The sequence below is a fragment of the Cupriavidus sp. SZY C1 genome (assembly GCF_032190535.1).
GTDB lineage: Bacteria > Pseudomonadota > Gammaproteobacteria > Burkholderiales > Burkholderiaceae > Cupriavidus > Cupriavidus pauculus_C.
The window spans coordinates 229,436-338,743 of record NZ_JAUANU010000002.1; the positions used below are offsets into that span (position 1 = coordinate 229,436).

Annotated in this window: 112 protein-coding genes and 4 tRNA genes (2 of these 116 only partly in view); 64 read left to right on the top strand and 52 right to left on the bottom strand. The window is 67.6% G+C overall.

Annotated features, from left to right (window positions below; genetic code table 11):
• The 7 genes from lapB to cysM all read left to right on the top strand — a co-directional run.
• Window positions 1-779, top strand: partial view of a lipopolysaccharide assembly protein LapB gene (gene lapB, locus QTN24_RS05145; RefSeq protein ID WP_313835599.1) — the 3' portion only. Its footprint begins 442 nt before the window's first position; the window shows 779 of its 1,221 coding nt (coding positions 443-1,221); its start codon lies off the left edge, out of view; the stop codon is at window positions 777-779.
• Window positions 780-818: 39 nt separating this feature from the next.
• Window positions 819-2,192, top strand: a complete 1,374-nt coding sequence (locus QTN24_RS05150) for a UDP-glucose dehydrogenase family protein (protein WP_124682186.1) — start codon at window positions 819-821, stop codon at window positions 2,190-2,192.
• A gap of 74 nt (window positions 2,193-2,266) precedes the next feature.
• Window positions 2,267-3,211: a D-glycero-beta-D-manno-heptose-7-phosphate kinase gene (gene rfaE1 / locus QTN24_RS05155; RefSeq protein WP_124682185.1), complete on the top strand. Its 945-nt coding sequence runs from the start codon at window positions 2,267-2,269 to the stop codon at window positions 3,209-3,211.
• Window positions 3,212-3,237: 26 nt separating this feature from the next.
• Window positions 3,238-4,236 (top strand): ADP-glyceromanno-heptose 6-epimerase, encoded by a 999-nt coding sequence (gene rfaD, locus QTN24_RS05160; RefSeq protein ID WP_313835601.1) that lies wholly within the window; start codon window positions 3,238-3,240, stop codon window positions 4,234-4,236.
• Between the two features lie 316 nt (window positions 4,237-4,552).
• Window positions 4,553-4,864, top strand: coding sequence for a ComEA family DNA-binding protein (locus QTN24_RS05165; RefSeq protein ID WP_409558986.1), 312 nt, complete (start codon window positions 4,553-4,555; stop codon window positions 4,862-4,864).
• A 202-nt stretch (window positions 4,865-5,066) separates the two neighbouring features.
• Window positions 5,067-6,392, top strand: coding sequence for a solute carrier family 23 protein (locus QTN24_RS05170; RefSeq protein ID WP_124682183.1), 1,326 nt, complete (start codon window positions 5,067-5,069; stop codon window positions 6,390-6,392).
• 113 nt (window positions 6,393-6,505) lie between these two features.
• A complete protein-coding gene (gene cysM, locus QTN24_RS05175; protein WP_313835606.1) occupies window positions 6,506-7,408 on the top strand; it encodes a cysteine synthase CysM in 903 nt (300 codons plus the stop codon).
• Window positions 7,409-7,508: 100 nt separating this feature from the next.
• Here the strand turns inward: cysM and mltB are convergent, their stop codons facing one another.
• Complete coding sequence (gene mltB / locus QTN24_RS05180; RefSeq protein ID WP_313835608.1) at window positions 7,509-8,615, bottom strand: lytic murein transglycosylase B; 1,107 nt, start codon at window positions 8,613-8,615, stop codon at window positions 7,509-7,511.
• 149 nt (window positions 8,616-8,764) lie between these two features.
• On the opposite strand from mltB, the gene QTN24_RS05185 reads away from it, so the two are divergent.
• The 7 genes from QTN24_RS05185 (at window position 8,765) to QTN24_RS05215 (ending at window position 16,192) form a co-directional block, all read left to right on the top strand.
• Window positions 8,765-9,688, top strand: a complete 924-nt coding sequence (locus QTN24_RS05185) for a histone deacetylase family protein (protein ID WP_124682180.1) — start codon at window positions 8,765-8,767, stop codon at window positions 9,686-9,688.
• A gap of 182 nt (window positions 9,689-9,870) precedes the next feature.
• Window positions 9,871-10,905, top strand: a complete 1,035-nt coding sequence (locus tag QTN24_RS05190; RefSeq protein WP_313835610.1) for a methionine ABC transporter ATP-binding protein — start codon at window positions 9,871-9,873, stop codon at window positions 10,903-10,905.
• Complete coding sequence (locus QTN24_RS05195) at window positions 10,895-11,548, top strand: methionine ABC transporter permease (protein ID WP_313835612.1); 654 nt, start codon at window positions 10,895-10,897, stop codon at window positions 11,546-11,548. Before QTN24_RS05190 ends, QTN24_RS05195 begins: the two co-directional genes overlap by 11 nt.
• 39 nt (window positions 11,549-11,587) lie before the next feature.
• The gene (locus QTN24_RS05200; RefSeq protein ID WP_124682177.1) at window positions 11,588-12,382 is read left to right on the top strand and encodes a MetQ/NlpA family ABC transporter substrate-binding protein; all 795 of its coding nucleotides are present in this window, start codon (window positions 11,588-11,590) and stop codon (window positions 12,380-12,382) included.
• Between the two features lie 207 nt (window positions 12,383-12,589).
• Window positions 12,590-13,339, top strand: a complete 750-nt coding sequence (locus QTN24_RS05205) for an electron transfer flavoprotein subunit beta/FixA family protein (RefSeq protein ID WP_313835615.1) — start codon at window positions 12,590-12,592, stop codon at window positions 13,337-13,339.
• A 17-nt stretch (window positions 13,340-13,356) separates the two neighbouring features.
• Window positions 13,357-14,292, top strand: a complete 936-nt coding sequence (locus tag QTN24_RS05210; protein ID WP_124682175.1) for an electron transfer flavoprotein subunit alpha/FixB family protein — start codon at window positions 13,357-13,359, stop codon at window positions 14,290-14,292.
• A gap of 115 nt (window positions 14,293-14,407) precedes the next feature.
• Entirely contained in the window at window positions 14,408-16,192 is a 1,785-nt protein-coding gene (locus QTN24_RS05215) for an acyl-CoA dehydrogenase (RefSeq protein ID WP_313835617.1), read from the top strand.
• 57 nt (window positions 16,193-16,249) lie between these two features.
• Here QTN24_RS05215 and QTN24_RS05220 read toward each other — a convergent pair whose 3' ends face one another.
• Complete coding sequence (locus QTN24_RS05220) at window positions 16,250-17,554, bottom strand: D-amino acid dehydrogenase (RefSeq protein WP_313835618.1); 1,305 nt, start codon at window positions 17,552-17,554, stop codon at window positions 16,250-16,252.
• Between the two features lie 109 nt (window positions 17,555-17,663).
• Between QTN24_RS05220 and QTN24_RS05225 the strand changes: the two genes are divergently transcribed.
• Together QTN24_RS05225 and QTN24_RS05230 are read left to right on the top strand one after the other, a co-directional pair.
• Complete coding sequence (locus QTN24_RS05225) at window positions 17,664-18,179, top strand: Lrp/AsnC ligand binding domain-containing protein (RefSeq protein WP_124682172.1); 516 nt, start codon at window positions 17,664-17,666, stop codon at window positions 18,177-18,179.
• A gap of 72 nt (window positions 18,180-18,251) precedes the next feature.
• On the top strand, window positions 18,252-19,394 hold the full coding sequence (locus QTN24_RS05230) for a PA0069 family radical SAM protein (protein ID WP_313835619.1): 1,143 nt from the start codon (window positions 18,252-18,254) through the stop codon (window positions 19,392-19,394).
• Between the two features lie 284 nt (window positions 19,395-19,678).
• Here QTN24_RS05230 and QTN24_RS05235 read toward each other — a convergent pair whose 3' ends face one another.
• The 3 genes from QTN24_RS05235 to QTN24_RS05245 form a co-directional block, all read right to left on the bottom strand.
• Window positions 19,679-20,182 (bottom strand): TM2 domain-containing protein, encoded by a 504-nt coding sequence (locus tag QTN24_RS05235; protein WP_313835620.1) that lies wholly within the window; start codon window positions 20,180-20,182, stop codon window positions 19,679-19,681.
• Between the two features lie 86 nt (window positions 20,183-20,268).
• Window positions 20,269-20,418 carry a hypothetical protein gene (locus QTN24_RS05240; protein WP_172965993.1) on the bottom strand — a complete coding sequence of 50 codons (150 nt, stop codon included), beginning with the start codon at window positions 20,416-20,418 and terminating at the stop codon, window positions 20,269-20,271.
• A gap of 240 nt (window positions 20,419-20,658) precedes the next feature.
• Window positions 20,659-21,072 (bottom strand): hypothetical protein, encoded by a 414-nt coding sequence (locus QTN24_RS05245; RefSeq protein ID WP_313835621.1) that lies wholly within the window; start codon window positions 21,070-21,072, stop codon window positions 20,659-20,661.
• A gap of 449 nt (window positions 21,073-21,521) precedes the next feature.
• Here QTN24_RS05245 and rpsP point away from each other — a divergent pair, with 449 nt between their 5' ends.
• From rpsP to QTN24_RS05270, 5 genes are all read left to right on the top strand, one after another.
• Window positions 21,522-21,776, top strand: coding sequence for a 30S ribosomal protein S16 (rpsP, locus tag QTN24_RS05250; protein WP_124682168.1), 255 nt, complete (start codon window positions 21,522-21,524; stop codon window positions 21,774-21,776).
• A 58-nt stretch (window positions 21,777-21,834) separates the two neighbouring features.
• Window positions 21,835-22,503 carry a ribosome maturation factor RimM gene (rimM, locus tag QTN24_RS05255; RefSeq protein ID WP_313835623.1) on the top strand — a complete coding sequence of 223 codons (669 nt, stop codon included), beginning with the start codon at window positions 21,835-21,837 and terminating at the stop codon, window positions 22,501-22,503.
• Window positions 22,504-22,534: 31 nt separating this feature from the next.
• Entirely contained in the window at window positions 22,535-23,317 is a 783-nt protein-coding gene (trmD, locus tag QTN24_RS05260; RefSeq protein ID WP_313835625.1) for a tRNA (guanosine(37)-N1)-methyltransferase TrmD, read from the top strand.
• Between the two features lie 68 nt (window positions 23,318-23,385).
• A complete protein-coding gene (gene rplS / locus QTN24_RS05265; protein WP_124682165.1) occupies window positions 23,386-23,775 on the top strand; it encodes a 50S ribosomal protein L19 in 390 nt (129 codons plus the stop codon).
• Between the two features lie 144 nt (window positions 23,776-23,919).
• Window positions 23,920-24,600: a CoA pyrophosphatase gene (locus tag QTN24_RS05270; protein WP_313835627.1), complete on the top strand. Its 681-nt coding sequence runs from the start codon at window positions 23,920-23,922 to the stop codon at window positions 24,598-24,600.
• A 15-nt stretch (window positions 24,601-24,615) separates the two neighbouring features.
• On the opposite strand, the gene QTN24_RS05275 is transcribed toward QTN24_RS05270, so the two are convergent.
• Window positions 24,616-25,458 (bottom strand): sulfurtransferase, encoded by an 843-nt coding sequence (locus QTN24_RS05275; protein WP_313835629.1) that lies wholly within the window; start codon window positions 25,456-25,458, stop codon window positions 24,616-24,618.
• Between the two features lie 216 nt (window positions 25,459-25,674).
• On the opposite strand from QTN24_RS05275, the gene dnaE reads away from it, so the two are divergent.
• Both dnaE and QTN24_RS05285 read left to right on the top strand, forming a co-directional pair.
• The gene (gene dnaE / locus QTN24_RS05280; protein ID WP_313835631.1) at window positions 25,675-29,178 is read left to right on the top strand and encodes a DNA polymerase III subunit alpha; all 3,504 of its coding nucleotides are present in this window, start codon (window positions 25,675-25,677) and stop codon (window positions 29,176-29,178) included.
• Entirely contained in the window at window positions 29,171-30,430 is a 1,260-nt protein-coding gene (locus QTN24_RS05285; RefSeq protein ID WP_313835632.1) for a glycosyltransferase, read from the top strand. The genes dnaE and QTN24_RS05285 overlap by 8 nt, the downstream gene beginning before the upstream one ends.
• Here the strand turns inward: QTN24_RS05285 and QTN24_RS05290 are convergent.
• Window positions 30,360-31,145: a glycosyltransferase family 2 protein gene (locus QTN24_RS05290; protein ID WP_313835874.1), complete on the bottom strand. Its 786-nt coding sequence runs from the start codon at window positions 31,143-31,145 to the stop codon at window positions 30,360-30,362. The genes QTN24_RS05285 and QTN24_RS05290 overlap by 71 nt on opposite strands.
• A gap of 89 nt (window positions 31,146-31,234) precedes the next feature.
• Here QTN24_RS05290 and msbA point away from each other — a divergent pair, with 89 nt between their 5' ends.
• Both msbA and QTN24_RS05300 read left to right on the top strand, forming a co-directional pair.
• Window positions 31,235-33,004 carry a lipid A export permease/ATP-binding protein MsbA gene (gene msbA / locus QTN24_RS05295; protein ID WP_313835634.1) on the top strand — a complete coding sequence of 590 codons (1,770 nt, stop codon included), beginning with the start codon at window positions 31,235-31,237 and terminating at the stop codon, window positions 33,002-33,004.
• Window positions 33,005-33,105: 101 nt separating this feature from the next.
• Window positions 33,106-33,714 (top strand): peroxidase-related enzyme, encoded by a 609-nt coding sequence (locus QTN24_RS05300; protein ID WP_313835636.1) that lies wholly within the window; start codon window positions 33,106-33,108, stop codon window positions 33,712-33,714.
• A gap of 13 nt (window positions 33,715-33,727) precedes the next feature.
• On the opposite strand, the gene QTN24_RS05305 is transcribed toward QTN24_RS05300, so the two are convergent.
• The 8 genes from QTN24_RS05305 to phnG all read right to left on the bottom strand — a co-directional run bounded on the left by QTN24_RS05305 (window position 33,728) and on the right by phnG (window position 40,473).
• On the bottom strand, window positions 33,728-34,240 hold the full coding sequence (locus QTN24_RS05305) for a hypothetical protein (protein WP_313835637.1): 513 nt from the start codon (window positions 34,238-34,240) through the stop codon (window positions 33,728-33,730).
• Window positions 34,241-34,499: 259 nt separating this feature from the next.
• Entirely contained in the window at window positions 34,500-35,699 is a 1,200-nt protein-coding gene (locus QTN24_RS05310; protein WP_313835639.1) for an alpha-D-ribose 1-methylphosphonate 5-triphosphate diphosphatase, read from the bottom strand.
• Window positions 35,700-35,775: 76 nt separating this feature from the next.
• Entirely contained in the window at window positions 35,776-36,504 is a 729-nt protein-coding gene (gene phnL / locus QTN24_RS05315; RefSeq protein ID WP_313835641.1) for a phosphonate C-P lyase system protein PhnL, read from the bottom strand.
• A 2-nt stretch (window positions 36,505-36,506) separates the two neighbouring features.
• On the bottom strand, window positions 36,507-37,283 hold the full coding sequence (gene phnK / locus QTN24_RS05320) for a phosphonate C-P lyase system protein PhnK (protein WP_313835643.1): 777 nt from the start codon (window positions 37,281-37,283) through the stop codon (window positions 36,507-36,509).
• Entirely contained in the window at window positions 37,280-38,185 is a 906-nt protein-coding gene (locus tag QTN24_RS05325) for an alpha-D-ribose 1-methylphosphonate 5-phosphate C-P-lyase PhnJ (RefSeq protein WP_124682154.1), read from the bottom strand. The genes phnK and QTN24_RS05325 overlap by 4 nt, the downstream gene beginning before the upstream one ends.
• The gene (locus tag QTN24_RS05330) at window positions 38,182-39,333 is read right to left on the bottom strand and encodes a carbon-phosphorus lyase complex subunit PhnI (protein WP_313835646.1); all 1,152 of its coding nucleotides are present in this window, start codon (window positions 39,331-39,333) and stop codon (window positions 38,182-38,184) included. Before QTN24_RS05330 ends, QTN24_RS05325 begins: the two co-directional genes overlap by 4 nt.
• Before the next feature lies 1 nt (window position 39,334).
• Entirely contained in the window at window positions 39,335-39,967 is a 633-nt protein-coding gene (phnH, locus tag QTN24_RS05335; RefSeq protein ID WP_313835648.1) for a phosphonate C-P lyase system protein PhnH, read from the bottom strand.
• Window positions 39,967-40,473 (bottom strand): phosphonate C-P lyase system protein PhnG, encoded by a 507-nt coding sequence (phnG, locus tag QTN24_RS05340; RefSeq protein WP_313835650.1) that lies wholly within the window; start codon window positions 40,471-40,473, stop codon window positions 39,967-39,969. The genes phnH and phnG overlap by 1 nt, the downstream gene beginning before the upstream one ends.
• A gap of 183 nt (window positions 40,474-40,656) precedes the next feature.
• Between phnG and phnF the strand changes: the two genes are divergently transcribed.
• From phnF to phnN, 4 genes are all read left to right on the top strand, one after another.
• Entirely contained in the window at window positions 40,657-41,391 is a 735-nt protein-coding gene (phnF, locus tag QTN24_RS05345) for a phosphonate metabolism transcriptional regulator PhnF (RefSeq protein ID WP_124682151.1), read from the top strand.
• Between the two features lie 143 nt (window positions 41,392-41,534).
• A complete protein-coding gene (locus QTN24_RS05350; RefSeq protein ID WP_313835651.1) occupies window positions 41,535-42,737 on the top strand; it encodes an alpha-D-ribose 1-methylphosphonate 5-triphosphate diphosphatase in 1,203 nt (400 codons plus the stop codon).
• Window positions 42,734-43,471: a DUF1045 domain-containing protein gene (locus QTN24_RS05355; protein WP_313835653.1), complete on the top strand. Its 738-nt coding sequence runs from the start codon at window positions 42,734-42,736 to the stop codon at window positions 43,469-43,471. The genes QTN24_RS05350 and QTN24_RS05355 overlap by 4 nt, the downstream gene beginning before the upstream one ends.
• A complete protein-coding gene (phnN, locus tag QTN24_RS05360; RefSeq protein WP_313835655.1) occupies window positions 43,468-44,034 on the top strand; it encodes a phosphonate metabolism protein/1,5-bisphosphokinase (PRPP-forming) PhnN in 567 nt (188 codons plus the stop codon). Before QTN24_RS05355 ends, phnN begins: the two co-directional genes overlap by 4 nt.
• A gap of 81 nt (window positions 44,035-44,115) precedes the next feature.
• On the opposite strand, the gene QTN24_RS05365 is transcribed toward phnN, so the two are convergent.
• From QTN24_RS05365 to QTN24_RS05420, 12 genes are all read right to left on the bottom strand, one after another.
• Window positions 44,116-44,664: a phosphonate degradation HD-domain oxygenase gene (locus QTN24_RS05365; RefSeq protein ID WP_313835656.1), complete on the bottom strand. Its 549-nt coding sequence runs from the start codon at window positions 44,662-44,664 to the stop codon at window positions 44,116-44,118.
• Window positions 44,661-45,473 carry a phosphonate ABC transporter, permease protein PhnE gene (gene phnE, locus QTN24_RS05370; RefSeq protein ID WP_124682147.1) on the bottom strand — a complete coding sequence of 271 codons (813 nt, stop codon included), beginning with the start codon at window positions 45,471-45,473 and terminating at the stop codon, window positions 44,661-44,663. The genes QTN24_RS05365 and phnE overlap by 4 nt, the downstream gene beginning before the upstream one ends.
• 78 nt (window positions 45,474-45,551) lie before the next feature.
• Window positions 45,552-46,538 (bottom strand): phosphonate ABC transporter substrate-binding protein, encoded by a 987-nt coding sequence (gene phnD, locus QTN24_RS05375; RefSeq protein ID WP_313835658.1) that lies wholly within the window; start codon window positions 46,536-46,538, stop codon window positions 45,552-45,554.
• A gap of 71 nt (window positions 46,539-46,609) precedes the next feature.
• Window positions 46,610-47,464, bottom strand: a complete 855-nt coding sequence (gene phnC, locus QTN24_RS05380; RefSeq protein ID WP_124682145.1) for a phosphonate ABC transporter ATP-binding protein — start codon at window positions 47,462-47,464, stop codon at window positions 46,610-46,612.
• A gap of 106 nt (window positions 47,465-47,570) precedes the next feature.
• Entirely contained in the window at window positions 47,571-49,031 is a 1,461-nt protein-coding gene (gene rng / locus QTN24_RS05385) for a ribonuclease G (protein WP_124682144.1), read from the bottom strand.
• A gap of 102 nt (window positions 49,032-49,133) precedes the next feature.
• Window positions 49,134-49,736 (bottom strand): Maf family protein, encoded by a 603-nt coding sequence (locus QTN24_RS05390; protein WP_313835663.1) that lies wholly within the window; start codon window positions 49,734-49,736, stop codon window positions 49,134-49,136.
• A gap of 19 nt (window positions 49,737-49,755) precedes the next feature.
• The gene (gene rlmH, locus QTN24_RS05395; protein ID WP_124682142.1) at window positions 49,756-50,235 is read right to left on the bottom strand and encodes a 23S rRNA (pseudouridine(1915)-N(3))-methyltransferase RlmH; all 480 of its coding nucleotides are present in this window, start codon (window positions 50,233-50,235) and stop codon (window positions 49,756-49,758) included.
• A gap of 33 nt (window positions 50,236-50,268) precedes the next feature.
• A complete protein-coding gene (rsfS, locus tag QTN24_RS05400) occupies window positions 50,269-51,114 on the bottom strand; it encodes a ribosome silencing factor (RefSeq protein ID WP_313835665.1) in 846 nt (281 codons plus the stop codon).
• A gap of 46 nt (window positions 51,115-51,160) precedes the next feature.
• Window positions 51,161-51,868, bottom strand: a complete 708-nt coding sequence (locus tag QTN24_RS05405) for a nicotinate-nucleotide adenylyltransferase (protein WP_124682140.1) — start codon at window positions 51,866-51,868, stop codon at window positions 51,161-51,163.
• Window positions 51,869-51,873: 5 nt separating this feature from the next.
• Entirely contained in the window at window positions 51,874-52,785 is a 912-nt protein-coding gene (gene hemF / locus QTN24_RS05410; protein WP_124682139.1) for an oxygen-dependent coproporphyrinogen oxidase, read from the bottom strand.
• A gap of 126 nt (window positions 52,786-52,911) precedes the next feature.
• Window positions 52,912-54,180, bottom strand: coding sequence for a phosphoribosylamine--glycine ligase (purD, locus tag QTN24_RS05415; RefSeq protein WP_124682138.1), 1,269 nt, complete (start codon window positions 54,178-54,180; stop codon window positions 52,912-52,914).
• Window positions 54,181-54,264: 84 nt separating this feature from the next.
• A complete protein-coding gene (locus tag QTN24_RS05420; RefSeq protein ID WP_313835668.1) occupies window positions 54,265-54,990 on the bottom strand; it encodes a YebC/PmpR family DNA-binding transcriptional regulator in 726 nt (241 codons plus the stop codon).
• Window positions 54,991-55,254: 264 nt separating this feature from the next.
• Between QTN24_RS05420 and QTN24_RS05425 the strand changes: the two genes are divergently transcribed.
• On the top strand, window positions 55,255-56,781 hold the full coding sequence (locus QTN24_RS05425; RefSeq protein WP_313835670.1) for a DUF853 domain-containing protein: 1,527 nt from the start codon (window positions 55,255-55,257) through the stop codon (window positions 56,779-56,781).
• Between the two features lie 85 nt (window positions 56,782-56,866).
• On the opposite strand, the gene QTN24_RS05430 is transcribed toward QTN24_RS05425, so the two are convergent.
• Together QTN24_RS05430 and upp are read right to left on the bottom strand one after the other, a co-directional pair.
• Window positions 56,867-57,019: a DUF3149 domain-containing protein gene (locus QTN24_RS05430; protein ID WP_124682135.1), complete on the bottom strand. Its 153-nt coding sequence runs from the start codon at window positions 57,017-57,019 to the stop codon at window positions 56,867-56,869.
• A 110-nt stretch (window positions 57,020-57,129) separates the two neighbouring features.
• Window positions 57,130-57,780 (bottom strand): uracil phosphoribosyltransferase, encoded by a 651-nt coding sequence (gene upp, locus QTN24_RS05435; protein WP_124682134.1) that lies wholly within the window; start codon window positions 57,778-57,780, stop codon window positions 57,130-57,132.
• A gap of 278 nt (window positions 57,781-58,058) precedes the next feature.
• Between upp and QTN24_RS05440 the strand changes: the two genes are divergently transcribed.
• Genes QTN24_RS05440 through QTN24_RS05450 form a run of 3 tightly spaced genes read left to right on the top strand, consistent with a single transcriptional unit; the run spans window position 58,059 to window position 60,193 of the window.
• Window positions 58,059-58,949: a DMT family transporter gene (locus QTN24_RS05440; protein ID WP_313835875.1), complete on the top strand. Its 891-nt coding sequence runs from the start codon at window positions 58,059-58,061 to the stop codon at window positions 58,947-58,949.
• A 39-nt stretch (window positions 58,950-58,988) separates the two neighbouring features.
• Window positions 58,989-59,777 (top strand): SDR family oxidoreductase, encoded by a 789-nt coding sequence (locus QTN24_RS05445; protein ID WP_313835675.1) that lies wholly within the window; start codon window positions 58,989-58,991, stop codon window positions 59,775-59,777.
• Complete coding sequence (locus QTN24_RS05450; protein WP_313835677.1) at window positions 59,777-60,193, top strand: methylglyoxal synthase; 417 nt, start codon at window positions 59,777-59,779, stop codon at window positions 60,191-60,193. Before QTN24_RS05445 ends, QTN24_RS05450 begins: the two co-directional genes overlap by 1 nt.
• Window positions 60,194-60,261: 68 nt before the next feature.
• Here QTN24_RS05450 and QTN24_RS05455 read toward each other — a convergent pair whose 3' ends face one another.
• The 6 genes from QTN24_RS05455 to QTN24_RS05480 form a co-directional block, all read right to left on the bottom strand.
• A complete protein-coding gene (locus QTN24_RS05455) occupies window positions 60,262-60,555 on the bottom strand; it encodes a YkvA family protein (RefSeq protein ID WP_124684961.1) in 294 nt (97 codons plus the stop codon).
• A gap of 165 nt (window positions 60,556-60,720) precedes the next feature.
• On the bottom strand, window positions 60,721-61,860 hold the full coding sequence (locus QTN24_RS05460) for a BMP family ABC transporter substrate-binding protein (protein WP_124684960.1): 1,140 nt from the start codon (window positions 61,858-61,860) through the stop codon (window positions 60,721-60,723).
• 76 nt (window positions 61,861-61,936) lie between these two features.
• On the bottom strand, window positions 61,937-62,857 hold the full coding sequence (locus QTN24_RS05465; protein WP_124684959.1) for an ABC transporter permease: 921 nt from the start codon (window positions 62,855-62,857) through the stop codon (window positions 61,937-61,939).
• 17 nt (window positions 62,858-62,874) lie between these two features.
• The gene (locus QTN24_RS05470) at window positions 62,875-63,969 is read right to left on the bottom strand and encodes an ABC transporter permease (protein WP_124684958.1); all 1,095 of its coding nucleotides are present in this window, start codon (window positions 63,967-63,969) and stop codon (window positions 62,875-62,877) included.
• Entirely contained in the window at window positions 63,962-65,530 is a 1,569-nt protein-coding gene (locus QTN24_RS05475) for an ABC transporter ATP-binding protein (protein WP_313835682.1), read from the bottom strand. Before QTN24_RS05475 ends, QTN24_RS05470 begins: the two co-directional genes overlap by 8 nt.
• A 300-nt stretch (window positions 65,531-65,830) precedes the next feature.
• On the bottom strand, window positions 65,831-66,739 hold the full coding sequence (locus tag QTN24_RS05480; RefSeq protein WP_313835684.1) for a pirin family protein: 909 nt from the start codon (window positions 66,737-66,739) through the stop codon (window positions 65,831-65,833).
• A gap of 661 nt (window positions 66,740-67,400) precedes the next feature.
• Between QTN24_RS05480 and QTN24_RS05485 the strand changes: the two genes are divergently transcribed.
• The 4 genes from QTN24_RS05485 to QTN24_RS05500 are packed head-to-tail and all read left to right on the top strand — an operon-like array spanning window position 67,401 to window position 70,942.
• Window positions 67,401-68,117: an ABC transporter permease gene (locus QTN24_RS05485; RefSeq protein ID WP_124684955.1), complete on the top strand. Its 717-nt coding sequence runs from the start codon at window positions 67,401-67,403 to the stop codon at window positions 68,115-68,117.
• Between the two features lie 8 nt (window positions 68,118-68,125).
• The gene (locus QTN24_RS05490) at window positions 68,126-69,067 is read left to right on the top strand and encodes a glycine betaine ABC transporter substrate-binding protein (protein ID WP_409558983.1); all 942 of its coding nucleotides are present in this window, start codon (window positions 68,126-68,128) and stop codon (window positions 69,065-69,067) included.
• A 10-nt stretch (window positions 69,068-69,077) separates the two neighbouring features.
• Window positions 69,078-69,728 (top strand): ABC transporter permease, encoded by a 651-nt coding sequence (locus QTN24_RS05495; RefSeq protein WP_124684953.1) that lies wholly within the window; start codon window positions 69,078-69,080, stop codon window positions 69,726-69,728.
• Window positions 69,725-70,942, top strand: coding sequence for an ABC transporter ATP-binding protein (locus tag QTN24_RS05500; protein WP_313835687.1), 1,218 nt, complete (start codon window positions 69,725-69,727; stop codon window positions 70,940-70,942). The genes QTN24_RS05495 and QTN24_RS05500 overlap by 4 nt, the downstream gene beginning before the upstream one ends.
• 254 nt (window positions 70,943-71,196) lie before the next feature.
• Here QTN24_RS05500 and QTN24_RS05505 read toward each other — a convergent pair whose 3' ends face one another.
• A complete protein-coding gene (locus QTN24_RS05505) occupies window positions 71,197-72,774 on the bottom strand; it encodes an aldehyde dehydrogenase (NADP(+)) (protein ID WP_313835689.1) in 1,578 nt (525 codons plus the stop codon).
• 193 nt (window positions 72,775-72,967) lie between these two features.
• Complete coding sequence (locus QTN24_RS05510) at window positions 72,968-73,717, bottom strand: FadR/GntR family transcriptional regulator (RefSeq protein WP_124684950.1); 750 nt, start codon at window positions 73,715-73,717, stop codon at window positions 72,968-72,970.
• 272 nt (window positions 73,718-73,989) lie between these two features.
• On the opposite strand from QTN24_RS05510, the gene gudD reads away from it, so the two are divergent.
• From gudD to QTN24_RS05535, 5 genes are all read left to right on the top strand, one after another.
• Window positions 73,990-75,342 carry a glucarate dehydratase gene (gene gudD / locus QTN24_RS05515; protein WP_313835692.1) on the top strand — a complete coding sequence of 451 codons (1,353 nt, stop codon included), beginning with the start codon at window positions 73,990-73,992 and terminating at the stop codon, window positions 75,340-75,342.
• A gap of 43 nt (window positions 75,343-75,385) precedes the next feature.
• A complete protein-coding gene (locus QTN24_RS05520; RefSeq protein WP_313835694.1) occupies window positions 75,386-76,447 on the top strand; it encodes a tripartite tricarboxylate transporter substrate binding protein in 1,062 nt (353 codons plus the stop codon).
• Window positions 76,448-76,712: 265 nt separating this feature from the next.
• The gene (locus QTN24_RS05525; RefSeq protein ID WP_313835878.1) at window positions 76,713-77,342 is read left to right on the top strand and encodes a CsgG/HfaB family protein; all 630 of its coding nucleotides are present in this window, start codon (window positions 76,713-76,715) and stop codon (window positions 77,340-77,342) included.
• A 39-nt stretch (window positions 77,343-77,381) separates the two neighbouring features.
• Window positions 77,382-77,828 (top strand): DUF4810 domain-containing protein, encoded by a 447-nt coding sequence (locus tag QTN24_RS05530; protein WP_124684947.1) that lies wholly within the window; start codon window positions 77,382-77,384, stop codon window positions 77,826-77,828.
• Window positions 77,825-78,481: a DUF799 domain-containing protein gene (locus QTN24_RS05535; RefSeq protein ID WP_313835696.1), complete on the top strand. Its 657-nt coding sequence runs from the start codon at window positions 77,825-77,827 to the stop codon at window positions 78,479-78,481. The genes QTN24_RS05530 and QTN24_RS05535 overlap by 4 nt, the downstream gene beginning before the upstream one ends.
• Before the next feature lie 94 nt (window positions 78,482-78,575).
• On the opposite strand, the gene QTN24_RS05540 is transcribed toward QTN24_RS05535, so the two are convergent.
• Window positions 78,576-78,665 (bottom strand) — tRNA-Ser (locus QTN24_RS05540).
• Between the two features lie 263 nt (window positions 78,666-78,928).
• On the opposite strand from QTN24_RS05540, the gene QTN24_RS05545 reads away from it, so the two are divergent.
• Complete coding sequence (locus QTN24_RS05545) at window positions 78,929-79,459, top strand: glycine zipper 2TM domain-containing protein (protein ID WP_124684945.1); 531 nt, start codon at window positions 78,929-78,931, stop codon at window positions 79,457-79,459.
• A gap of 94 nt (window positions 79,460-79,553) precedes the next feature.
• Here the strand turns inward: QTN24_RS05545 and hemW are convergent, their stop codons facing one another.
• From hemW to QTN24_RS05575, 6 genes are all read right to left on the bottom strand, one after another.
• Entirely contained in the window at window positions 79,554-80,804 is a 1,251-nt protein-coding gene (gene hemW / locus QTN24_RS05550) for a radical SAM family heme chaperone HemW (protein WP_313835698.1), read from the bottom strand.
• 16 nt (window positions 80,805-80,820) lie between these two features.
• Window positions 80,821-81,435, bottom strand: coding sequence for an RdgB/HAM1 family non-canonical purine NTP pyrophosphatase (gene rdgB / locus QTN24_RS05555; protein WP_313835700.1), 615 nt, complete (start codon window positions 81,433-81,435; stop codon window positions 80,821-80,823).
• A gap of 19 nt (window positions 81,436-81,454) precedes the next feature.
• On the bottom strand, window positions 81,455-82,171 hold the full coding sequence (gene rph / locus QTN24_RS05560) for a ribonuclease PH (RefSeq protein ID WP_313835702.1): 717 nt from the start codon (window positions 82,169-82,171) through the stop codon (window positions 81,455-81,457).
• An 84-nt stretch (window positions 82,172-82,255) separates the two neighbouring features.
• Complete coding sequence (locus QTN24_RS05565; RefSeq protein ID WP_124684941.1) at window positions 82,256-83,170, bottom strand: PP2C family protein-serine/threonine phosphatase; 915 nt, start codon at window positions 83,168-83,170, stop codon at window positions 82,256-82,258.
• A gap of 27 nt (window positions 83,171-83,197) precedes the next feature.
• On the bottom strand, window positions 83,198-84,289 hold the full coding sequence (locus QTN24_RS05570; RefSeq protein ID WP_313835705.1) for a serine/threonine-protein kinase: 1,092 nt from the start codon (window positions 84,287-84,289) through the stop codon (window positions 83,198-83,200).
• Window positions 84,290-84,326: 37 nt separating this feature from the next.
• Window positions 84,327-84,524 carry a hypothetical protein gene (locus tag QTN24_RS05575; protein ID WP_313835882.1) on the bottom strand — a complete coding sequence of 66 codons (198 nt, stop codon included), beginning with the start codon at window positions 84,522-84,524 and terminating at the stop codon, window positions 84,327-84,329.
• Between QTN24_RS05575 and QTN24_RS05580 the strand changes: the two genes are divergently transcribed.
• From QTN24_RS05580 to QTN24_RS05595, 4 genes are all read left to right on the top strand, one after another.
• Window positions 84,511-85,446 carry a YicC/YloC family endoribonuclease gene (locus QTN24_RS05580; RefSeq protein WP_124684939.1) on the top strand — a complete coding sequence of 312 codons (936 nt, stop codon included), beginning with the start codon at window positions 84,511-84,513 and terminating at the stop codon, window positions 85,444-85,446. The two genes, QTN24_RS05575 and QTN24_RS05580, sit on opposite strands and share 14 nt — an antisense overlap.
• 4 nt (window positions 85,447-85,450) lie before the next feature.
• A complete protein-coding gene (gmk, locus tag QTN24_RS05585; RefSeq protein ID WP_124684938.1) occupies window positions 85,451-86,101 on the top strand; it encodes a guanylate kinase in 651 nt (216 codons plus the stop codon).
• An 85-nt stretch (window positions 86,102-86,186) separates the two neighbouring features.
• A complete protein-coding gene (gene rpoZ, locus QTN24_RS05590; protein WP_006578656.1) occupies window positions 86,187-86,390 on the top strand; it encodes a DNA-directed RNA polymerase subunit omega in 204 nt (67 codons plus the stop codon).
• A 322-nt stretch (window positions 86,391-86,712) separates the two neighbouring features.
• Window positions 86,713-89,136: a RelA/SpoT family protein gene (locus QTN24_RS05595; RefSeq protein WP_124684937.1), complete on the top strand. Its 2,424-nt coding sequence runs from the start codon at window positions 86,713-86,715 to the stop codon at window positions 89,134-89,136.
• Here QTN24_RS05595 and greB read toward each other — a convergent pair.
• Complete coding sequence (greB, locus tag QTN24_RS05600) at window positions 89,133-89,705, bottom strand: transcription elongation factor GreB (RefSeq protein ID WP_313835711.1); 573 nt, start codon at window positions 89,703-89,705, stop codon at window positions 89,133-89,135. The two genes, QTN24_RS05595 and greB, sit on opposite strands and share 4 nt — an antisense overlap.
• A gap of 124 nt (window positions 89,706-89,829) precedes the next feature.
• Between greB and QTN24_RS05605 the strand changes: the two genes are divergently transcribed.
• The 4 genes from QTN24_RS05605 to QTN24_RS05620 all read left to right on the top strand — a co-directional run bounded on the left by QTN24_RS05605 (window position 89,830) and on the right by QTN24_RS05620 (window position 90,992).
• A tRNA-Arg gene (locus QTN24_RS05605) sits at window positions 89,830-89,906 on the top strand.
• Window positions 89,907-90,120: 214 nt separating this feature from the next.
• Window positions 90,121-90,399 (top strand): hypothetical protein, encoded by a 279-nt coding sequence (locus QTN24_RS05610; protein ID WP_313835713.1) that lies wholly within the window; start codon window positions 90,121-90,123, stop codon window positions 90,397-90,399.
• 197 nt (window positions 90,400-90,596) lie between these two features.
• Window positions 90,597-90,842 carry a hypothetical protein gene (locus tag QTN24_RS05615; protein WP_313835714.1) on the top strand — a complete coding sequence of 82 codons (246 nt, stop codon included), beginning with the start codon at window positions 90,597-90,599 and terminating at the stop codon, window positions 90,840-90,842.
• A 73-nt stretch (window positions 90,843-90,915) separates the two neighbouring features.
• Window positions 90,916-90,992, top strand: a tRNA-Met gene (locus QTN24_RS05620).
• 97 nt (window positions 90,993-91,089) lie between these two features.
• Here QTN24_RS05620 and QTN24_RS05625 read toward each other — a convergent pair.
• Window positions 91,090-91,353 carry a hypothetical protein gene (locus tag QTN24_RS05625; protein ID WP_124684933.1) on the bottom strand — a complete coding sequence of 88 codons (264 nt, stop codon included), beginning with the start codon at window positions 91,351-91,353 and terminating at the stop codon, window positions 91,090-91,092.
• Window positions 91,354-91,412: 59 nt separating this feature from the next.
• Window positions 91,413-91,703 (bottom strand): hypothetical protein, encoded by a 291-nt coding sequence (locus QTN24_RS05630; protein WP_124684932.1) that lies wholly within the window; start codon window positions 91,701-91,703, stop codon window positions 91,413-91,415.
• A 270-nt stretch (window positions 91,704-91,973) separates the two neighbouring features.
• Here QTN24_RS05630 and QTN24_RS05635 point away from each other — a divergent pair, with 270 nt between their 5' ends.
• From QTN24_RS05635 to QTN24_RS05645, 3 genes are all read left to right on the top strand, one after another.
• Window positions 91,974-92,285, top strand: a complete 312-nt coding sequence (locus QTN24_RS05635; protein WP_124684931.1) for a hypothetical protein — start codon at window positions 91,974-91,976, stop codon at window positions 92,283-92,285.
• A gap of 141 nt (window positions 92,286-92,426) precedes the next feature.
• Window positions 92,427-93,329 carry a lipid A hydroxylase LpxO gene (gene lpxO, locus QTN24_RS05640; RefSeq protein ID WP_124684930.1) on the top strand — a complete coding sequence of 301 codons (903 nt, stop codon included), beginning with the start codon at window positions 92,427-92,429 and terminating at the stop codon, window positions 93,327-93,329.
• 232 nt (window positions 93,330-93,561) lie between these two features.
• Window positions 93,562-94,017, top strand: coding sequence for a hypothetical protein (locus QTN24_RS05645; protein ID WP_313835718.1), 456 nt, complete (start codon window positions 93,562-93,564; stop codon window positions 94,015-94,017).
• 15 nt (window positions 94,018-94,032) lie between these two features.
• On the opposite strand, the gene QTN24_RS05650 is transcribed toward QTN24_RS05645, so the two are convergent.
• Both QTN24_RS05650 and QTN24_RS05655 read right to left on the bottom strand, forming a co-directional pair.
• Window positions 94,033-95,514, bottom strand: coding sequence for a sensor domain-containing diguanylate cyclase (locus QTN24_RS05650; protein WP_313835720.1), 1,482 nt, complete (start codon window positions 95,512-95,514; stop codon window positions 94,033-94,035).
• A gap of 116 nt (window positions 95,515-95,630) precedes the next feature.
• Window positions 95,631-97,091, bottom strand: coding sequence for a PLP-dependent aminotransferase family protein (locus tag QTN24_RS05655; RefSeq protein WP_313835722.1), 1,461 nt, complete (start codon window positions 97,089-97,091; stop codon window positions 95,631-95,633).
• Between the two features lie 180 nt (window positions 97,092-97,271).
• Between QTN24_RS05655 and QTN24_RS05660 the strand changes: the two genes are divergently transcribed.
• Genes QTN24_RS05660 through QTN24_RS05670 form a run of 3 tightly spaced genes read left to right on the top strand, consistent with a single transcriptional unit; the run spans window position 97,272 to window position 99,848 of the window.
• Entirely contained in the window at window positions 97,272-97,664 is a 393-nt protein-coding gene (locus tag QTN24_RS05660; protein ID WP_313835724.1) for a hypothetical protein, read from the top strand.
• The gene (locus QTN24_RS05665; RefSeq protein ID WP_313835726.1) at window positions 97,648-99,270 is read left to right on the top strand and encodes an FAD-dependent protein; all 1,623 of its coding nucleotides are present in this window, start codon (window positions 97,648-97,650) and stop codon (window positions 99,268-99,270) included. Before QTN24_RS05660 ends, QTN24_RS05665 begins: the two co-directional genes overlap by 17 nt.
• On the top strand, window positions 99,267-99,848 hold the full coding sequence (locus QTN24_RS05670) for a DUF1415 domain-containing protein (RefSeq protein ID WP_313835728.1): 582 nt from the start codon (window positions 99,267-99,269) through the stop codon (window positions 99,846-99,848). The genes QTN24_RS05665 and QTN24_RS05670 overlap by 4 nt, the downstream gene beginning before the upstream one ends.
• 32 nt (window positions 99,849-99,880) lie before the next feature.
• Here the strand turns inward: QTN24_RS05670 and QTN24_RS05675 are convergent, their stop codons facing one another.
• Window positions 99,881-100,711, bottom strand: coding sequence for an SAM-dependent methyltransferase (locus QTN24_RS05675; protein ID WP_313835730.1), 831 nt, complete (start codon window positions 100,709-100,711; stop codon window positions 99,881-99,883).
• A gap of 227 nt (window positions 100,712-100,938) precedes the next feature.
• Here QTN24_RS05675 and QTN24_RS05680 point away from each other — a divergent pair, with 227 nt between their 5' ends.
• Together QTN24_RS05680 and QTN24_RS05685 are read left to right on the top strand one after the other, a co-directional pair.
• Window positions 100,939-102,552 carry a FapA family protein gene (locus QTN24_RS05680; RefSeq protein ID WP_313835732.1) on the top strand — a complete coding sequence of 538 codons (1,614 nt, stop codon included), beginning with the start codon at window positions 100,939-100,941 and terminating at the stop codon, window positions 102,550-102,552.
• 291 nt (window positions 102,553-102,843) lie between these two features.
• Window positions 102,844-103,275: a DNA-binding response regulator gene (locus tag QTN24_RS05685; RefSeq protein WP_313835734.1), complete on the top strand. Its 432-nt coding sequence runs from the start codon at window positions 102,844-102,846 to the stop codon at window positions 103,273-103,275.
• Between the two features lie 115 nt (window positions 103,276-103,390).
• Here QTN24_RS05685 and QTN24_RS05690 read toward each other — a convergent pair.
• Both QTN24_RS05690 and QTN24_RS05695 read right to left on the bottom strand, forming a co-directional pair.
• Window positions 103,391-103,466, bottom strand: a tRNA-Thr gene (locus QTN24_RS05690).
• A 319-nt stretch (window positions 103,467-103,785) separates the two neighbouring features.
• The gene (locus QTN24_RS05695) at window positions 103,786-104,847 is read right to left on the bottom strand and encodes a porin (RefSeq protein ID WP_313835735.1); all 1,062 of its coding nucleotides are present in this window, start codon (window positions 104,845-104,847) and stop codon (window positions 103,786-103,788) included.
• A 702-nt stretch (window positions 104,848-105,549) separates the two neighbouring features.
• On the opposite strand from QTN24_RS05695, the gene QTN24_RS05700 reads away from it, so the two are divergent.
• The 5 genes from QTN24_RS05700 to QTN24_RS05720 form a co-directional block, all read left to right on the top strand.
• The gene (locus QTN24_RS05700) at window positions 105,550-106,389 is read left to right on the top strand and encodes an NAD-dependent epimerase/dehydratase family protein (protein WP_124684920.1); all 840 of its coding nucleotides are present in this window, start codon (window positions 105,550-105,552) and stop codon (window positions 106,387-106,389) included.
• Window positions 106,390-106,394: 5 nt separating this feature from the next.
• Window positions 106,395-107,282 carry an SMP-30/gluconolactonase/LRE family protein gene (locus tag QTN24_RS05705; protein WP_313835737.1) on the top strand — a complete coding sequence of 296 codons (888 nt, stop codon included), beginning with the start codon at window positions 106,395-106,397 and terminating at the stop codon, window positions 107,280-107,282.
• Between the two features lie 133 nt (window positions 107,283-107,415).
• A complete protein-coding gene (locus QTN24_RS05710; RefSeq protein WP_313835879.1) occupies window positions 107,416-108,366 on the top strand; it encodes a TRAP transporter substrate-binding protein in 951 nt (316 codons plus the stop codon).
• A gap of 28 nt (window positions 108,367-108,394) precedes the next feature.
• A complete protein-coding gene (locus tag QTN24_RS05715; RefSeq protein ID WP_313835738.1) occupies window positions 108,395-108,967 on the top strand; it encodes a TRAP transporter small permease in 573 nt (190 codons plus the stop codon).
• Window positions 108,958-109,308 carry the beginning of a TRAP transporter large permease gene (locus QTN24_RS05720; protein WP_124684917.1) on the top strand. The gene runs 933 nt beyond the window's last position, so the window shows 351 of its 1,284 coding nt (coding positions 1-351); the start codon lies at window positions 108,958-108,960; its stop codon lies off the right edge, out of view. The genes QTN24_RS05715 and QTN24_RS05720 overlap by 10 nt, the downstream gene beginning before the upstream one ends.

Below are 109,308 nucleotides of genomic sequence, written 5' to 3' on the forward strand. Positions count from 1 at the left end.
TGGAACTCTACGAGGTCGAGAAAGAGTGGGCCAAGGCGATTGACGCCGCCCGCGAACTCCAGACCCTGGACCAGAAGGACTACCGCGTGCAGATCGCCCAGTTCTGCTGCGAACTGGCGCAGGACGCGCTGCAGAAGAAGCGTCCCGAAGATGCCATCGAATGGCTCGGCCGCGCCCGCCAGGAGAATCCGGCCAACGTCCGGGCGCCGATCCTGCTTGGCGACGTGGCCGCCGCCGCCGGCGACCTGCCCGGCGCGCTGCAGCACTGGCTGGGCATCGAGACGCAGGACGCGGCCTACCTGCCGCTGGTGGCCGACCGCATCGTCAAGGCCTACGCCACGCTGGGCGAGCAGGGCAAGGCCGTGCAATGGCTGCGCGAACTGCTCAAGAGCAGCCTGGCGCCCGAACTGCTCGACACCGCCTATCGGACCGAACTGGAAGTGAACGGCCCGGTGGCCGCCGCCGCGCTGATGCGCGAGCAGCTGCGCCGCCAGCCCACGCTGCTGGCGCTGACCCGGTACTTCGAGGCCCAGGCCGCCGAAACCGAGGCGCTGCAGACGGCCACGGCCGGCGAGGCTGCCCCGGGCGATGCCGGCACGCTCGACGACCAGGCGAAGGAAACCGCCGCCATTCGCGATCTTCTGCAACTTCGCACGCGTAACCTGGCCCGCTATACCTGCCGCGAATGCGGCTTCCGGGCCCGGCTGTTCTACTGGCAATGCCCTGGCTGCAACCGCTGGGAAACGTATGCGCCGCGCCGCTCCGAAGCGCTTGGCTAAGTCATCTCAAGCGAATTCGAATTCCGTGGAGCTTCCGCAATGAAAGTTACGATTATCGGCAGCGGCTATGTTGGCCTGGTGACCGGCGCCTGCCTGGCGGAACTGGGCAACGCCGTGTTCTGCCTCGATGTCGATGAAAAGAAGATTGCGCTGCTGAACAGCGGCGGCGTGCCAATCTACGAGCCCGGGCTCAAGGAACTGATCGACCGCAACCGCGCGGCGGGCCGGCTGACGTTCTCGACCGACGTGGCCGCCAGCGTCGAGCACGCCGACGTGCAGTTCATCGCCGTGGGCACGCCGCCGGACGAGGACGGCTCGGCCGACCTGCAGTACGTGCTGGCCGCCGCCCGCAACATCGGCCGGCACATGACCGGCTTCAAGGTGGTGGTGGACAAGTCGACCGTGCCCGTGGGCACCGGCGACCGCGTGGCGGCGGTGATCCGCGAGGAACTGGCCGCGCGCGGGCTGGAGGACCTGCAGTACTCGGTGGTCTCGAACCCCGAGTTCCTGAAGGAAGGCGCCGCCGTCGAGGACTTCATGCGCCCGGACCGCATCGTGCTGGGCTGCGCCGCCGACGTGGCCGGCCGTCACGCGCAGGCCATCATGCGCCAGTTGTACTCGCCGTTCAACCGCAACCACGAGCGCACGTTCTATATGGATGTCCGCTCGGCCGAGTTCACGAAGTACGCGGCCAATTCGATGCTGGCCACCCGCATCTCGTTCATGAACGAGCTGGCCAACCTGGCTGACGAGGTGGGCGCCGATATCGAACTGGTGCGGCTGGGCATCGGCTCGGACCCGCGCATCGGCTACAGTTTCCTGTACGCCGGCGCGGGCTACGGCGGATCGTGCTTTCCCAAGGACGTGCAGGCGCTGATGCGTACCGCCAGCGCCTACGGCAAGCCGATGCGCGTGCTGGAGGCCGTGGAATCGGTCAATGACGACCAGAAGCAGGTGCTGGGCCGCAAGGTGGTCAAGCGATTTGGCGAGAATCTGACAGGCAAGACGTTCGGCGTCTGGGGCCTGGCGTTCAAGCCCAATACCGACGACATGCGCGAGGCGCCGTCGCGCGTGCTGGCGCGCGAGCTGGTGTCGCGCGGGGCGTCGCTGCGCGTGCACGACCCCGTGGCAATGGAAGAGGCCCGCCGCGTGATAGGGATGGACCTGGCCGGCATTCCCGGCGCGATGGACCGCGTGACGTTCTGCCCCGCCCAGATGGACGTGCTGGCCGGCGCCGACGCGCTGGTCATCGTTACCGAGTGGAAGGTCTTCCGCAGCCCCGATTTCTCGCAGATCCGCGCTATGCTCAAGACGCCCGTCATCATCGACGGCCGCAATCTTTATGAACCCGATGCCATGGCACAGGCCGGCATCGAATACCACGCGATCGGGCGTTCCAACGCGACGCACTGATTTTCCCAACCATCCGTGTATCCAGACCGGCCGCCGCGCCCCAGGCGGGCACGGCATCGCCGCAAGGAGAGTTCATGAGCAAGACCATCATTCCGCAGGACCAGATCCGGCAATCGCAAGTGCTGGTGGTGGGCGACATGATGCTGGACCGCTACTGGTTCGGCGACGTCAATCGTATTTCGCCGGAAGCGCCCGTGCCGGTGGTGCAGATCAAGCGCAGCGACGAGCGGCTGGGCGGCGCGGCCAACGTGGCGCGCAACGCGGCCGCGCTGGGCGCCAAGGTCGGCATGCTGGGCGTGGTGGGCGACGACGAGCCCGGCCGCACGCTGGAATCGCTACTGGCCGCCAGCCAGGTGGAGCCATACCTGCACCGCGATCCGACGCTGAACACCACGATCAAGCTGCGCGTGGTGGCGCACCAGCAACAACTGCTGCGCGTGGATTTCGAGAACGCGCCGGCCAGCGAAGTGCTGGCTTCGGTACAGGACCGCTACCAGACGCTGATCGGCGACTACCAGGTGCTGGTGCTGTCCGACTACGGCAAGGGCGGCCTGACCCACGTGGCGCGCATGGTCGAGGCCGGCCGAGCCGCCGGCCGCATGGTGCTGATCGATCCGAAGGGCGACGACTACTCGCGCTACCGCGGCGCCACGCTGATCACGCCGAACCGTGCCGAGATGCGCGCCGTGGTGGGCGCCTGGAAGACCGAGGCCGACCTGACCATCCGCGCCCAGAACCTGCGCCGCGACCTGCATCTTGAGGCGCTGCTGCTCACACGGTCCGAAGAGGGCATGACGCTCTACACCGAGGCCGAGGTCTTGCACGTGTCCGCCCAGGCGCGCGAAGTCTATGATGTATCAGGGGCTGGCGACACAGTAATTGCCACCCTGGCCACCATGCTCGGTGCCGGCGTGCCGCTCAAGGAAGCCGTCCAGCATGCCAACCGTGCCGGCAGCATCGTCGTCGGCAAGCTGGGCACCGCCGTTGTGACCTATCCCGAACTGTTTGGCGCCTCCTGAGGCGCGCCCCCCGACCAGAATTCGCCATGACCATCATCGTGACCGGCGCTGCCGGCTTTATCGGCAGCAACATCGTCAAGGGCCTGAACGACCGCGGCGAGACGAACATCGTCGCCGTGGACAACCTGACGCGCGCCGAGAAATTCAGCAACCTCGTGGACTGCGAGATTGCCGACTACCTGGACAAGGGCGAGTTCGTCGAGCGGTTCAAGCGGGGCGACTTCGGCAACGTGCGCGCGGTGTTCCACGAGGGCGCCTGCTCCGACACGATGGAGACCGACGGCCGCTACATGATGGAGAACAACTACCGGTACACGCTGGCGCTGATGGAAGCCTGCCTGGAGCAGGGCACGCAGTTCCTGTACGCGTCGTCGGCCGCCACGTATGGCGCTTCTACGATGTTCCGGGAGGATCGCGAGTACGAAAAGCCGCTGAACGTCTACGGCTACTCGAAGTTCCTGTTCGACCAGGTGGTGCGGCGCCGGATGGCGTCGTCGCATCCGCACTCGCAGATCGTCGGCTTCCGCTACTTCAACGTGTACGGCCCGCGCGAGTACCACAAGGGCCGCATGGCGTCGGTGGCGTTCCACCACTTCAACCAGTTCCGCGCCGAGGGCACGGTCAAGCTGTTCGGCGAGTACAACGGCTACGCGCCGGGCACGCAGAGCCGCGACTTCGTTTCCGTGGAGGACGTGGTCAAGGTCAACCTGTACTTCCTCGATCATCCGGAAAAGTCCGGCATCTTCAACCTTGGCACCGGCCGCTCGCAGCCGTTCAACGACATCGCCGTCTCGGTGGTCAACGCGCTGCGCGAGGCCGAGGACAAGCCGCCGCTGTCGCTGGAGGAAATGGTGCAGGAGGGGCTGGTCGAGTACATCAAGTTTCCCGACGCGCTGCGCGGCAAGTACCAGTGCTTCACGCAGTCCGACGTGTCGCGCCTGCGCGCGGCGGGCTACGAGGCGCCATTCCTGACCGTGCAGGAAGGCGTGGGCCGCTACTGCAAGTGGCTGATGGAACGGAGCTGATCGGCTGTCGCGCCAGCGCGACGTCGCACCGCTTTGAATCTCGTAGAAATCCGGCATTGCAACAGTAATATCGCAGTCGGACACACAACCGCGCCGATGATGTGAACTTGTGTGTCCAGCCGCTTCCGACGCGCTTTCGGACTCCTATCCTGACGATTCCCGCCGCCACCCGGCGCGGGCGTTCAACCACAAGGAAGGAGTTTTCCGAATGATCGAGTCATCCACGACGGACCGCCGGTCTGGGCGTTCCCTGTCCGCCCTGTTCAATCTGTCCGACCTGTCCCGCGCCGCGCTGTCCGCCTGGCGCCGCGGCGGCATGGCCGTGGCCTGCGCGCTGGCCATGCTCGGCGCGACGCCGGCCTTCGCCAACGTCGACGTCAACGGCGCGGACGAGGCCGCGCTGACTTCCGTGAAGGGCATCGGCCCGGCCACCGCCAAACGCATCCTGGAAGAGCGCGAGCGCAACGGCGCGTACAAGGACGCCGCCGACCTGGCCGACCGCGTGGCGGGCGTGGGGCCGAAATCGGCCGCCAACCTGCAGGAGGCCGGGCTGACCTTCGGCAAGCCGGCCCCGGCCGCCGCGGCAGCCCGCAAGGACGCCAAGCCAGCCCCGAAAGCCGCGCGCTAGCCCCCAGCCCCGTACCCCGCGTCAACAGACGGCCGCTGGTATGCGTTGTGCTTGACCGGCACGGCGTGCCGGAACGCTGCCGATTTGCACCATGCGGGGTGCGGGGTATCATGCGCATCGCCGTTGCAGCGGGTGCCCGGGCACCGCGCAACCACAAGCATTCAACGACTGAAACAAAGACGGCTGACAGGGAGAGCACAACATGGCGAATGGCCAGGACAGTACGGACGACGGCGGATTCCTGCCGAAATGGCGCCTCAAGACAACGGGCGTGATCGCGCCCGACGAGCGGCTGCCGGCCGGGCAGACGCTGCTCGCGGGCATCCAGCACGTGGTGGCGATGTTCGGCTCGACGGCCATCGCGCCGATCCTGATGGGCTTCCCGCCCAATATCGCCATCCTGTTCTCGGGCATCGGCACGCTGCTGTTCTTCTTCTGCGTGCGCGGCCGCGTGCCCAGCTACCTGGGTTCCAGCTTCGCGTTCATCGCGGTGGTCATCGCGGCCACGGGCTACGGCGGTAGCGGCCCGAACGCAAACATTCCGGTGGCGCTGGGCGGCATCATCGCCGCCGGGGCGCTCTATACGGTCATCGGGCTGGTCGTGCAGATGATCGGCTACGCCTGGGTGGAAAAGCTGATGCCGCCAGTGGTGACCGGTGCCATCGTCGCGGCCATCGGCCTGAACCTGGCGCCCGTGGCGGTCAAGGCGGTCAGCGGCGCGCCGCTGGACACCTGGGTGGGCCTGCTGACGGTGCTGGCCGTGGGACTGATCGCGGTGCGCGCGCCCGGCATGCTCGGACGCCTGCCAGTGCTGCTGGGCGGCCTGGCCGGCTACCTTGCCTACTTTGTGGCCACCAACGTGATGGGCATGGGCAAGGCCATCGACTTCTCGGGCGTGGCGGCGGCAAGCTGGTTCGGCATGCCGGCGTTCACCGCGCCGGTGTTCGAACCCAGCGCCATGCTGCTGATTGCCCCCGTGGCCATCGTGCTCGTGGCCGAGAACCTGGGCCACATCAAGGCCATCGGCGTGATGACGGGCCGCAATCTCGACCCGTACATCGGCCGGGCCTTTATCGGCGATGGCGTGGCCACGATGCTGTCGGCGTCCGGCGGCGGCACGGGCGTGACCACCTACGCCGAGAACATGGGCGTGATGGCCGTGACGCGGATCTACTCGACGCTGATCTTCGTCGTCGCGGCGGCCGTTGCGATCCTGCTCGGCTTCTCGCCGAAGTTCGGCGCGCTGATCCTGACGATCCCGGGCCCGGTGATCGGCGGCCTGACGATCGTCGTGTTCGGCCTGATTTCGGCCACGGCCGGCCGCATCTGGGTGCAGAACCACGTGGACTTCTCCAGTTCGCGCAACCTGATCACCGTGGGCGCCACGCTGACCGTGGCCGCTGGCGACCTGACGCTGAAGTTTGGCGGCATGACGCTGGGTGGCATCGGCACCGCCACGTTCGGCGCCATTCTGCTGTACCACCTGCTGGGCAGCCGGCACCCCGAGGACCAGGGCCTGGCGCACTAGGCGCCGCGCCAGCGGCGGGCCGGAATGGCCCGCCGGCCGTTGCGGGTAAGGTCGGTGCATTACAATGAGCCACGAAAAAACCGACTCACCCGCGATTGATCCGCTCCTCCCCCATGGCCTACAAGACGATTGAAGACACCATCGGCAACACGCCGCTGGTACGACTGCAGCGCATTCCGGGCGCCGCCATCGAAGCACGCGGCAACGTGATTCTCGGCAAGCTCGAAGGCAACAACCCGGCCGGCTCGGTCAAGGACCGGCCCGCGCTGTCGATGATCCGCCGCGCCGAGGAACGGGGCCGCATCAAGCCGGGCGACACGCTGATCGAGGCCACGTCGGGCAATACCGGCATCGCGCTGGCCATGGCCGCCGCCATCCGCGGGTATCGCATGGTGCTGATCATGCCCGAGGACCTGAGCCTGGAGCGTCGCCAGAGCATGGCGGCGTACGGCGCCGAGATCATCCTCACGCCGGTCAAGGGCGGCATGGAGTACGCGCGCGACCTGGCCGATGCCATGGAGCGCGAAGGCAAGGGCGTGATCCTGGACCAGTTCGCCAACCCGGACAACCCGCTGGCGCACTACGAGACCACGGGCCCCGAACTGTGGCAGGACACCGAGGGCCGGATCACCCACTTTGTCTCGGCGATGGGCACCACCGGCACGATCACGGGCGTGTCGCGCTACCTCAAGGAAAAGAATTCGGCCATCCAGGTCATCGGCGCCCAGCCGGCCGAAGGCTCGCGCATCCCGGGCATCCGCAAGTGGCCCGAAGCGTACCTGCCGAAGATCTACGATCCGAAGTTCATCGACCGCCAGGAACCGGTCACGCAGGCCGACGCCGAGCACATGGCCCGCCGCATGGCGCGCGAAGAGGGCATCTTCTGCGGCATCTCGGCCGCCGGCGCGCTGTGCGTGGCGCTGCGGATCGCCGAGGAAGTGGAAAACGCGACGATCGTCTTCGTGGTCTGCGACCGTGGCGACCGCTATCTGTCGACGGGTGTGTTTCCGGCCTGACCGTCACTACGCCAGTCACGCCGGCCACGCCGGCGCCCATGAAAAAGCCCCGCGGCGGAAGCCTGCGGGGCTTTTTTGTTGCTGACCGCGGCGCGGCCGGTCAGGCCATGGCCGCCTTCACCGCCTCGCCCAGCTGGTAGACCGCCAGCGCGTAAAAGAAGCTGCGGTTGTAGCGCGTGAGGACGTAAAAATTGCGCAGGCCGATCATGTACTCGGTCGGCTGGTCCGGGGTGGGCAGGTCCACCACCAGCACGCCGGTTTCCGCCTCGCGCTGCAGGTCGATCGGCTCGTCCACGCGCAGCCCGGCCTTGGTCAACTGGTTCAGCGTCCGCGTGGGCCACGGTTCGCCATCGGCGGCGGCCGTCGCCACGCCCAGGCTGCCGGCATCGGCGCCGATGCGCCACACCACGGGCCGGTTCTGTTCCCAGCCGTGCAGCTGCAGAAAGCGGCCGACGCTGCCGATGGCGTCGGTGGGGCTGTTGCGCAGGTCCACGTGGCTGTCGCCGTCGTAGTCCACGGCGTATTCGCGCAGGCTCGTCGGCATGAACTGCGGGATGCCCACGGCCCCGGCGTACGAGCCGAGCACCGAGAACACGTCGGTCTTCGTGTCGCGGCACCAGAGCAGGTAGTCGGCCAGCTGGTTGCGGAACAGTTTGGTGCGGGCGTCGCGGTTGGGCGTGTCGGGGTAGTCGAACGCCAGCGTCGACAGCGAGTCGATCACGCGGAACGTGCCCATGTCGCGGCCGTAGATCGTTTCCACGCCGATGATCCCGACGATGACCGACGCCGGCACGCCAAACTCGGCTTCGGCGCGGCGCAGCGTCTCGCGGTTCTGTTGCCAGAAGCGGACGCCGGCGTTGATGCGGATCGGCTCGATGAACCGCGACCGGTAGGCGCGCCAGCTTTTCTTGCCCGGCGTGGTCGGCGGCATGATCAGGCGCGACACGGTTGCCGAGTACACGGCCTGGCTGAAATACGATTCCAGCTCGGCGCGGGGCAAGCCGTTGCGCGCCACCATCTCGTCGATGAACGCGCGTGCCTGGGGGTGGTTCTGATAGCGGCCCGGTTCGATTTCTTCTTCCCGGACACTGACGCGGCGGCGTCCGGCGGCCACGAGCCCGGGAGAAACGCCGCACAGGCCCAATGCGGCAGCGGTGATTGCGGCGCCCAGCAGCGGGCGGCGCAGGGAGCGCTGTTGGTCGGTCATGATGTCCTTTGCAAGTCGCACCGAGTATAGCGGATGCGATACACGCGACGCCCCGTTGCAGGGCATTTGGTTACGAAGTTCCGCCGGCGGAAGCCGGGCACGTCCTGTGCTAACGTAACGGCTGGAGACAAACTTGACCCAAATCGAAAATGCCAACGGGTTACTACACGCATCCGTCGTTCCAGTTGCACGAGATGGGGTTCTTCCATCCCGAATGCCCTGAACGGCTGCAGGCCATCGAGGACCACCTGATTTCGCACGGGATGGACGGCCTGCTCGACCGGCGCGATGCCCCGGCCGCCACCGAAGCGCAGATCGAGCGCGTGCACCGGCCCGACTACGTTGCCAGCCTGGCCGCCAACAGCCCGTCGACCGGCTATTTCGCGATCGATCCCGACACCTCCATGAACCGCCACACGCTGACCGCCGCCACGCACGCGGCCGGCGCGGCCGTGGCGGCCACCGACGCCGTGATGGCGGGCCAGGTGGAGAACGCGTTCTGCTGCGTGCGCCCGCCCGGCCACCACGCTGAGCCCGACCATGCGATGGGCTTCTGCTTCTTCAACAACGTGGCGATTGCCGCCCGGCACGCGCTGGCCGTGCACGGGCTGCAGCGCGTGGCCGTGATCGATTTCGACGTCCACCACGGCAACGGCACCGAGGCGGCGTTCCGCGACGATCCGCAGGTGCTGATGTGCAGCTTCTTCCAGCACCCGTTCTATCCGTACAGCGGCACCGAGCACGTGGCGACGAACATGTCGAACATCCCGCTGCCGGCGTACACGAACGGCATGGCCGTCCGGGAGGTGGTGGAAACGATCTGGCTGCCGCGCCTGCACGAATTCAAGCCCGAGATGCTGTTCATCTCGGCCGGCTTCGACGCCCACCGCGAGGACGACCTGGGCCAGATGGGGCTCGTGGAGCAGGACTACACGTGGATCACCGAGCAACTGGTGCAGGTGGCCAAGACCCACGCCCAGGGCCGCATCGTCAGTTGCCTGGAAGGCGGCTACAACCTCAGCGCGCTGGCCCGCAGCGTGTTCGCCCATCTGAAGGTGCTGATGGAGGCGTAAGCCTGCCGCAATGTGACTAAAAAGGCGCTTATCTGTCGTCTATATGACGCCAGTGCATAAGGCTTTCAGAAAAATCTCGTTTGCGGTATGAAGCGGATCGCATAAAATGCGGGCTTCATAAAAATAAGTGCGGCAACAACGCAGGAGACCCCCGCGCTGTTGCCGTTTTCTTTTCTCGTTCCATGATCGAACTGCAAGGACTCTCGCAGCGGTTCCCCGGCGGGTCGGGGGAGGTGCATGCGCTGCGCGACGTCAGCCTCACCATCGCCGCCGGCGAGATCTTCGGCATCATCGGCCGAAGCGGCGCCGGCAAGAGCACGTTGGTGCGTGCCATCAACCTGCTGAACCGGCCCACCAGCGGCCGCGTGGTCGTCGACGGCCAGGATCTCACCGCGCTGGGCAACGGCGCGCTACGCGAGGCGCGGCGCGAAATCGGCATGATCTTCCAGCATTTCAACCTGCTGTCGTCGCGCACGGTCTATGACAACGTGGCGCTGCCGCTGGAGCTGGCGGGCAAGTCGAAGCAGGAGATTGCGGCGACCGTCGAGCCGCTGCTGGAACTGGTCGGCCTGTCGGCGTTGCGCGACCGCCATCCCGCGCAGATCAGCGGCGGCCAGAAGCAGCGGGTGGGGATCGCCCGGGCGCTGGCCAGCAAGCCGAAGGTGTTGCTGTCGGACGAAGCCACCTCGGCGCTGGACCCCGAGACCACGCGCTCGATCCTGGAACTGCTCAAGCGCATCAACAAGGAACTGGGCCTGACCATCGTCATGATCACGCACCAGATGGAAGTGATCAAACAGGTCTGCGACCGCGTGGCCGTGCTGGAGGCTGGCGAGGTGGTGGAGACGGGCCGCGTGATCGACGTCTTCCTGCGTCCGCAGCACGAGGTAACGCGCGCCATGATCGGCGACGTGATCGCCCAGGAACTGCCGGCCAGCGTGCTCAAGCGCGTGGAAAGCCGGCTCGGCAACGGACGCGACCACGTCTACCGGCTGGCCTTCACGGGCGAGAACGTCGACCAGCCCGTGCTGGCGCAGGCAATCCGCCAGCACGGGCTGGACTTCAACATCCTGCATGGCCATATCGACGAGATCCAGGGCCAGGCGTTCGGCTCGCTGGCGATCATGGCCACGGGCGACCCGGCCAGCGTGCGCGCGGCCATGGACTATCTGCAGGCGCAAGGCGTCGTCGTGGAGGAGATCGACCATGTGGTCTGAAATGCTCGACCTGTTCCTGACGTCGTTCTACGAGACGCTGCTGATGGTGTGCATCTCCGGCGTGGTCGGCGCGCTGCTGGGCGTGCCGCTGGGCGTGCTGCTGCACCTGACCAACCGGGGCGGCGTGCTGTCGCACCCGCTGTTCAACCGGACCATCGGCGTGGTGGTCAACGCGGTACGCTCGATCCCGTTCATCATCCTGCTGGTGGTGGTCATTCCGTTCACGCGCTTCATCGTCGGGTCGTCCATTGGCACCACGGCGGCCATCGTGCCGCTGACGATCGCGGCCATCCCGTTCATCGCGCGGCTCGTGGAAGCGGCGCTGCGCGAGGTCGACAAGGGTTTGGTCGAGGCGGCGCAGTCGATGGGCGCCACCACCCGGCAGATCGTCTGGAAGGTGCTGCTGCCCGAGGCCATGCCCGGCATCGTGGCCGGCCTGACCATCACGTTCGTGAGCCTGGTTGGCTATTCGGCCATGGCCGGCGCGATTGGCGGCGGCGGGCTGGGCGACCTGGGCATCCGCTACGGCTACCAGCGCTACATCACCGAGATCATGGTCGCCGTCGTGCTGATCCTGATCGTGTTCGTGCAGGCGGTACAGAGCTTCGGCGACTTGCTGGTCCGTCGGATCAGCCATCGTTGAAATACTAGTTCTTGACAGGGAAACTTGGGGTAAATCGAAATGCAACGTCGTAACGTGCTGAAGGGCGCCGTGCTGGCGCTGGGTGTGGTGGTGTCGGCTGGCGTGCTCGCGCAGGACAAGCCGATCAAGGTGGGCGTGACCGGTGGCCCGCACGCGCAGATCATGGAGCAGGTGAAGAAGGTGGCGGCCAAGGACGGCCTGAACATCCAGGTGGTGGAGTTCAGCGACTACATCCAGCCGAACGCCGCGCTGGCCGCTGGCGACCTCGACGCCAACAGCTACCAGCACCTGCCGTACCTGGAAGCCCAGATCAAGGACCGCGGCTACAAGTTCACGCACGCGGGCTTTACCGTGACGTTCCCGATGGGCGTCTACTCGAAGAAGATCAAGTCGCTGGACCAGTTGAAGCAGGGCGCCCGCGTGGGCGTGCCGAACGATCCGACCAACGGCGGCCGCGGCCTGCTGCTGCTGCAGTCGAAGGGCGTGATCAAGCTGCGTGCCGATGCCGGCCTGAAGGCCACGCCGCTCGACATCGTCGAGAACCCGAAGAAGATCAAGATCGTCGAACTGGACGCCGCCCAGCTGCCGCGCTCGCTCGACGACCTGGACGCCGCCGCCATCAACGGCAACTACGCCGAGTCGGCTGGCCTGTCGCCCACGCGCGATGCCATCGCCATGGAGGGTCCGAAGGGTCCGTACGCCAACCTGATCGCGATCCGCGCGGCCGACAAGGACAAGCCGTGGGTGGCCAAGCTGGTCAAGGCGTATCACTCGCCCGAGATCAAGCAATACGTGCAAAGCACTTTTAAGGAATCTGTGATCACCGCCTGGTAATTTCTAGGGGTTTTCATCCAGACGCTGGGCCGCCGGGGCATCCTGCGGCACAATATCTAAAGATTCTGCGAGTTGCCGGCTATGCCCGGCAATTCTTTGTCGATAAAATAGTACGATCGTTCGAAAAACTAAAGCTGCGCCACCCCGGTGGTTATAATGGCGAGCGATTCAAACTTTGGAACTATCAGCTATCAGTGGAGTGAGCGCATGAAAGTACTCGTCGCAGTCAAGCGGGTGGTGGACTACAACGTCAAGGTCCGCGTGAAGTCGGATGGCACGGGCGTCGACCTGGCCAACGTCAAGATGAGCATGAACCCGTTCGACGAAATCGCCGTGGAAGAGGCCGTGCGCCTGAAGGAAGCTGGCGTCGTCACCGAGGTGGTTGCCGTGTCGTGCGGCGTGGCCCAGTGCCAGGAAACCCTGCGTACCGCGATGGCCATTGGCGCCGACCGCGGCATCCTGGTGGAATCCGGTGAAGACCTGCAGCCCCTGGCCGTGGCCAAGGTGCTCAAGGCAATGATCGACAAGGAACAGCCGAGCCTGGTGATTCTGGGCAAGCAGGCCATCGACGACGACTCCAACCAGACCGGCCAGATGGTGGCCGCGCTGGCCGGCCTGCCGCAAGCCACCTTCGCCTCGAAGGTGGTGGTGGCCGATGGCAAGGCGTCGGTGACGCGCGAGGTGGATGGCGGCCTGGAAACCGTGTCGGTCAAGCTGCCGGCCGTGGTGACCACGGACCTGCGCCTGAACGAGCCGCGCTACGTGACGCTGCCGAACATCATGAAGGCCAAGAAGAAGCCGCTGGAAACCGTGAAGCCGGAAGATCTCGGCGTCGACGTCAAGCCGCGCCTGCAGACCGTGAAGGTCGTGGAGCCGGCCAAGCGCAGCGCTGGCGTGATGGTCCCTGATGTGGCCACGCTGGTGCAAAAGCTGAAGTCGGAAGCCAAGGTTATCTGAGCGCGGGGAGAGAGAACATGACTGCACTTGTCATTGCTGAACACGACAACCAATCGATCAAGGCCGCCACGCTGAACGCCGTGACGGCAGCCGCCCAGTGCGGCGGCGACGTCCACGTGCTGGTGGCCGGTTCCAACGCCAAGGCCGCCGCCGACGCCGCCGCGAAGATCGCGGGCGTGGCGAAGGTCCTGCTGGCCGACGCACCGCACTTTGCCGACGGCCTGGCCGAGAACGTGGGCGAACAGATCCTGGCCATTGCCAGCGATTACTCGCACATCGTTGCCCCGGCCACGGCCTCGGGCAAGAACATCCTGCCGCGCGTGGCCGCCAAGCTGGACGTGGCGCAGCTGTCGGACATCACCAAGGTCGATTCGCCCGACACGTTCGAGCGTCCGATCTACGCCGGCAACGCGATTGCCACGGTCAAGTCGGAAGACAAGATCAAGGTGATCACCGTGCGTGGCACGGCGTTCGACCCGGCCGCCGCGGAAGGTGGCTCGGCCACGGTGGACACGCTGCCGGCCGTTGCCGACGCGGGCATCTCGCAATTCGTGTCGCGTGAAGTGACCAAGAGCGACCGTCCGGAACTGACCGCCGCCAAGATCATCGTCTCGGGTGGCCGTGGCGTGGGTTCGGGCGAGAACTACACCAAGGTGCTGACCCCGCTGGCCGACAAGCTCGGCGCCGCGCTGGGTGCCTCGCGTGCCGCAGTCGATGCCGGCTTCGTGCCGAACGACTACCAGGTGGGCCAGACCGGCAAGATCGTCGCCCCGCAGCTGTACATCGCCGTCGGTATCTCGGGCGCGATCCAGCATCTGGCCGGCATGAAGGACTCCAAGGTGATCGTCGCGATCAACAAGGACGCCGAAGCCCCGATCTTCTCGGTGGCGGACTACGGCCTGGTGGGCGACCTGAACACCGTGGTGCCGGAACTGGTGGCCGCGCTGGGCTGACAGGCCCGAACGGCCGGTTCGACAACGCATTGAACCGGCCGCAAGCAGCAAGAATGTCGAAGCCGTTCCGGGTGATCCCGCGAGCGGCTTTTTTACGAGATCGTGGAGACATACGATGACCTACCGCGCACCGCTCAAGGACATGCTGTTCGTCATGAACGAACTGGCCGGTCTGGCACAGATCAGCCAGTTGCCGGGCTACGAGGACGCCACGCCGGACACGGCGCAGGCTGTGCTGGAGGAGGCCGCCAAGTTCAACGAACAGGTGGTGGCGCCGCTGAACCGCGCTGGCGACATCCAGCCGAGTAGCTGGAAGGACGGTGTTGTCACGACCACGCCGGGCTTTCGCGACGCGTTCCGCCAGTTTGGCGAAGGCGGCTGGCAGGGCGTGCTGCATCCGGCGGACTTCGGCGGGCAGGGTCTGCCCAAGCTCGTCGCCACGCCGTGCAACGAAATGCTGAACACGGCGAACCTGTCGTTCGCGCTGTGCCCGCTGCTGACCGACGGCGCCATCGAGGCGCTGCTGACGGCCGGCACCGACGCGCAGAAGTCGCTGTTCCTGCCCCGGCTGATCTCGGGCGAATGGACCGGCACGATGAACCTGACCGAGCCCCAGGCCGGGTCCGACCTGGCCGCGGTGCGCACGCGCGCCGAGCCGCAGGGCGACGGCACGTACAAGGTATTCGGCACGAAGATCTTCATTACCTACGGCGAGCACGACATGGCGGACAACATCGTCCACCTGGTGCTGGCCCGCACGCCCGACGCGCCCGAAGGGGTCAAGGGCATCTCGCTGTTCATCGTGCCGAAGTTCCTGGTGAACGCGGACGGGTCGCTGGGCGCGCGCAACGACGTGGAATGCGTGTCGATCGAGCACAAGCTCGGCATCAAGGCCAGCCCCACGGCGGTGCTGCAGTTTGGCGACCAGGGCGGCGCCATTGGCACGCTGGTCGGCGAGGAAAACCGTGGCCTGGAATACATGTTCATCATGATGAACGCGGCGCGCTTCTCGGTCGGCATGCAGGGCATCGCCGTCTCCGAACGCGCCTACCAGCAGGCCGTGGCCTACGCGCGCGAGCGCGTGCAGAGCCGTCCGGTCGATGGCTCGGCGCGCGAAGGCGTGACGATCATCCACCATCCCGACGTCAAGCGCATGCTGATGACGATGCGCGCGCTGATCGAAGGCGCGCGCAGCGTGGCCTACGTGGCGGCTGCGGCCAGCGACGTGGCGCACCAGCATCCGGACGAGTCCGTACGCCGCCAGAACATGGCGCTGTACGAGTTCCTGGTGCCGGTGGTCAAGGGCTGGAGCACGGAGCTGTCGATCGACGTCACCAGCCTGGGCGTGCAGGTGCACGGCGGCATGGGGTTCATCGAGGAAACCGGCGCCGCGCAGCACTACCGCGACGCCCGTATCCTGCCGATCTACGAAGGCACGACGGCCATCCAGGCCAACGATCTGGTCGGCCGCAAGACCGTGCGCGACGGCGGCGCCGTGGCGCGCGCGATCTGCGCGAGCATCGCCGAGACCGAGAACCGGCTGGGCGAGCATGGCGGCGCACCGTTCCTGGCCGTGCAGGCCCAGCTCAGGCAGGGCCGCGAGGCGCTGGAGGCGGTGGTCCGGTTCGTGGTCGACAACGCCAAGGGCGATCCGAATGCGGTGTTCGCGGGCAGCGTGCCGTACCTGAAGCTCTGCGGCATCGTGCTGTCGGGCTGGCAACTGGCGCGCGCGATGCTGGCGGCCGACGCCAAACGCGCCGAGGACCCGGCCTTCCACGACGCCAAGATCGCCACCGCGCATTTCTTCGGCCAGCACATCCTGTCGCAGGCGTCGGGGCTGCGCGCGGCCATCGTTGACGGGGCGGAGCCGGTCAAGGCGATGTCGGCCGAGCAGTTCTGAGCAAGCTGGCGGACAGCCAGCCCCAGCAAAAAGGCGACCCGGAGGTCGCCTTTTTTATTACGCCGTGGCCGGCCGCGGCACGTGCCGCGCGGGCGGCGTCTTGCGGTAGCGGTCCACCGAGAGGTCGTCGGCGCGGATGGCCGGGCGGGTGCCGGAGACCAGGTCGGACAGCAACTGGCCCGAGCCGCAGGCCATCGTCCAGCCCAGCGTGCCGTGGCCGGTGTTGAGCCACAGGCCGCGGATGCCGGCCGGGCCGACCACCGGCGTGCCGTCGGGCGTCATCGGACGCAGCCCGGTCCAGAACGTCGCGCGGCTGACGTCGCCGGCGCCGGGGAACAGGTCGTTGACCACGTGCTCCAGCGTGCGGCGCTTGTTCGGGTCCAGCGAGCGGTCGTAGCCGACGATCTGCGCCATGCCGCCCACGCGGATGCGGTCGTCGAAACGCGTGATGGCAACCTTGTAGGTCTCGTCGAGCACGGTCGACACCGGGCTCCTGGCCGCGTCCACCAGCGGCACCGTGATCGAGAAGCCCTTGAGCGGATAGACCGGCAGGTTCGACAGCCCGCGCAGCACCGGCTTCACGAACGGCGTGGACCAACTGCCCAGCGCCACCACCACGGCATCGGCCGTCATCGGCTTGCCGTCGACCAGCACGCCGGTCACGGCATCGCCGGTCGTCAGCAGGCCGTCGATCGACCGGTCGTAGAGGAACTGCACGCCGATCGACGCGGCCATGGCTGCCAGCCGCTCGGTAAACAGCTGGCAATCCCCGGTTTCATCGTTCGGCAGGCGCAGGCCGCCAGCCAGCTTCTGGCCGGCAGCGGCGAGCGCCGGTTCGCTCGCGCCGAGATCGTCGCGCGAAAGCAATTCGTAGGGCACACCGGCGTCTTCCAGCACGGCGATGTCGCGCGCGGCGGCGTCGAGCTGGGCCTGGGTGCGAAAGACCTGCAGCGTGCCCTGCTGGCGGCCCTCGTAGGCGATGCCGGTCTCGGCGCGCAGCGTGCGGATGCAGTCGCGGCTGTACTCGGCCAGCCGCACCATGCGCTCCTTGTTCACCGCATAGCGGTCGGCCGTGCAGTTCTGCAGCATCTGCCACATCCACTGGAGCTGGAACAGCGTGCCATCGGGTTTGATCGACAGCGGCGCGTGTTCCTGGAACATCCACTTGATGGCCTTGAGCGGCACGCCCGGCGCCGCCCACGGCGACGCGTAGCCCGGCGAGATCTGGCCGGCATTGGCAAAGCTGGTGCCCAGCGCGGGCCCGCTTTCCCGGTCCACGACGGTCACTTCGTGACCGGCCCGGGCCAGATACCACGCACTCGTGACGCCAATCACGCCACTGCCAAGAACAAGAACGCGCATTTTCGGGGGCTCCGTACTGCCAAAGGGGGCTGATGAAGAATTCGCTTCTATACTATTGACTTCGAAGCAGGCATAGTTCGTGAAATTTTCGGGAAAACAGGAAAAAATCATGAGAACGAGCCGCCCGCCCGTGCGCGCGCTGGACCGGCTGGATCGCAAGATCCTGGCGATGCTGCAGGCCGACGGCCGCATCTCGATGAAGGACCTGGCCGAGCAGGTCGGATTGACCATCACGCCATGCATCGAGCGCGTGAAACGGCTGGAGCGCGACGGCGTGATCATGGGCTATTACGCGCGGCTGAACCCCGCGGCGCTGGGCAGCGCCCTGCTGGTCTTCGTCGAGATCTCGCTGAACAACAAGTCGGGGAACATGTTCGAGCAGTTCCGGCGCGAGGTACTGCGGATTCCCGAGGTGCTGGAATGCCATCTGGTGTCGGGCGACTTCGACTACCTGATCAAGGCGCGCATCCGTGAGATCGGCGAGTACCGGCGGCTGCTGGGCGACATCCTGCTGCAACTGCCCGGCGCGGCGCAGTCGAAAAGCTATGTCGTGATGGAAGAGATCAAGGAGACACTGGCGATTGCGGTGGACGGCAAGGAAAGCGGCGCCGCCGCCACGGCCTGACAAAGCGGTTGGGGGTTGCGTGGCAATACTGTATATTCATACAGTATCCGGTTCGGTTCGCGACGAGATTCCATGCCCCCCAATCGCCCCCCGGCCGCGCTTCCCACCAAGGGTCGAGGCGCGGTCAGCAACCTCCAGGGTCGCTTTGCACGCGATGCGCGCGACGAGTTCGATGATGGCTGGCGGCCCGCCGGGGCCGACCTGGCTGCGGAATCGGCCGAGCCGGCAGCGTCGGCACCGCCCCGGATCGTCACGCAGGTGAGCCTGGAGCAGGCCAGGTCGATCCTGACGCGCAACGCGTCGCCCGACATCCCGTTCGATGTTTCGCTGAATCCCTATCGCGGCTGCGAGCACGGCTGCATCTACTGCTTTGCGCGGCCGACGCATGCCTACCTGGACCTGTCGCCGGGTCTCGATTTCGAGACAAAACTCTACGCCAAGGCCAATGCCGCCGAGCGGCTGCGCGAGACGCTGTCGCGTCCATCGTATCGCTGCGAAACCCTTGCGCTGGGCGTCAACACCGACGCCTACCAGCCCATCGAACGCACGCAGCGCATCACGCGCGGCATTCTCGAAGTGCTGCATGAAACCCGTCACCCGGTGGCACTGATCACCAAGTCGTCGCTGATCGAGCGCGACATCGACCTGCTGGCCCCCATGGCGGCGCAGCGGCTGGCCGTGGCGGCCGTCACGATCACCACGCTCGACGCCGACCTGGCCCGCACGCTGGAGCCCCGGGCGGCCACGCCGGCGCGGCGGCTGCGCACGATCCGCGAGCTGACCGACGCGGGCATCCCGGTGGGCGTGAGCGTGGCGCCGGTCATCCCGTTCATCACGGAACCGGATCTGGAAAGGATTCTGGAGGCGGCGCGCGAGGCTGGCGCCGTCTATGCGAACTACATCGTGCTGAGATTGCCGTGGGAAGTGCGGCCGCTGTTCCAGGAGTGGCTGCAGGCGCATTTCCCGGGCCGTGCCGAGCGGGTCATGAACCGCGTGCGCGAGATGCGTGGCGGCAAGGACTATGACGCCGATTTCGCCTCGCGCATGCGCGGCACGGGAATCTGGGCCGATCTGATCCGGCAGCGCTTCTACAAGGCCGCCGATCGTCTCGGGTTTCGCTATAACCGTTTCGAACTCGATAGCTCGCGGTTCACGCCACCACCCAGGCCGATCCGGCCACGCGACGGGGGTGACAGGCGGGGCTCGCTCTTCTGAGCTTCCTTGCGGCCCGGAGCGGGCGTGTTGAGATTGTCGTCGATCATGCGGCAGGCCAGTTCCAGCGCGGCCTTGGCATTGACTGGCGGCAAGCCAGACGACATGGCCAGCCGGACAGCGATCGCCGCGAGGCGTCCCTCTTCGTAGCTTGGATGTTCCATCTGCCCTCCTATTCGTGACGCCGGGAACCGGCGTCGAACCTGAACCTAAGCAGTATGGGCGATCCACGCGCGCGCGGCGCGATCGTTACGAAGTTGTCACGACGGTGTGATGCGGGGGTGCCGCTATTCCTGCGACAGGGCCTTGGCGGCTTCCACCTGCGACTCGAAAAAGGTCTGGAAGCTGATGGCCAGCCCCGCCATCAGCAGGCCGGTGCCGATCATCAGCGACAGGATCACGAGGATGACCACCGGCCAGCCCGAGCGCGTGGGCTGCCCATGGGCGTTGTAGCGCTGGTCCCATTTGTCGTCCGGCCGCAGGCCGAACACGATGGCCGTCAGAAACGCGCCGATGACCGACGCGCCGCCCGCTACCGCGAACGTCCAGTTCAGCGGCGTGCTGCCTACGCCCAGGATCAGCGACGCCACGCCGAGCGCGCCAGCCGTGGTGGCCAGCAGATGCGCCCAGCCCGCCAGGTCGCGCGCACCCTTCAGGTAGAAACGATGGGCGCCAAGGCTGCCCAGCAGGAAGGCCAGCGCAACGGTGGCCAGCTTGGACTTGCCACGCGGCGTGCCGGGTGCGCGGCTGGGATCACGGGAAATGGGGGCGGACGGGCTGGCGGCTGGCATCGTGGGGCAGGGCGGTGCGAAGGGGATTCCAGGGGATTCCAGGCGATGCCGGCGGCATCGGCGCCCATTGTAGCGTCAGGCGGGCGTCAGGACGGCCACATCCACGCCAGCGCGCCGGAGACCAGCGCCGAGACGTGCGTCTCGCTGTAGAGGATGACGGTCAGCAACAGCATGAACAGTATCGACAACGACAACTGGCCCGCGTGTCGGGCCAGGTCGTGAAGCAGGGGAGACATGATGAACCTCGACAAGTCGTTCTTGTGGAGGCCGCGCCCGGCCTCCGGGGCCCGGGCAGTGGGTGCCGGGCAGAGGCAGGTCAGTTCGATTGCCGTCTGCGCAACAGCGGCACGCTGGACGGCCCCGGACATCGCCGGGCGGCAGCCTGTGCGGCGTTTTGTGGCACGCACTCTGAAGTGACAATGGAAAACGGCCGGAAGTTCCGGCCGTTGGGGTGGTGTGAGGCGGGCTCGCCGCCGTCAGCGGCCACCGTCGCGTCCGCGCGCCTGCCAGCCGGGGCCGACATTGGCGGGGCGCATCTCGGTGCCGCGCATCGCAGTGTCGCCAGGGTTGTTGCGGTCGACGCCGCCGGACTGCCGGCCGCCACGGTCGTCGCCGGCGTGGCCGGGTCCTGGCGGACGGCCGCTGAGGCGGTCGTCATTGCGCGCGCGCTGTTCCATCCGGTCGATCTGTGCCTGCACGTGGTCGCGGTTTTCGGCGCGTACACTCGCGATGTCCCAGCCGGGGCCCGCACGGCCCATCCGCACCGGGTGTTCGGCGAAGGCGCGCTGCCAGAAGGCAACTTGAGCGTGGCTGGTGGCGATGGTGCCAACCAGGCCGATGACGGCCACGGTACCAGCCACCAGATGGCGCAGGTGGGGGCGGGTAAGCATGTGCAATCCCAATGTCCTGTAGCAGGTGATGAGTCAGGCGTGGGTTCATGGTACGCACGGAGGGTCTGGCGACCTATGCGAAACCCGTTACCGGTGTAACGGAGTGTTTCGTCATTTTTGGCAGCTTTGGCGGGTCGGCCGCAGTGCCGCGATACTGTGGGTTTGGCGGGGATTAGAAGGTGTTCTCGGATGCTGCCGATGTGCGTCGCATCGTTGGAATGCAGGCGGCATCGGCCAGTGTTTCGCCATTTCGAAAAGTGCCGATTCATCCATATGACGCTGACCCGGTTCGCGGTTTTCGCCACGGCATGCCCGGCCCGGTGTTGCGTCGGCATCGCCTGCGCGGGCCGCCCGCGTGCTGGAAAGCCCTAAGTGTTTGTTTGGACTCGGGAAGTGGGCTATACTCTTGCGTTTCGTGTTCGCACACCCCGTTTTTTCGAGGAATTAACATGGTCGTAATCCGTCTGGCTCGCGGCGGCAGCAAGAAGCGCCCGTTCTTCAATATCGTTGCTACCGATTCGCGCAACCGTCGCGATGGCCGTTTCATCGAGCGCGTTGGCTTCTACAACCCGCTGGCTTCCGACAAGGAAGAAGGCCTGCGCGTGGTGCAGGACCGTCTGGCCTACTGGCAAGGCGTTGGCGCCCAACTGTCGCCGACCGTTGCCCGCCTGGTCAAGCAAGCCGCCACCAAGGCTGCAGCCTGATCGTTGTACAGGCGCGCCGTTACCGGTGCGCACTGATGCATCAAGACGCCCGGCACACGTGACTGGCACCGCCACCGGCCGCAAGCCGCTGAACCTGTCGAACGCCACCACGCATGGTGGTGCGGCGGGCAAGCAGGCCAGACTGCCCGCATCGCTGCTGTTCACGGACAGCCTGCCCGACGATCTCGTCGAGGTTGGCTACGTGGGCGCGGCCTACGGCATCCGGGGCTGGATCAAGGTCCAGCCGCATGCGGACGACGCCTCCGCATTGCTTCATGCCCGGCGCTGGTGGCTGCTGCGTGCGCCGCCGGCCGGCGTGGTCACTGCATCCGCCGAAGCGGCGGACGCCATCAGCGTCAAGATTTCCCAGTCGCGGGAGCACAGCGGTACCGTGGTGGCGCAAGCCACCGGCGTTTCGGATCGCAATGTGGCAGAAATGCTCAAGGGGCGCCGCGTCTGGATCCGACGTGCGGATTTTCCCGCGCCGGAAGAAGGTGAGTTCTACTGGGTGGACCTGATCGGTTGCGCCGTGGTCAACGAGCAGGGCGAAACGCTCGGCGACGTGACCGGCCTGATCGACAATGGCGCGCACCAGATTCTCCAGGTGGCCTACCAGCTGCCGGACGGCAAGGCCGCCGAGCGGCTGATCCCGTTTGTCGATGCGTTCCTGCGCACGGTCGATACGTCGGCCCGGCGCATCGTGGTCGACTGGGGGCTGGACTACTGAAGTACCTGAATTGCCGTCGAGGGAGGCGCTGATGCAGTTCGATGTAATCACGCTGTTTCCCGAGATGTTTCGTGCGCTGACCGACTGGGGCATTACCAGCCGGGCAGCCAAGCAGCAGCGCTACGCGTTGCGCGCCTGGAATCCCCGTGACTTCACGGTCGACAACTACCGGACGATCGACGATCGGCCCTACGGTGGCGGCCCCGGCATGGTGATGCTGGCCAAGCCGCTTGAGGATGCAATCGATGCCGCCGGTGCGGCGCAGTCGGACGCGGGCGTGGCACGGCCGCACGTGGTGCTGATGTCGCCCCAGGGCGCCACGCTCACGCACGCCAAGGTCATGGAACTGGCGCAGCGGCCCGGACTGGTGCTGGTGTGCGGGCGCTACGAGGCGATCGACCAGCGGTTGATCGACCGTCGCGTGGACGAGGAAATCAGCCTCGGCGATTTCGTGCTGTCGGGCGGCGAACTGCCGGCCATGGCGCTGATCGACGCGGTGGTGCGGCATCTGCCCGGTGTGCTGGGCGATGCGCAGTCGGCGGTGCAGGACAGCTTTGTCAATGGCCTGCTCGACTGTCCGCACTACACGCGGCCGGAAGAATACGAAGGCGTGCGGGTGCCCGATGTGTTGCTCGGGGGCCATCACGCCGAGATCGAGAAATGGCGGCGCCAGCAGGCGCTGGCCAATACTGCCCGCAAGCGTCCCGACCTGATCGAGGCCGCGCGCGAGCAAGGATTGTTGTCCAAGGCCGACGAGAAGTACCTGTCGACCCTGGCGGCGAAAGCAGGGCAGGAGTTCGCTCCTGCCAAGTGAAAACCCCATCCTCTGCCGGGGCCCGGTTACGGGTATATAACGCCGGTACGATGGTTATGGAGAAAACGATGAATCTCATCGAGCAAATCGAGAAGGACGAGATCGCGCGTCTGACCGCGAACAAGACCATCCCCGCATTCGCACCTGGCGACACCGTGATCGTCAACGTGAACGTGGTGGAAGGTAACCGCAAGCGCGTGCAGGCTTACGAAGGCGTGGTGATCGCCAAGCGTAACCGTGGTCTGAACAGCTCCTTCATCGTGCGCAAGATCTCGTCGGGTGAAGGCGTGGAACGTACGTTCCAGCTGTACTCGCCGCTGATCGCCGGCATCGAAGTCAAGCGTCGCGGCGACGTCCGTCGCGCGAAGCTGTACTACCTGCGCGAGCGTTCGGGCAAGTCGGCACGTATCAAGGAAAAGCTGGTGACGAAGGCCAAGACGGCCGCCGCCGCCGAGTAAGCTGTTCCAGCGGGTGCCGGGAAACCGGCGCCGCTCCGGCATTGCGAAGGACACCCTCGGGTGTCCTTTTTGCATTGAAACGCCGCGCGGCGCCATCAGATGCTGCGATGCAACAATTGCCGTTCTGTCATACTTGACGCCGTTATGCGCCCCAAATTCGACCCCGAGGCACTGCCCGTTATCGAGACCGACAGTCGCCGCGCGCCGCTCACCGCGCCGCGCATGCAACCCGATTTCATCCGGCACCGGCTGCTCTCCCCGCCGGCCTGGGAGCCAGAGCTGACCGACGAGTCGCGGATCTACGACAAGACGCGCGGCTTGCGCGAAGCCGCGGTGCTGGTGCCGCTGGTTGAGCGCCGCGACGGCCTGACCGTGCTGCTGACCGAGCGCAATGCGAATCTTTCGTCACACGCGGGTCAGATCAGCTTTCCGGGCGGGCGCCAGGAAACCTACGATGCCGACCGCATCGCCACCGCGCTGCGCGAGACTGAGGAAGAAATCGGCCTGCAGCGCGACTTCATCGAGGTGCTGGGATCGCTGCCGGACTACATTACCGGCACCGGCTACCACGTCAGCCCGATCGTCGGCCTGGTCCGTTCCGGCTTCACGTTGCAGGCCGATGCCGGCGAGGTGGCCGATATCTTCGAGGTGCCGCTGGCGTTCCTGATGGACCCGTCGCGCCACGAGCGCCGGCTGTTCCGATGGGAAGGCGGCGAGCGTCAGTTCTATGCGATGCCCTATCCGCGCGAAGGCGGCGGCCACCGTTTCATCTGGGGCGCGACGGCCGGGATGCTGCGCAACCTCTACCACCTGCTGGCGGCCTGAGGCTGGCACACGGCTTCACGCGGCGGCGGTCGCGTCCGCGCAATGCGGGCAACTCTTGCCCACCACGTAGGCCGGTCCCTGCTGCTCTTCGGGCGTCACCACGGCGCGGCAGGCGAAGCACTGCACCGGGCCAGCCGGTTCCAGGTTCGGATTCAGCGCGGTCCGGTAGTCGAACACGAAGCAGTCGCCGTGGTAGTGGCTGCCGCCGACCTCCTCGAAATACTTCAGGATGCCGCCTTCGAGCTGGTAGACGCGCTCGATCCCCACTTCCTGCATGTGGATGGCGGCCTTTTCGCAGCGGATGCCGCCCGTACAGAACGACACCACGGTCTTGCCTGCCAGCGCCGCCTTGTGCTCGGCCACCGCGGGCGGGAATTCGCTGAATTTCGACAGGTTGTACTCGACGGCCCCGTCGAAGGTCCCCACCGCCACTTCAAAGTCATTGCGCGTGTCCAGCATCACCACGGGCCGCCCCTCGTCGTCATGGCCTTGGTCCAGCCAGCGCTTGAGGTCCACCGGCCGCACCGCCGGCGCCCGACCCGCCTCGGGGCGGATCAGCGGCATCTTCATCGTGATGATTTCCTTCTTGGCGCGCACCAGCATGCGCTTGAACGGCTGGTTCGCGGACAGGCTTTCCTTGGGCCCGATGTCCGCAAACCGCGCGTCGGCGTGCAGCCACGCCATGAAGCCGTCGATCTGCGCGCGGGTGCCGGCCAGGAACATGTTGATGCCCTCCGGCGCGAGCAGGATCGTGCCTTTCAGGCCGGCCGCCTCGCAGCGCTCGCGCATGGCGGGGCGCAGGGTCTCGATATCGTCGAGCGTGACGAACTTGTAAGCCGAAATGTTGACGATCTGCATGGAGCGACGCTGCCTTGCCGGCGCTGGGCGCGCCGGTAACTGCCTGATTGGAAAGGCGAAATTATAGCCGCTGATCGGCCCCGCCGATACCCGTCCCGAAGCGGCGGCGCGGGCGTCGCGCGCACGCCGCACACCGCGCGCCGCAAGCCCCGCGGCCCCCCATTTTGCGAAAACTCTCAGGTTTCCACCGGGGACGAGCCGGTACAATGGCGCCCTATGTCTGCACCCCGCTTCGTACACCTTCGCCTGCATTCCGAATATTCGGTCGTCGACGGCATCGTCCGCCTGGAAGACGCCGTCAAGGCCGCCGCCAAGGACGGCATGGGCGCGCTTGCGCTGACCGACCTGGCCAATGCGTTCGGCCTGATCCGCTTCTACAAGGAAGCCCGCGGCGGCGGCGTCAAGCCGATCGTCGGCGCCGACGTCTGGCTGACCAACGCCGACGACCGCGACAAGCCCGCGCGCATGCAGTTGCTGGTCCAGGACCGCATCGGCTACCTGAACCTCTGCACGCTGCTGTCCCGCGCCTGGCTGGGCAACCAGTATCGCGGCCGCGCCGAGTTCGAGCCGGGCTGGTTCCAGGAACCGGGCGAGGAAGGGCTGCCGCTGGCCACGGGCATGATCGCGCTGTCCGGCGCCATGGGCGGCGATATCGGCCAGGCGCTGGCCAACGGCAACGAAGACGGCGCGCGGCGCGCGGCGGCCCATTGGGCCAGCGTGTTTCCGGGCCGCTTCTATATCGAACTGCAACGGGCCGGGCATCCCGGCACCGACGCCTACATCCAGCAGGCCGTGCCGTTGGCGGCCGCCATGCAGTTGCCCGTGGTGGCGACGCATCCGGTGCAGTTCATGTCGCCCGACGATTTCACGGCGCACGAGGCGCGCGTCTGCATCGCCGAGGGCGAGCTGCTCGCCAACCCGCGCCGCACCCGCCGCTTCACGACCGACCAGTATTTCAAGACGCAGGACGAGATGTGCGCGCTGTTCGCCGACATCCCGAGCGCGCTGCAGAATTCGGTGGAAATCGCCAAGCGCTGCAACCTGACGCTGGAACTGGGCAAGCCACGGCTGCCGCTGTTCCCGACGCCCGACGGCATGTCGCTGGACGACTACCTGGTCTTCATGGCCAAGGACGGCCTTGAAAAGCGGCTGGCCGTGCTGTTCCCCGACGACGCGGAGCGCGAGCGCAAGCGGCCCGAGTACTACGCCCGGCTGGAATTCGAGACCGGCACCATCATCAAGATGGGCTTCCCCGGCTACTTCCTGATCGTCGCGGACTTCATCAACTGGGCCAAGAACAACGGCGTGCCGGTAGGCCCGGGCCGGGGCTCGGGCGCTGGCTCGCTGGTGGCGTACGCGCTGGGCATTACCGACCTCGACCCGCTCAAGTACGCACTGCTGTTCGAGCGCTTCCTGAACCCGGAGCGGGTGTCGATGCCCGACTTCGACATCGACTTCTGCCAGCACGGCCGTGACCGCGTGATCACGTACGTCAAGGAGAAGTACGGCAAGGACGCCGTGTCGCAGATTGCCACGTTCGGCACGATGGCCGCCAAGGCCGCCGTGCGCGACGTGGGCCGCGTGCTGGACCTGGGCTACGGCTTTGTCGATAGCGTCGCCAAGCTGATTCCGTTCAAGCCCGGCAAGCTCGTGACGCTGGAGGAAGCGAAGAAGGAAGAGCCGGCGCTGGCCGAGCGCGAGCGCAACGAGGAGGAAGTCCGCCAGTTGCTGGAACTGGCGCAGCGGGTGGAGGGCATGACGCGCAACGTCGGCATGCACGCCGGCGGGGTGCTGATCGCCCCGGGCCGGCTGACCGATTTCTGCCCGCTCTACACGCAGGGCACCGACGGCATGAGCGGCGTCGTCAGCCAGTACGACAAGGACGACGTGGAAGCGGCCGGCCTGGTCAAGTTCGACTTTCTGGGCCTGACCACGCTGACGATCCTGGACTGGGCCGAGCGCTACATCCGGCGCCTGGACCCAAGCAAGGCCGACTGGAACTGCAGCCAGATCCCGCTCGACGACGGCCCCGCGTTCGACATCCTGAAGACGGCCAACACGGTCGCCGTGTTCCAGCTTGAAAGCCGCGGCATGCAGGGCATGCTCAAGGACGCCAAGCCCGACCGCTTCGAGGACATCATCGCGCTGGTGGCGCTCTACCGGCCGGGCCCGATGGACCTGATCCCCAGCTTCTGCGCACGCAAGCACGGCCGGGAGAAGGTCGAGTATCCCGATCCGCGCGTGGAGCCGGTGCTCAAGGAGACCTACGGCATCATGGTCTACCAGGAGCAGGTGATGCAGATGGCGCAGATCATCGGCGGCTACTCGCTCGGCGGCGCCGACCTGCTGCGCCGCGCCATGGGCAAGAAGAAGCCCGAGGAAATGGCCAAGCACCGCGAGCTGTTCCGCGAGGGCGCCGACAAGAACGGCCTGAGCGCCCAGCAGGCCGACGACATCTTCGACCTGATGGAAAAGTTCGCGGGCTACGGCTTCAACAAGTCGCACGCGGCCGCCTACGCGCTGCTGGCCTACTACACGGCCTGGCTCAAGGCGCACCATCCGGCGGAATTCCTGGCAGCCAACATGTCGCTGGCCATGGACGACACCGACAAGGTCAAGATCCTCTACGAGGATTGCCGCCTGAACGGCATCGCGGTGCTGCCGCCGGACGTCAATGCCAGCGAATACCGCTTCGCGCCGACCGATGCCAAAACCATCCGCTATGGCCTGGGCGGCATCAAGGGCTCGGGCCAGGGCGCCATCGAGGACATCCTGCGCGCGCGCGAGGAGAAGCCGTTTGCGGACCTGTTCGACTTCTGCGAGCGCGTGGACCGTCGACAGGTCAACCGCCGGACCATCGAGGCGCTGATCCGCGCCGGCGCGTTCGACAGCCTCAACGACAACCGCGCGCAGTTGCTGGCATCGGTGTCGATCGCCATGGAAGCTGCCGAGCAGAAGGCCGAGTCCGCCAACCAGGTGTCGCTGTTCGACCTGATGGACGACGCGGGCGACGCCCACCGGCCGTTGCTGGTCGACGAACCGCGCTGGACGGCCAAGCGCACGCTGCAGGAAGAAAAGCAGGCGCTGGGCTACTACTTCTCCGGCCACCTGTTCGACGCCTCGCGCGACGAAGTACGCAGGTTCGTCAAGGGCACGCTGGCCGCGCTGGAAAAGGAAGTGCAGGGCAACGGCGGCGGCTACGGCCGCGACGTCCGCGGCAAGGTGATTGCCGGCGTCATCATGGGCATCCGCACGCAGATGACGCAGCGGGGCAAGCTGATCATCGTCATGATCGACGACGGCACGGCCCAGATCGAGATGACGGTCTTCAGTGAGCTGTACGACGCCAACCGCCACATGTTCCGCGAGGACGAGCTGATCATCGCCCAGGGCAACGCCCGCCACGACACATTCACGGGCGGCGTCCGCTTCACGGCCGAATCGGTCATGGACATGGTGGCGGCGCGGGCGCGGTATGCGGAGGCCGTGTGCCTGGGCTTCAACGGCAACGCTTCCACGGAACGGCTGCGCGAGCTGCTGACGCCGTTCCTGGCCAATGGGGCGCAGCAGCCGGGCGTGCCGGTGCGCGTCAGCTACGTCAACCGCACGGCCCGCTGCGAGGCGATGCTGGGCGACCAGTGGCAGATCACGCCGTCCGAGGAGGCGCTGGCCAGCCTGCGCGGAGCGCTCGGCGACAGCGTGCGGATGCTCTATGGCTGAGGGGATGGTCGACCAGTCGGCGGGCACGGCAAGCAAACCCGCCGTCCTGTTCCACGTCACGCACTTCCTGCATGGCGGCATCGAGACGTCGCTGGTGTCGCTGCTCACGTCGCTGCAGGACCGGTTCGAGCTTGGGCTGACGGTGACCTATCCGTCGCCCGAACTGGCGTCCCATTTCCGCGCGCGCCTGCCGGCCAGCGTCAAGGTCCATGTGCTGGCCGAAGCGCCGTGGCTGTCGCATTGCCGCCAGCTAAAGAAGCAGCGCAAGCTCGGGCTGCTGGGCAAGCTCTACGAAGAGGTGCTGCTGCCGCCGGTGCGCAAGCCCATCGTCCGGCGCCGCTTCATGCGGATCCTGGCGCAGGGCGGCTATGACGCCGTGGTCGACTACGACATGTCGCTGTCGCGCATCACCGGCCCGCTGCCGGTGCCGATGATCGGCTACCAGCACTTCAGCGTGGCGCATCTGGCGACGGGGCACGGCCGCAAGCTGCGCAAGCTGCGGCACCAGTGCCGGGAAGACTATGACGCGGTGGTCATGCTCAACGAAACCATGGCGGCCGATGCGCGGCGCCTGATTCCGGAGGCGGCGGACCGCTTCGTCAAGCTGTACAACGCGTTCGACCTGGAACGCATCCGCGCGATGTCCAGGCAGACGCCCGAGGGCTTGCCGACGCAGCCGTACATCGTGTCCGTGGCCCGGCTCGAAGAGAGCCAGAAGGACTTTGCCACGCTGCTGCGGGCCTATGCGTTGCTGGCGGATCGGGGCATCGACGAGGATCTGGTCATCGTCGGGGAAGGCCCGTCCCGCCCGGCGCTGGAAGCGCTGGCAAGCGAGCTTTGCGTCGCGGCGCGCGTGAAGTTCGTCGGATTCCAGGCCAATCCGTTTGCCTGGATGCGCAATGCCCGGCTGATGGCCTTCAGCTCCAAGATGGAAGGGCTCGGCAACGTGCTGATCGAGGCGCTGACGGTGGGTCAGGTCGTGGTCAGCAGCGACTGTCCGGTGGGCCCGCGCGAGATGCTGGACGACGGCCGCGCCGGCCTGCTCGTCCCGGTGGGCGACGTACCCGCGATGGCGGCGGCCATCGACCGGGGCCTGCACGATGCCGCGCTGCGCGAGGCGCTGCTGGCCCATGCCGCCCGGCACGTCGAGCAGATGGGCTTCGGCCCCACGGCGGCGGCGTTCAGCGCGCTGGTGGATCGGCTGACGCAGCGGACGGGTTCAGCGCCTGCTGCTGCAGCAGCCAAAGCTTGATGTACTTGTAGTAGCTGGCCTGGCCGTTCATCAGCGCGACGGCCAGCCCCTGGGGGCCGTCCAGAAAGCCCCGGCGCAGCAGCCACGTGCGCAGGAACGCCCAGCTACCGTGGGTCCAGGCGCTCAGTACCGTGGCGCGCTTGCCGCGCTGGAACGCCTGCTGGGCGCCCAGCGTCGAGTACTGGTCGATCTTGCGCAGCACCTGCGAGAAATCGTCGTACGTGTAGTGCAGCAACGGGGTTTTCAGGTGGCCGATGGGGCCGTCGGTGACCACGTTCTCGTGGACGATGTCGTCGGTGAACCGGGCGCGGCCGGTGCGGAAGACCCGGGTCAGGCGGTCCGGGTACCAGCCGCTGTGGCGCATGAAGCGGCCGCAGAAGCGCGACAGGCGCGGCATGTCGTAGGCGTCGGCGCGGCCGGAGTCGATGGCGGCCAGGATCTCGTCGCGCAGCGCGGGCGTGACGCGCTCGTCGGCGTCGATCGACAGCACCCACTCGCTGCGCACCTTGTCCAGGGCCAGGTTCTTCTGGGGGCCGAAGCCGGGCCAGCCGGCCGTTTCGTGGACCTCGGCACCCATGGCGCGGGCGATCTCCAGCGTGCCGTCCGTGCTGCCGGAGTCCACTATAATCGCGCGGTCGCACCAGGAGACACTCTCGAGGCACGCCCGGATGTTGTGGGCCTCGTTCTTTGTAATCAGTACGGCAGAGATTTTCATAGACATGCTTGCGACGCATCGCGCAGACCGGATTCGCCCGCCATTCTAGCGGCAGTCGGCGCGGTCTCCGGTCGGCAGGTGGAGCCAACGTGAACGACAGTAAAAAGCAAACGCCCCAGGAAACCGAAACCCTCAAGCGCGTCTGGGCGTACCTGAAGCCCGAGACGCGCAACTTCGTGCTGGCCATCCTGGCCATGGCGCTGGTCGCCGCCAGCGAGGGGATCATCCCCAAGGTCGTCAACGACCTGCTGGACAAGGGTTTCGGCGGCAGCTACGCCGGCAAGCTCTGGCACGTGCCGGCGCTGCTGGTGGGCGTGGCGCTGGTGCGCGGCGTGGCGCAGTTCGCGTCCGGCTACCTGCTGTCGCTGATCTCGAACCGCGTGCTGCTGAAGATGCGAATGCAGATGTTCGACCGCATGCTCCACGCCCCCGCGCTGTTCTACCACCGCAATACCGCCGCGTCGCTGATCAACGCCGTGATCTTCGAGGTCAACCAGGTCATGCAGATCCTGACCGGCGTGCTGATCACGCTGGTGCGCGACTCGCTGACCGTGCTGGCGCTGCTGGTCTACCTGTTCTACACGAACTGGCGCCTGACGTTGGTGGTGGCCGTGCTGCTGCCGACCATCGGCTTCGTGATGTCGAAGGTGAACCGCCGCCTGCGCCGGCTGAACCGCGAGCACCAGGCGCTGACCAATACGGCCGCGTACGTGGTGGAGGAGGCGGCCGGCGGCTACAAGGTCGTCAAGCTGCACGGCGGCGAGGCGTACGAGACCGCGCGCTTTGCGACGATGGCCGAGCGGCTGCGCGGCTATTCGATGCGCATGGCGGTGGCGGGCGGGCTGAACCAGCCGGTGACGGCGTTCCTGGCGTCGCTGGCGCTGTCCGTGATCCTGACCATCGCAATGGTGCAGGCGCAGGGCAACCAGACCACGATCGGCGGATTCACCGGCTTTGTCATGGCGATGCTGCTGCTGATCTCGCCGCTCAAGCACCTGACCGACCTGAACCAGCCGCTGCAGCGCGGCCTGACCGCCGCCGAAATGATCTTCGGCCTGATCGACGAGCCGGTCGAGGCCCAGACCGGCGGCCTGCCGCTGGCGCGCGCGCAGGGCGACCTCGTGTTCGACAACGTCGGCTTTCGCTATGGCGATGCCGGCCGGCCCGCGCTGAACCGCGTCAGCTTCCACGCCGCGCCGGGCGAGGTGGTGGCGCTGGTTGGACCGTCGGGTAGCGGCAAGACCACGCTGGTCAACCTGCTGCCGCGCTTCTTTGATCCCACCGAAGGCCGCATCGTGCTGGACGGCAAGCCGGTCGACCAGTTCGGCCTGGCCGACCTGCGCCGCCAGATTGCATTCGTCAGCCAGGACGTGGTGCTGTTCAACGATACGGTCGCTGCGAATGTGGCGTATGGCGTACATCCGCGCGAGGAAATCGATCTGGCCCGCGTGGAGCGGGCGCTGGCGGCGGCCTACCTGACCGATGTGGTGCGCGGCCTGCCGGAAGGGCTGGAGACGAACATCGGCGACAACGGGATGAAGCTGTCCGGCGGGCAGCGGCAGCGCCTGGCCATCGCCCGGGCCATCTACAAGGACGCGCCGATCCTGATCCTGGACGAAGCCACCTCGGCGCTCGATTCCGAGTCGGAGCGCCAGGTCCAGGCCGCGCTGGAAACGCTGATGCAGGGCCGCACGACGCTGGTCATCGCCCACCGGCTGTCGACCATCGAGAACGCCGACCGCATCGTGGTGCTTGAGCAGGGCCGCGTGGCCGAATCCGGCAGCCATGGCGAGCTGCTGGCCAAGGGCGGCCTGTACGCCGGGCTGCACCGGATCCAGTTCGCCACCGCGGCGGAGTAAGCTGCCAGCATCCGACGGCCATGGCGGGGTGCCATGGCCGGGCTGTACCGCATGTATCGCATGTACCGATACGGGGACCCGACACCCGACAGGAGACAGACATGACCGAGGCCGCACAAACTCCCGCCCAGCCCCCCATCAGCCGCTACCCCGTCCCCGCCATTGCTGATCTGCCCGACGACCTGCGCCAGCGCGTGCTGGAAGTGCAGGAAAAGGCCGGTTTCGTCCCGAACGTGTTCCTGGCGCTGGCCCACCGGCCCGACGAGTGCCGCGCGTTCTTCGCCTATCACGACGCGCTGATGCTCAAGGAGACCGGCAACCTGACCAAGGGCGACCGGGAGATGATCGTCGTGGCGACGTCGGGCGCCAACCAGTGCCTCTACTGCGTGGTGGCCCACGGCGCGATCCTGCGGATCTACGAGAAGAAGCCGCTCGTGGCGGACCAGGTGGCGGTCAACTACCGCAAGGCCGACATTGCGCCGCGCCAGCGCGCGATGCTCGATTTCGCGATGAAGGTCTGCCAGGCGTCGCACACGGTCGACGAGACCGACTTCGCGGCGCTGCGCGCGCACGGCTTTGACGACGAGGACGCCTGGGACATCGCCGCGATCACGGCGTTTTTCGGGCTGTCGAACCGCATGGCCAACACCATCGGCATGCGGCCCAACGACGCGTTCTACCTGCTCGGACGCGTGCCGAAGGGCAAGTAGCGGCGGGCGGGGCTCAGCGGATCTGCGCGCAGCTTCCGCTCTTGGGGTCGAACAGTACCGGCCACGCCTGCTCGTAGATGCCGGGCGTGCAGTACTTCTCGCAGCGCGCGTGGGCCAGCGTGATGCGGCGCGGGTCCTGCCAGACCATGAGCTTGCAGCCGCTGCCATCCACGGCGTGCAGTTCGATGTGCGGCGTCTGCTGGACCTGCTTGAACTGCTCCAGGTCAAAGCGGCACGATCCCTTGCGCGACACCCAGAGCTTCCAGCTCAGCGACTGCACCGCGTTGTGCGCCACGCGGACCACGGCGTCCTCGCGAAAGCCGTCCTCCTCGGTGCGCCGGCAGACGCCGGCCATGTTGATCTCGCGCGCGGCGATGGGCGTGGCGCGGGTCTCGGGCGCGGGCGGGTAGGTGGTGTCGGTGTTCACGTTGGGGCCGGCCAGCGGCGGCGAGCGGTCCACCTTCTGCGGCAGCAGGTCCGCGCAGCCCGCGAACAAAAAAAGTGCCAGCATCGCTGGCACTGTCATGCGTATTGACTTCATGTCCGATCCCCTCTGGCCTCCGCCGCTTTCAATGTAGGGGATCGCCGGGCAAAGGCCAGCGCTATGTGATGGGGACTAGCCCTAGCGTGCGCCGGTAAGGTCCAGCGCCTATAGTCAATGGATGTGGCCGCGCACCGGTGCCGATGCGCGGCCTTTTGCATGGTGCGGCCGGGCCCGCGGGCCACGCTCGCGGCGCAAACGCGCGTTCGAGCGACGTGCGGCCCACGTCCCGCCCGGCCGGCGCTCAGGCCACCGCCTGCAGCGCGCCTTCGCGCGGCGCGGCGTGCTGGACGGCCGGATAGCCGGCCGCGAACACCAGCCGCCCGGCCGACCACGTGTGCGTGACCAGCGGCTGATCGGCCACGCTGGCCACGGCGATCACGTCGGCGCGCTGGCCCGGCAGCAGCCGGCCGCGGTCGGCCAGCAGGCAGGCGTCGGCCGGATTGGCGGTGACCAGCGCCAGCGCGTCGTTCAGCGGCAGCCCGGCCAGCCGCGACGCGGCAAACGCGGCGGCAATGAGCGTCGACGGCTGGTAGTCCGAGCAGAGGATGTTGCCCACGCCGGCCTGGATGGCGTCGATGGCCCGCATCGACCCGCTCTGGCTCTTGCCGCGCAGCACGTTGGGCGCGCCCAGGATGGTCGGCAGCCGATGCGCCGACGCGGCGCGCGCCGTCTCCAGGTTGATCGGAAACTCGCTCATGCGCACGCCAAGCGCCTGCATGGCGGCAATGCGCTGCGGCGAATCGTCGTCATGGCTGGCCGTCGGGATGCCCAGCGCGTGGGCCTGCGCCACCAGGCGGTTCACGCGCTCGGTGGCGCCGTCCAGCTCGGCGGTCTTGCGCGCGGCCGCGTCGGCGGCCTCGTCGCGGCTCATGCCGTGGTTGCCCATCATGTACGACAGATAGGCGTCGAGCGTCTTGAACTGGCCCTGGCCGGGCGAGTGGTCCATGACCGACAGCAGGTCCACCACGCCTTCGGCCATCAGCGCCTCCAGCACCGGCACGGCCGCCGCGTCGGTCACCTCGTAGCGGCAGTGGATGCGGTTGTCGACCAGCCCGTGCCGGTTGTAGGCGGCCACGGTGCGCACCAGCGTGGCGGCCGTGTCGTTGTTGCGCACGCCGAACTGGTTGCAGGCGAACGACAGCGCGTGGTACGGCGTGGTGATGCCGGCCGCGGCGTTGCGGCGGTCCACCTGCGCCACGGCAAAGTCAAGCGGGAACAGCACGTTGGCGCGCGGTTCCACTTCCTTTTCGATGGCGTCGCAGTGGACGTCGATCAAGCCCGGCATCACGGTGTGGCCGCGCAGGTCGATCACTTGCGCGCCGGCGGGGGCCGCGGCCGGTTCGATGGCGGTGATCTGGCCATCGGCGATCAGCAGGGCGCTGTCATGCAGCACGCGGTCGGGCAGGACCAGCGTGGCGTGCGTCAGGTAGGTGGAGGACATGTCCGGTTCGGAGTCGGGGGTTGGGGGCGATATGTCGAGGCGGGGCTCGGCGGCGGGCTTCAGGGCGTCCAGGGCTTCATGCGTTGGCGGCCACCACGGGTTGCAGCGGCAGCGCGCGCGTGGCCACGGCGTCGCGCACGGCCTCGTCGTGGAAGATGCCGATCAGCGCGCGGCCCTCGGCCAGTGCTTCGCGGATCAGGGCGATGACCACGGCGCGGTTGTCGGCGTCGAGCGAGGCAGTCGGTTCGTCCAGCAGCAGCACCGGGTGCCCGCCGATCAGCCCGCGCGCGATGTTCACGCGCTGCTGCTCGCCGCCCGAGAACGTGGCGGGCGGCAGGTCCCAGAGCCGGCGCGGCAGGTTCAGCCGTTCCAGCAGCACGGCCGCGCGGGCGCGCGCTTCCTCGTGGCTGGCGCCGCGCTGCTGCAGCGGATCGGCCACCACGTCCAGCGCGGACACGCGCGGGATGGCGCGCAGGAACTGCGAGACGTAGCCGATCACGTCGCGCCGCAGCCGCAGCACCTGCTGCTCGGGCGCGCCGGTCAGGGCCACCCACGGCTCGCCGGGCGCGCTGGTGTCGCGCAGCCGGATCGTGCCTTCGGTGGCCAGGTAGTTGCCGTAGAGGCAGCGCAGCAGCGTGCTCTTGCCGGTGCCCGAGCGGCCGGACAGCACCAGGCATTCGCCGCGCGACGCGTCGAAGTCGATGGCCTGCAGCACGGGCAGCCGGATGCCGCCCTGGTTGTGCAACGTGAACATCTTGCCGAGGCCGCGCACCTCGACCAGCTTGGCGGTATCTGCTTGCATCATGGTCAGCCCTGCAGGATGGAGGAAACCAGCAGCTGGGTGTACGGGTGCTGCGGGTCGTCGAGAATCTGGTCGGTCAGGCCCTGTTCCACCACGCGGCCGCCCTGCATCACGAGCGTGCGGTGGGCCAGCAGCCGCGCCACGGCCAGGTCGTGCGTGACCAGCACGGCGGCCAGGCCCAGGTCGGTCACCAGGCGGCGCATCAGGTCCAGCAGGCGGGCCTGCACCGACACGTCCAGCGACGCGGTCGGCTCGTCCATGAAGACCAGGCGCGGATGGGTGACCAGGTTGCGCGCAATCTGCAGCCGCTGTTGCATGCCGCCCGAGAACGTGCCCGGCACGTCGTCCAGCCGGGCCAGGTCGATTTCCATCTTCTCCAGCCACGCGCCGGCAATCTCGCGCAGGTCGCCATAGTGGCGGTGGCCCACGGCCATCAGCCGCTCGGCGATGTTGGCGCCGGCGCTGACCTGCATGCGCAGGCCGTCGCGGGCGTGCTGGCGCACGAAGCCCCAGTCGGTGCGGGCCAGCAGCCGCATGCGCGCGCTGGACAGCGACGCGAGGTTGGTCAGCCCGGTCTCGCGCATGTCGTAGTGCACGCTGCCGCGCTGGGCGCGCACCTGCATCGACAGTGCCTGCAGCAGCGTGCTCTTGCCGGAGCCCGATTCGCCAACCACGCAGAGCACCTCGCCGGGATACAGGTCGAAGCTGACGTCATGGCAGCCGTGCGTGCCGTCCCACGTGTGGGTCAGGCTGCGGACGGACAGCAGCGGTGTGGCGTTCATGGCTGGCCTCCGGCGGCGGTCTGCACGGCCTGCGCGGCCTGGCGGTCGGCGCAGTACTCGGTGTCCGAGCACACGAACATGCGCGTGCCGGCATCGTCGGTGATGATCTCGTCCAGGTAGCTGTCGGTGGCGCCGCACTGCGCGCAGCAGCTCGACCACTTCTCGACGGTGAACGGGTGGTCCACGAAGTCCAGGCTCTTGACCGACGTGTACGGCGGCACCGCGTACACGCGCTTCTCGCGGCCGGCGCCGAACAGCATCAGCGCCGGGCTGCGGTCCAGCTTGGGGTTGTCGAACTTGGGGATCGGCGACGGGCGCATCATGTAGCGCTGGTTGACGATGACCGGGTAGTCGTACGTCGTGGCGATATGGCCATGGTGGGCGATGTCCTCGTAGAGCTTGACGTGCATGGACCCATACTCGGCCAGCGCGTGCATCGTGCGTGTTTCGGTCTCGCTCGGTTCCAGCCAGCGCAACGGCTCGGGGATGGGCACCTGGTAGACCATGGTCTGGCCCGCGCGCAGCTTCGTCTCGGGAATGCGGTGGCGGGTCTGGATGATCGTCGCCTCGGCGGTGCGCTCGGTGGTCTGCACGCCGGTCACGCGGCCGAAGAAGCGGCGGATGTTGATGGCGTTCGTGGTGTCGTCGGAGCCCTGGTCGATCACCTTGAGCACGTCCTGCCGGCCGATGATGGCGGCCGTCACCTGGATGCCGCCGGTGCCCCAGCCGTAGGGCAGCGGCATCTCGCGGCTGCCGAACGGCACCTGGTAGCCGGGAATGGCCACGGCCTTGAGCAGCGCGCGGCGCAGCATGCGCTTGGTCGATTCGTCCAGGTAGCCGAAGTTGTAGTGGTCGTCGCGCGCCACGGGGGCGGTGACGGGGGTGGCGTGGGCGGCGGTCATGCCAGCGACTCCTCTTGCGATGGCGACGGTTGCGGTTGCGTTGGGGCGGCCTGGTCGGCCTGGGATGCCTGGGCCGCCGGCTCGCCCTGCGCGGCGCGCAGCCGGCGCAGCAGTTCCAGGTTGGCCTGGAAGTCGACGTAGTGCGGCAGCTTCAGGTGCTGGACGAAGCCCGACGCCTCGACGTTGTCGCTGTGGTACAGCATGAACTCGATGTCGTTGGCGGGGTTGTCGGCGGCCTCGCCCAGTTCGGCGGCCCGCATCGCGCGGTCCACCAGCGCCATCGACATGGCCTTGCGCTCGTTGTAGCCGAACACCAGCCCGTAGCCGCGCGTCAGGCGCGGCGCCTCGTCGGCGTTGCCGGCGAACTGGCTCACCATCTGGCACTCGGTCAGCTCCACCTCGCCCACGGTCACCGCGAAGCCCAGCTCCTCGATGAACATCTCGACCTCGCAGCTTCCGTAGCGGATCTCGGCCGCGAACGGGTGCGAGTTGCCGTAGCCACGCTGCGTGGAGTAGCCCATCGACAGCAGGAAGCCCTCGTCGGCGCGGGCCAGGTTCTGCAGCCGCGCCGGGCGCCCGGCCGGGAAGGACAGCGGCTCGCGCGTCAGGTCGGGCGGGGCGGGGTCGCCGTCGGGGATCGTGTCGGCCTCGACCAGCGATTCGGCTTCGAGCAGGCCGGTCACGCGCGGCATGCTGGCCGCGAGCGGCGCGGGCGACGGCGTCAGCGGCTCCGGCTCGCGGCCCGCTTCCAGCGTGAAGTCGAGCAGCCGCTGGGTGTAGTCGTAGGTGGGTCCCAGCACCTGTCCGCCGGGCACGTCCTTGAACGTCGACGAGATGCGGCGCTGCAACTGCATGGTGCCGGTGTCCAGCGGCGCGGTGTAGCCAAAGCGCGCCAGCGTGGTGCGGTACGCGCGCAGCAGGAAGATGGCCTCGATCTGGTCGCCGGCCGCCTGCTTCAGCGCCAGCGCGGCCAGGTGCGGGTCGTACAGCGAGCCCTCGGCCATCACGCGGGCCACGGCCAGCGGCATCTGCTCGCGGATCTGCGCCAGCGTGACGTCGGGCACGGACGGGTCGCCGCGGCGATAGGTGTCCAGCATCCGGTAGGAATTGAGGATGGCGCGCTCGCCACCCTTGACGGCTACGTACATGTCAGTCCTCCACCTGCGTGGTGCGCGTCATGGCGCAGAAGTGCGGCCCGCTGGCCAGCAGCAGGTCCACGCCGAGCGGAAAGCGGGCGTTGTTGGCACGCCAGGCCGCGCGGAAGTCGTCGGGCAGGCCGCGCACGCGCAGCGGCTGGGTGGTCTCGATGCCGGGGCCGCGCAGCGTCAGCGCGTCGCCGTCGTGCAGCGACGCCACCTCGACGAGCAGCGTGGCCGAGCGGTCGGGATAGTCGGGCAGGCCCTGCGCGCAGTCGGCCAGCGCGGGCATGGCGTGGCCGGCCGGCACGCAGACGAACGTGGCGTCGGCCACGGCATCGACCAGCGGGCAGCCGCAGTGGAAGCGCAGGAACGCGCGGGCGGCTGCGGGCACGCTGGCGGGCAGCCAGACCGGCGTGTCGGGATCGGCCAGCGTCAGCAGCAGGGCGGTCAGCGCGGGCGACAGGCCGTCGGGCTGGCCGCTGGCGGCGGGCAGGGTCTGCAGCCGGCCGGGATGCGCGAACGCGTCGAGCGTGGCGCGGAACACGGCCTGCGCGTCGTCCACCGGGTTGTCGAAGCCGGGCAGCAGCGACGGCGTGGCGCTGGCGTGGGGCGTGGCGGTCATCGGGCTATCGGTCGGGGGCATCAGTCGTCTCCGCGGGCCATCGTGAAGAATTCGACGCGGGTTTGCGCCGCCGTGGCGGCCTGCCGCGCAGCGCGGTTGGCCATGGCCTGGGCCAGCGGGGCGATCACGGCGTCCTGCACGCGCTGGTGCCAGTCGGGCCGCTGCAGCAGGGCGTCGAGCAGGGCGGCCTGCTCGGCATGGCGCTGGCCGCGGCCCTGCACGTAGGCCATGCCCGCGGTGGCCGGCTGGCCGTCCGGGGTGTCCGGGGTGTCCAGCACCACGGCGCAGCGCGTGACGGACATCTCGCCAAGGTTGAACTGGGCGCCGGTGCCGCCGGCCCGGGCGCGCACCATGGCCATGCCCGATTCCGGTTTGCGCAGCAGGCGGTAGCCGGGTGCGGGCGCGGCCGCGAACAGCCGGGCGCAGGCGGCGTCCAGTGCATCGGACTGGGCCAGCGCCAGCACCCGCAGCCATGCGGCGCGCGCTGCATTTGCCGCATCGGCCGGGCCGGCGGTTTCATTCTGCATGATCACCCCTATACGTCTATACGTTTAGATGTAAACTAAGACAACACGGCGATACTAGACCACAGGCACGTGAACGTTTCATGACGGGTCGGGGATTTGCTCGGGCACGCCGCGCGGGCGCCGGGTCTGAGGCACAATCGCACGGCAACCATTAAGGCTTGATGACACAGGGCAGGACGAACGATGTCTGATCGGGAAGTGGAACGCGGTTCCGGCGTGGCGGTCTGGCGCCAGATTGGCGAGGCGCTGGCGGAGGACATCCGCAACAAACTCTATGGGCCCGGCGAGCAACTGCCGCCGGAGCCGGAACTGGCCACGCGCTTTGCCGTGAACCGCCACACCATCCGCCGCGCGATGGGCGAGCTGGAGCTGAGCGGGCTGGTGCGCATCGAGCAGGGCCGCGGCACGTTCGTGCAGGAACACGCGATCGACTACGCGATTGGCCGGCGCACGCGGTTCTCGCAGAACCTGGCCGCGCAGGGCATGCGCGGGCACCTGGAACTGGTGGACAGCCAGACGCTGCGCGCGCCGGAGATTGCCAAGCATCTGGGGCTGGCGCGCAATGCCGACATCCTGCACGTGCAGATGGTGGGCAAGGCCGAGGCGCGGACCATCGACGTGTCCGAGCATTATTTCGATCCCAGGCGCTTTCCCGGCATGGCGGAGGCGGTGCGCGACACCGGGTCGATCTCGCGCGCGCTGGCCGGCTTTGGCATTGCCGACTACACGCGCAAGTGGTCGCGCATCACGGCGGCCATGCCCAGCGCCCCGGTGGCGCGGCTGCTGAACCAGCCCAAGACGCGGCCGGTGCTGCAGGTAGAGGCGCTCAACGTCGACATCGACGGCGTGCCGGTGCAGTACAGCCTGACGCGCTTTGCCGGCGACTGGGTGCAGCTTACGGTGTCCGACAACGACTGACAGATTTGCTGCAGGCCGCTGCAGCACAGTCGAGCCTGCGGCAGGGTCAAGCTGCAAGGTCACATATTGGTCTAGACATCTGTGTGTCATCTGGCGGCGCTACCTTACGCCGCACCTCAAGGGCCGATCACGGAATCTCCCTCATGCAAACCACAACTCCTACCTATTCGCCCCCGCTGCGCGGCCTGACCGGCCGCCGTGTGCTCGGCGCCGGCGCCATCGGCCCGGCCACGCTGGGCTTTAACCACGGCAGCATCGCGGCGCAGGCCGGCGACAGCGGCCCGTGCGTCGATGCCGGCGACCTGCTGGTGCTGCCCGGCATCGTCGACATCCACGGCGATGCGTTCGAGCGCTCGGTGATGCCGCGCCCCGGCGTGAGCTTTCCGTACGGCACGGCGCTGCTCGACGTGGACTGCCAGTTGCTGGCCCACGGCATCACGACCGAATTCCACGGCGTCACGCTGTCCTGGGAGGGCGGGCTGCGTGGCGAAGCCTACGCGCTGCGCATGTTCGAGGCGCTGGCGCAACTGCAGCCCGTGCTGGGCGCCTCGCACAAGGTGCACCTGCGCTTCGAGGCTTATCACCTTGCCGGCGTGGACACCGCGCTGCAATGGATTGCCGATGGCCGCGTGGACCTGCTGGCGATCAACGATCACCTGCCGACCATGGCCCGCCGGATGAACGACGAGCGCAAGCTCGCCCAGTACGCCGAGCGCGCCGAGTGTGACATCGAGACATTCCGCAACCGCCTGCGCACGGCCAGCCGCCATGCGCAGGACGTGCCGGCCGCCGTGGCCCGGTTGGTGGCTGCGGCGCGGACCGCGAACCTGCCCGTGGCGTCGCACGACGACCCCGACGCGGCCACGCGCCAGCACTACCATCGCCAGGGCTGCGCGATTGCCGAGTTTCCGCTGACGATGGACGTGGCCACGCTGGCGCGCCAGATCGGCGACGAGACCGTGTTCGGCGCCCCCAACGTGCTGCGCGGCAAGAGCCACACCGGCGCGCCGAACGCCACCGAGATGATCGCAGCCGGCCTGTGCACGGTGCTGGCGTCGGACTACTACTACCCAGCGCCGCTGCAGGCCGCGTTCCGGCTCGTGCAGCTTGGCATCTGCGGCCTGCCCGACGCGTGGCACCTTGTGTCGCGCAATCCGGCGCGCGCGGCGGGCCTGCGCGACCGCGGCCTGCTGATGCCCGGCATGCGCGCCGACGCGATCCTCGTCGACGACAGCCTGCCCGGCCTGCCGCGCGTGTGCGGCACCATCGTCAACGGCGAAGTGCGCCACGCCACGGTGGCGCTGCCGCTGATCGACCTGGCCCACCAGGGCAGCCTGGCCGCATGATGCCCGCCGTTGCTGCCGCGCATCGCTACGCGATCTACCTGGCCCCGGCCGAGCCGTTCCGCACGTTCGGCGCGCAATGGCTGGGCCGCGATGCCGATACTGGCGCGGCGCCGTCGCCGGTCATGGCCGGGCGGCCCGCGCAGTGGGTCGAGGCGCCAGCGCACTACGCGCTGCACGCCACGCTGAAGCCGCCGTTCCGGCTGGCCGATGGCACCGATCCGGCGATGCTGGACGCCGCCGCGCGCACGTTCGCGGCCACGCGCCAGCCGTTCCAGGCCCCGCTGACGCTGCGCGCGCTGCGCGGCTTCCTGGCGTGGTGCCTGGACGACGCCGACGGGCCGGGCGGGCGGCAGATGCACGCGCTGGCCGACGCCTGCGTGCGCGATTTCGACCGCTTCCGCGCGCCGCCAACGGCCGCCGAGATCGCCCGCCGCGACCCGGCCAGGCTGACCCCGGCGCAGCGCGCGCACATGGACGCGTGGGGCTACCCCTACGTGTTCGACACCTTCACGTTCCACATCACGCTGACCGGCATGCTCGACCCGGCCGACGAGGCCGCGGCCTTCGCGCTGCTGTCGCAGGCCGGCGGCACGCTGCTGGAGCAGCCGCTGCAGGTGGACGCCATCAGCGTCTACGTCCAGCCCGCGCCCGGCGCCGACTTTGTCGCGGCGCGCCACTATCGCTTCGACGGCAGCATCCGGGACGGGGCTGGCGCGGCGTACCTGCCCGCATGACGCCGGCCGCCCCCACCGACGGCCACGGCCTGTTCTATGTGATGGGGCCGTCGGGCAGCGGCAAGGATTCGCTGCTGCGCGCGCTGCGCGACCGGCTGGCGCCGTCCGAGCCCGTGGTGATCGCCCACCGCTACATCACGCGCGCGGCCGACGCCAACGAGGCGTCCGTGGCGCTGACGGCCGACGAATTCCATCGCCGCATCGACCTGGGCTGCCTGGCGATGCACTGGCAGAGCCACGGGCTGCGCTACGGCGTGGGCGTGGAGATCGAACAGTGGCTGGCGCGCGGGCTCAAGGTCATCGTCAACGGCTCGCGCGAGTACCTGCCCGACGCGGCGGCGCGCTACCCGAAACTCTGCGCGGTACACGTGCGCGTCACGCCCGAGGTGCTGGCCGCCCGGCTGCGCCAGCGCGGACGCGAATCGGAAGATGCCATCGCCGGGCGCCTGGCACGCGCCACGCAGCCGTTCGCGGTGCCGGATGGCTGCCGGGTGGTCGAGATCGACAACAGCGGGGCGTTGAGCGATTCGGTGGAGCGGTTTGCGAGGCTGGTGGCGGGGTGAAGGCCGGGGCTGGTGACAGGCCGGCCCTCACCCCCAGCCAAAAACCGGCGGATTCTGATATGCCCGGTGAGGGCAGGCGACTCAAGAACGGGCGGCGCCCAGCACCCACCGCCCCGCCATCTCCAGGTAGCGGCCCAGCGGCGGCGTTGCCAGATCCACCACCTTCGCCAGATCGTCATAGCGGCGCAGCCTGACCGCCTCCAGCGCGTGCGGCTGCGCCGCGAACGCCTGCGCCTGCGCGTCGTCGTAGACGCCGCCCTGGAGCTGCAGGCTGTGGACCGACGCCGGCGACAGCGTCTGGCGATACCCCGGATCCACCGCGCACAGGTAGCGCTTGGCGGCCACGTGCAGGCGGATCGGCTCGGTGACGTCGGGGCCGAACAGGGCTGCCAGCGCGTCGGCGGCGGCTTCCTGGTGGCGCATGTCGGTGGTGCTGCTTTCGGCCAGCATCAGGTGGCCCACGTCGTGCAGCAGCGCGGCAACGACCAGCGGCTCGGGCTCGCCGGCCTGCTCGGCTAGCTGGGCGCACTGGAGCGCGTGGGCGGTCTGGCTGATGGCCTCGCCGCCGTACCACGCGGTGCCGTGCGCCTCGAACAGCGTGGCAATGCGGGGCAGGGTCAGCGCGGTCATACCAGCACCTTGCGGATGCGGGCCGAGATCACGTCGATGGCCACCACGAACAGGATGATGATGATCATCACGGCACAGGTCTGGGCGTACTGGAAGCTGCGGATGATCTCCCAGAGCACGGTGCCGATGCCGCCGGCGCCGACGATGCCGACCACCGACGCCGAGCGCACGTTCGATTCGAACCGGTAGAGCGCGAACGACAGCCACAGCGGCAGCACCTGCGGGATCACGCCGTAGACGATTTCCTCGATCGGGCCGGCGCCCGTGGCGCGCACGCCCTCCACGGGACGCGGGTCGATGGCTTCCACGGCTTCGGCAAACAGCTTGGCCAGCACGCCCGTGGTGTGGATCCAGATCGCCAGCACGCCCGCGAACGGGCCCAGGCCGACGGCCACGATGAACAGCATCGCGAAGACCATCTCGTTGATGGCGCGGCAGGCATCCATCACGCGGCGCGCCGGCTGGTAGACCCAGACCGGCACGATGTTGGCCGAGCACAGCAGGCCCAGCGGCACGGCCATGATGACGGCCAGCGCGGTGCCCCACAGCGCAATCTGCACGGTCACCAGCATCTCGTCCAGGTAGGTGCGCCAGTCGCGGAAGTTGGGCGGGAAGAAATCGGCGGCGAACTTGGCCATGTTGCCGGAATCGCGCAGCAGGTCCAGCGGGCGCATGTCGGCGCCTTGCCACGACATGGCGAGCATGGCCAGCACGATCGCCCAGACCAGCATCACGGAAAGGGACGTGCGCGGCGGCCGGACGGCGCTGTGGGGCGAAGGGGGCAGGCCAGGCTTGGCGGTGGCGGTCATGGGAATCCGGGGTGTAGAGGCTTGGAACGGGGCAGGCCGGGGGCATCCACGTGGACGCCCCGGCCTTGGGGGATCAACTTACTGCTGCGTGGTGGCGGCGGCCTTGTCCAGGTCGGCGAGGCGGCGCGTCACGTCGGCCAGCTTCTTTTCCTTGTCGGCGGCGGCCAGCGTGGTGTCGGTCTCGATCTTGGCCTTTTCCTTGGCCAGCTCGATCTGGCGGATCGGCACCAGCTGCGCGTCGCTGGACGGGCGGAAGCCCTGGTACGTCAGCGTGGCCAGGATCTGCTTCTCGCGGGCGGCGTCGGCACCCTTGCCGTAGTTGACGAAGAAGGTCTGGATCTTCTTCTTCAGCTCGGGCGACAGGTCCTTGCGGTAGACCATCGGATCGGCCGGGATCAGCGGCGACTTCCACAGCACGCGCACCTCGTCGTAGGCGTTCTTGCCCGTGTTGATGCGGTAGCGCTCGAAGTTCTCGGTGTTGTTCACGGCCACGTCCACCTGCTTGTTCAGCACCGACAGCAGGTTGGTCTCGTGGTTGCTGATGCGCACGGCCTTGAACAGCGTCTTCGGCTCGACCTTGTTGGCGGCCCACAGGTAATAGCCCGGCACGGCCGTGCCCGAGGTCGAGTTCGGATCGCCCGCGCCGTAGGACAGGTCCTTGCCGCGCTTGATCACGTCTTCCACCGACTTCAGGTCGCTGTCCTTGCGCACGATCAGCAGCGACCAGTAGCCCGGGTTGCCGTCCTTGTCGATCACCGACGCGAACACCTCGCCGTTGGCGCGGTCCACGGCTTCCATGGCCGCCTTGTTGCCGAACCAGCCGATCTGCACCTTGTTGAAGCGCATGGCCTCGATGATGCCGGCGTAGTCGGAGGCAAAGAACGGCTTGACCGGCACGCCCAGCGCCTTGCTCAGGTCGTCGATCACGGGCTGCCAGGCGCCCTTGAGGTTCGACGACGACTCCGTCGAGATGAAGCCGATGTTCAGGGTCTTGGCGTCCTGGGCGAAGGCGGGCAGCGCCACGACACCCGACGCCACCACGGCGAGGAAGGTTCTGCGAAGCATCGAAAACTCCGGTTGGAAAGACTGAGAGGGAAGACTGATGGGAAAGGCGGTTGGGGAAGCGGGGCGGCGCCTCAGGCGGTGGCCAGGTCCATCCGGACCATGGCCGGCGCGGGCATGCCGTCGGCCGGGGCCGGGGTGTCGGGCAGGCTGTCGTGCAGCAGCTCGTCGGCCTCGGTGCCGTACAGGTCGCGCAGCATCTTCGGCGTCAGCGCGGCCGACGGGCCGTCGTAGACCACCTTGCCGTGGCGCAGCGCCACCACGCGCGGGCAGTAGCGCATCGCCACGTCCACCTGGTGCAGCGACACAACCACGGCCACCTTGCGCGTGCGGTTGATCTGCGCCAGCAGCGACATCACCCGGCGCGACGACTCCGGATCGAGCGACGCGATCGGCTCGTCGGCCAGGATCACGCGCGCGTTCTGCACCAGCGTGCGGGCGATGGCCGCGCGCTGCTGCTGGCCGCCGGACAGCGTCGAGGCCCGCTGAAACGCATAGTCGTCTATACCAACCTGGGCCAAGGCATCGAGCCCGGCCTGCACTTCATCGGCCTTGAACCAGCGGATCAGGCTGCGCCACGCGGGCACGCGGGTCAGCATGCCGACCAGCACGTTGGTGATGACCGGCAGGCGGCCGACGAGGTTGAACTGCTGGAAAACGAATCCGATTTCCGCGCGTACCTTGCGGACATCGCGCGCCAGGCGCCCGTTGCGCTGCACCGCGCGGCCGTTGACCAGGATCTCTCCCGACCCGGCGTCGCCGGCGACAAAGCCGGCCACGTGGCGCAGCAGCGTCGACTTGCCCGAACCCGAGGCGCCCAGCAGGGCAACCATCTCGCCGGGGGCGATGTGCAGCGTGACGTCGTCAAGCGCCTTGCGGTCCGCCCGGAACGATTTGCTCAGGCCGCGGACTTCGATGGCATGCGTCATGTCGACTCCCTTGCTTGAATGACTTGCGCATTCTGGCGAGGGTGGATGACAGAACGATGACTTCAGGCAGAGGTTTTCCGATGCCCGGGCCGGGAGGCCCGGGGCGTCACATCAGGATGATGTCGTACTGTTCCTGATGGAACGTCGATTCCACCTGCAGGGATATCGGCTTGCCGATGAAGTCCCCGAGCATCGCCAGGTGCTGGCTTTCTTCCTCCAGGAACAGGTCGATGACCTCCTGGGACGCCAGGATGCGGAACTCGCGCGGGTTGAACTGGCGCGACTCGCGCATGATCTCGCGCAGGATGTCGTAGCAGACCGTGCGGGCGGTCTTGACCTGGCCCTTGCCGGTGCAGACCGGGCACTGCTCGCACAGCACGTGCGCCAGCGACTCGCGCGTGCGCTTGCGCGTCATCTCCACCAGCCCGAGCTGCGAGAAGCCGTTCACCGTGATGCGCGTGCGGTCGCGGGACAGCGCGCGTTTGAGTTCGGAGAGCACCGCGTCGCGGTGCTCGGCGTTCTCCATGTCGATGAAGTCGATGATGATGATGCCGCCCAGGTTGCGCAGGCGGAGCTGCCGGGCGATGGTGTGCGCGGCTTCAAGGTTGGTCTTGAAGATCGTGTCGTCGAAGTTGCGCGCGCCCACGTAGCCGCCGGTGTTGACGTCGATCGTCGTCATCGCCTCGGTCTGGTCGATCATCAGGTAGCCGCCCGACTTCAGGTCCACCCGCCGCGACAGCGCCTTCTCGATCTCGGCGTCGATGTTGAACAGGTCGAAGATGGGCCGCTCGCCGGTGTAGTGCGACAGCCGGGGCAGCACCGCCGGCGTGTATTCCTGGGCAAACTCCACGAGCTTCACGAAGTTCTCGCGCGAGTCCACCTGGATCACGCCCGTGGCGTCGTTGATGAAGTCGCGCAGCACGCGCTGGGCCAGGTTCAGGTCCTGGTAGAGCAGGTTGGGCGCCGGCAGCGTGGTGGCGTGCTGGCGGATCGTCGCCCAGATCTTGCGCAGGTAGGCGATGTCGTTGCTCAGTTCCTCGTTGCTGGCTTCCTCGGCGATGGTGCGCACGATGAAGCCGCCGCGCTCGTCGGCCGGCACCAGGCCCTGCACGCGGGTGCGCAGCGCCTCGCGGTCCACCTCGCCCTCGATGCGCTGCGAGATGCCGATGTGCGGGTCCTGCGGCAGGTACACCAGCGTGCGGCCGGCAATGCTGACCTGCGTGGACAGCCGCGCGCCCTTGGTGCCGATGGGGTCCTTGATGACCTGCACCATCAGCGCCTGGCCCTCGAACAGCGTCTTTTCGATGGCGACGTGGTTGTTCTTCTCGTTGCCGTCGCGCGGGTGCCAGATGTCGGCCACGTGCAGGAAGGCGGCACGCTCCAGCCCGACGTCGATGAACGCCGACTGCATGCCCGGCAGCACGCGCACGACCTTGCCCAGATAGATGTTGCCGACCAGCCCGCGCGTAAGCGTGCGTTCGACATGGAGTTCCTGCACGGCCGCCTGCTGCACGATGGCCACGCGGGTTTCCTGCGGCGTGATATTGACGAGGATGTCTTCGGTCATAGCGGTGGATGCCGCCGGTTTGCCGGCGCTTGTCGTTGTCGCCCGGCGTGACCGGGCATCTGACCCCTGGGCCCTTCGCGTGGGACGGCGCGACAGGGCGGGTCAGAAACGCAGACCGGCCTCGCGCAGCAGTGCCGCCGTCTCGAACAAGGGCAGGCCCATGATACCCGAATAGCTACCGTCGATACGGGCCACGAACTCGGCCGCGCGGCCCTGGATGCCGTACGCGCCGGCCTTGCCGGACGGCTCGCCGCTGGCGACGTAGCGCGCGATCTCGTCGGTCGCCATCGGGCGGAAAGTGACGTGCGAGATCGACAGCGCGTGGCGCTGGCCCAGCGCCGAGACCACGGTCACGGCGGTCAGTACCCGGTGCGTGGTGCCGGACAGCGCGGCCAGCATCCGCGCGGCGTCGTCGGCGTCGGCCGGCTTGCCGAGGATGTCGCCGCCCAGGCAGACCGTGGTGTCGGACGTCAGCACCGGCGCATCGGGCAGGCCCCGGCGCAGGCGTCGCTGCAGTGCGGCATCGGCCTTCAGCGCGCAGACGCGCTGCACGTAGGCATCGGGCGATTCGCCCGGCAGCACGGCCTCCAGCGCCTCGGCATCCTCGCCGGCATCGGCCAGCAGCAGTTCGTACTGCACGCCAAGCTGGGTCAGCAGCTCACGGCGGCGCGGGGATTGGGAGGCAAGGTAGAGATGGGAGGTCACGGGAGCAGGGGTGCGAGCACTAGGCCCGATGGTACGGATGATTCTGCGTGACCGACCACGCCCGATAAAGCTGTTCGGCCAGCAGTACGCGCACCATGCCGTGGGGCAGGGTCAGGCTGGACAGCCGGACCAGCGTCTGGGCGCGGGCCTTGAGGGCGGGGTCCAGGCCGTCGGCGCCGCCGATCAGGAAGGCGACGTCGCCGCCTTCGCGCTGCCAGCCGGTCAGTTGCTCGGACAACTGGACGGTCGTCCAGTCCTTGCCGCGTTCGTCGAGCGCGACGATCCGGAGCTGCTTCGACAGCGAGCCGAGCACCGCCTCGATGCGTGCCGCCTCGCGCTGCATGACCGTGGCGGCGTTATTGCTCGACGAGCGGGCCTCGGGCTTGACCTCGCGTAGTTCGATGCGCAGCTCGGGCGGCATGCGCTTGGCGTACTCGGCAAAGCCGGCCTCGATCCAGGCGGGCATCTTGTGGCCGACGGCCACGATCACGAGCTGCATGGCGGGGATGCCCGGCGATCAGCGGCCCGGCGATCAGGCCGAGCGCTTGCGCGGGGCGGCCTTCTTGGCAGGGGCCGACTTGGCGGCGGTCTTGGTGGCGGTCTTGGTCGCCGGCTTGGCGGCGGTCCTGGTGCCGGTCCCGGCGGCGGTACGCGCCGGGGTCTTGGCCGCGGCGGTCTTGCGTGCCGGTGCCTTGGCGGTCGTGCCGGCGGCGGTCTTGCGTGCCGGGGCCTTCGCGCCCGTGCCGGTGGCCGACTTGCGGGCCGGGGTCTTGGCGGCGGCGCCGGTGGCCGTCTTGCGGGCGGTCGTCGTCCGGGTGGTGCCGCTGCTGCTGGTCTTGCGGGCGCGCGCGCCCATGGTGGCCAGCGCGTCCGGGTCGGTATCCTCGTGGCCCATCGGCGGCGACGGCTCCTTCATGCCTTCCGGCAGGCGGGCCAGCGCCGGGCGCAGGTTCGAGGCGCGGCGCGCGCGCGGTGCCGGCTCGGCGTCCTCGTCGTCGTCCAGCGGCTCGCTGGCCTTGGCCAGGCCCTTGGCGGCGGCCAGCTTCACGCGGACCGGCTTGTCGCCCCAGATTTCCTCAAGGTTGTAGTACTGGCGGAGTTGCGGCTGCAGGATGTGGACGACCGCGTCGCCGCAGTCCACCAGCACCCATTCGCCGGTCTCCAGGCCCTCGACGGCCACGATATGGCCGCCGGCGTCCTTGACCATGTCCCGTACCGACGCCGCCAGCGCCTTGGTCTGGCGGTTCGAATTGCCGCTGGCGATCACCACCCGGTCGAACAGCTCGGTCAGGTGAGTGGTGTCGAACACCTTGATGTCCTGCGCCTTCACATCCTCGAGCCCGTCGACGATCGCGCGCTGCAGTTTACGAATATCCATGGTGTCTTTCTTGTTCAGCTTCATTCGGTAGGGGGGGCGCGTCGGCTCAGGGGTGCTGATACAACCCGTGACGCGCAATGTAGTGTGCCACGCCGGCCGGCAGTCGGTCATCCGTCTGGTCCGGCAACAGGCCGTCGGCCAGGTGCTCGCGCAGGCCGGTGGACGACAGGTCGACGGCCAGCGTCTGGTCGATCCACATATGTCCGGAGGGCGTGCATTGTATCAGGTGCGTGTCCGCCAGACGCTGCTGCATCGCGGCCAGCACCGGGCCCTCCAGTTCGTCCAGGTGGAAGCCCGGGCGCGTGGCGATGCACAGGTGCACGTGCTCGAACAGCGCCTCCCAGCCGTGCCAGGTGTGCAGGCGCAGCAACTGGTCGGCACCCATCAGCCATGCCAGCGAGGCGTCGGGGCCGTATTCGGCGCGCAGCTGGCGCACCGTGTCGATCGTATAGCTGGGGCCGTCGCGGTCCACTTCCATGCGGCTCACGCGTACCTTGGCCCGGCCCGGCTCCAGCGACGCGGCGGCCAGTTCGGTCATCGCAAAGCGGTCGGCGGCCGGCGTCACACGGTCGCCTTTCTGCCAGGAATGGCCGGTCGGGATCCAGACCAGTTCGTCGAGGTCCAGGTGGTCGATGCAGAGCTGGGCCAGCGCCGCGTGGCCACGGTGCGGGGGGTCGAAGGTGCCGCCGAGGATACCCAGGCGGTAGGGGCGCGTGCGGTCGGGACGGGCGGGGGCGGGATTCGCGTCGGTCATCAGTCTCAGGCCCACGCGCGCGCCGGCAGGAAATCGGTGTAGAGCGCCGCTTCGGGCGTGCCGGGTGCGGGTTGCCAGTCGTAGCGCCAGCTGGCCTGCGGCGGCATCGACATCAGGATCGATTCGGCCCGGCCGCCGGTTTGCAGGCCGAACAGCGTGCCGCGGTCGAAGACCAGGTTGAACTCGACGTAGCGGCCGCGCCGGTACGCCTGGAAGTCGCGCTCGCGCTGGCCATAGGGGGTGTCCTTGCGGGCGGTCAGGATCGGCAGGTAGGCGTCCAGGAACGCGTCGCCGACCGACTGCATCATCGCAAAGCTGGCGTCGAAGCCCGGCGCCGAGAAGTCGTCGAAGAAGATGCCGCCGATGCCGCGCGCCTCGCCCCGGTGCTTGAGGAAGAAATACTCGTCGCACCATTGCTTGAAGCGCGGGTACAGGTCGTCGCCAAACGGCGCCAGCGCGGTCTGGCAGGTGCGGTGGAAGTGCGCGCAGTCGTCGGCGTGGCCGTAGTACGGCGTCAGGTCCATGCCGCCGCCGAACCACCAGACCGGCTCGGCGTCCGGCTTCACGGCGATGAAGCAGCGCACGTTCATGTGGACGGTCGGCACGTACGGGTTGCGCGGATGGAAGACCAGCGACACCCCCATGGCCTCGAAGCTGCGCCCGGCCAGCTCTGGCCGGTTGGCGCTGGCCGACGGCGGCAGCGTGTCGCCGCGCACGTGCGAGAACCCCACGCCGGCGCGCTCCATCACCGCGCCGTCCTCCAGGATCCGCGTCCGGCCGTTGCCGCGCAGGCGCTCGGTGGGCGGTTTCTCCCAGCTATCGGTCTGGAACGCCTGGCCGTCGATGGCGGCGATGGCGTCGGTGATGCGGTCTTGCAGGCCGAGCAGATAGTCGCGGACTGCCTGGGAATCGATCATGGTGGGCGGGTGAGGATGGAGCCGGTGGCAAGACGGCCGGGCGAGCCGGCCGTCATCGCGGTGTCATGATTGTAGCGGCTGGACCCGCCCCCCGGCGCGGGGAGCGGTCCGGGGCCCCTTGGCCGCCTAGCGCCGGATGGCGCGGTAGCCGATGTCGGTGCGGAACTGCATGCCGTCGAAGCGGATCTGCTCCACGGCCGCATAGGCGTTCTTCTGCGCGGCCTTGACCGTATCGGCCAGGCCCACCACGCACAGCACGCGGCCGCCGGACGTCAGCAGCGTGCCGTCCTGCAGCGTGGTGCCCGCGTGGAACGTCACGGCGTCCTCGGTCTCGGGCGGGATGCCGGTGATGACGTCGCCGCGGCGCGGGTTCTCGGGGTAGTCGTAGGCGGCCATCACCACGCCCAGCGCGGTGCGGCGGTCCCAGTCCAGCTCCACCTGGTCCAGCCGGCCGTCGACGGCGGCTTCCATCACGTCGACGAGGTCGGTCTTCAGGCGCGCCATGATCGGCTGCGTTTCCGGATCGCCCATGCGGCAGTTGAATTCCAGCGTCTTCGGGTTGCCGTCCTTGTCGATCATCAGGCCCGCGTAGAGGAAGCCCGTGAACGGGATGCCGTCCTTTTCCATGCCGCGCACGGTCGGCAGGATGATCTCGCGCAGCGCGCGGGCGTGCAGCGCCGGCGTGACCACCGGGGCCGGCGAATAGGCGCCCATGCCGCCCGTGTTGGGGCCGGCGTCGCCGTCCAGCAGGCGCTTGTGGTCCTGGCTCGTGGCCAGGGCCAGCACGTTCTTGCCGTCGACCATGACGATGAAGCTGGCTTCCTCGCCTTCCAGGAATTCCTCGATCACCACGCGGGCGCCGGCATCGCCGAGCTTGTTGTCGGCCAGCATCATGTCCACGGCGGCGTGCGCTTCTTCCAGCGTCATCGCCACGACCACGCCCTTGCCCGCGGCCAGGCCGTCGGCCTTGATCACGATCGGCGCGCCCTGGGCGTCGATGTAGGCGTGGGCGCCGGCGGCGTCCGAGAACGTCTGGTAGTAGGCGGTGGGAATGCCGTGGCGGTGCATGAACGCCTTGGCGAAGTCCTTGGACGATTCCAGCTGCGCGGCAGCCCGGGTCGGGCCGAAGATGCGCAGGCCGCGCGCCCGGAACACGTCGACGATGCCGGCGGCCAGCGGGGCCTCGGGGCCGACCACGGTGAAGGCCACGCCCTCGCGCTCCACGAAGGCGGCCAGCACTTCCGGATCGGTCAGCGGCACGTTCTGCAGGCGCTTGTCGAGCGCCGTGCCACCGTTGCCCGGCGCCACGTAGACGACCTGCACCTTGGGCGACTGGGCCAACTTCCAGGCCAGTGCGTGCTCACGCCCACCGGAACCGACAACCAAAACTTTCATGATCCACTGCCAGAAAAGAAACGCATGCGAAAAGCGGCAGCCCGACGTAGGGCCTGGCTGCCGCCGTGGGGGGCGCGGCGGAGGTTAATCCTCGATCACCGCGTTGGTGAAGACTTCCTGTACGTCGTCCAGGTTTTCCAGCGCGTCCAGCAGCTTCTGCATCTTGACCGCATCGTCGCCGGTGAAGCTGACGTCGTTCTGCGGCTTCATCACCACGTCGGCCATCTCGGCCTTGAAGCCGGCCGCTTCCAGCGCGGCCTTGACCGCGCCAAAGTCGTTGGGCGGGCAGGTGACCTCGATCGAGCCGTCGTCGTTGGTCACCACGTCGTCGGCGCCGGCTTCCAGCGCGGCGTCCATCAGCTTGTCCTCGGGCGTTTCCGGCGCGAACAGGAACTGGCCGCAGTGCGTGAACATGAACGCCACGGAGCCTTCGGTGCCCATGTTGCCGCCGTGCTTGGAGAACGCGTGGCGCACCTCGGCCACGGTGCGCGTGCGGTTGTCGGTCAGGCAGTCGACGATGATCGCCGCGCCGGCCAGGCCGTAGCCCTCGTAGCGGATTTCCTCGTAGTTCGCGCCTTCAAGGCCACCCACGCCGCGCTGGATCGCGCGCTGGATGTTGTCCTTGGGCATGTTCGCGTCCATGGCCTTTTCCATGGCCAGGCGCAGGCGCGGGTTCGAGTCGATGTCACCGCCGCCCAGCTTGGCCGCGACGGTGATTTCCTTGATCAGGCGGGTCCAGATCTTGCCGCGCTTGGCGTCCGCGGCGGCTTTCTTGTGTTTGATGTTGGCCCATTTGGAATGACCGGCCATGATTCTCTCCGAAGCGGAATACGTATCGTGCGGCGTGGCAAGCCCGGCGGCATTGCGCCGGCGGGAGCCGGAATCCTGCGGGTTCGGCGGCCACGCCATGTGATTGATGTGCCAATCTGCTGGCTATAATCAGCGCAGGATTTTATCACGCGCCCCTGTCGAACCGCAGCGCCATGCGTGCGCTGCCCGCCATGCCGGCGCCGGTGTTTCCCGATTCCGATCCTGCCCGGATCCCGCCCATCCACGCCGACCGACGAGACCGCCATGGCCGACCCCATCCTCATCGCCAAGAATGCCGACCGCGAACTGGTGCTGCTGCCCGAGATGGGCAACCGCCACGGCCTGATCACGGGCGCCACGGGCACCGGCAAGACCGTCACGCTGCAGACGCTGGCCCAGGGGTTCTCGCGGCTGGGCGTGCCGGTGTTCATGGCCGACGTCAAAGGTGATCTGACCGGCATTTCCCAGCCGGGCCAGGCATCGGACAAGCTCAAGGCCCGCCTGGCGGAACACGGCCTGCCCGAGCCGGTGTGGGGCGCCTGCCCGACCACGCTGTGGGACGTCTTCGGCGAAAAGGGCCATCCGGTGCGCGCCACGGTCTCGCACATGGGGCCGCTGCTGCTGGCGCGCATGCTGGAGTTGAACGACACCCAGCAGGGCGTGCTGAACCTGGTGTTCCGGATTGCCGACGCCAACGGCCTGCTGCTGCTGGACGCCAAGGACCTGCGGGCGATGCTCCAGTACGTGGGCGAGAACGCCAGCCAGTTCACCACCGAGTACGGCAATATCTCGTCGGCCTCGGTCGGGGCCATTCAGCGCGGGCTGGTGGCGCTGGAATCGCAGGGCGCCGACCGGTTCTTCGGCGAGCCGATGCTGAACCTGGAGGACTTCATCCAGACCGAGAAAGGCCAGGGCGTGATCAACATCCTGGCGGCCGACAAGCTGATGAACGCGCCGCGCCTTTATGCCACGTTCCTGCTGTGGATGCTGTCCGAGCTGTTCGAAAAGCTGCCCGAGGCGGGCGACCTGGACAAGCCCAAGCTCGTGTTCTTCTTCGACGAGGCCCACCTGCTGTTCAACGACGCCCCCAAGGCGCTGCTGGACAAGATCGAGCAGGTGGTGCGGCTGGTTCGCTCGAAGGGCGTGGGCGTGTACTTCGTCACGCAGAACCCGGTCGATATCCCGGACACGGTGCTCGGCCAGCTTGGCAACCGCGTGCAGCACGCGCTGCGCGCCTTCACGCCGCGCGACCAGAAGGCGGTCAAGGTGGCGGCCACGACGATGCGGGCCAATCCCGGACTCGATCTGGAAAAGGCCATCGGCGAACTTGGCGTGGGCGAGGCGCTGGTGTCGTGCCTCGACGCCAAGGGCACGCCCGGCGTGACCGAGCGGGCCTGGGTACTGGCGCCGGGCAGCCGCATCGGCCCGGCCACCGACGACGAGCGCCGCGCGCTGATTGCCGGATCGCTGGTGGCCGGCACCTACGAGAAGACGATCGACCGCGAGTCGGCCTACGAGAAGCTGCGCGCCGACGCCGGCGCGGCTGCCAAGGGCGCGCCGGTGGACGCCAAGGCGCCGAAACCGGCCGAGGCGGGCCAGGCCGACGAAGGCGGCGGCTGGGTGGGAGAAGTCTGGGGATCGCTGACGCGCGGCACCGGCAAGACCGGCCGCGGCGATTCGATCCTGGAATCGGTGGCCAAGTCGGCCGCGCGCACGGTGGGCTCGCAGGTGGGCCGGGAACTGATCCGCGGCGTGCTGGGCAGCCTGCTTGGCGGCGGCAAGCGCAAGTAGCCGCGGCTGCCGGTCATCATCCAGAAAGAAAGCGCCCGCGCAAAACCTGCGCGGGCGCTTTCTTTCTTTCGGGCCAGTGCCGGCGCTAGTCCGATCCGCGCCGGGCCGCTTCGGCGTCCTCGCGGGCCTTGCGGGCGAACAGGCAGGCAAAGAACGCGGCCATGCCGATGATGAAGGCGATGACGGCCAGGCTGGCCAGCCCGGTCGAAGTGGTCATCAGGATTTTCAGGGCTTCCATGTGGGTGACTCCTTCTCTTGAAAGGCCGCGAACGGCTGTTTCCAGTGTGAGAGAGTCGACCCGCACAGACTTTGAGGCGCATCAAGCGCCCGGGCCCGTCCGACGCCGGATCAGTTCTTCGTACCGAACAGGCGGTCGCCCGCGTCGCCCAGGCCCGGCACGATGTAGGCGTGCTCGTCCAGATGGCTGTCCAGCGACGCCACGAACAGTTTCACGCCCGGATGCGCCTTCTGGAAGACCTCGACGCCCTCGGGCGCGGCCACCAGCGCCACGAAGGTGATGGCTTCGTCGGGCACGCCACGGCGCTTGAGCACGTCCACCGCATGGGCGGCCGAGTAGCCGGTGGCCACCATCGGGTCGCACAGGATGAACGAGCGGTCTTCCAGGTCCGGCAGGCGCACCAGGTATTCCACCGGGCGGTGCTGCTCGTCGCGGTACACGCCGATATGGCCGATGCGGGCCGACGGAATCAGCTCCACCAGGCCGTCGCTCATGCCCACGCCGGCGCGCAGCACCGGCACGATGGTCAGCTTCTTGCCGGCGATGACCGGCGCGTCCAGCGCCACCAGCGGGGTGTCGATGCGGCGCGTGGTCAGCGGCAGGTTGCGGGTGATCTCGTAGCCCATCAGCAGCGTGATCTCGCGCAGCAGCTCGCGGAACGTGCGCGTGGACGTTTCCTTGTCGCGCATGTGCGAAAGCTTGTGCTGGATCAGCGGGTGATCGAGGATAAAGAGGTTGGGAAAGCGGGAATCCTGTTTCATGGCGGGCTCGGCGAATACGGTGAGGGCCCGGCCGCCAGGCGGAACGGCGGCGGACGGGCCCGATGCAGCGCGATTGTAAAGGATGCGCGCGGCCGCGCGCCCCCGCCAGCCCTGCGCGGCCCGCCCGGCCCGGGAAAGCAGGCAACGCCGCCGGGCCGGGAACGCCGGCGCCTTTTGGCATACAATCGCCGGGTTGCGCGCGCCGGCCACGCCGGCCGCCGCCCCATTCCAGCGTCCCCGTGTCCGCCTCCCAGAAGTCCCTGTCCCCGTCCGCCGAAGTGTCCGCCGCGCAGCGCGTCGGGCTGGCCACCGCCGCCATCGGCGCCGTGCTGTTTTCCGCCAAGGCCATCGTCGCCAAGCTGATGTACCGCTACAACGTGGACGCCGTGATGGTCATCACGCTGCGCATGCTGTTCGCGGTGCCGCTGTTCATGGCCATCGGCTGGTGGCAGGCCCGCAAGCTGCCGGCGCTGTCCTGGGGCGACCGCGCCCGGGTGGTCTTCCTGGGCTTCATCGGCTACTACCTGTCGAGCTTCCTCGATTTCCTGGGCCTGCAATACATCACGGCCGGGCTGGAGCGGCTGATCCTGTTCCTCACGCCGTCGTTCGTGCTGCTGTTCACCGCGCTGGGGTTCCGCCGGCAGATCCATGCCCGCCAGTGGATGTCGCTGGCGCTGGCCTATGCCGGCATCGTGCTGGTGTTCGCGCACGACCTGGACGTCAGCGGCGCCCAGGTGTGGCTGGGCGGCGCGCTGGTGCTGGGCAGCGCGTTGTCGTATGGTGTGTACCTGATTCTGAGCGGCGAGCTGGTCAAGCGCGTGGGGTCGCTGCGGCTGGTGGCGTATGCGATGTGCGTGTCGACGCTGTGCTGCGTGATCCAGTACGTCGTGCTGGGCCGGCCGCTGGCCGGGATCGTGCAGCAGCCGGCGCCGGTGCTGTGGCTGTCGGTGGTCAACGCGGTGCTGTGCACGGTGCTGCCGGTGTCGCTGACGATGGTGGCCGTGGCGCGCATTGGCGCGCCGATGGCGTCGCAGGCCGGCATGATCGGCCCGGTGTCCACGCTGGCGCTGGCGTACTGGCTGCTCGGCGAACCCGTGAGCGGCGTGCAGCTGGCCGGCAGCGCACTGGTGCTGGGCGGCATGTACCTGCTGTCGGGCCGCAAGCGCTGATAACCGATTCGAACCGGATCAACCAAGGAGGGAGAGACCATGGATTTTGGACTGCGCGGCAAGCATGCGCTGGTGTGTGGCGCCAGCAAGGGTCTGGGTCTGGCGTGTGCGGACGCGCTGGCAGCCGAGGGCGTGGACGTGGTGATCGTGGCGCGGGGCGCCGAGGCGCTGGAAAAGGCCGCCGCCGACCTGCGTGCGCGCCACGGGCGCCGCGTGATCGCCGTGGCCACCGACATCACCACACCTGAAGGCCGCAAGCTGGCGCTGGACGCCGTGGCCAAGCTGGGCGACCTGGACATCCTGGTGAACAACGCGGGCGGCCCGCCGCCGGGCAACTTCCGCGACTGGGGCCGTGACGAGTGGATCGCCGCGCTGGACGCCAACATGCTGACCCCGATCGAGCTGATCAAGTCGACCATCGACGGCATGATCGCGCGCCGCTGGGGCCGCATCATCAACATCACCAGCGGGGCCGTGAAGGCGCCGATCGACGTGCTGGGCCTGTCCAACGGCGCCCGCTCGGGCCTGACCGGCTTCGTGGCCGGCCTGGCGCGCGAGGTGGCGCAGCATGGCGTGACCGTGAACAACCTGCTGCCGGGGCCGTTCGACACCGACCGCCTGAAGAAGACGATGGAAGGCGGCGCGCAGAAGGCCGGCATCAGCATCGAGGAAATGGCCAAGCGCCGCGCCGCCGCCAACCCGTCGCGCCGCTTCGGCGAGCCGGCCGAGTTTGGCGCCACCTGCGCGTTCCTGTGCAGCAAGCAGGCCGCGTACATGACGGGCCAGAACGTGCTGCTGGACGGCGGCGCCTATCCGGGGACGTTCTGATGGCAAAGCCGGAAGCCAAGGCGGCGCGGCGGCCACGGATCGCGCTGATCGCGCATGACCACAAGAAGGACGACATCGTCGCCTTTGCCGGCCGGCACCGCGACTTCCTGGCGCGGTGCGACCTGGTGGCCACCGGCACCACGGGTGGCCGGATTGCCGACGAGACCGGGCTCGATGTGACGCGGATGCTGTCCGGTCCGTGGGGCGGCGACCTGCAGATCGGCGCGCAACTGGCCGTGGGCGAGATCACGGCCGTGATCTTCCTGCGCGACCCGATGACGCCGCAGCCGCACGAACCGGACATCAACGCGCTGGTACGTGCCTGTGACGTGCACAACGTGCCGTGCGCGACGAACCTGGCCACGGCCGAACTGCTGGTCGTGGAACTGGCGCGCCACTGCTTCGACCCGGAATAGGCGCTGGCCGTCCGCTTCGCGCAAGAAAAAACCGCTGCCAGGGCAGCGGTTTTTTGTTTGGGACGGCGTCAGCGTGGCCGCACCGTGGTGGCCGTGGCCCGGACCTGGGCCTGCCGCAGGATGTGAGGTGGCAGCCGCTTCAGGATGAAGTGCACCGCCAGCGGGATGATCACCATGTCGTCGACGATGCCGAGCCCGGCCACGATGTCAGGCACGAGGTCGATCGGCGACAGCGCGTAGAACAGCAGGCCGAACGCCGCGGGCTTGAGCCAGGGCGGCGCATCGGGGTGGCGCAGCGCGTACCAGAACAGACGGCCATCGCGCCGCACCAGCGTCCAGAGGGCAGAGAATCGCTTCCACATGATGGGCCTCCTTGGTCACACGTGCAGTGGGCATGAACAAGAAGCTTGGGCCGGTACCGGCCGATTCAAGTTCCCGACCCGCCGGCCGGGGTTTTCCCCGCTCCCGCGCGGCGGGGTGCCGGCGGGAGGGGGCGGCGGCAGGGCGGCCTGCGCGCCACGCCGGCTTCAGCCCGGCACGTTGCCTTCCACGCCTTCGACGTAGAACTTCACGTTGTGCAGGAAGGCGTCGTCGGCCACCTGGCCCGCGGCTACCTGTTCCTTGCCGGCGTTGTCCTTGATCGGACCCTTCCAGATCGGGGCGCTGCCGTCGACGATGCCCTTCTTGCGTTCCTCGACCAGCGCCTTGACGTCGTCAGGCACGGCGGCGTTGAAGCTCTTCAGGTCGATCATGCCTTCCTTCAGGCCCCACCAGATCGTGCTGTTCTTCCACTGCTTGTTCAGCACGTCCTCCACCACCTTGTTGTAGTAGACGCCCCACGAGATTACCGACGCCGCCAGGTGGGCCTTGTCGCCGAACTTGCTCATGTCGCTGTCCCAGCCGAACGCGTAGACGCCTTTTTCCTGCGCGGTCTGCACCACGGCGGCGGAGTCGGTGTTCTGCATCAGCATGTCCACGCCCTGGCCGATCAGCGTCGTGGCGGCCTCGCGTTCCTTGCCCGGATCGAACCACTTGTTGACCCACACCACCTTGACCGTGGCCTTGGGGTTGACCGAGCGGGCGCCCAGCGTGAACGAGTCGATGTTGCGGATCACCTCGGGAATCGGCACCGATGCCACCACGCCCATCTTGCCGCTCTTGCTCATCTTGCCGGCCACCACGCCGGCCAGGTACGCGCCTTCATAGGTGCGCACGTCGTACTGGGCCAGGTTGTCGGCGGTCTTGAAGCCCGTGGCGTGCTCGAACTTGACGTCCGGGAATTCCTTGGCCACCTTCAGCATCGATTCCATGTAGCCGAACGTGGTGCCGAAGATCAGCTTGTTGCCCTGGCTGGCGAGGTCGCGGAACACGCGCTCGGCGTCGGCGGCGGACTCGGGCACGTTCTCGACGTACGTGGTCTTGACCTTGTCGCCGAACTTGGCTTCCACGGCCTTGCGGCCCGTGTCATGGGCGTAGGTCCAGCCGGCATCGCCCACCGGGCCGATGTAGACGAACGCCACCTTCAGCGGCTCGCTGGCGGCGGCGGCCGGGGCCGAGGCGGCGCCGGTCTCGGCGGGCTTGTCAGCGTCCTTCTTGCCGCAGCCGGCCAGGGCCAGCACGGCGGTGGCGGCCAGGGCCGCCAGCGTGGTCCTGCGTGTCACGATCATCGATCTCTCCTTGATAAGACGTCTTTTGTGATGTGGTTTGACTTCTGGATACTGCGTGGTAACTGGTAGGCGGCGCTCAGGCGCTGCCGGGCCGGAACGGCTTGCCCAGGCTCGCGGGCATGTTCAGCCGGATCCACGCCGGGTTGCGCGAGATCAGCGCCAGCACGACGATGGTGGCCGCGTACGGCAGCATCGACAGGAACTGCGACGGCACCGACACGCCCACGCCCTGCAGGTAGAACTGCAGGATCGTCACGCCGCCGAACAGCCACGCGCCGATCAGCACGCGGCCCGGTCGCCACGTGGCGAAGGTGGTCAGCGCCAGCGCGATCCAGCCCCGGCCGGCCACCAGGTTCTCGACCCACATCGGCGTGTAGACCAGCGACAGGTAGGCCCCGGCCAGCCCGCAGCAGGCGCCGCCGAACAGCAGCGCGCCGAAGCGGATCCAGCGCACCGGGTAGCCCAGCGCGTGCGCCGACTCGGGTGATTCGCCAATGGCGCGCAGCGTCAGCCCGGCCCGCGTGCGGAACAGGAACGCCATGATCGCCAGGCACAGCAGCAAGCTGAAATAGACCATCCAGTGATGCTGGAAGAAGGCCGGCCCGACGAACGGCAGGTCGCCCAGCACCGGGATGGCGCTGGATTTGGCCGGCATCGCGTAGCCCACGAAGCGCTGGGCCATGAACGCCGACAGGCCGGTGCCGAAGATCGACAGCGCCAGCCCGGTGGCCACCTGGTTGGTAGCCAGCACCAGCGCCAGCCACGCAAACAGCGTGGCCATCAGCATGCCGGCACCGGCGCCGGCCACGAAGCCCAGCAGCGGCGATTGCGTCTGATAGCCGACCATGAAGCCGAAGGCCGCGGCCACCAGCATCATGCCTTCGGCGCCCAGGTTCAGCACGCCGGCGCGCTCGTTGACGAGCAGGCCCAGCGCGGCCAGCAGCAGCGGGGTGCCGGCGTTGATCGCGGTGGCGATCAGGGGAGCGAGTTGTTCCATGTTCTGTTGGGCTCCGGTCAGGCGGTGCGCGCGCGCCAGCGCAGGCGGTTGTCGATCAGCGTGTCGCAGGCCAGCAGGAAGAACAGCAGCATGCCCTGGAACACCCAGCCCAGCGCCGACGGCAGGCCCAGGCGCGACTGCGCCATTTCGCCGCCGATATAGAACAGCGACATCACGATGCCGCCGAACACGGCGCCCACCGGATGCAGCCGGCCCACGAACGCGACGATGATCGCGGTGAAGCCATAGCCGGGCGAGATCGACGGCAGCAACTGGCCGATCGGGCCGGCTACCTCGAACGCGCCGGCCAGGCCGGCGAAGGCGCCCGAGATCAGCAGCGCCGTCCACAGCGCGCTGCGCGACGAGAACCCCGCATAGCGCGCGGCCAGCGGCGCGGTGCCGCCCACCTGCAGCCGGTAGCCGGCAAAGCTGCGGAACACGAACACCGTCATGATGGCCACCAGCACCAGCATCACGGCAAAGCCGACGTGCAGCCGCGACCCCGGCAGCAGGTTGGGCAGCAGGAACGCCGACGCGAACACCTTGGATTGCGGGAAGTTCATCCCGTTGGGGTCCTTGAGCGGGCCGTTGACCACCCACAGCAGCAACTGCTGCGCGATATAGGTCAGCATCAGCGACACCAGGATCTCGTTGGCGTTGAAGCGGTCTTTGAGCAGCGCCGTCAGCGACGCCCACGCCATGCCGCCGACGCAGCCGGCCAGCGACGCCAGCACCAGCACCGTGAAGCCGCTGGCGGTGGTGCCCGGCGTGTCGAACCAGAGCACCGTGGCGCCGGCAAAGATGCCGCCGACGATCAGCTGCCCGTCGGCGCCGATGTTCCAGACGTTGGCGCGATAGCAGACCGAAAGCCCCAGCGCGCACAGCACCAGCGGCACGGTCTTGAGCAGCACCTCGCCGATGGCGCGCTGGTCCTTGAGCGGATCGACAAGGAACACCTTGAGCCCTGCCACGGGGTCCTTGCCCAGTGCCAGGAACAGCAGCGCGCCGAACAGCAGCGTCAGCACGATGGCGAACACGGGCGACGCGTAGGCCATGGGCCGCGACGGCACGCCGCGCGGGGCCATCACGACCGGGGAAGTCAGCTTAGGCATGGCCGGGCACCTCCGCGGTGGCGTCATCATGCCGGCTGGCCGGGCCGCCGTCCCACAGGCCGCTCATCCACAGGCCCACCTGCTCGCGCGTGGCCGATTCGACCGGGATCGACGGCGACAGATGGCCCTTGGCGATCACGTGCAGGCGGTCGCAGATGGCGAACAGTTCGTCGAGTTCCTCCGACACCACGAGGATCGCGCAGCCGGTGGCCTTGAGCGCCAGGATCTCGTTGTGGATCTGCGCGGCGGCGCCGACGTCGACGCCCCACGTCGGCTGCGCCACGATCAGCACCTTCGGTCCGGCCTCGATCTCGCGGCCGACGATGAATTTCTGCAGGTTGCCGCCCGACAGGCTGCGCGCCAGCGCGGCCGGGCCGCTGGCCTTGACGCGGAAGCGGTTGATGATGCCGGCGGCCAGCCCCTCGGCCGCCGTGGGCGACACCATGCCGCCACGCACGTACGGCGGCGCCTGGTGCGACAGCAGCACGTTGCTGGACAGGCTCATGGCGGGCACGGCGCCGCGCCCCAGCCGCTCCTCGGGCACGAACGCCAGCCCGGCGCGGCGCCGGCCGCGTGCGTCGAGCCGGCCCACCGGCCGGCCTTCGAGCTGGATGGCGGCGCCGCTGGCGCGCGGGTCCTCGCCCGACAGCGCGGCCAGCAATTCCTGCTGGCCGTTGCCGGACACGCCGGCGATGCCGACGATCTCGCCCGCGTGGACGTCCAGCGCCAAGCGCTGCAGCTCGGTGGCGAACTGGTGCGCGCGCGGGATCGACAGGTCGCGCACCGACAGCTTCACCGGCCCCCGGACGGTCTGCACGCGGGCCTCGCGCGGCGGCTCGCCGCCGATCATCATCCGCGACAGCTCGGCCGCGCTCTGCTGGCGCGGGTCGCAGGTGCCGGTCACGCGGCCCATCCGCATCACGGTGGCGTGGTGGCACAGCGCGCGGATCTCGTCGAGCTTGTGGCTGATGTAGAGGATGCTCGTGCCTTCGGCGGCCAACTGGCGCAGCGTCACGAACAGCGTCTCCACGGCCTGCGGCGTCAGCACCGACGTGGGCTCGTCCAGGATCAGCAGTTGCGGCGCGGCCAGCAGCGCGCGGACGATCTCCACGCGCTGGCGCTCGCCCACGGACAGCGTGTGGACGTGGCGCTGCGGCTCCAGCGGCAGGCCGTAGCGCTCGGCCGTGGCGCGGATGCGCTCGGATAGCTGGCGCAGGTTGCCGGCGTCCCGCGGCGGCAGGCCCAGCGCGATGTTCTCGGCCACGGTCAGCGTGTCGAACAGCGAGAAATGCTGGAACACCATCGCGATGCCCAGGTTGCGGGCGTCGTGCGGGCTGGCGATCGATACCGGCGCCCCGTTGAAGTGCATCTCGCCGGCGTCGGGTCGGACCGCGCCGAAGATGATCTTCATCAAGGTGGATTTGCCGGCGCCGTTTTCGCCGAGGACGGCGTGGATCTCGCCGGGGGCGACGGTCAGGCTGACGTCGTCATTGGCGGTCACGCCGGGATAGCGCTTGGTGATATGCGCAAGCGCCAGCCTGGGAGGGAGTTGTGATGTCACTGAAGCGGCTCGGATTGTTGTGGCAGCAACGTTCTGTTCAGGCACGTGACGCGCGGCGGCGCGTGGCGCAGCATCGCCGTGCGGCAGGTTGTCATCATCATGATTGCGTGATGCCCGGAATTTGGGGTGGATTATATAAGTGCATGGGGCCACGGCGGACCGATTTGGCCGCGCCGCCATGCCCCATAACGGTTCCGGGAGGGTTGCAAGTCGCGTGCCGGCCACACCGGCAAAGCAAAACCGCCGCGCTGCCGGTCAGGGCAGGGCGGCGGTCAGGGTTGACGCCGGTCAGGGCGCGGTTCAGCCCGCGCTGGCAGGTATCGCGGCGAAGCGGCCGTCGCGGAAGTCGGCCAGCGTCTGGTAGATCTGCTCCTGCGTGTTCATCACGAACGGGCCGTACTGCGCGATGGGCTCGTTCAGCGGCTGGCCCGCGATCAGCAGGAAGCGGGCGTCCTCGTCGGCCGTGACCACCACGCCGTCGGCCTGGCCGGCGTTGTCGAGCACGCCCATGCGCTGGGCTTCCAGCACCGCGTCGCCCACCTTGACCGTGCCGCGATAGACGTAGACGAACGCGTTGTGCCCGGGCGGCAGCGCCTGGGCGAACGACTGGCCCGCCGGCAGGTGGACGTCCAGGTACAGCGGCTCGGTGACCGGCCGCGTCACGGCGCCGGCCACCCCGTGCGACGCGCCGGCCAGCACCCGCACGGTGCCGCCCGACGGCAGCGCCACGGTCGGGATTGCCGACGCCGGCAGGTCGCGGTACCACGGCGAGGTCATCTTGTCGGCCGCCGGCAGGTTCAGCCAGAGTTGGAAGCCTTCCATCCGGCCATCCTCCTGCTCGGGCAATTCCGAATGCACCACGCCCGAGCCGGCCACCATCCACTGCGCGCCGCCGTTTTCCAGCAGCCCCTCGTGGCCGGCGCTGTCGCGATGGCGCATGCGGCCGGCCAGCATGTAGGTGATGGTCTCGAAGCCGCGATGCGGGTGATCGGGGAAGCCGCCGATGTAGTCGTCCTTGTTGTCGGTGCCGAACGCGTCGAGCATCAGGAACGGGTCCAGGCGCCGCTGCAGGTTGTGGGTCAGCACGCGGGTCAGCTTGACGCCGGCGCCGTCGGACGTGGCAATGCCGCGTACCACGCGATCCACGGCGCGCGAGCGCTGCACGGTTTCCGTGGCGGTGGCCGGAACGGTCGGAATGCGGGAAGTCATCGAAATCTCCGGTTGGACGGCCGCGAACCCTGTTGTCGCGCCGTCTGGCTACCTCGCCAATTTAAGGGTTTGGCGCCAAAGCGGTAGAGGGCAGGGCGGCAACACATTGTTTTAACGTTGGGACAATGGATCGATATCCGCGCCGCCAGCGCAACGCCGACATCGCCCGAAGATTCTGACCGAAGCCGGTCATTGCGGGCGCGGAAACGGTGAAGATGACGGGATGCCGGAAGTTGTGTAGAATAGCGGTCTCTTTGTCATCCGTTGCCAATAGTTGCGGTGGCTCGGCCTGCTCTCCGAACCCCGTGAACCGTTGTCTGGCAACGGCCGATTGACCGGCGGCGCCATACCGAAAGCGCGTTTTGACACGACATCAGTCGCCGCCACTGGCCAACCCTTGCGGGTTGCGCCGCTCCTGCGGATTCCGGCCCAGCGCCTGAGTCCCATCAACCGGTTGTTTTGCCAGCCACTCGGCCGGCGCCACAACCACAAGTCCGTCCGCCGGCAATCGTGCCGGTCATGGCGGCAATGCAATCTGAAACCGGGCGCCGGCGTGCACCCCCATCGACATTCATCGCCGGCCCTATTGTTTTCCGCATCCGGGATGTGGCGAATCAGGCATTTTCATGGTTTTCCGCAGGCCGGGGTTGGAAGGGGAAATATGTCAAAGCGAACCATCCAGGCCGTGGCCTGGGGTGGCGTCGTTGCCGTTGCGCTGGCCGGACTGGTGGCGTGGATCGGCATCGACGTCATCTACCAGTACCGCGAGCGCCTGCTCTACGACGTGGCCGACCATCTGCGCCTGGTGGCAATCTCGATGACGCTGGCGCTGCTGACCGGCGTGCCGGCCGGCATCGCGCTGAGCCGCCCGTGCATGCGCCGCTGGGCCGACAAGCTCATGCAGGTGTTCAACATCGGCAACACCGTGCCGTCGTTGGCGGTGCTGGCGCTGGCACTGGCCGTGCTGGGCATCGGCGAGCGGCCGGCCATCCTGGCACTGTGGCTGGCGTCGCTGCTGCCGATCGTGCGCAATACGTACGAAGGGCTGCGCACCGTGTCGCCGGCGCTCAAGGAAGCGGCGCGCGGCATCGGCATGACGCCGTGCCAGCGGCTGGTGCGCGTGGAGCTGCCCAACGCCCTTCCCGTGATCCTGGCCGGGGTGCGCATCAGCCTGGTCATCAACGTGGGCACCGTGCCGCTGTCGTTCCTGATCGGCGCGAACAGCCTGGGCGAACTGATCTTCCCGGGCATCTACCTGAACAACCAGCCGTTGCTGCTGCTGGGCGCCGCCGCCACCGCGCTGCTGGCCCTGGCGCTGGACGCGCTGTTCGCCACTGCCGGCCACGTCTACCTGCGCCGGCGCGGGCTGGCGCAATGAGGCGTTTCATGGAACCGAAATCGAAAAACCGCATGGCCGACGGCCGCGTATTCTGGGTCTGGGCCGCCGTGGGCATCGTGCTGGCGGCGCTGCTGCTGTCGACGGCCCCGGCGCGCGCGCAGGACGCCGGCGCCCCGATCCGCGTGGGCGGCAAGAACTTTACCGAGCAGTTGATCCTGTCGTCGATGACGACCCAGTACCTGAAGGCCAAGGGCCTGGGCGCGACGCTGACGTCGGGCCTGGGCAGCACGCTGATGCGCCAGGCGCTGGAATCGGGCCAGCTCGACGTGGTGTGGGACTACACCGGCACGGCGCTGATCGTGTTCAACAAGGTCGAGGAAAAGCTCGACGGGCCCGAGAGCTACCGCCGCGTCAAGACGCTGGACGCGGCCCGGGGCCTGGTCTGGCTCGACGCCTCGCAGGTCAACAACACCTACGCGTTCGCGATGCCGAAGGAGCGCGCCGGCGATATCCGCACGCTGTCGGCCTATGCCGCGAAGATGCGCGCCGACGGCGAGGACGTGAAGCACCCGCTGGCCGTGGACATGGAGTTCGCCGCCCGCCCGGACGGCCTGGAGCCGCTGAAGGCGGCCTACAAGCTGCCGTTCACGCGCAAGGACGTGATCCAGCTCGATCCGGGCCTGGTCTACACGGCGCTCAGGAACAACCAGGTGGACCTGGGCCTGGTCTACACGACCGACGGCCGCGTCAAGGGCTTCAACCTGGTGCTGCTGGAAGACGACCTGCACTACTTCCCGCCTTACAACGCGGCGCCCGTGGTGCGCAAGGCCGTGCTGGACGCCCATCCGGAACTGGCCGGCCTGCTCAACGCGCTGGCCGCCAAGCTCGACAACGCGGCGATGACCGACATGAACTACAAGGTCGACATCGACCAGCAACCCGTGGACAAGGTGGCTGGCGACTTCCTGCGTAGCCACGGGCTGATCTGAGGAGCCACGCATGGATCTGCTGACCTACCTTCACCATAGCTGGCCGACGCTGCTGCGGCTGACCGGCGAGCACCTTGCGCTCGTGGGCTCGGCCGTGGGCATGGCCATCGTCATCGGCGTGCCGCTGGGCATCCTGATCACGCGCCACCGCTTCCTGGCCACGCCGCTGCTGGCGCTGGCCACGGTGGTGCTGACACTGCCGTCCATCGCGCTGTTCGGGCTGATGATCCCGATCTTCGCGCGCTTCGGCCACGCGCTGGGCTACGTGCCGGCCGTGACCGCCGTGTTCCTGTACTCGCTGCTGCCGATCATGCGCAACACGTACACCGCGCTGACCAACGTCGACCCCGGCATCCAGGAGGCCGGGCGTGGCATCGGCATGACCACCTGGCAGCGCATGCGGCTGGTGGACCTGCCGCTGGCCGTGCCCGTGATCCTGGGCGGGGTGCGTACCGCCGTGGTCATGAACATCGGCGTGGCCACCATTGCCGCCATCATCGGCGCCGGCGGCCTGGGCGTGCTGATCCTGCAGGCGATCAGCCAGAGCAACATGAGCAAGCTGGCCGTGGGCGCTGTGCTGGTCAGCCTGCTCGCCATCCTGGCCGACGTGGCGCTGCAGGCCCTGCAACGCGCGCTGACACCGAAAGGAATCCGACTATGATCGAACTCGACAAACTCACCAAGGCTTTCCCGCAGAAGGATGGCACCGAAGTGCGTGCCGTGAACGAGGTCAGCATGACCGTGCCGCGCGGGGAAATCTGCGTGTTCCTGGGCCCGTCGGGCTGCGGCAAGACCACCACGCTCAAGATGATCAACCGGCTGATCCAGCCGACCAGCGGCACCGTGCGCATCGACGGCGAGGACACGGCCGGCATCGACGGCGTGACGCTGCGGCGCAAGATCGGCTACGTGATCCAGCAGATCGGCCTGTTCCCGAACATGACCATCGAGGAAAACATCATGGTCGTGCCCCGGCTGCTGGGGTGGGACAAGAAGCAGTGCCGCGAACGCGCGCGCGAGCTGATCCGCATGGTGCAGCTGGACCCGGACAAGATGCTCAAGCGCTACCCGCGCGAGCTGTCGGGCGGCCAGCAGCAGCGCATCGGCGTGATCCGCGCGCTGGCGGCCGACGCGCCCGTGCTGCTGATGGACGAACCGTTCGGCGCGGTGGACCCGATCAACCGCGAGAGCATCCAGAACGAGTTCTTCCAGATGCAGCGCCAGCTTGGCAAGACCGTGATCATGGTGTCGCACGACATCGACGAGGCGATCAAGCTGGGCGACAAGGTGGCGGTGTTCCGCGGCGGCCGGCTGGTGCAGTTCGACCACCCGGACGCGCTGCTGGCCCACCCGGCCGACGACTTCGTCCAGGCCTTTGTCGGCCACGACAACACGCTCAAGCGCCTGCTGCTGGTGCGCGCCGGCGACGCGGCCACGATGCCGCCGACGGCCCGCCCGGACATGACGCTGGCCGACGCGTTCGGCGTGATGGACGACGCCGACGTGCGCCACCTGCCCGTGGTGCAGGACCAGCGTGCCATCGGCTACGTCACGCGCCGCGACGTGCGCGCGGCGCTGGCCCGCGGCGGCAACTGCGCCGACGTGATGCGCCAGTTCACCACCACGGCCGCGTTCGACGAACACCTGCGCATCGTGCTGTCGCGCATGTACCAGCACAACACGAGCTGGCTGCCCGTGATCGACGGCGACGGCATCTACCTGGGCGAAGTCACGCAGGAGTCGATCGCCGACTACCTGAGCTCGGGCCGCTCGCGCGGCACGGCACCGGTGATCCAGCCCCCGGCCAGTTCGCCGCTGGCAACGATCGGCCCGGCAGCGGCACCGACTCCGGCGAAGGAGCGCGAGGCGGCTTGAGGCGGGTTTTGCTCCTCTCTCCCGCCCGCGGGAGAGGGGCTGGGGGTGAGGGCCGGCGCGTCCAATCGCAACATACCTGATTGATACGCCATGCCCTCACCCCCGACCCCTCTCCCACTTCGCGGGAGAGGGGAGCAAAACTCCCGCCGACGCCGATTGCATCATCTCGCGATGTGATTCCGCCCGCAGGACTTCACCCCGCAAACAAAAACGGCCACATCAGTGGCCGTTTTTTCATCCCGGCAATCCCACCATCAAGCGTGGCCCAGCTCGCCGTCCTTCAGGCGCCAGAGCTTCAGCGGGTTGCCGTCCTTGAGCGCCTCGGGCAGCAGGTCGGCCGGCAGGTTCTGGTAGCAGACCGGGCGCAGGAAACGATCCAGCGCCGTGGTGCCCACCGATGTCGTGCGGGTGTCGGACGTGGCCGGGAACGGGCCGCCGTGGACCATTGCGAAGCAGACTTCCACGCCGGTCGGGAAGCCGTTGAACAGGATGCGGCCGACCTTGCGCTCCAGCGCGGGCAGCAGCTTGGCGGCCACGGCGTGGTCGCCGGCGTCGGCCTGCACGGTGGCGGTGAGCTGGCCTTCCAGCAGGCGCGTGACTTCGACCAGCGCGTCGGCGTCCTTGCAGACCACCAGCACCGTCGACGGGCCGAACACTTCGGCGTGCATGCGGTGGTCGGCCACGAACTTGTCGGCCGACGTTTCGAAGAACACCGGGCGGGCCTGGTTCGGGCCCGTGGCGTCCACGCCGCAGGCGGCGCGGGTCAGGCCCGAGATTTCCGACAACTGGGCCACGCCCCGCTCGAACGCGGCGTGGATGCCCGGCGTCAGCATCGTGCCGGCCGGCTTGCCGGTCAGCGCGGTGTGGGCCGTGGCGCGGAATTTATCGAGCGCCGGGCCTTCGATGGCCAGCAGCAGGCCGGGGTTGGTGCAGAACTGGCCCACGCCCAGCACCAGCGAATCGATCAGCTCGCGGGCGATCTGCTCGCCGCGCGCGTTCAGCGCCTCGGGCAGCAGGTAGACCGGGTTGATACTGCTCATTTCGGCGTAGACGGGAATCGGCACCGGGCGGCTGTTCGCCACGTTCATCAGGGCCAGGCCGCCCGCGCGCGAGCCGGTGAAGCCGACGGCCTGGATGGCCGGATGGGCCACCAGCGCCGTGCCGATGGCATTGCCGACGCCCTGGACCATCGAGAACACGCCTTCCGGCAGCCCGGCGTCCGCCACGGCCTTCTGGATCACGCGGCCGACCAGTTCCGATGTACCCGGATGGGCCGGGTGGGCCTTGGCGACAACCGGGCAGCCGGCGGCCAGGGCCGATGCGGTATCGCCACCGGCCACCGAGAACGCCAGCGGGAAGTTGCTGGCGCCGAACACGGCCACGGGCCCCACGGCGATGCGCTGCATGCGCAGGTCCGGCCGCGGCGGGGTGCGCTCGGGCAGCGCGCTGTCCAGCGTGGCGCCTTGCCAGCGGCCATCGCGCAGCACGCGCGCGAACAGGCGCAGCTGACCGGCGGTGCGGCCGCGCTCGCCCTGCAGGCGGGCGATCGGCAGCGCGGTTTCCAGATGGGCGCGCTGGATCAATTCGTCACCCAGCGCTTCCAGGCCGGCGGCGATCGATTCCAGGAACGTCGCGCGCTGCTCGGGCGTGGTGGCGCGATAGGTGTCGAACGCGGCTTCGGCCAGCGCGCAGGCACGGTCCACGTCGGCCGTCGTGCCGGTCTGGTAGGCCGGCTCCAGCTTGTCGCCGGTGGCCGGGTTGATGCCGTAAAAGGTGTCTTCGGTGCCGCGAACGGCGGTGGCGCCGATCAGCATTTCGCCAGTCATCGTCATGATTTTGGGTCCTGCGGGAAGGTGGAAAGGAGGGCCGGATCGCCGTCACGCAAGGCGTCGGCAGCCGGGCGGGCGCCATGGCGTGGCGCACCCCGGCAGGGGCGGAAAACTCGTCGTAAGACATCATATGACATCGACGGCCAGGCCGCAACCGCATCGCCCGTCACGTGATCCGGCGGGCGATGCAAGGCCGTCAGGCCGGCGATGCCGCCATCGCGGACGCCTTGCGCAGGCGCTCGCGGCTGTTGGTCAGGTGCATCCGCATGGCCGCCTTGGCGGCTTCCGGGTCGCGCCGTTCGATCGCGTCGAAGATGCTCTCGTGCTCGAAGCTGACGCGCTCCAGGTACTGCTCGCGCTCGGGCTGGCTCACCTGTAGCCGGCTGCGCGGGATCACCATCGTACCCAGGTGACCCATGATGTCCGTGAAATAGCGGTTGCCCGTGGCGCGGGCGATCGACAGATGGAACTCGAAATCGGACGCCACCGCGTCGTTGCCCTCGGCCGCATTACGCTTCATGTCGTCCAGCGCGCGGCGCATGGCGCGGAGCTGGTCGTCGCTGCGGCGCGTGGCCGCCAGGCTGGCCGCCTCGGCTTCCAGGCTGACGCGGAATTCGAGCATCGCCAGCACGTCCATGGCGGTGACCATCGCCGACGGGTCGATGCGGAACGGCGACTGCGTCTCGGGCGGCCGGTTCAGCACGAACGTGCCGATGCCGTGGCGCGTTTCCACCAGCCCGCTGGCCTGCAGCCGCGACAGCGCCTCGCGCACCACGGTACGGCTCACGCCCAGCGTGGCCATGATTTCGGACTCGGTTGGCAGCTTGTCGCCCGGCTTGATCTGGCCCTGCTGGATGCTGTCGGTCAGGTTGCCGACCACTTCTTCGGCAAGCGTGCGGCCACGGCGGCGCAGGGGAGCGGGCGAAGTCATCGTAACGTTGGACATGGGCATGCAGGGGTAGGAACAATGTGGGGATGACCCTGACGGCGGCATTGTTGACCGCGCAGGTACGCGCTCATTATACTGCGTCATAAGTCATACGACGACCGATAACGCACAGGATCTTGCAGCCGTGGGATCGTTGTGGCAGCGCGACAGCGCGTTCGCATCGGCCAGCTAATATATTAGCGTATGAGCAGAAGACAGCAGGGCGCATTTCCACGACATGGGGAGCGCGATCCCGGCGGCCTCGTCAACAGGACTCGGAGACCATCCACATGAACGCCAACACCCAACCCGTGGTTTGCGCGACGCCCGTCGTGACCGAACTGACCGTCGTGCCCGTGGCGGGCCACGACAGCATGCTGATGAACCTGTCGGGCGCACATGGCCCGTACTTCACCCGCAACATCGTCATCCTCAAGGACAGCGCCGGCAACACCGGCGTGGGCGAGGTGCCCGGCGGCGAAGGCATCCGCCAGACGCTGGAAGACGCCCGCCCGCTGGTGGTGGGGCAGGGCATCGGCCAGTACCTGTCGATCCTGAACCGCGTGCGCGAGCAGTTTGCCAGCCGCGACGCCGGCGGGCGCGGCCTGCAGACGTTTGACCTGCGTATCACCATCCACGCCGTGACCGCGCTGGAAGCGGCGCTGCTTGACCTGCTGGGCCAGCACCTGCAGGTGCCCGTGGCGGCGCTGCTGGGCGAAGGCCAGCAACGCGATGCCGTGGAAATGCTGGGCTACCTGTTCTACGTTGGCGACCGCAGCAAGACCACGCTCGACTACCGCACCGAGCCCGGCGCGGACAACGAATGGTTCCGCATCCGCAATGAAGTGGCGATGGATGCCCAGGGCGTGGTGCGGCTGGCCGAGGCGGCCTATGAGCGCTACGGCTTCAACGACTTCAAGCTCAAGGGCGGCGTGCTGCGCGGCGACGAGGAGATGGAAGCGATCATCGCGCTGCACGAGCGTTTTCCGAAGGCGCGCGTCACCCTGGACCCCAACGGCGGCTGGCTGCTGAAGGACGCGATCCGCCTGTGCCGCGACAAGCACGGCATTCTGGCCTACGCCGAGGACCCCTGCGGTGCCGAGGACGGCTACTCGGGCCGCGAGATCATGGCCGAATTCCGCACGGCCACCGGCCTGCCGACGGCCACCAACATGGTCGCCACCGACTGGCGGCAGATGGGCCACGCTGTGCGCCTGCAATCGGTCGACATCCCGCTAGCGGACCCGCACTTCTGGACCATGCAGGGGTCGGTGCGCGTGGCGCAGATGTGCTCGGAATGGGGCCTGACGTGGGGCTCGCATTCGAACAACCATTTCGATATCTCGCTGGCGATGTTCACGCACGTGGCCGCCGCCGCGCCGGGCCGCGTCACGGCTATCGACACGCACTGGATCTGGCAGGACGGCGAGCACCTGACGCGCAACCCGCTGAAGATCGAGGGCGGGCTGGTGCAGGTGCCGAAGACGCCGGGCCTGGGCGTGGAGCTGGACATGGACGCGCTGGCGCGGGCCAATCGGCTCTACCAGGAAAAGGGCCTGGGCGCGCGCGACGACGCCATCGCCATGCAGTTCCTGATCCCGAACTGGAAGTTCAACAACAAGATGCCGTGCATGGTGCGCTGAGCACCGTCGTAAAAGCTTTAAAAACCCAAGCAGGAGACAGCCCATGATCCGTACTTACACGGCCGCCACGCAGGCGGCCCGCACCTTCGCCCCCGCCGCCCCGCGCGCGTCCCGCCACAACGCGCTGCTGCGCCGCCTGGCCGGCGTGGCCCTGGCACTGGCCGCCGGCGTGACCGTCTGCGGCGCCGCCGTGGCCTCCACCGCGGCGTGGCCGCAGAAGCCGGTCTCGGTCGTCGTGCCGTTCCCGGCCGGCGGCTCGACCGACACCATCGCCCGCTACCTGGCCGCGCCGCTCAACGAGAAACTCGGCCAGCCGTTCGTGATCGACAACAAGCCGGGCGCCACCGGGGCCATCGGCGCCACCTACGTCAAGCGCGCGCCGGCCGACGGCTACACGATGCTGGTGGCATCGATCGGCGTGTTCGCGGTCAACCCGTTCCTGCAGAAGAACCTGCAGTACGATCCGGCCAAGGACTTCGACCTGCTGACCGTGGCGGTGCGGGCGCCGAACGTGCTGGTGGCCAACCCGAACTTCCCGGTCAAGTCGCTGCCGGAACTGGTGGCCTACATGAAGAAGAATCCGGGCAAGGTCACGTTCGCCAGCTCGGGCGCGGGGTCGTCGGACCACCTGACGGCCGCGCTGTTCTGGCAGAAGAGCGGCACCGAGGGCCTGCACGTGCCGTACAAGGGCGGCGCGCCGGCCATCTCGGACCTGCTGGCCGGGCAGGTCGACGTGTCGTTCCAGAACGTCAACGCGGTGCTGCAGCACATCCGCACGGGCAAGCTCAAGGCGCTGGCCGTGACGTCTGACAAGCGCTCGGCCGTGCTGCCCAACGTGCCCACCATGGCCGAGGGCGGCGTCAAGGACGTCGAGGTCTACTCGTGGCAGGGCGTGGCCGCGCCCAAGGGCCTGCCGGCCGATGTGAAGACCCGCTTGCATGGTGCCATCGTCGGCGCGCTCAAGGACGCCGGCATGCAGAAGAAGCTCAACGAGCAGGGCTTCGAAGTGGTCGCCAACACGCCCGAGCAGTTCGTCGAGTTCGAAAACCAGGAACTGAAGCGCTGGAAGACCGTGATCGAGCAGGGCAAGATCACGGCCGAGTAAGTTTCGGACTGCATCTATCTCCGCCCGGCCGCCTCGGCCGGGCCGGCCTTTTTTTCTCCTCCCCGGCGTTTCCCATCGACCCCACCAGCGTGGGGGCCCCCCAATTGGGCCTTCAGATAGACTTGCGGCCGCCGATACCGTAGAGGGTTGAACTGGATCAATCCGAGCTGGGTCACGGCGTGATAAACATGCCCGTTTTGTCTTTTGTCTGGAGAATGAATTGAAGAGTCTCAAGAGCTGCTGCCTGATCGGCGCCGTTGCTGCCATGGGTCTGGCCGGCTGCGCGACCGAATCGTCGACCGCGCTGCCGGTGCAGAAGGTGGAAAGCGCCAGCCGGCCGTACCACGGCGTGCGCACGCCGATCGCGGTGGGCAAGTTCGACAACCGTTCCAACTACATGCGCGGCGTGTTCTCGGACGGCATCGACCGCCTGAGCGGCCAGGCCAAGACCAGCCTGGTGACGCACCTGCAGCAGACCAACCGCTTCAACGTGCTGGAGCGCGAGAATCTCGACGAGATCAAGCGTGAAGCCGCCATCAAGAACCAGGCCCAGAAGCTCAAGGGCGCGGACTTCGTGGTCACCGGCGACATCACCGAGTTCGGCCGCAAGGAAGTGGGAGACGTGCAGCTCTTCGGCATCCTCGGTCGCGGCCGCGAGCAGGTGGCGTACGCCAAGGTCAACCTGAACGTGGTCAACATCACCACCTCCGAAGTGGTCTACGCCACGCAGGGCGCCGGCGAGTACAAGCTGTCGAACCGCGAGGTCATCGGCTTTGGCGGCACGGCCAGCTACGACTCGACGCTGAACGGCAAGGTGATGGACCTGGCCATGCGCGAGGCCGTGAACAACCTGGTCAGCGCGATCGAAAGCGGTGCCTGGAAGCCGGTGCAGTAATTCGGCTCCATCTTTCATCATAAAAAAGCGAGAAAAACCATGACGCAATGGGTTACGCTGCGCAGCGCGGCGTTTCTGTCGGCGGCCGGCCTGCTGGCCGGCTGTGCGGGTCCGCAGCCGATGTACCAGTGGGAGGGCTATCAGGCCCAGGTCTACGAGTACTTCAAGGGCGAGTCCAAGGAGGCGCAGATCACCGCGCTGGAAAGCGGGCTGGAGAAGATCAAGGCCAAGGGCGGCAGTGTGCCGCCGGGCTACCACGCCCAACTGGGCATGCTCTACCTGAACGTGGGCAAGGGCGACCAGATGGTCAAGGAATTCCAGACCGAGAAGACGCTGTTCCCGGAGTCCACGCCGTACATGGACTTCCTGATGCGTAACGTCAAGACCGACGCGCGCCCGGACGTGACCGCCGGCGCCACGCCGCAGGCCAAGGCCGACACCACGGCGGCCGCCAAGACCGAATCGACCGCCGGGAGCGCCAAATGATCCGCCGTATCCTGACCTATGTCGCCACCCTGGGCGCCGTGATGCTGTTCGCCGGCTGCGCCGTGCCGCAGAAGCAGGTGGACTACGCCGCGTTCAAGGTCGCCAAGCCGCGTTCGATCGTGGTGCTGCCGCCGCTGAACGAGTCGCCGGACATCAAGGCGACCTACGCGATGCTGTCGCAGGCCACCTTTCCGCTGGCGGAATCGGGCTACTACGTGATGCCGGTGGCGCTGGTCGACGAGACCTTCCGCCAGAACGGCCTGACCGTGCCCGGCGACATCCACGCCGTACCGGTCAAGAAGCTGCGCGAGATCTTTGGCGCCGACGCCGCCCTGTACGTGACCGTGACCGACTACGGCTCGCGTTACCAGGTGCTCAGCAGCGTGACGCGCGTGGCCGCGAACGCCAAGCTGGTGGACCTGAAGACCGGCGACGAACTGTGGAGCGGCACCGCCGTCGCGGCCAACGACAGCGGCAACAGCGGCGGCGGCCTGATCGGCATGCTGATTACCGCGGCCATCAACCAGGCCGTGAACCACATGACCGATGCCGCCTACCCGGTGGCTGGCACGGCGAGCTACCGCCTGCTGTCGGCCGGCACGCCGAATGGCATCCTCTACGGGCCGCGTTCGCCGAAGTACCAGGCGGACTGACCCCTGGCCTGGCCGCTGCGTTCCGGCGGCCGGATAGCAAAAATGCCGCAACACGGCCTCCGGTTCCGGAGCGGTGTTGCGGCATTTTTTTGTCTGGCGGAAGCGGTGAGATTCGAACTCACGGATGGGTCACCCCATCGGCAGTTTTCAAGACTGCTGCCTTAAACCACTCGGCCACGCTTCCTTCGGGATGTGCCGGGCAGGCTGGCGTTGTCATCCATGCTGCCCGGCCGCGCATTATACAGGGACGCGGCAGGCCACAGTGTGATGTTCCTGATGCAGTGGGACGGGTCCGGCCGGCTGCGGATGCTGACTCGTCGGACGCATTTGTCGGTGTTTGTCGGACAGCGCGGAACCATGTGGGCGCGGTAAGGTTCCTAGAAGGGACGGCGTGCCGCCATCGCGCAGCACGCTGGCGCTTTCAAACAGGCAATTGAGGAGAATTCGATGCAGGAACAACGCAAGGATCAAGCAAGGCCGTGGCTGGCCCTTGGCGGGCTCGGCGCACTGGCACTGGCGGCCGGACTGGCCGGCTGCGCGCAGCCGGGCTACGGCGGTTACGGAAACTACAACACCGCGCCGCCGCCGACCGGCTATCAGCAACCCAATAACTCGACCTACCAGGCACCGGCCGGCTCGGTGTTCACGGGCCGCGTCGAGTCGATCGAGCCGATCCAGACCACGCAGGGCAGCTCGGGCATCCTGGGCACCGTGATCGGCGGTGCGGCTGGCGGCCTGCTGGGCCACCAGATTGGCGGCGGGCGTGGCCAGACGGCCGCGACGATCGTCGGCGCCGTGGGCGGTGCCGTGGCCGGCAACCAGATCGAGAAGCGGACCGGCAGCAATACGTCGACCGTGTACCGCGTCAACGTGCGGCTCGACGATGGCCGCGTGGCCACCGTGACGCAGAGCAATATCGGCAACCTGCGCGTGGGTGACCGCGCCCGCGTGGCCAACGACATGGCGACGCCGTACTGACCAACCCCGGTCGACTGACGACCGGGAAAGCAAAAACGCCACACGTGATTCGCGTGTGGCGTTTTTGCTTTTTGCTTTGTCGCGCGGCCCGTCGTCAATCCTTCAGGAACATTTCCTGCAGGTCGTTGAGGAAGCGCCGGCCCAGTTCGGTCGGCTTGATGGTCGTCGGGTCGGCTTCCAGCAGCCCTTTCTGCTCGGCGGCGGCCAGCATCTTGCCGATGGCATGCAGCGGCAGGCCGGTGTAGTCGTGGAAGCTCGACGCCGGCACGCCATCGGTCAGCCGCAGCGCGTTGAGCATGAATTCGAACGGCAGTTCATCGGCGCCAACCTCGCGCGCCTCCTGCACGGCGTTGCCGGCCATGGCCTGATCCATGTACGTGGCCGGATGCTTGTGGCGCATCTGGCGCAGGATGCGGTTCGGAAACGACAGCTTGCCGTGCGCCCCGGCACCGATACCCAGGTAATCGCCGAAACGCCAGTAATTAAGGTTGTGCCGCGCCTCGCGATGCGGCCGGGCGTAGGCCGACGTCTCATAGTGGCGGTAGCCGGCCTGGGAAGTGCGGGCCTCGATGATGTCCTGCATCTCGTAGGCCAGGTCCTCGTCGGGCAGCGCCGGCGGGAATTTGGCGAACAGCGTGTTCGGTTCGAGCGTCAGGTGGTAAAGCGACAGGTGCGCGGTGCCGTACGACAGCGCCGACTCCAGGTCGCGCACGCACTCGTCGATGGTCTGGCCCGGCAGCGCGTACATCAGGTCCAGGTTGACGTTGTCGAAGTGCCGCAGCGCGATGTCGATCGCCGCGCGCGCTTCCTTCTCGCCGTGGATGCGGCCCAGCGCCTGCAGGTGGGCGTCGTTGAAGCTCTGGATGCCGATCGACAGCCGGTTGATGCCGCTGGCGCGGTAGCTGGCAAACCGTTCGGCCTCGAAGGTGCCGGGGTTGGCTTCCATCGTGATCTCGGCGTCGGCGTCCAGCGGCAGCAGCGCGCGGATATCCGACAGCAGCCGGTCCATGCCGGCCGCCGACAGCAGGCTCGGCGTGCCGCCGCCCAGGAACACCGTGTGTACCGGCCGGCCCCAGACCAGCGGCAGCGACTGTTCCAGGTCCGCGCGCAGCGCGTCCAGGTAGCGGTCTTCGGGGATGTCGTGGCTGTCCTGCCCGCCGGGCGCCGCGTGCGAGTTGAAATCGCAATACGGGCACTTGCGCACGCACCACGGGATATGGACGTAGAGCGACAGCGGCGGCGAACCGGGCAGGGCGATCTGGCCCGGCTTGAGCCAGAGCTGCGGGTTGCCGGTCGATGCCGGCTCGGCCGGCTTGCCGCTGCCGGCGGGAATGATGGGGATCATGCAGAAACCTTGGGCGCTACGCGCCGACCTTGAGACTCGCGGCCTGCAGCCGGGCCACCAGGCCCTGCAGCGCCAGCGCGCGATGGCTGATGCCGTTCTTTTCCTCGGCCGTCAGCTCCGCCGCCGTCTTGCCGATCTTGGGCAGCAGGAAATGGGGGTCGTAGCCGAAGCCGCCCGTGCCGCGCGGGGCATCCACGACCTCGCCGGCCCACGTGCCCTCGGCGATGATCGGACGCGGGTCGTCGGCATGGCGCACCAGCACCAGCACGCAGTAGTAGTGCGCGTGGCGGTTCAGCTTGCCGGCCAGTTGCGAGATCAGGTGCGCGTTGTTGGCGGCGTCGGTCTTGGGTTTGCCGACCATCTGCGCATACCGGGCCGAATACACGCCCGGCGCGCCGTCCAGGGCGTCGACGCAGATGCCCGAGTCGTCGGCCAGCGCGGGCATGCCGGCGAGCCGGCTGGCGTGGCGGGCCTTGGCCAGCGCGTTCTCGACGAAGGTGGCAAACGGCTCCTCGGCCTCGGGGATGCCCAGCTCGCCCTGCGGCACGACGTCGAAGCCGAGCGGGGACAGCAGCGCGCCGAATTCGCGCACCTTGCCGGTGTTGTTGGAGGCCAGGACCAGGCGTTGCATCGTCAATCCCTCCTGCGCGTCAGACGCCGAGCGCCTGCTTCTGGTGGCGCACCAGTTCGGCGATGCCGGCTTCGGCCAGGCGCGTCATGGCGTCCAGGTCGGCGCGGCTGAACGGGGCGCCCTCGGCGGTGCCCTGGACTTCCACGAAGCCGCCGCTGCCGGTCATCACCACGTTCATGTCGGTGTCGCAGTTGCTGTCCTCGGCGTAGTCCAGGTCCAGCACGGGCACGCCGTCGACCATGCCCACCGACACGGCCGCCACGAAGTCGCGGATCGGGCTGGCGGCGATCAGGCCGTCGCGCAGCATGGTGCCGATGGCATCGTGCGCGGCCACGAAGGCGCCGGTGATGGCGGCCGTGCGGGTGCCGCCGTCGGCCTGCAGCACGTCGCAATCGAGGTGGATCGTGTATTCGCCCAGCGCGGAGAGGTCGAAGACCGAGCGCATGGCCCGGCCGATCAGGCGCTGGATTTCCTGCGTGCGGCCGGTCTGCTTGCCCCGTGCCGCCTCGCGGTCGGAGCGCGTGTGCGTGGCGCGCGGCAGCATGCCGTATTCGGCCGTGACCCAGCCTTCGCCGCTGCCTTTCTTGTGTGGCGGCACCTTCGCCAGCACGCTGGCCGTGCACAGCACCTTGGTGTCGCCAAAGGCACTCAGCACCGCGCCTTCGGCGTGGCGCGTGTAGTGGCGGGTCAGGCTGATGGGTCGCAGCGCGTCGGCCGCGCGTCCGCTGGGTCGCATGGGGATCTTTCGTCGGAATCGGATGAGACCGCGATTCTAACGCCGCCGGGCCGGTCGTGCGCCGGCCGCGGCCCCAAGCGCCGGTCAGCGCATCAGGTTCGAGGTCTTGTCGATGGCCGCGCGGATCTCGGCAATCGAGCGTTCGATCTCTTCCTCGGACAGCAGGTCGGTGTCCGAGCCCGTGCGCTCCAGGATCGACGTGGTGAACGCGTTCAGCGGCAGCGTGTCGGTCAGCACCGCCTCCTCGTTGGTCACGGTGGCGTCGGCTTCCCACATCATCGCGATCGCTGTGGTGTTGTCGGCACCTTCGCCGGCGTTGGCCAGCGACTGCTCGATCAGGTCGGGAATCGCGTGGACGACCGACAGGTGCGTCACCTTGTCGACGATGACCTTTTCCTCCAGCGCGCCCCAGAGCCCGTCCGAGCACAGCAGCGCCACGTCGCCCGGCTCCAGCCGCACCGGGCCGCCGATGTCGATCAGCGGCAGGTTGGGCGACCCCAGGCAGTTGTAGAGCTTGTTGCGTTCCGGATGGTTGGCCACCTCCATCGGCAGCACGCGCTCCTGCTGCAGCAGGTTCTCGATCTTCGAGTGGTCGCGCGTGCGGGTGAGCAGCGCGCCCTTGCGCATCAGGTAGAAGCGCGAGTCGCCGGCGTGCGCCCAGTGGATCTGGCCGTTCTGGATCAGGCAGCAGACCACCGTGGTGCGCGGCACGTCGGCCAGCTTGTTGGCCTCGGCGTACCGGTGGATCTCGCGGTGCGCCAGCATGACCGTGTCCTGCAGGAAATCGGCAGGATTGCGGATGGCCGGGCGGGCCTGGGTCTGGAACTGGCGGGCCAGCGTCTGCAGCGCCTGTTGCGCGGCCACTTCGCCAAAGGCATGGCCGCCCAGGCCGTCGGCCAGGACCATGAGCAGGGCGTCGCGGGTAAAGCAGTAGCCCATGCGGTCCTGGTTGATCCGGCGGCCGCCCTTACGGCTTTCCTGGTAGACGGAGAATCGCATTGCGGGAATTCGTGTCGGGTTCGTGCGTTAGTTGCCGCTTCGGCCGGCTTGCGCGGCGTGCACGGGATTGGCGGCGTCGGGCTTGTCCGGGCTCTTGTCCTCGCGGCGGCGCAGCAACGTCATGAAGCGGCTGGTGGCGTTCATGCGCTCGGTCACCGGGCCGGCCGGCGTGTTGCTGGCGGCGGCCGCGGCCGACTGCTCGCCCAGGGCGTTGCTCTGGTCGCGCAGTTCCTTCTGCAGCCGGAACACGCTCTGCGGGCGCTCGGACGGCGTCAGCCGCAGGCACCATTCGACCAGGTCGACCAGGCCGTTCGTGTACGTGGCGCGCAGCCGCGCGAAGGAATCGGCCATGCGGTCGTCCTTCTCGCGCTGGTTGGCCTCCTGCGGCGGCATGCCGGCCATGCAGGCGTAGAGCGTGGCGCCCAGGCTGTAGATGTCGGTCCAGGGGCCCAGGTCGGAATGCTTGCCGTACAGCTCCGGCGCCGCAAAGCCCGGCGTGTACATGGGCTGGAAGCGCGCGTTTTCCATCGTCAGGATCTGCCGGGCGGCGCCGAAGTCGAGCAGGATCGGCGATTCGTCCTCGCGCAGGTAGATGTTGCCGGGCTTGATGTCCAGGTGCAGCAGCTTGTGGATGTGCACCTCGCGCAGGCCGCTCATCAGGTCGTGGAACACCTTGCGGATGAAGCGCTCGCGCAGCACCTTGGCCTTGCCCTGCTGCCGGGCCTGCAGGATGTGTTCCTGCAGCGTCTTGCCCAGCTCGTAGTTCATGACCATGTAGACCGTGGCGTTCTCGCGGAAGAAATTCACCACGCGGACCACGCTCGGGTGCGAAATGCGCGCCAGCGACCGGCCTTCCTCGAAGAAATACTTCAGGCCCAGCCGGAACGAGGCGGCGTTTTCTTCGGGCACGACGGGAATCAGCTCGCCCGGGCTGCGGCGCGCCAGCGACGACGGCAGGTATTCCTTGATGGCAACCGGGGCGCCGGTCTCGTCCGTGGCAAGGTAGACGAAACTGAACCCCCCGCTGGCCAACTTCTTTACAATACGGTAGTTGGCAAGCAGCGTGCCGATCGGGAGCGGCGCGCTCTTGGGTGGGTTGGCGCCCTTGGACTCTGTCATAGGATTCGGGACCTCATTTGCTCCCGGATTCTCCGGTCTAATCGGTCACTTGTAAAGAAATCCTTGGCAGGGACTGTTGCCAAAACTCCGCGCCCCCTGGCTGCCGGTTTTCCCTTGATTTTGCTGGCGTTTTTGCCGCCGCCGCGGTGCCGCCGACGGGCCCCGGCCCCGCGCCCCGTACCGATTCCTCAATTTTCGACCCTTTCGCGAGATTAACGACGATGATCCACAGCATGACAGGCTACGGCCTGGCCACCCGCCAGGCACCGCTGACCAACGCCCAGGGCGAACCCAGCGGCCGCACGGCATCGGTTTCCGTGGAGTTCCGGACTGTCAATTCGCGTTTTCTCGACCTGTTGTTCCGCGCGCCCGAAGAGTGCCGCGCGTTCGAGCCGGCGCTGCGCGAAATGCTGATGGGCGAGCTGTCGCGCGGCAAGCTCGAATGCCGCATCAACCTGCAGCGCACCGACACCGGCGGCGCCACGCTGGCGCTGAACCAGTCGCTGCTGGACCAGATCCGCGCGCTGGAGTCGACCGTGGGCGCCACGTTCCCCAGCGCCGGCACCATGCGCATGGGCGAGCTGCTGCGCTGGCCCGGCGTGCTGGTGGAGCCCGAGCTGTCGCAGGAAGCGCTGCGCGAGGCCGTGACCGGCGCCGCCCGCGAGGCGCTGAAGCAACTGCTGGAAGCGCGCAGCCGCGAGGGTGCCGCGCTCAAGGCCACGCTGGAGGAGCGCATCGACGCCATGCTGGCCATCGTCGAGCGCCTGACGCCGATGATCCCGCAGCTGATCGCCCATCACCAGGAAAAGCTGACCGAGCGCCTGCAGGAGGCATTCAACCTGGCAGCGCCCAACGGCATGCCGTCGATGAGCCGCGAGGAAGTGGCCGAGCGCATCCGCCAGGAAGCCACCGTCTACGGCATCCGCATCGACATTGCCGAGGAACTGTCGCGGCTGCAGGCCCACCTGAACGAAACGCGGCATATCCTGAAGAAGGGCGGCCAGGTGGGCAAGCGCCTGGACTTCATGATGCAGGAGCTCAACCGCGAGGCCAACACGCTGGGCTCGAAGGCCGCCGCCAAGGAACTTGCCGATGCGTCGATGGAGCTCAAGCTCCTGATCGAGCAGATGCGCGAACAGATTCAAAACCTCGAATAAGATCATGAGCGAAACGACCCACACCGCCATCGATACCGCCTATCCCGGCAACCTGTTCATGGTGGTGGCACCGTCCGGGGCCGGCAAGTCCACGCTGGTCAACGCGCTGCTGGCGCAGGACCAGTCCATCCGCCTGTCGATCTCGCACACCACGCGCAAGCCGCGTCCGGGCGAGCAGAACGGGCGCGAGTACCACTTCACCACGGTCGACGAGTTCCGGGCCGCCCGCGACCGCGGCGAGTTCCTGGAATGGGCCGAGGTGCACGGCAACTACTACGCCACGTCGCGCGTCTGGATCGAGCAGCAGATGGCCCAGGGCAACGACGTGCTGCTGGAGATCGACTGGCAGGGCGCCCAGCAGGTGCACAAGCGCTTTTCGAACGCGGTGGAGATCTTCATCCTGCCGCCGTCGCTGACGGCGCTGGAGGAACGGCTCAAGAAGCGCGGCCAGGACGAGCAGAACGTGATCGTGCGCCGGCTACTGGCCGCGGGTAGCGAAATGGCCCATGCGTCGGAGTCGGACTACGTGATCATCAACGAGGTGTTCGAGGACGCGCTGCGGCAGCTTCAGAACGTCGTTCACGCGACCCGTTTGCGCTTTTCGTCGCAAAAGGCCCGTCACGCCGAGCTGTTCATCGAGCTCGGCATTCACTGAAGCGCAGGGCGTCGCCGGAAGGTTCTGGCGACGTGCTGTAAAATACCGGCCTGTCGAACAGGTTTTATCCCAAGGTGGATTTGATATGGCGCGTATTACCGTCGAAGATTGTCTGAAACACATCCCGAACCGCTTCGAGCTCGCCCTCGCCGCGACCTACCGTGCACGCCAGCTCGTGCAGGGCCACACGCCCAAGGTCGAGGCCAAGGACAAGCCCACCGTGGTGGCGCTGCGCGAGATCGCGTCGGGGCAGGTCGGCATCGAGATGCTGAAGAAGGTTCCGACCTGATTTCCCAGGCGGCCCGTGGTTCATTCATGCTTCGCGTGCGTACGCAACCAGCCGCGCATCCAGTTGAATTCCAGGGGCCGCCGCCATGCCTTCGTCGCCGTCCGATCCCGCCGTCGCTCCCCCGGGCAACCCCGGGACCGGGGCGTCGCGCGCACCGACGGCGGCCAAGCTGCCTGGCGCTGTGGCGACTGCCGCACCGGTTGGTGCGGCAGCTTCGTCTGTGGCGCCCGGTGCACCACTGCCGGGCGTCGTGCCGGTTTCCACATCCCTGCCGCCGGTGCCTGTCGCGCCGGCCGGGCGTAGGCGTCCCGGACCGCTTCCATTGACCGCCCGTACCGGTGCTCCCAATCTTCCCGACCCGCTCGGCGACAACGTCGTCGGCGAGCGGGCCGTCGTGCCGCCGATCCAGCAGGCCAAGGGCCGCGCGGCGCTGGCCAACGAGCTGGTAGCCGAGCCGGTGGCCGGTACCGTGCCGGCCACGCCGGGCGGCGACCTGTTCATCGACGCCGTGCTGGCGCAGTCCTATCGCCACTTTTTCGGGCCGACGTCGCAGCCCGCGGTGCCGCCGCGGCAGCAGGTCATCTCGATTGCGCGGCTGATGGAGAAGCTGGCCTACCTGAAGCCGGCCGACCAGACGCTGGTACGCGAGGCATTCCAGTTCTCGGACGAAGCCCACCTGGGCCAGTACCGCCAGAGCGGTGAGCCTTACATCACTCACCCGGTGGCGGTGGCCGAGCTGTGCGCGGACTGGAAGCTCGACGTGCAGTCCATCATGGCGGCGCTGCTGCACGACGTGATGGAGGACCAGGGCATCACGAAGAGCGAGCTGGCCGAGAAATTCGGGCCCAAGGTTGCCGAACTCGTCGATGGCCTGACCAAGCTGGACAAGCTCGAATTCCAGAGCCGCGAGCAGGCGCAGGCGGAAAGCTTCCGCAAGATGCTGCTGGCGATGGCGCGCGACGTGCGGGTGATTCTGGTCAAGCTGGCCGATCGCACGCACAACATGCGCACGCTCGATTTCGTGCCGCCCGAGAAGCGGCGCCGGATCGCGCTGGAAACCATGGAGATCTACGCGCCGATCGCGCACCGGCTGGGTCTCAACACGATTTACCGCGAGCTGCAGGACCTGTCGTTCAAGGTCGGCTCGCCGTTCCGGTACGCCACGCTGGAAAAGGCCGTCAAGGCCGCGCGCGGCAACCGGCGCGAGGTGGTGCGGCGCATCCTGGAAGCGGCGCAGGCGGCGCTGGCCGATGCCGGCATCGTGGCCGAGCTGTCCGGCCGCGAGAAGACGCTGTACAGCATCTATCGCAAGATGCACGACAAGCAGCTGTCGTTCTCTCAGGTGCTGGACGTCTACGGTTTCCGCGTGGTGGTGGAAACGCAGATGCACTGCTACATGGCGATGGGCGCGCTGCACAGCCTGTACAAGCCGATGCCGGGCAAGTTCAAGGACTACATCGCGATCCCGAAGATCAACGGCTACCAGTCGCTGCACACGACGCTGGTGGGCCCGTTCGGCACGCCGGTGGAGTTCCAGATCCGCACGCGCGGCATGCACCAGATTGCCGAGGCCGGCGTGGCGGCGCACTGGATGTACAAGCACCAGGCCGACCATGCCAACGATATCCAGCAGCAGGCGCACCAGTGGCTGCAGTCGCTGCTGGACATCCAGAGCCAGACCGGCGATTCGCAGGAATTCCTGGAGCACGTCAAGATCGACCTGTTTCCGGACGCCGTCTACGTGTTCACGCCCAAGGGCCATATCCGCGCGCTGCCGCGCGGCGCCACGGCGCTGGACTTTGCCTATGCCGTGCACAGCGACCTGGGCAACCAGTGCGTGGCGGTCAAGATCAACAACGAACTGCTGCCGCTGCGGACCGAGCTGAAGAGCGGCGACATCGTCGAGGTGGTGACGGCGCCGTACTCGAAGCCCAATCCCGCGTGGCTGGCGTTCGTGCGCACGGGCAAGGCGCGCGCGGCGATCCGCCACTACCTCAAGACCACCAAGCTCGACGAGGCCATCCAGCTCGGCGAGCGCCTGCTGGACCAGGCCGCGCGCCAGCTCGGCATCGAACTGAAGGCGGTGCCGCAGTCGGTGTGGGAGCGGATGATCCAGTGGACGGGCAACAAGCTCAAGGAAGACATCTTCGCGGACCTGGCGCTGGGCCGGCGCGTGCCGGCCGTGGTGGCGCGCCGCATGGAGATCCTGCTGCAGGAGCTGTCCGGCGACGTGGACAGCGCGCTGCTGGCCGCGGTGCAGACGTTCGCCGGAGAGGAAGCGCCGGCCGTGCCGATCACCGGCGACGAGGGCATGTCGATGATCTTCTCGGCGTGCTGCCGGCCGATTCCGGGCGATTCGATCGTCGGCTACCTGGGCAAGGGCGAAGGGCTGCAGATCCACGTGCAGGATTGCAAGGTGGCCAAGCGCCTGCACAGCAAGGACCCCGAGCACTGGATCGAGGTCATGTGGGCCAAGAAGACGACGCGGGCGTTCGACGTGTCGATCAAGGTCATGGTGCGCAACGTCAAGGGCATCGTGGCGCGCGTGGCGGCCGACCTGACCGCCGCCGACGCCAACGTGGCGCACGTGGCGATGGAGCAGCAGCAACAGGCCGGCCATCAGGAAGCCACGTACATGCAGTTCGTGATCCAGGTACAGAACCGCCTGCACCTGGCCAACGTCATGCGGGCGCTGCGGCGCAATCCGGACGTGATCCGGATCTTCCGCGACCGCAACGACGGCTAGGGCGCCGCCGACCCCTTCGGCGGATACCGGACTTCCAGGATGTCGATCTGTTCCACGCCGGCCGGCGTGCGCAGCGGCACGGTGTCGCCTTCCCGCGCCTTGATCAGCGCCTTGGCGATCGGCGAAATCCAGCTCACGTGGTTGCTGTCGAGGTCCACCTCGTCCATGCCGACGATCGTGATCGTGGTTTCCTCGCCGGCCTGGTTGGCGTAGGTGACCGTGGCGCCGAAGAAGATCTGGTCGTTGTCGCCCTGCAGCGAGGGGTCGACGACCTCGGCCTTGTCCAGCCGGCGGGTCAGGAAGCGGATGCGGCGGTCGATCTCGCGCAGGCGCTTCTTGCCGTAGAGGTAGTCGCCATTCTCCGAGCGGTCGCCATTGGACGCCGCCCACGACACGATCTGCACGATATCGGGCCGCTCCACGTCGATCAGGTGCATCAGCTCGTCGCGCAGGCGCTGGTAGCCGGTGGCGGTGATGTAGTTCTTGGTTCCTGCGGGGAGCGGCGTGGCGCCTTCGGGAAGGTCGTCGTCGTCATCGTTGGACGACTCTTTGACAAAAGCCTTGTTCATGTTCCGGATCACTTCATGAGGCTTCAATTATAGGAAGTTGCGCCCCGCCATCGCGCTGGCCGAAAAAAATGCGCGCGGGGGCTTCACAAAACTGAAAACTTCTATATAATCTCTTTTCTCGGTTGCGGCTGTAGCTCAGTTGGATAGAGTACTTGGCTACGAACCAAGGGGTCGTGGGTTCGAATCCTGCCAGCCGCGCCAACCTAATACGTGAAAAGGGCTTCCAGAAATGGAAGCCCTTTTTGCATTCGCACTTCCGCCATTCCTTCTGCCTTTCCTTCCTGTTCTGCGCCTAGTGTCGTACGCCTGGTCTGGTTGCGCTGTCGGTGTCTATCCTGTTTGCATGGGGGTGCGGAACGCGGGCAGCCTGGCCTGTTCCAACCTGCATCGGCAACCTGATCGACGGAGGCAACTCATGGAGCAGGAAGACTGGCGCACCGAAGGCTATCGCGGGATGGATGCCTACGTACTCGTGACCTTGCACCACGACACGACTGCCGGCAGCGTGGGCGATACCCAGACCTGGGGCTACGAGGTGCGCGTGGCGCAGGAGGGCATGGACCCGTCCGACGCCGGCGATACCGAGCGCGTGGGCAGTGGCACCCATGTCTTTGCCACGCGCCATGCCGCTGAAGTGGCGGCATTCGCGGCGGCTTATGCGTTGATCGACAAGCTCGTTGGGCCGGCGCGCTGACACGGCGCGCTATTGCGCGTCGCCGTAATGGTTCATTGCGGGACGCGCAATGGCTTGACGCGCAATGGCTTATCACAGGCCGTTTCCGGCCTGATCGTTTCCCACTTGACCAGGATCATTTTTGGATCGGCATCCCGCTCCTAGGCTGGTGTTGTGCGCGCCGTCGTGCGCGCCTGCAGCAGAACAAGGAGTACGCCATGCCCGAGTACGACGGTATCAAGATCGTCTACGAAGTGGTCGTCCTGCCCAAGGACAAGTGGGCCATCATGATCGAAATCCTCCGGCGCGAGGACGGCGCCGTGCTGATGTCGCGCCACAACCCGTTTCCGCGCCAGCCGTTCGACACCAAGCTGGAGGCGCTGGATCACGTGAATCGCTACGTCGCGGATGTGGTCAAGAATCTCGACCGCGATGCCATGCAGAGGAAGCGGCGCTGCGCATAGCGGCCATTCTCCGGAATGGTGCAAGAAGTACTTGCCACGTGCGCCAGACTGCGGCATAATCTCTTTCTTCAGACGCGGGGTGGAGCAGTCTGGCAGCTCGTCGGGCTCATAACCCGAAGGTCGCAGGTTCAAATCCTGCCCCCGCAACCAGATACGTAAGAAGGGCCGCACGATCATTCGTGCGGCCCTTTTTGTTTGGGTGCTTCGGCAGAGTTGCGGGTGCAAGAACTACGCGACGAACTACGCCTCAGCCCTTGATCAGCGACGCGGCCCGCGTGAAGGTGTCACGCACCTGCGGCTGTTCCTCTTTCTCGGCGGCCTCGGCGCGCGCCTTCAAGCGCGACGCCAGCACTTCCAGGTTGCCACCGTTGCCGCAAGCCCGCGCGGCCTCGTTCATCAACTGCGTCAGTTCCTGGTTGACGTCGGCGCCATCGAAGGCGCTGACGGACAGGGCCGACACGCGTTCCAGAAAGCTGTTGACCAGTGCTTCATCATGTTGCGGTTCGGGCATGGTGGCTCCTTGTCGAACGATAAGAACACTGTGAAAGTGAAAAAGGACTGGCGAAACGGTTATCGCTGCCCGGGCAGTTGGGGCAGGGCGGCCACGCCGCGCCGCGCCGGTTTCAGCGCGCGGGTCGGCCACAGGACGTAGTTGGTATGCGGGTCCATCGGCTTGCCGAAATAGGACACCCACACCTGCACACCGTGTTCGGTCTCGGACACGATCGCCGCCACGGCACGCGCGGCGACAGACGGGGACTTCAGCAGTTCGCCCAGCGCTTCGACGCCCTGGACGACATGGTGCTTCACCCCCCTGAACCATACGTACTGACGCATGGCGGCAAGAAATCCTTTAGTCATTGATCTGCTCTTCTCGATGGCATTGCAAAACTGAGACCACAGCTTACACGGATAGTTGTGACCGTTTTGTAGGCTCGCGTCTGATTTTCCGTTGAGAATCCGGGATGTGATGCCCCCGCAATTTGACGACGCAACGCGGGTTGCCACGCTCTATGTGCGACCCCAAATTGACAAGCTGTTGCACTTGCCTTAGCGTGGTTTCATATGCCGCACATCGTGCCAGCATAGCCGCAGATTTCCGCGTACGGGATGCAACCTTGGGGAGCGCCGATGACCGAAGACATGCTGCTGCAACTGATGGTGGAAGTGGAGAAGGCCGATCCCATCGACTATGCGAATCTGCCGTTCGACGACGACAAGCTCCGCGCCCTGGCCTGCAAGCTGATCGCCGAGCGTTCCACCGAGCTTGAAACCTCGGGCATGTCGAAGGAGGCGCTGCTTGCCACGCTGTGGGCTTCCACCGCCAAGCTGGTGCTCGAAAACATCGTCCTCAACGCCCGGCTGCTGACGCTCCAAGGCAAACCGGAAGATGCGCGGGTCCTGATCGACCGCATTGCACGCCAATCCCGCGGCGGCGCCTGACGCGTATCGCTAATAAGCGCCCCATGCATCACACGATGCATGGGTATCGCCGATTAGCTAAAATATCGCGTTTTCCGCCCCCATCACTCGACGAGAGTACCGGTCACTTTCGGGGCGGTGTTTGTCCTGGAGGGATTTCGGGTGATCAAATGGATAATCGTCGCGGCCTACCTGGGTGCCATCCTGTATGTGCACTTCCGCGGCAAGGTGAGGCTGCCCTTGATGCGCCAGATGCTGGACCACTCGGCACTGGTCGCCCCGGTCAACTGCTTCATGTACATGTTCTCCGGCGTACCCCGCACGCCGTACATCCCCGTCGACCGCTTTCCTGAACTGGAAAAACTGCGCGCCGCGTGGCCGCAGATCCGCGACGAGGGCCTGGCGCTGATCGCCATGCGCAAGATCAAGGCCGCCGACAAGAACGACGACGCCGGTTTCAACTCGTTCTTCAAATACGGCTGGAAGCGTTTCTACCTGAAATGGTACGAAGCGCAGCACCCGTCGGCCGAAGTGCTGTGTCCCAACACCGTGGCACTGCTGCGCGACATGCCGTCGGTCAAGGCGGCGATGTTCGCGGAACTGCCGCCCGGCGGCAAGCTGAACCCGCACCGCGATCCGTTTGCCGGTTCGCTGCGCTACCACCTGGGCCTGTCCACGCCGAACGACGACCGCTGCTTCATCGAGGTGGACGGCGAGCGCCATAGCTGGCGCGACGGCCAGGGCGTGGTCTTCGACGAGACCTACCTGCACTGGGCCGAAAACCGCAGCGAGACCGACCGCCTGATCCTGTTCTGCGACATCGAACGCCCGATGCGCTATCGCTGGGCCGCCGCCTTCAACCACTGGATGGGCCGCAAGGTCATGACGGCCGCCAGCTCGCCCAACGACGACAACGACCAGACCGGCGCCATCAACAAGCTGTTCCGCTTCGTATGGCTCGGCGGCCAGTACCGCCGCCGCTTCAAGGCGTGGAACAAGAGCGTGTACTACGTGACCAAGTTCGGGCTGATCATCGGCGGCGTGGCGCTGATTGTGTTTCTCTGATCGTTTGCAGTCCTGTGTAGCGGAAAGCCGGCCGAGTGCCGGCTTTTTCTTTTTAGTCCTCCGGGCTGTCCATCGTAGTTCGGCGATTAACGTTCAGAACTGATCGGCGCTTGCGCCTTGGCAAACGCGCATCGCGGTGGGATTCCCTCCCGCCCCGCGCGCAGCTACGGTATGGCGTCTTCGCTCGCCATCCGCCATGGCGTGTATCCCATCGCGTTCGACCGCCGACACCATGAGATATCTCTCCCTAGTGTTGTTCTTGTATTGCGCGCTTCCTCAGGCGAGTGTCGAGACCAACATCTTGTGTCTGAACCCTGTCGACGCGGGATTTGAGAACCTGGAGTTTCGCCGGTATCACGATAGGACGATAGGTTGGGAAGGCGGCGCCGCAAGGTATCAAAGCGCGGCGAATGCGATGCCGCTCATCCTTGGCGATAGGCGGATCGATGTCCTCGATCCGGCTCGACCCTACCAGGTGACCGAGACATGGTTGGAGGTGGGGGCCGGGAAACTCATTGGAAAATACGAACTGATGTCGCAAGGTGCCGTTGTGTATTCTTTTGCCTACACCCAACTGAGTAATGGTAAGACGGTGGACTTCCTCCAAGCTCAACAATATGAGCCGCAGCCCGACGCCAGATGCGACTGGTCTTGGCGCCGCCTCAACGGTGTATCCGCAGCGGGCTAAGACGGCTCGCCAACCCTACACCTGCTCCCCCCGCCGCCTCTCATTCCCCAGCGCCTCGTAATGCGCCCGCTTGGCCGCGTACATCCGATGGTCGGCCAGCTTGACCGTGTCGGTCAGGCGGTCGCCCTGGGTGCACGTGGCGGCGCCGATCGAGAATGACAGGCGGGCGCCCGGGTAGAACTGGTTGTTCAGGCCGACCACTTCCTCGATCTGCTCGACGACGGTGGCGGCGCCGCGTTCGTCGCGGCCCGGTAGCAGGACCATGAATTCGTCGCCGCCGATGCGGGCGACGCAGGCCTGTTCGCCCACGGCCTTCTTCAGGACTTCGCCGGTGCGGCGCAGCAGCGCGTCGCCGTCGCCGTGGCCGAACTGGTCGTTGATGACCTTCAGGCCGTTCAGGTCCAGTGCCACCACGCTCACGGGCCACGGGCCCTTGCGGCCCAGCCGGGCCAGTTCATCCTCGTAGTAGGCGCGGTTGTAGAGCTTGGTCAGCACGTCGTGCTTGCCCAGGAATTCCACGTACGCTTCGGCCTTCTTGCGGGCCGTGATGTCGGTCAGCGACACCAGCACCTGGTCCCAGTCGGCCTCGCGCCCCGGGAACACCGACCACTGCATGAAGACGTCGACCGAGCGGCCGTCCAGCGCGTAGTTGATGACTTCGCGCTGCTGCCACAGCTTCTCGTGCCACAGGTCCACGAGCTGTTCGGCGAAGTGGATGCGCATGTCGTCGCGAAAGACGTCGCCCAGGCGCGACAGCAGGATCTCCTTGCTCGGCGCGCCGAACATCGTCAGCGTCTGCTGGTTGACGTCGAGCACGCGAATCTCCTGCATGCAGCGCGACACAAAGTCTGGATGGACGTTCAGGAACGTGCGGAAATCGGTGATGCCGGCGGCGCGCACCTCGTCCAGCAGCATCTTCACGGCGCTGAAGTCTTCCACCCACAGCGACACCGGCGAATGCTCGAACAATCCCACCGCGTACTGCTGCGCGCGGCGCAGTTCGCGCTCAGTGCGCATGCGCGCGGTGATGTCCTCGATGGACAGCAGCACGCGCGACCAGTCGTCCTCGTGGCCTGGCATGATGCTGGCGTCGAGCCGGATGTCCAGCCGCTCGCCGTCGAGCGTGTAGTTCACGGTCTGGCTGGTGAAGTGCCGGCCGCCGTCCCAGAGCTGGCCCAGTTCCTCCACGTGCTGGTCGAACATGTCGTCGCGGAACACGCTGTCGAGGTTGCCGACCAGATGGTCGACGTCCCGCGCGCGGAACAGGTCCAGCGTGCGCTGGTTGACGTCGAGCACGCGGATCAGCGCCGAGCAGCGCGCCACCTCGGCCGGGTGGTCGCGCAGATGGCGGCGCAGGTCCGTCACGCCGTCGGCCCGTAGCTGTTCGAACGCCAGGCGCACCGCGCTGAAGTCCTCCAGCCACAGCGACACCGGCGCCAGCTGGAACAGCGTCTGATAGTCGTTGACGAGCGGCGATGCCGCGGGTGCGTGCCCCAAAGTCGTTCTCCCCTGTTCTTGTGACGGATGGCGTACCGCGCAATAGGCCAATAGGATAGGCGAGCGCCGTGCCGATTTGGGAAAAATAAGGGAAAAACGATGCGCCCGCGCGGGCCCTAGCCCGCCAGGCGGCGCGCTGCGGCGGCCACGGTATCAAGCGCCTGTTCCAGCGCGGGCGTGCGGAGGTTGCCGCAGTTGAGCCGCAGGAAATGGTTGAAGCGGTTCGAGTTCGAGAACATCGCGCCGGGCATCACGCGGATGCCGTCGCCCAGCACCTGTTCGAACACGGCTTCGGACGACACGTTGCCCGGCATTTCCACCCAGAGGTGCAGCCCGCCGCGCGGCAGCGTCAGCCGCGTGCCGGCCGGGAACGTGGCCGCCACCTTCTGCGCCACCCATTCGCGCTGCACGCGTAGCTGCGTGCGCAGGCGCCGCAGGTGGCGGTCGAAGGCGCCGGTGCCCATGTACTCGGCCACGGCAATCTGGGTCAGCATCTCGTTCGGGCGCGACAGCCCGAACTTGAGCATTTCCACGCGCGCCTGCCAGCGGCCGGCGGTAATCCAGCCCAGCCGCATGCCGGGCGCCAGCACCTTGTGCAGCGACGCGCAATGGATCACGGTGCCGGTGGTGTCCCACGACTTGGCGGCCGGCAGCGGCGTGTCGTCGTCGATGGTGGCCGAGCAGCAGTCGTCCTCGATCATGGCGATGCCCCGCGCCGCGCACCACGCCACCAGCCGCTGCTTGTGCGCGTCGGGCATCACGCAGCCCAGCGGGTTCTGCAGGTTCGGCACCACGCAGACGGCCTTGATGCTGGCGTAGGTCTGCGCGGCCAGCTCCAGCGCCTCCAGCGAGATGCCGGTCTGCGGGCTGCATGGGATTTCCAGCGCGCGCATGCCCAGGCTCTCCAGGATCTGCAACAGACCGTAATAGGTGGGCGATTCCACCGCGATCACGTCGCCCGGGCCGGCCACGGCGCGCAGCGCCAGCGTCAGTGCCTCGGTGGCGCCGTGGGTCACGACGATTTCCTCGGGCGAGACGTTGATGTGCGACCGCAGCGCATGCCGGGCCAGCGCGGCACGGAAGGCCGGATGGCCGTCGGCGTCGACCGAGGTGCCGAACAGCTCGGGATACTTGCGCAGCGCGCGCTGGGCCGCGTTGCGCAGCGCATCGGTCGGATACAGCTCCGGCGCCCCGCAGGCGCCGCCTAGGTTGATCCGATGGTGCTTGCTGCGCGCCAGGATCGCGGAGATCCGCTGGTGGATGCCCACGTACTGCGCGGGATCGGGCAGCCCCGGCGCCGGTTCCTCGATGGGCGCCAGCGCGGGCCGGGCCGGCGCGCAGACGAAGTAGCCGGAGCGCGGGCGAGCTTCCAGCAGGCCGGCGGCCTCCAGTTCGCGGCACGCCTGCAGCGCCGTGGACAGGCTCACGTCGTGCAGCCCCATCAGCGCGCGCACCGACGGCATGCGGTCGCCCGGCGTCAGCGTGCCCGACGTGATGGCCTGTCGATAGTGGCCGGCCAGCCGCTGGTAGAGCGGGGCGGCGGCGGTGTGGAGCGGGTCGGGCATGGTGGCGGACATGGCGCAATCTTCGCGCGCGGGCGAGATCCGGAACAGATACAGATGGGCGGCCGCTGTATCGTAACAGCGCCAGGGTTTCGCATCTGTTCCGCTTGCGGCGGCGAGCCCTTGTGCCTGTTGGCGAAACAGGCCGGCCGATACGCTGGAGGCACGATTTTCCATCGCCCAAGGAGTGCCGCCATGAACCGCCCGCATCACTTTCCCGGAGACGTCCAGGACGTCAGCCTGTCAGCCGATCAGTGCCTCAATCTGCACCTGGGCAGCGGCGCCGTGGTGCACGTCGTGTCGGGCCGCGTGGCCGTGTCCGATGCGCCGCGCTGGCTGGGCGGGCAGGTCTTCCAGTGGCCTTGCGACCTGCGCGCCGGCGGCGTCTGCGTGATCGACGCGGCCGGCTGGCACCGCATCGTCGCGCAGGGGCCGTCGCGGCTGCGCATCATGGTGCCGGCGGCGCGCCCGGGGCTGTGGCGGCTGATAAAATCCCGCTTCGGCCGTTCTGGCCTCCTGCTGGGCGACTCCCGGCCACCAGACATCCAGGCCGCAGAAGAATCGGTACCCCATGCTACGTCTCAGTGAAGTCAAACTGCCGCTCGACCATACCGAGGGCGATCTAGAGGCTGCCGTGCGCAGCCACCTGGCCCAGATCGGGGTCAAGGGCGACGGCCTCGTCGGATTCAAGGTCTTCCGCCGCGCGCACGACGCCCGCAAGCGCGACGACATCAAGCTCACCTACATCATCGACATCGAAGTCCGCGACGAGGCCGCCGCGCGCCAGCGCATGGAGCGCAAGCCGAACTGGAGCGTGACGCCGGACATGACGTACCGCTTCGTGGCGCGCGCCCCCGAGGGCGGCCCGAAGACCCGCCCCGTGGTGATCGGCCTGGGGCCGTGCGGGCTGCTGGCCGGCCTGCTGCTGGCGCAGATGGGCTTCCGCCCGATCATCCTGGAACGCGGCAAGGAAGTGCGCGAGCGTACCAAGGACACGTTCGGGCTCTGGCGCAAGAGCGTGCTGAATCCGGAGTCGAACGTGCAGTTTGGCGAAGGCGGCGCGGGCACGTTCTCGGACGGCAAGCTGTACAGCCAGATCAAGGACCCGAAGCACTACGGGCGCAAGGTGCTGGACGAGTTCGTGCGCGCGGGCGCGCCCGAGGACATCCTGTTCAAGGCGCGGCCGCACATCGGCACGTTCCGGCTCGTGAGCATGGTCGAGAAGATGCGCGCCGAGATGCTGGCGCTGGGGGCCGAAATCCGCTTCGAGACCCGCGTGGACGATATCGACATCGACGGCGGCCAGGTGCGCGGCCTGAAGCTGTCCACCGGCGACTACCTGCCGTGCGACCACGTGATCCTGGCCGTGGGCCACAGCGCGCGCGACACGTTCGAGATGCTGCACGGGCGCGGCGTGTTCATGGAAGCCAAGCCGTTCTCGCTGGGGTTCCGGATCGAGCATCCGCAGGGCCTGATCAACCGCAGCCGCTTTGGCAAGTTTGCGGGCAACAAGCTGCTGGGCGCGGCCGACTACAAGGTGGTGCACCACGCCAGCAACGGCCGGGCGGTCTACAGCTTCTGCATGTGCCCGGGCGGCACGGTGGTGGCGGCCGCGTCCGAGCCGGGGCGGCTGGTGACCAACGGCATGAGCCAGTATTACCGCGCCGAGCGCAACGCCAACGCGGGCATCGTGGTGGGCATCACGCCCGAGCAGGACTACCCGGGCGGCCCGCTGGCGGGCATCGCGTTCCAGCGCAAGTGGGAAGAGCGCGCGTTCGTGCTGGGTGGCGGCGACTATCGCGCGCCGGGCCAGCTGGTTGGCGATTTCCTGGCGGGGCGGCCGTCGACATCGCTGGGCAGCGTGGAGCCGTCTTACAAGCCCGGCGTGACGCCGACGGACCTGAGCACGTCGCTGCCCGACTACGTGATCGACGCGATCCGCGAGGCACTGCCCCAGATCGACCGCAAGATCGCCGGGTTTGCCATGCACGACGCGGTGCTGACGGGCGTGGAAACGCGCACGTCGTCGCCGCTGCGCATCGAGCGCAATCGCGACGACTACCAGAGCATCAACGTGCGCGGCCTGTACCCGGCCGGCGAGGGCGCCGGCTACGCGGGCGGCATCTATTCGGCGGCGATCGACGGCATCGAGGTGGCGGAAGCCGTCGCGCTGCAGATCGCCAGCGGCCAATGAGCGCGACCGGGCAGGGCGGCCAGCGGCCCGAAGACGGCGAGGTCATCGCGGCCGTGCGGCACTGGCTGGCGCGCGCAGTGATCGGCCTGAACCTGTGCCCGTTCGCCAAGAGTGTGTACGTGAAGGACCAGGTGCGGTACGTGGTCAGCCAGGCATCCGACGACGCGGACGTGTTCGACGACCTGGAGCGCGAACTGCGTCTGCTGGCCGAGGCCGATCCGGCGCAGGTGGACACCACGCTGCTGATCGTGCCGCATGGGCTGGCCGATTTCCTGGCCTACAACGACTTCCTGTATTTCGCGGACCGGCTGCTCGGCAGCCTGAAGCTGGATGGCACGCTGCAGATTGCCAGCTTCCACCCGCAGTACCAGTTCGACGGCACCGGGCCCGACGACATCGAGAACTACACGAACCGCGCGCCGTACCCGATCCTGCACCTGCTGCGCGAGGACAGCATCGCGCGGGCGGCCGAAGCCTTTCCCGAGGCCGAGGACATCTACGAGCGCAACATGGAAACGCTGCGCCAGCTCGGCCACGCCGGCTGGCTCAGGTGGATGGCTGGCAAGAGCGACCTGTAGCCGCCCCGCCCGGTGCGGCGGGCGGCGCGGGGTCATGCGGGCGTGAAGAAGCGCTCGCCCAGTTCCTCGATGCCGACCGATTCCAGCACCTGCTTCAGGCGCTCGGCCGGACGCCGGCGCGGCAGGTCCTTGTACTGCGCGATGATCAGCTCGTTCTTCATCGAATGTTCCCAGCCGACCAGCTCGGTCACGCTGACCTGGTAGCCATGCGCTTCGAGCTGCAGGCAGCGCAGCACGTTGGTCAGCTGGCTGCCGAATTCGCGCGTATGCAGCGGGTGGCGCCAGATTTCCGTCATCGGATTGCCGGCCAGCAGCCGGCCCTTGTGCTTGCGCAGCACGCTGGCCACCTCGGCCTGGCAGCACGGCACCAGCACGATGTGCTGGGCGTGCTTGGCCAGCGCGAAGCGGATGGCGTCGTCGGTGGCCGTATTGCAGGCATGCAGCGCGGTGACCACGTCCACGGTGGCGGGCAGCGCCGGCGAGGTGATCGATTCCGCCACCGACAGGTTCAGGAACGACATCCCCGGAAAGCCTAGCCGGCTGGCCAGCGCCTGGGAGCTGGCCACCAGTTCCTCGCGGGTCTCGATGCCGAAGATGTGGGAATCGTCGTGCAGGTCCTTGAAGAACAGGTCGTAGAGGATGAAGCCCAGGTAGGACTTGCCGGCGCCATGGTCCACCAGCGCCACGGACCCCTTCGCGTCCTTCACCTCGCGCAGCAGCGGCTCGATGAACTGGAACAGGTGGTAGACCTGCTTGAGCTTGCGGCGGCTGTCCTGGTTCATCTTGCCGTCGCGCGTCAGGATATGGAGCTCCTTGAGCAGTTCGACGGACTGGCCGGGACGGACTTCGTATGGGCTGGACATCTGGGGATTTTGGGGATTCTGGGATCCCGGGCGCTTCGGAAAGGGCGTCAGTTTACCGAAAACGCCGGTCCCCTACTTTTGTGGGCTAAAGCTCACTCGCATTTCTGCCGTTGACCACTGGATACGACAAGCAGGGTTGGCGCAAGTACGGACGTCCTGGCGGAAGGACGCGCGGGGCATGAACCCCGGCCGGCGGGCACCACGCTGCAACCAGAAAGCGGGGAGCCATGAACGCGGACGTGGGATTACGGCTGGAACTCAACCAGCCGGGAGATCAGGTAAGGGCTTGCTTTACGCCGGAAACGGGGCGGCTGCCGCCGGACCGGACGGCGCTGGAGGCGTCGCTGGCCGAGCACGGCTGGCTAGGCGCCCGGCTGGACCAGGGCGCCGTGACCGGCTTTCTGACCCAGTGCCAGCTCACCGATCGCGAGATCGACGCGGTGATCGGCAATGTGCTGGACGGTGCCTTCGAACTGGAAATGACCGGCGACAAGCTGCAACTGCTGCTGACGCTGATGCCGCCCGAGGGCGGCCGTCCGATCGAGGAAGCCGACATCGCGGCCGCCGCGGCGTCGATGGGCGTGGTGGCGCTGCTCGATTCGGCCGCCATCCGCGTGGCGCTGGAAGCGGGCGGCTGCGAGGGCCGCGAGATTGCCCGCGGCGTGGCGCCGGTGCAGGGCGAGCCCGCCCGGTTCGACAGCCTCGTGCAGCAGCGCCGGCCCGCGCAGGCGGAAAACGAGGACGAGCGGGTGGACCTGCGCGACCTCGGCAGCCTGCTGCTGGTGAATCCCGGCACCGCGCTGATGCGCCGCACGCCGGCCCGGCCCGGCAAGGACGGCATGGACCTCCTGGGCAAGCCGATCGCCGCCGAGCCGGTCATCGACACCCCCTACGCGCCGGACCTGACCGGCGTGGCCCCGGACCCGAACGACCCCAACCTGCTGCTGGCCGTCATCGCCGGGTCGCCGCGCGTGCTGCCCAATGGCGTGATCGTCAGCCCCGTGGTCGACGTGGACGCGGTGGACCTGCATTCGGGCAATGTCAATTTCGATGGATCGCTGCGCGTGTCGGGCGACATCCTTACCGGCATGTCGGTCCGCGTGACCGGCGACGTGGTGGTGCAGGGCACGATCGAGGCGGCCCACGTGGAGGCCGGCGGCGACGTCATCGTCAAGGGCGGCATCATCGGCAGGGCGGAGACCGCGCATGGCGGCGACCCCAACGAGATTGCCAGCGTCCGCACCAAGGGCGCGGTGCATGCGCGCTATATCCAGAACGCCATCGTCGAGGCCGCCACCGAAGTGGTGGTGGAAAGCGGCATCCGGCAGAGCGACGTCTCGGCCGGCGAGCGCGTGGTGGTGGGCACGCCGACCGGGCAGGGCAGCATCAGCGGCGGCCGCACGCGCGCGCTGCAGTCGGTGAGCGTGGCCACGCTGGGCGCGCCGGCCGGCAGCGCCACGGCCGTGCAGGTGGGCCTGAACCCGTTTGCCGACGAGCAGAAGGCCGAGCTGGAGGCGCGGCGGCGCAGGGTGCTGGACGACCAGGCCAAGCTGCAGCAGCTGGTGGCGTTCTTCGCCAAGCATCCCGAGCGCGCCCAGGGCGACGTCCGCGAGAAGGCGCGCGCCACGATGTTCAAGATCAACAAGGACCTGTTCGAACTGGACGCCGAGATCGCGCGGCTGGCCGAGCAGATCAAGCCGTCCGATGATGCCGTGATCGCGGTGGGCCGCCGCATCCATGGCGGCGTGACGCTGCAGGTGGGGCACAAGGTGCTGAAGGTCATGGAGGACAAGACGGGCGGGCAGGTGCGCGTGATCGACGACCGGATCACGGTGACCTGACGACGGCGGGCCGGCCCGGTCCAGCCTCGATGGTCTGGCGGTGCGACGGTCTCACGTTACGGTGCCCCGTGACACGTTACGCCGGCCGTAACATCGCGTGCGGTCGGCCCGGCATGGCTGGCAGTGCGCCGGCGCGGTCGGCCAAGGCCGGCCAGCCCCGGCGGGCCAAGGGGCCGCGAGCGCTGGCGGGTTCGCCATGGCTCGCGCCACGCCCCCCCACAGCGGCCACAAACCGTCTGGCATGACGCTTGCAGAATCCCCGCATCCATACAAGATACGGGGAGATAGACCATGACCGCCATCGTGATCGACGACCAGCCGCTGGTCCGCCTGGGCATGCAGCGCCTGCTGGAACGCATGCCCGGCATCGGCGCTGTCCATGCCATCGACCCGGCCGATATCGTCGCGCTCGCGCCCAGCCACGCGCCGGCCGTGGTGGTCTACGGCATGGCCGGGGACGTCAACGACAACTGGTATTTGCTGCGGCGCCTGACCGAGGCGCTGCCCAACGCGCGCATCCTGCTGCTGTCCGACAACATGTGGCTGCGCGTGCCGGCCGCGCTGGAGTCGCGCGGCGTGGTGGATTGCCTGCCCAAGACCGCGACGATCGAACGCATCGAGATGGCCGTGATGCAGATGGTCGGCAGCGACAGCCTCGTGCCGCTGCGCCGCGTGGCCGCCGACGCGTGGCAACTGCACCATCGGCCGGGCGCGATGTCTTGAGAGGGGGGGCTCGGCGTCGGCGTGCAGCTCGACGTCGTACTTCAGCCGGCCCAGTTGCGAAGCCCCAAAGCAAAAAGGGCAACCCGCCTGGGTTGCCCTTCCTACTTCAAGTGAATGGTGCCGGAGATAGGAGTCGAACCTACGACCTTCGCATTACGAATGCGCTGCTCTACCAACTGAGCTACACCGGCGAAACCTTGACTTGCGAAACCTGTTCCATCGTCGCGATTTACCGCGGCGATCCGTGCTGCTGCGGTGTTTTGCGGCGTCTGCAACGAATCGGATAGAGCCCGCAATACTATCAGCGCCTTCCAGCTTTGTGAAGCCCCTCGCGCAGATTTTTTACCGGATCGGGCGGCGCCGGGCTGGCTGGCGGGTGCTGCGGGTGTGGCTGGCGGCGATGTGTCCGCTGCAGCAACAGGCGTAAGGATCGCACGTGCCGCGCGGCGGGCTTGGATGGAAAAGGGGGCGAAGCCGCCCCCTGTTTCCGATTGACCGCGTGGTGCCGCGTCAGAACTTGTGGCGCAGGCCGGCCATCACGCCCACGCGGCTGCCGTGGCCGTAGAACGGCGTCTGGAAGGTCGGCTGCGCGCCGAGCGTGCGCCAGGCGTCGGTCAGCGTCGTGTAGTCGGCTTCCAGGTAGACGTCGGTGCGCTTGCTGAACGCGTAGTCCAGCATCAGCGCGCCGGTGAATCGGTTGCCCGAATCGCCGCCGTGCTTCAGGTGGTCGTACGTGCCGATGGCGATCAGCGACCACGCCGGGTTGAACTGGTACTTGCCGCCCAGGTAGCCGGCCTGGTTCTTGTAGCCGGCGTTGTCGACGTTGCTGTTGGTGTAGCCGAGGTAGATCGTTGCGGGGCCGGCCGTGTAGGTGCCGCCCAGCGTCCAGACCTTCTGGTCGCTGGTGGGGACGGTCACGCCGTAGTAGCTCGTGCTGTCCTTCATGATCTGGTAGCCGCCCGCGACCATGAACGGGCCTGCGGCGTAGGTCAGGCTGCCGCCCGTCGACGACGACCGCGCCACGCTGCCCGGCTGCTCGCCGAACGCGTGCTGGGCCGCGATGGTGAAGCCGCCGAACTTGCCGGCGTACTTGATCATGTTGTCCTGGCGCACGCCGCCCGTGTAGTTGCCGCCCTGGAAGCCGACGATGGACAGGTTGGCCAGCGCCATCGCGTCGTAGCTGGCGATGACCTCGTGGATCACCGTGAACTGGCGGCCCAGCGTGACGGTGCCGAATTCGCCCTGCAGCCCGACGTACGCCTTGCGGCCGAACAGCCGGTTGCCCTGCAGGCTCTGGCCGGCGTCGGGCGAGAAGCCCGATTCGAGCACGAACAGCGCCTGGTAGCCGCGCCCCAGGTCTTCCACGCCGTACAGGCCCCAGCGGCTGCCGGTCAGCACGCCGTCGCTCATCTGGAGCTTGCCGTTGCCGGCGGCGCTTTCGTTGGTCGTATAGCGGATCGTGGTGTCGACGATGCCGTACAGCGTGACATTCGACTGGGCGTGGGCCGGTGCCGCGGCGCCGATGGCCGCCAGCGCGGCCGTGGTGACGAAGGGCGCAAGGGCTCGCTTCATGATGTTGGTCTCCATCCTGGCTCTGGTTTCGTTATTTGCTGCGGTAGACCGGTGCTGCATGCCGTGCTGCGTCTGTTGTGTCGACCTCTGGTGCCGCCTTCTGGAAAGCGGCAGGGCATGTGTCACCGGCGGGCATGGGTGGCGCGCGAGGATGTCTCCACGGCGCCGGGACATGCGGCGCGGCTGGCCTGGGAAAGGCAGGCAAACAGATCCGATGTCCTATGACATCGTACCTTACAGAAAAATAACGTAGCAAGACATACGACGAGACATTGGGTGGATCCACAACACTAGAGCCGATATTCCATCGACATTATCGTGGGCCCTCAAACGCGGGTTTGCGGAATTAGGCAAATGCTTAGCTTGCATTGCAGCAAACGTTTGTCAGTTTCACGTAAGTTATTTAAAAGCAATGGAAAATCCAATCTCGGCGCGGCCTGTAGCGCCATTGCGCAACAGGACCTGGGCGGTCGGAATCCTGCTAACTCACTCATTTGAGTGAGGAAAAACCACGCGCCGGAAATCCAGGTCTGGATGTCTGCATCTTAAAACTTCTAGGGAATTTACTTAGGGAATCGCACCTTGACCGGAGAAGGGGAGACGATTAGATTCCAGTGGCGTTGTATGACAACAGATCAATTACTCCCTTTCCAGTCATTGGTGTGCCGATTTTCCGATCGCGCGCCGCTGTAGCCCGACACCATGTCTCAGACCTCCTCCCAAGACCCGCTCGACGGCGTCACCACCCGTTGCCATCGCATTCTCCTGACCGGCGCCGCCGGCAATCTCGGCAAGGTCCTGCGTGACCGGCTGAAGCGCTATGCCGACGTGGTGCGCGTGTCCGATATCGCCAACCTCGGCGAGGCCCGGGAGCAGGAAGAAGTCGTGCCGTGCGACCTGTCCGATGCGAAGGCCGTGCACGCGCTGCTGGAAGGGGTCGACGCGGTCGTGCACCTGGGCGGCGTGTCGGTGGAGCGGCCGTTCGAGGAAATCCTGCCGGCCAACATCCAGGGCACCTACAACCTGTACGAGGCGGCCCGCCGCCAGGGCGTGCGCCGGATCGTGTTCGCCAGTTCGAACCACGTCATCGGCTACTACCGGCAGGGCGAAGTGCTGGACGCCGACACGCCGGCGCGGCCCGACGGCTACTACGGCGTCAGCAAGGCGTTCGGCGAGCAGCTGGCCAGCTTCTACAGCGACCGCTACGGCATCGACACCGTCGCGCTGCGCATCGGCTCGTCGTTCCCCGAAGCGAAGGACCGCCGCATGCTGGTCACGTGGCTCGGCTACGACGACCTGGAACAGCTCGTCAAGCGCGCCATCTTCGTGCCGAAGGTGGGCTTCCTGATCGTCTACGGCGCATCGGCCAACCGCGACAGCTGGTGGGACAACAGCAAGGCGGCCCGCCTGGGCTTCAGGCCCGTGGAGTCGTCCGAGCAGTTCCGCGCCAAGGTGGAATCGGTGCCGCCGCTGCCGGCCGACGACCCGGCCGGCTGGTACCAGGGCGGGGCCTTCGTCAAGGCCGGCCCGTTCGGGGACTGAGCGCCATGGCCGGCACCTACGAACGGATCGGCGACATGCGCTGCGGCGTGGGCGAAAGCCCCGTCTGGCACGCGGGCGAGGCGGCGCTGTACTGGACCGATATCCCCAACCGCACGCTGTGGCGCTTTGATCCGGCCAGCGGCGACACCCGGCACTGGGCCATCCCCGAGATGGCGGGCTGCATGGCGATGACGGCCGACGGCGGCTGGCTGCTGGCGATGGAGACCGGCCTGTTCCGCATCGGCAAGCTGGTGGCGGGACAACCGGCGCCGACGCCGCAGCCCGTGGCGGCCGTGCAGCACGCGCGCGGCGGCATGCGCTTCAACGATGGCCGCTGCGACCGCCAGGGCCGCTTCTGGGCCGGCACGATGGTGATGGACATGTCGCTGGCCGCCACCGACGGCAAGCTCTACCGCTACGACGCCCGCAGCGGCGCGCTGGACGTGGTCCGCGAGGACCTGATCACGCCCAACGGCCTGGCCTTCAGCGCCGACGGGCGCACGATGTACCTGTCCGATTCGCACCCGGCGCGGCAGGCGGTCTGGGCCTTCGACTACGACGTCGATACCGGCACGCCGGCCAACGGGCGCGTGTTCATCGACATGAACCGCTACCCGGGCCGCCCCGACGGCGCCGCGGTGGACCAGGACGGTGGCTACTGGATTTGCGGCAACGACGCCGGCCAGGTGCACCGCTTCACGCCAGATGGCCGCCTGGACCGCAGCCTGGCCGTGCCGTTCGCCAAGCCGGCCATGTGCGCGTTCGGTGGCAGCGGGCTGGACACGCTCTACGTCACGTCGATCCGCACCGACGACAGCGACCCGCTGTCCGGCGCCGTGGTGGCGCTGCGCCCCGGCGTGCGCGGCACCGCGGAGCCCGTGCTGCGCGACTGACCCGATTTCGCATCGCGCCCTCCGGGCCCGCGCCGGGCCAGGGGGCCGAACCTGTGTCGACTGATAACGAATAACTCTGGAGGCAATACACATGTTCCAACACCGCTCCCCGCGTACCCGCCTGGGTACCCTGATGGCCGCGCTGCTCGCCGCCGTGGCGCTGCCCACGGCCGCGCACGCCGTGGAATTCCGCTCGGCCGACATCCATCCCGACGACTACCCGACCGTCCAGGCCGTGCGCCACCTGGGCGACCTGCTCAAGCAGCGCTCCAACGGCAAGATGTCGGTCAAGGTGTTCGCGCAGGGCTCGCTGGGCAGCGAGAAGGACGCCATCGAGCAGACCAAGATCGGCGCGCTGTCGATGGTGCGCGTGAACTCGGCCGCGATGAACAACATCTGCGAGGCGACCATCGTCCCGACGATGCCGTTCCTGTTCCGCTCCACCGAGCACATGCGGCACGTGCTGGACGGCCCGGTGGGCGACGACATCCTGAAGTCGTGCGAGAAGAACGGCTTCATCGGCCTGGCCTGGTACGACAGCGGCTCGCGCTCGATGTACACCACCAAGCGACCGATCAAGTCGCTGGCCGACGCCAAGGGCATGAAGATCCGCGTGCAGCAGTCGGACCTCTGGGTGTCGCTGCTGGAAGCCATGCACGCCAACGCCACGCCGATGCCCTGGGGCGAGGTCTACACCGCGCTGAAGACCGGCCTGGTCGACGGCGCCGAGAACAACTGGCCCAGCTACGAGAGCTCGCGCCAGTTCGAGGTGGCCAAGTACTACTCGCTGACCGAGCACTCGATGGCCCCGGAAATGCTGCTGTTCTCGAAGGTCGCGTGGGACCGCCTGTCGAAGGAAGACCAGGCGATGGTGCGCCAGGCCGCCAAGGATTCGGTGCCGTACATGCGCAAGCTGTGGGATGAGCGCGAGCAGAAGTCGCGCAAGCTGGTGGAGGCGTCGGGCGTGCAGATCATCCAGGTGGACAAGGCGTCGTTCCAGGCCGCGATGAAGCCCGTGTACGACCGCTTCATTACCAGCGCGCAGATGAAGGACCTCGTGCGCCGCGCGCAAGAGACGAAGTAACCGACGTACCCGCAGCAGGGAATCCATCATGCTTTCGCCATCCCCCACGCCGGCCGCGCCGGCGGAGGGCGCGCATGGCCCCGCCGACCCGGCGGTGGCCGCGCACGCCCATCCCTATACCCGCTTCTGTGCCGCGCTGGCCCGGGCCTGCCTGGGCCTGGGCGTCTTCGGCCTGGTGCTGCTCGTGATCGCGGTGCTCTACCAGGTCTTCGGGCGCTACGTGCTCAACGACACGCCCACCTGGGCCGAGTCCATCGCGATGCTGCTGGTGCTGTACGTGACCATGCTGGGCACGGCGGTGGGCGTGCGCGACGCGGGCCACATCGGCCTGGAGTCGCTGCTGGTGCTGCTGCCCGAGCGCCTGCGCATCAAGCTGGAGCTGCTGATCCACGCGCTGGTCGGCACGTTCGGCGCGGTCATGGCCTGGAACTGCGCGATCCTGGCGATGTCCGTGGCCGACTACAAGCTGCCCACGCTGGGCATTTCCGAAGGGTGGCGCTACCTGCCGCCGGTCATCGCCGGCGTGCTGATCGTGCTGTTCTCGATCGAACACATCATTGCAGTGCTGAAAGGCACGGAAGTGGAGCCGGCATGGCACTGATCATCCTCACCGTCTGCTTCTTCGGCTTCCTGATCCTCGGGGTGCCGGTCGCGTTCGCCATCGGGCTGTCGGCCGTGGCCACGATCCTCTACGAAGGCCTGCCGCTGGCCGTGGTGTTCCAGCAGATGACGTCGGGCATGAACGCGTTCTCGTTCCTGGCCATCCCGTTTTTCATCTTCGCGGGCGAACTGATGCTGTACGGCGGCATCGCGGACCGCATCGTCAACTTTGCCAAGTCGATGGCCGGCCATGTGCGCGGCGGGCTGGGCATGTCCAACGTGGTGGCGTGCACGCTGTTCGGCGGCGTGTCGGGGTCGCCCGTGGCGGATGTGTCGGCAATG

Excerpts from the sequence above, each read along its gene's own strand:
- QTN24_RS05150 (WP_124682186.1), top strand. The coding sequence starts at position 819 with ATGAAAGTTACGATTATCGGCAGCGGCTATGTTGGCCTGGTGACCGGC.
- rfaE1 (WP_124682185.1), top strand. The coding sequence starts at position 2,267 with ATGAGCAAGACCATCATTCCGCAGGACCAGATCCGGCAATCGCAAGTG.
- rfaD (WP_313835601.1), top strand. The coding sequence starts at position 3,238 with ATGACCATCATCGTGACCGGCGCTGCCGGCTTTATCGGCAGCAACATC.
- QTN24_RS05165 (WP_409558986.1), top strand. The coding sequence starts at position 4,553 with ATGGCCGTGGCCTGCGCGCTGGCCATGCTCGGCGCGACGCCGGCCTTC.
- QTN24_RS05170 (WP_124682183.1), top strand. The coding sequence starts at position 5,067 with ATGGCGAATGGCCAGGACAGTACGGACGACGGCGGATTCCTGCCGAAA.
- cysM (WP_313835606.1), top strand. The coding sequence starts at position 6,506 with ATGGCCTACAAGACGATTGAAGACACCATCGGCAACACGCCGCTGGTA.
- mltB (WP_313835608.1), bottom strand. The coding sequence starts at position 8,615 with ATGACCGACCAACAGCGCTCCCTGCGCCGCCCGCTGCTGGGCGCCGCA.
- QTN24_RS05185 (WP_124682180.1), top strand. The coding sequence starts at position 8,765 with ATGCCAACGGGTTACTACACGCATCCGTCGTTCCAGTTGCACGAGATG.
- QTN24_RS05190 (WP_313835610.1), top strand. The coding sequence starts at position 9,871 with ATGATCGAACTGCAAGGACTCTCGCAGCGGTTCCCCGGCGGGTCGGGG.
- QTN24_RS05195 (WP_313835612.1), top strand. The coding sequence starts at position 10,895 with ATGTGGTCTGAAATGCTCGACCTGTTCCTGACGTCGTTCTACGAGACG.
- QTN24_RS05200 (WP_124682177.1), top strand. The coding sequence starts at position 11,588 with ATGCAACGTCGTAACGTGCTGAAGGGCGCCGTGCTGGCGCTGGGTGTG.
- QTN24_RS05205 (WP_313835615.1), top strand. The coding sequence starts at position 12,590 with ATGAAAGTACTCGTCGCAGTCAAGCGGGTGGTGGACTACAACGTCAAG.
- QTN24_RS05210 (WP_124682175.1), top strand. The coding sequence starts at position 13,357 with ATGACTGCACTTGTCATTGCTGAACACGACAACCAATCGATCAAGGCC.
- QTN24_RS05215 (WP_313835617.1), top strand. The coding sequence starts at position 14,408 with ATGACCTACCGCGCACCGCTCAAGGACATGCTGTTCGTCATGAACGAA.
- QTN24_RS05220 (WP_313835618.1), bottom strand. The coding sequence starts at position 17,554 with ATGCGCGTTCTTGTTCTTGGCAGTGGCGTGATTGGCGTCACGAGTGCG.
- QTN24_RS05225 (WP_124682172.1), top strand. The coding sequence starts at position 17,664 with ATGAGAACGAGCCGCCCGCCCGTGCGCGCGCTGGACCGGCTGGATCGC.
- QTN24_RS05230 (WP_313835619.1), top strand. The coding sequence starts at position 18,252 with ATGCCCCCCAATCGCCCCCCGGCCGCGCTTCCCACCAAGGGTCGAGGC.
- QTN24_RS05235 (WP_313835620.1), bottom strand. The coding sequence starts at position 20,182 with ATGCCAGCCGCCAGCCCGTCCGCCCCCATTTCCCGTGATCCCAGCCGC.
- QTN24_RS05240 (WP_172965993.1), bottom strand. The coding sequence starts at position 20,418 with ATGTCTCCCCTGCTTCACGACCTGGCCCGACACGCGGGCCAGTTGTCG.
- QTN24_RS05245 (WP_313835621.1), bottom strand. The coding sequence starts at position 21,072 with ATGCTTACCCGCCCCCACCTGCGCCATCTGGTGGCTGGTACCGTGGCC.
- rpsP (WP_124682168.1), top strand. The coding sequence starts at position 21,522 with ATGGTCGTAATCCGTCTGGCTCGCGGCGGCAGCAAGAAGCGCCCGTTC.
- trmD (WP_313835625.1), top strand. The coding sequence starts at position 22,535 with ATGCAGTTCGATGTAATCACGCTGTTTCCCGAGATGTTTCGTGCGCTG.
- rplS (WP_124682165.1), top strand. The coding sequence starts at position 23,386 with ATGAATCTCATCGAGCAAATCGAGAAGGACGAGATCGCGCGTCTGACC.
- QTN24_RS05270 (WP_313835627.1), top strand. The coding sequence starts at position 23,920 with ATGCGCCCCAAATTCGACCCCGAGGCACTGCCCGTTATCGAGACCGAC.
- QTN24_RS05275 (WP_313835629.1), bottom strand. The coding sequence starts at position 25,458 with ATGCAGATCGTCAACATTTCGGCTTACAAGTTCGTCACGCTCGACGAT.
- dnaE (WP_313835631.1), top strand. The coding sequence starts at position 25,675 with ATGTCTGCACCCCGCTTCGTACACCTTCGCCTGCATTCCGAATATTCG.
- QTN24_RS05285 (WP_313835632.1), top strand. The coding sequence starts at position 29,171 with ATGGCTGAGGGGATGGTCGACCAGTCGGCGGGCACGGCAAGCAAACCC.
- QTN24_RS05290 (WP_313835874.1), bottom strand. The coding sequence starts at position 31,145 with ATGAAAATCTCTGCCGTACTGATTACAAAGAACGAGGCCCACAACATC.
- QTN24_RS05300 (WP_313835636.1), top strand. The coding sequence starts at position 33,106 with ATGACCGAGGCCGCACAAACTCCCGCCCAGCCCCCCATCAGCCGCTAC.
- QTN24_RS05305 (WP_313835637.1), bottom strand. The coding sequence starts at position 34,240 with ATGACAGTGCCAGCGATGCTGGCACTTTTTTTGTTCGCGGGCTGCGCG.
- QTN24_RS05310 (WP_313835639.1), bottom strand. The coding sequence starts at position 35,699 with ATGTCCTCCACCTACCTGACGCACGCCACGCTGGTCCTGCCCGACCGC.
- phnL (WP_313835641.1), bottom strand. The coding sequence starts at position 36,504 with ATGATGCAAGCAGATACCGCCAAGCTGGTCGAGGTGCGCGGCCTCGGC.
- phnK (WP_313835643.1), bottom strand. The coding sequence starts at position 37,283 with ATGAACGCCACACCGCTGCTGTCCGTCCGCAGCCTGACCCACACGTGG.
- QTN24_RS05325 (WP_124682154.1), bottom strand. The coding sequence starts at position 38,185 with ATGACCGCCGCCCACGCCACCCCCGTCACCGCCCCCGTGGCGCGCGAC.
- QTN24_RS05330 (WP_313835646.1), bottom strand. The coding sequence starts at position 39,333 with ATGTACGTAGCCGTCAAGGGTGGCGAGCGCGCCATCCTCAATTCCTAC.
- phnH (WP_313835648.1), bottom strand. The coding sequence starts at position 39,967 with ATGCCCCCGACCGATAGCCCGATGACCGCCACGCCCCACGCCAGCGCC.
- phnG (WP_313835650.1), bottom strand. The coding sequence starts at position 40,473 with ATGCAGAATGAAACCGCCGGCCCGGCCGATGCGGCAAATGCAGCGCGC.
- phnF (WP_124682151.1), top strand. The coding sequence starts at position 40,657 with ATGTCTGATCGGGAAGTGGAACGCGGTTCCGGCGTGGCGGTCTGGCGC.
- QTN24_RS05350 (WP_313835651.1), top strand. The coding sequence starts at position 41,535 with ATGCAAACCACAACTCCTACCTATTCGCCCCCGCTGCGCGGCCTGACC.
- QTN24_RS05355 (WP_313835653.1), top strand. The coding sequence starts at position 42,734 with ATGATGCCCGCCGTTGCTGCCGCGCATCGCTACGCGATCTACCTGGCC.
- phnN (WP_313835655.1), top strand. The coding sequence starts at position 43,468 with ATGACGCCGGCCGCCCCCACCGACGGCCACGGCCTGTTCTATGTGATG.
- QTN24_RS05365 (WP_313835656.1), bottom strand. The coding sequence starts at position 44,664 with ATGACCGCGCTGACCCTGCCCCGCATTGCCACGCTGTTCGAGGCGCAC.
- phnE (WP_124682147.1), bottom strand. The coding sequence starts at position 45,473 with ATGACCGCCACCGCCAAGCCTGGCCTGCCCCCTTCGCCCCACAGCGCC.
- phnD (WP_313835658.1), bottom strand. The coding sequence starts at position 46,538 with ATGCTTCGCAGAACCTTCCTCGCCGTGGTGGCGTCGGGTGTCGTGGCG.
- phnC (WP_124682145.1), bottom strand. The coding sequence starts at position 47,464 with ATGACGCATGCCATCGAAGTCCGCGGCCTGAGCAAATCGTTCCGGGCG.
- rng (WP_124682144.1), bottom strand. The coding sequence starts at position 49,031 with ATGACCGAAGACATCCTCGTCAATATCACGCCGCAGGAAACCCGCGTG.
- rlmH (WP_124682142.1), bottom strand. The coding sequence starts at position 50,235 with ATGCAGCTCGTGATCGTGGCCGTCGGCCACAAGATGCCCGCCTGGATC.
- rsfS (WP_313835665.1), bottom strand. The coding sequence starts at position 51,114 with ATGGATATTCGTAAACTGCAGCGCGCGATCGTCGACGGGCTCGAGGAT.
- QTN24_RS05405 (WP_124682140.1), bottom strand. The coding sequence starts at position 51,868 with ATGACCGACGCGAATCCCGCCCCCGCCCGTCCCGACCGCACGCGCCCC.
- hemF (WP_124682139.1), bottom strand. The coding sequence starts at position 52,785 with ATGATCGATTCCCAGGCAGTCCGCGACTATCTGCTCGGCCTGCAAGAC.
- purD (WP_124682138.1), bottom strand. The coding sequence starts at position 54,180 with ATGAAAGTTTTGGTTGTCGGTTCCGGTGGGCGTGAGCACGCACTGGCC.
- QTN24_RS05420 (WP_313835668.1), bottom strand. The coding sequence starts at position 54,990 with ATGGCCGGTCATTCCAAATGGGCCAACATCAAACACAAGAAAGCCGCC.
- QTN24_RS05425 (WP_313835670.1), top strand. The coding sequence starts at position 55,255 with ATGGCCGACCCCATCCTCATCGCCAAGAATGCCGACCGCGAACTGGTG.
- QTN24_RS05430 (WP_124682135.1), bottom strand. The coding sequence starts at position 57,019 with ATGGAAGCCCTGAAAATCCTGATGACCACTTCGACCGGGCTGGCCAGC.
- upp (WP_124682134.1), bottom strand. The coding sequence starts at position 57,780 with ATGAAACAGGATTCCCGCTTTCCCAACCTCTTTATCCTCGATCACCCG.
- QTN24_RS05445 (WP_313835675.1), top strand. The coding sequence starts at position 58,989 with ATGGATTTTGGACTGCGCGGCAAGCATGCGCTGGTGTGTGGCGCCAGC.
- QTN24_RS05450 (WP_313835677.1), top strand. The coding sequence starts at position 59,777 with ATGGCAAAGCCGGAAGCCAAGGCGGCGCGGCGGCCACGGATCGCGCTG.
- QTN24_RS05455 (WP_124684961.1), bottom strand. The coding sequence starts at position 60,555 with ATGTGGAAGCGATTCTCTGCCCTCTGGACGCTGGTGCGGCGCGATGGC.
- QTN24_RS05460 (WP_124684960.1), bottom strand. The coding sequence starts at position 61,860 with ATGATCGTGACACGCAGGACCACGCTGGCGGCCCTGGCCGCCACCGCC.
- QTN24_RS05465 (WP_124684959.1), bottom strand. The coding sequence starts at position 62,857 with ATGGAACAACTCGCTCCCCTGATCGCCACCGCGATCAACGCCGGCACC.
- QTN24_RS05470 (WP_124684958.1), bottom strand. The coding sequence starts at position 63,969 with ATGCCTAAGCTGACTTCCCCGGTCGTGATGGCCCCGCGCGGCGTGCCG.
- QTN24_RS05480 (WP_313835684.1), bottom strand. The coding sequence starts at position 66,739 with ATGACTTCCCGCATTCCGACCGTTCCGGCCACCGCCACGGAAACCGTG.
- QTN24_RS05485 (WP_124684955.1), top strand. The coding sequence starts at position 67,401 with ATGTCAAAGCGAACCATCCAGGCCGTGGCCTGGGGTGGCGTCGTTGCC.
- QTN24_RS05490 (WP_409558983.1), top strand. The coding sequence starts at position 68,126 with ATGGAACCGAAATCGAAAAACCGCATGGCCGACGGCCGCGTATTCTGG.
- QTN24_RS05495 (WP_124684953.1), top strand. The coding sequence starts at position 69,078 with ATGGATCTGCTGACCTACCTTCACCATAGCTGGCCGACGCTGCTGCGG.
- QTN24_RS05500 (WP_313835687.1), top strand. The coding sequence starts at position 69,725 with ATGATCGAACTCGACAAACTCACCAAGGCTTTCCCGCAGAAGGATGGC.
- QTN24_RS05505 (WP_313835689.1), bottom strand. The coding sequence starts at position 72,774 with ATGACGATGACTGGCGAAATGCTGATCGGCGCCACCGCCGTTCGCGGC.
- QTN24_RS05510 (WP_124684950.1), bottom strand. The coding sequence starts at position 73,717 with ATGTCCAACGTTACGATGACTTCGCCCGCTCCCCTGCGCCGCCGTGGC.
- gudD (WP_313835692.1), top strand. The coding sequence starts at position 73,990 with ATGAACGCCAACACCCAACCCGTGGTTTGCGCGACGCCCGTCGTGACC.
- QTN24_RS05520 (WP_313835694.1), top strand. The coding sequence starts at position 75,386 with ATGATCCGTACTTACACGGCCGCCACGCAGGCGGCCCGCACCTTCGCC.
- QTN24_RS05525 (WP_313835878.1), top strand. The coding sequence starts at position 76,713 with ATGGGTCTGGCCGGCTGCGCGACCGAATCGTCGACCGCGCTGCCGGTG.
- QTN24_RS05530 (WP_124684947.1), top strand. The coding sequence starts at position 77,382 with ATGACGCAATGGGTTACGCTGCGCAGCGCGGCGTTTCTGTCGGCGGCC.
- QTN24_RS05535 (WP_313835696.1), top strand. The coding sequence starts at position 77,825 with ATGATCCGCCGTATCCTGACCTATGTCGCCACCCTGGGCGCCGTGATG.
- QTN24_RS05545 (WP_124684945.1), top strand. The coding sequence starts at position 78,929 with ATGCAGGAACAACGCAAGGATCAAGCAAGGCCGTGGCTGGCCCTTGGC.
- hemW (WP_313835698.1), bottom strand. The coding sequence starts at position 80,804 with ATGATCCCCATCATTCCCGCCGGCAGCGGCAAGCCGGCCGAGCCGGCA.
- rdgB (WP_313835700.1), bottom strand. The coding sequence starts at position 81,435 with ATGCAACGCCTGGTCCTGGCCTCCAACAACACCGGCAAGGTGCGCGAA.
- rph (WP_313835702.1), bottom strand. The coding sequence starts at position 82,171 with ATGCGACCCAGCGGACGCGCGGCCGACGCGCTGCGACCCATCAGCCTG.
- QTN24_RS05565 (WP_124684941.1), bottom strand. The coding sequence starts at position 83,170 with ATGCGATTCTCCGTCTACCAGGAAAGCCGTAAGGGCGGCCGCCGGATC.
- QTN24_RS05570 (WP_313835705.1), bottom strand. The coding sequence starts at position 84,289 with ATGACAGAGTCCAAGGGCGCCAACCCACCCAAGAGCGCGCCGCTCCCG.
- QTN24_RS05580 (WP_124684939.1), top strand. The coding sequence starts at position 84,511 with ATGATCCACAGCATGACAGGCTACGGCCTGGCCACCCGCCAGGCACCG.
- QTN24_RS05575 (WP_313835882.1), bottom strand. The coding sequence starts at position 84,524 with ATGCTGTGGATCATCGTCGTTAATCTCGCGAAAGGGTCGAAAATTGAG.
- gmk (WP_124684938.1), top strand. The coding sequence starts at position 85,451 with ATGAGCGAAACGACCCACACCGCCATCGATACCGCCTATCCCGGCAAC.
- rpoZ (WP_006578656.1), top strand. The coding sequence starts at position 86,187 with ATGGCGCGTATTACCGTCGAAGATTGTCTGAAACACATCCCGAACCGC.
- greB (WP_313835711.1), bottom strand. The coding sequence starts at position 89,705 with ATGAACAAGGCTTTTGTCAAAGAGTCGTCCAACGATGACGACGACGAC.
- QTN24_RS05610 (WP_313835713.1), top strand. The coding sequence starts at position 90,121 with ATGGAGCAGGAAGACTGGCGCACCGAAGGCTATCGCGGGATGGATGCC.
- QTN24_RS05615 (WP_313835714.1), top strand. The coding sequence starts at position 90,597 with ATGCCCGAGTACGACGGTATCAAGATCGTCTACGAAGTGGTCGTCCTG.
- QTN24_RS05625 (WP_124684933.1), bottom strand. The coding sequence starts at position 91,353 with ATGCCCGAACCGCAACATGATGAAGCACTGGTCAACAGCTTTCTGGAA.
- QTN24_RS05630 (WP_124684932.1), bottom strand. The coding sequence starts at position 91,703 with ATGACTAAAGGATTTCTTGCCGCCATGCGTCAGTACGTATGGTTCAGG.
- QTN24_RS05635 (WP_124684931.1), top strand. The coding sequence starts at position 91,974 with ATGACCGAAGACATGCTGCTGCAACTGATGGTGGAAGTGGAGAAGGCC.
- QTN24_RS05645 (WP_313835718.1), top strand. The coding sequence starts at position 93,562 with ATGAGATATCTCTCCCTAGTGTTGTTCTTGTATTGCGCGCTTCCTCAG.
- QTN24_RS05655 (WP_313835722.1), bottom strand. The coding sequence starts at position 97,091 with ATGTCCGCCACCATGCCCGACCCGCTCCACACCGCCGCCGCCCCGCTC.
- QTN24_RS05660 (WP_313835724.1), top strand. The coding sequence starts at position 97,272 with ATGAACCGCCCGCATCACTTTCCCGGAGACGTCCAGGACGTCAGCCTG.
- QTN24_RS05665 (WP_313835726.1), top strand. The coding sequence starts at position 97,648 with ATGCTACGTCTCAGTGAAGTCAAACTGCCGCTCGACCATACCGAGGGC.
- QTN24_RS05670 (WP_313835728.1), top strand. The coding sequence starts at position 99,267 with ATGAGCGCGACCGGGCAGGGCGGCCAGCGGCCCGAAGACGGCGAGGTC.
- QTN24_RS05675 (WP_313835730.1), bottom strand. The coding sequence starts at position 100,711 with ATGTCCAGCCCATACGAAGTCCGTCCCGGCCAGTCCGTCGAACTGCTC.
- QTN24_RS05680 (WP_313835732.1), top strand. The coding sequence starts at position 100,939 with ATGAACGCGGACGTGGGATTACGGCTGGAACTCAACCAGCCGGGAGAT.
- QTN24_RS05685 (WP_313835734.1), top strand. The coding sequence starts at position 102,844 with ATGACCGCCATCGTGATCGACGACCAGCCGCTGGTCCGCCTGGGCATG.
- QTN24_RS05695 (WP_313835735.1), bottom strand. The coding sequence starts at position 104,847 with ATGAAGCGAGCCCTTGCGCCCTTCGTCACCACGGCCGCGCTGGCGGCC.
- QTN24_RS05700 (WP_124684920.1), top strand. The coding sequence starts at position 105,550 with ATGTCTCAGACCTCCTCCCAAGACCCGCTCGACGGCGTCACCACCCGT.
- QTN24_RS05705 (WP_313835737.1), top strand. The coding sequence starts at position 106,395 with ATGGCCGGCACCTACGAACGGATCGGCGACATGCGCTGCGGCGTGGGC.
- QTN24_RS05710 (WP_313835879.1), top strand. The coding sequence starts at position 107,416 with ATGGCCGCGCTGCTCGCCGCCGTGGCGCTGCCCACGGCCGCGCACGCC.
- QTN24_RS05715 (WP_313835738.1), top strand. The coding sequence starts at position 108,395 with ATGCTTTCGCCATCCCCCACGCCGGCCGCGCCGGCGGAGGGCGCGCAT.